At 66.1% G+C, this 113,464-nt stretch carries 109 protein-coding genes and 1 tRNA gene (2 of these 110 only partly in view); 44 read left to right on the forward strand and 66 right to left on the reverse strand.

Annotated elements, in window-relative coordinates:
* Positions 1-638 carry the 3' portion of a lytic transglycosylase domain-containing protein gene (locus QX051_RS04340; RefSeq protein WP_315775313.1) on the forward strand. Its footprint begins 1,666 nt before the window's first position, so the window shows 638 of its 2,304 coding nt (coding positions 1,667-2,304); its start codon lies off the left edge, out of view; the stop codon is at positions 636-638.
* A gap of 101 nt (positions 639-739) precedes the next feature.
* Here QX051_RS04340 and QX051_RS04345 read toward each other — a convergent pair whose 3' ends face one another.
* On the reverse strand, positions 740-2,269 hold the full coding sequence (locus tag QX051_RS04345; protein WP_315740265.1) for a porin: 1,530 nt from the start codon (positions 2,267-2,269) through the stop codon (positions 740-742).
* Between the two features lie 667 nt (positions 2,270-2,936).
* Positions 2,937-4,466: a porin gene (locus QX051_RS04350; protein ID WP_315740266.1), complete on the reverse strand. Its 1,530-nt coding sequence runs from the start codon at positions 4,464-4,466 to the stop codon at positions 2,937-2,939.
* Positions 4,467-4,866: 400 nt separating this feature from the next.
* Between QX051_RS04350 and QX051_RS04355 the strand changes: the two genes are divergently transcribed.
* Positions 4,867-5,388, forward strand: coding sequence for a MarR family winged helix-turn-helix transcriptional regulator (locus QX051_RS04355; protein WP_315740267.1), 522 nt, complete (start codon positions 4,867-4,869; stop codon positions 5,386-5,388).
* A 65-nt stretch (positions 5,389-5,453) separates the two neighbouring features.
* Here QX051_RS04355 and QX051_RS04360 read toward each other — a convergent pair whose 3' ends face one another.
* Complete coding sequence (locus QX051_RS04360) at positions 5,454-6,530, reverse strand: hypothetical protein (RefSeq protein ID WP_315775195.1); 1,077 nt, start codon at positions 6,528-6,530, stop codon at positions 5,454-5,456.
* 623 nt (positions 6,531-7,153) lie between these two features.
* On the reverse strand, positions 7,154-8,683 hold the full coding sequence (locus tag QX051_RS04365) for a porin (protein ID WP_315740269.1): 1,530 nt from the start codon (positions 8,681-8,683) through the stop codon (positions 7,154-7,156).
* A 746-nt stretch (positions 8,684-9,429) separates the two neighbouring features.
* On the opposite strand from QX051_RS04365, the gene QX051_RS04370 reads away from it, so the two are divergent.
* Positions 9,430-9,523, forward strand: a tRNA-Ser gene (locus tag QX051_RS04370).
* 132 nt (positions 9,524-9,655) lie between these two features.
* On the opposite strand, the gene QX051_RS04375 is transcribed toward QX051_RS04370, so the two are convergent.
* The 9 genes from QX051_RS04375 to QX051_RS04415 form a co-directional block, all read right to left on the reverse strand.
* Positions 9,656-10,009 carry a hypothetical protein gene (locus QX051_RS04375; RefSeq protein ID WP_315775197.1) on the reverse strand — a complete coding sequence of 118 codons (354 nt, stop codon included), beginning with the start codon at positions 10,007-10,009 and terminating at the stop codon, positions 9,656-9,658.
* Positions 10,010-10,205: 196 nt separating this feature from the next.
* A complete protein-coding gene (locus QX051_RS04380; RefSeq protein ID WP_315740271.1) occupies positions 10,206-10,472 on the reverse strand; it encodes a hypothetical protein in 267 nt (88 codons plus the stop codon).
* A gap of 1,398 nt (positions 10,473-11,870) precedes the next feature.
* Positions 11,871-13,349, reverse strand: coding sequence for an Asp-tRNA(Asn)/Glu-tRNA(Gln) amidotransferase subunit GatB (gene gatB / locus QX051_RS04385; protein WP_315775198.1), 1,479 nt, complete (start codon positions 13,347-13,349; stop codon positions 11,871-11,873).
* A 5-nt stretch (positions 13,350-13,354) separates the two neighbouring features.
* A complete protein-coding gene (locus QX051_RS04390) occupies positions 13,355-13,651 on the reverse strand; it encodes a hypothetical protein (protein ID WP_315740273.1) in 297 nt (98 codons plus the stop codon).
* A complete protein-coding gene (gatA, locus tag QX051_RS04395; protein WP_315758608.1) occupies positions 13,642-15,117 on the reverse strand; it encodes an Asp-tRNA(Asn)/Glu-tRNA(Gln) amidotransferase subunit GatA in 1,476 nt (491 codons plus the stop codon). Before gatA ends, QX051_RS04390 begins: the two co-directional genes overlap by 10 nt.
* Positions 15,114-15,350 carry a hypothetical protein gene (locus tag QX051_RS04400; RefSeq protein ID WP_315775314.1) on the reverse strand — a complete coding sequence of 79 codons (237 nt, stop codon included), beginning with the start codon at positions 15,348-15,350 and terminating at the stop codon, positions 15,114-15,116. Before QX051_RS04400 ends, gatA begins: the two co-directional genes overlap by 4 nt.
* A 70-nt stretch (positions 15,351-15,420) precedes the next feature.
* The gene (gatC, locus tag QX051_RS04405; protein ID WP_315773127.1) at positions 15,421-15,708 is read right to left on the reverse strand and encodes an Asp-tRNA(Asn)/Glu-tRNA(Gln) amidotransferase subunit GatC; all 288 of its coding nucleotides are present in this window, start codon (positions 15,706-15,708) and stop codon (positions 15,421-15,423) included.
* A 108-nt stretch (positions 15,709-15,816) separates the two neighbouring features.
* On the reverse strand, positions 15,817-16,893 hold the full coding sequence (locus QX051_RS04410; RefSeq protein WP_315775199.1) for a nitronate monooxygenase family protein: 1,077 nt from the start codon (positions 16,891-16,893) through the stop codon (positions 15,817-15,819).
* Between the two features lie 9 nt (positions 16,894-16,902).
* A complete protein-coding gene (locus QX051_RS04415; protein WP_315740278.1) occupies positions 16,903-17,889 on the reverse strand; it encodes a nitronate monooxygenase in 987 nt (328 codons plus the stop codon).
* Positions 17,890-17,993: 104 nt separating this feature from the next.
* On the opposite strand from QX051_RS04415, the gene QX051_RS04420 reads away from it, so the two are divergent.
* On the forward strand, positions 17,994-18,884 hold the full coding sequence (locus tag QX051_RS04420) for a LysR family transcriptional regulator (RefSeq protein ID WP_315775200.1): 891 nt from the start codon (positions 17,994-17,996) through the stop codon (positions 18,882-18,884).
* A gap of 228 nt (positions 18,885-19,112) precedes the next feature.
* On the forward strand, positions 19,113-20,060 hold the full coding sequence (locus QX051_RS04425; RefSeq protein WP_315740280.1) for a cyclase family protein: 948 nt from the start codon (positions 19,113-19,115) through the stop codon (positions 20,058-20,060).
* Positions 20,061-20,233: 173 nt separating this feature from the next.
* Here QX051_RS04425 and QX051_RS04430 read toward each other — a convergent pair whose 3' ends face one another.
* Complete coding sequence (locus QX051_RS04430; RefSeq protein WP_315775202.1) at positions 20,234-20,833, reverse strand: TetR/AcrR family transcriptional regulator; 600 nt, start codon at positions 20,831-20,833, stop codon at positions 20,234-20,236.
* Between the two features lie 49 nt (positions 20,834-20,882).
* Between QX051_RS04430 and QX051_RS04435 the strand changes: the two genes are divergently transcribed.
* From QX051_RS04435 to QX051_RS04445, 3 genes are all read left to right on the forward strand, one after another.
* Positions 20,883-21,725, forward strand: a complete 843-nt coding sequence (locus tag QX051_RS04435; RefSeq protein ID WP_315775204.1) for an oxidoreductase — start codon at positions 20,883-20,885, stop codon at positions 21,723-21,725.
* Positions 21,726-21,872: 147 nt separating this feature from the next.
* Positions 21,873-22,358 carry a Holliday junction resolvase RuvX gene (gene ruvX, locus QX051_RS04440; RefSeq protein ID WP_315775206.1) on the forward strand — a complete coding sequence of 162 codons (486 nt, stop codon included), beginning with the start codon at positions 21,873-21,875 and terminating at the stop codon, positions 22,356-22,358.
* Between the two features lie 4 nt (positions 22,359-22,362).
* Positions 22,363-23,286: an AEC family transporter gene (locus QX051_RS04445; protein WP_315775208.1), complete on the forward strand. Its 924-nt coding sequence runs from the start codon at positions 22,363-22,365 to the stop codon at positions 23,284-23,286.
* Positions 23,287-23,296: 10 nt separating this feature from the next.
* On the opposite strand, the gene QX051_RS04450 is transcribed toward QX051_RS04445, so the two are convergent.
* From QX051_RS04450 to QX051_RS04460, 3 genes are read right to left on the reverse strand one after another with little or no spacing between them, the layout of a single operon-like run.
* Positions 23,297-24,103 (reverse strand): CPBP family intramembrane glutamic endopeptidase, encoded by an 807-nt coding sequence (locus tag QX051_RS04450; RefSeq protein WP_315775210.1) that lies wholly within the window; start codon positions 24,101-24,103, stop codon positions 23,297-23,299.
* Complete coding sequence (locus tag QX051_RS04455) at positions 24,100-25,743, reverse strand: acyl-CoA dehydrogenase family protein (RefSeq protein WP_315775211.1); 1,644 nt, start codon at positions 25,741-25,743, stop codon at positions 24,100-24,102. Before QX051_RS04455 ends, QX051_RS04450 begins: the two co-directional genes overlap by 4 nt.
* 23 nt (positions 25,744-25,766) lie before the next feature.
* Positions 25,767-26,492, reverse strand: a complete 726-nt coding sequence (locus tag QX051_RS04460; RefSeq protein ID WP_409998064.1) for a M15 family metallopeptidase — start codon at positions 26,490-26,492, stop codon at positions 25,767-25,769.
* A 151-nt stretch (positions 26,493-26,643) separates the two neighbouring features.
* Here QX051_RS04460 and QX051_RS04465 point away from each other — a divergent pair, with 151 nt between their 5' ends.
* The 5 genes from QX051_RS04465 to dprA all read left to right on the forward strand — a co-directional run bounded on the left by QX051_RS04465 (position 26,644) and on the right by dprA (position 32,261).
* A complete protein-coding gene (locus QX051_RS04465) occupies positions 26,644-27,597 on the forward strand; it encodes an aspartate carbamoyltransferase catalytic subunit (RefSeq protein WP_315740287.1) in 954 nt (317 codons plus the stop codon).
* Between the two features lie 23 nt (positions 27,598-27,620).
* On the forward strand, positions 27,621-28,922 hold the full coding sequence (locus QX051_RS04470; RefSeq protein WP_315740288.1) for a dihydroorotase: 1,302 nt from the start codon (positions 27,621-27,623) through the stop codon (positions 28,920-28,922).
* A 30-nt stretch (positions 28,923-28,952) separates the two neighbouring features.
* Entirely contained in the window at positions 28,953-29,549 is a 597-nt protein-coding gene (gene plsY, locus QX051_RS04475) for a glycerol-3-phosphate 1-O-acyltransferase PlsY (RefSeq protein WP_315775212.1), read from the forward strand.
* Between the two features lie 136 nt (positions 29,550-29,685).
* Entirely contained in the window at positions 29,686-31,080 is a 1,395-nt protein-coding gene (locus QX051_RS04480; protein ID WP_315775213.1) for a patatin-like phospholipase family protein, read from the forward strand.
* 62 nt (positions 31,081-31,142) lie between these two features.
* A complete protein-coding gene (gene dprA, locus QX051_RS04485) occupies positions 31,143-32,261 on the forward strand; it encodes a DNA-processing protein DprA (RefSeq protein WP_315775214.1) in 1,119 nt (372 codons plus the stop codon).
* Between the two features lie 3 nt (positions 32,262-32,264).
* Here dprA and QX051_RS04490 read toward each other — a convergent pair whose 3' ends face one another.
* Positions 32,265-32,663, reverse strand: coding sequence for a helix-turn-helix domain-containing protein (locus QX051_RS04490; protein ID WP_315775215.1), 399 nt, complete (start codon positions 32,661-32,663; stop codon positions 32,265-32,267).
* Between the two features lie 97 nt (positions 32,664-32,760).
* On the opposite strand from QX051_RS04490, the gene QX051_RS04495 reads away from it, so the two are divergent.
* A complete protein-coding gene (locus tag QX051_RS04495; RefSeq protein WP_315775217.1) occupies positions 32,761-33,372 on the forward strand; it encodes an FMN-dependent NADH-azoreductase in 612 nt (203 codons plus the stop codon).
* A gap of 75 nt (positions 33,373-33,447) precedes the next feature.
* Here the strand turns inward: QX051_RS04495 and QX051_RS04500 are convergent, their stop codons facing one another.
* Complete coding sequence (locus QX051_RS04500) at positions 33,448-34,221, reverse strand: glucose 1-dehydrogenase (protein ID WP_315775218.1); 774 nt, start codon at positions 34,219-34,221, stop codon at positions 33,448-33,450.
* A gap of 145 nt (positions 34,222-34,366) precedes the next feature.
* Between QX051_RS04500 and QX051_RS04505 the strand changes: the two genes are divergently transcribed.
* The gene (locus QX051_RS04505) at positions 34,367-34,810 is read left to right on the forward strand and encodes a helix-turn-helix domain-containing protein (protein WP_315740295.1); all 444 of its coding nucleotides are present in this window, start codon (positions 34,367-34,369) and stop codon (positions 34,808-34,810) included.
* A 13-nt stretch (positions 34,811-34,823) separates the two neighbouring features.
* On the opposite strand, the gene QX051_RS04510 is transcribed toward QX051_RS04505, so the two are convergent.
* Entirely contained in the window at positions 34,824-35,021 is a 198-nt protein-coding gene (locus tag QX051_RS04510) for a hypothetical protein (RefSeq protein WP_315775317.1), read from the reverse strand.
* A 237-nt stretch (positions 35,022-35,258) separates the two neighbouring features.
* On the opposite strand from QX051_RS04510, the gene topA reads away from it, so the two are divergent.
* The 4 genes from topA to QX051_RS04530 are packed head-to-tail and all read left to right on the forward strand — an operon-like array spanning position 35,259 to position 41,633.
* Entirely contained in the window at positions 35,259-38,012 is a 2,754-nt protein-coding gene (gene topA / locus QX051_RS04515; RefSeq protein ID WP_315775219.1) for a type I DNA topoisomerase, read from the forward strand.
* A gap of 4 nt (positions 38,013-38,016) precedes the next feature.
* Positions 38,017-40,392, forward strand: a complete 2,376-nt coding sequence (rnr, locus tag QX051_RS04520; RefSeq protein WP_315775220.1) for a ribonuclease R — start codon at positions 38,017-38,019, stop codon at positions 40,390-40,392.
* Positions 40,389-40,832: a DUF983 domain-containing protein gene (locus QX051_RS04525; RefSeq protein WP_315740298.1), complete on the forward strand. Its 444-nt coding sequence runs from the start codon at positions 40,389-40,391 to the stop codon at positions 40,830-40,832. Before rnr ends, QX051_RS04525 begins: the two co-directional genes overlap by 4 nt.
* Positions 40,833-40,874: 42 nt before the next feature.
* Positions 40,875-41,633 carry an NUDIX domain-containing protein gene (locus QX051_RS04530; RefSeq protein WP_315740299.1) on the forward strand — a complete coding sequence of 253 codons (759 nt, stop codon included), beginning with the start codon at positions 40,875-40,877 and terminating at the stop codon, positions 41,631-41,633.
* Between the two features lie 22 nt (positions 41,634-41,655).
* Here QX051_RS04530 and QX051_RS04535 read toward each other — a convergent pair whose 3' ends face one another.
* The gene (locus QX051_RS04535) at positions 41,656-42,045 is read right to left on the reverse strand and encodes a RidA family protein (protein ID WP_315740300.1); all 390 of its coding nucleotides are present in this window, start codon (positions 42,043-42,045) and stop codon (positions 41,656-41,658) included.
* Between the two features lie 390 nt (positions 42,046-42,435).
* Between QX051_RS04535 and QX051_RS04540 the strand changes: the two genes are divergently transcribed.
* The 3 genes from QX051_RS04540 to QX051_RS04550 all read left to right on the forward strand — a co-directional run bounded on the left by QX051_RS04540 (position 42,436) and on the right by QX051_RS04550 (position 45,634).
* Entirely contained in the window at positions 42,436-43,761 is a 1,326-nt protein-coding gene (locus QX051_RS04540) for an LLM class flavin-dependent oxidoreductase (RefSeq protein WP_315775221.1), read from the forward strand.
* 120 nt (positions 43,762-43,881) lie between these two features.
* The gene (rpmG, locus tag QX051_RS04545; protein WP_015666342.1) at positions 43,882-44,049 is read left to right on the forward strand and encodes a 50S ribosomal protein L33; all 168 of its coding nucleotides are present in this window, start codon (positions 43,882-43,884) and stop codon (positions 44,047-44,049) included.
* 232 nt (positions 44,050-44,281) lie between these two features.
* Entirely contained in the window at positions 44,282-45,634 is a 1,353-nt protein-coding gene (locus QX051_RS04550; RefSeq protein WP_315773121.1) for a globin-coupled sensor protein, read from the forward strand.
* A 110-nt stretch (positions 45,635-45,744) separates the two neighbouring features.
* On the opposite strand, the gene QX051_RS04555 is transcribed toward QX051_RS04550, so the two are convergent.
* The 7 genes from QX051_RS04555 to QX051_RS04585 form a co-directional block, all read right to left on the reverse strand.
* Entirely contained in the window at positions 45,745-45,969 is a 225-nt protein-coding gene (locus QX051_RS04555) for a hypothetical protein (RefSeq protein WP_315740303.1), read from the reverse strand.
* A gap of 102 nt (positions 45,970-46,071) precedes the next feature.
* A complete protein-coding gene (locus tag QX051_RS04560) occupies positions 46,072-46,770 on the reverse strand; it encodes an aspartate/glutamate racemase family protein (RefSeq protein WP_315775222.1) in 699 nt (232 codons plus the stop codon).
* Between the two features lie 264 nt (positions 46,771-47,034).
* Positions 47,035-47,442, reverse strand: a complete 408-nt coding sequence (locus QX051_RS04565) for a DUF1127 domain-containing protein (RefSeq protein WP_315740305.1) — start codon at positions 47,440-47,442, stop codon at positions 47,035-47,037.
* Positions 47,443-47,907: 465 nt separating this feature from the next.
* Positions 47,908-48,318: a DUF1127 domain-containing protein gene (locus tag QX051_RS04570; protein ID WP_315759657.1), complete on the reverse strand. Its 411-nt coding sequence runs from the start codon at positions 48,316-48,318 to the stop codon at positions 47,908-47,910.
* Positions 48,319-48,679: 361 nt separating this feature from the next.
* On the reverse strand, positions 48,680-49,111 hold the full coding sequence (locus QX051_RS04575; protein ID WP_315775223.1) for a hypothetical protein: 432 nt from the start codon (positions 49,109-49,111) through the stop codon (positions 48,680-48,682).
* 1,238 nt (positions 49,112-50,349) lie between these two features.
* On the reverse strand, positions 50,350-51,771 hold the full coding sequence (locus QX051_RS04580; protein ID WP_315775224.1) for a PleD family two-component system response regulator: 1,422 nt from the start codon (positions 51,769-51,771) through the stop codon (positions 50,350-50,352).
* A 12-nt stretch (positions 51,772-51,783) separates the two neighbouring features.
* Positions 51,784-52,149 carry a response regulator gene (locus QX051_RS04585; protein WP_008964019.1) on the reverse strand — a complete coding sequence of 122 codons (366 nt, stop codon included), beginning with the start codon at positions 52,147-52,149 and terminating at the stop codon, positions 51,784-51,786.
* A 217-nt stretch (positions 52,150-52,366) separates the two neighbouring features.
* Between QX051_RS04585 and QX051_RS04590 the strand changes: the two genes are divergently transcribed.
* Together QX051_RS04590 and QX051_RS04595 are read left to right on the forward strand one after the other, a co-directional pair.
* Positions 52,367-52,666, forward strand: a complete 300-nt coding sequence (locus QX051_RS04590; RefSeq protein ID WP_315775226.1) for a DUF3572 domain-containing protein — start codon at positions 52,367-52,369, stop codon at positions 52,664-52,666.
* Positions 52,663-53,970, forward strand: coding sequence for a DNA polymerase IV (locus tag QX051_RS04595; protein WP_315775227.1), 1,308 nt, complete (start codon positions 52,663-52,665; stop codon positions 53,968-53,970). Before QX051_RS04590 ends, QX051_RS04595 begins: the two co-directional genes overlap by 4 nt.
* 8 nt (positions 53,971-53,978) lie before the next feature.
* On the opposite strand, the gene QX051_RS04600 is transcribed toward QX051_RS04595, so the two are convergent.
* Entirely contained in the window at positions 53,979-54,836 is an 858-nt protein-coding gene (locus tag QX051_RS04600; RefSeq protein WP_315740310.1) for a cell envelope integrity EipB family protein, read from the reverse strand.
* A 205-nt stretch (positions 54,837-55,041) separates the two neighbouring features.
* Between QX051_RS04600 and QX051_RS04605 the strand changes: the two genes are divergently transcribed.
* From QX051_RS04605 to QX051_RS04620, 4 genes are all read left to right on the forward strand, one after another.
* Positions 55,042-55,509: a RidA family protein gene (locus tag QX051_RS04605; protein ID WP_315775229.1), complete on the forward strand. Its 468-nt coding sequence runs from the start codon at positions 55,042-55,044 to the stop codon at positions 55,507-55,509.
* Between the two features lie 75 nt (positions 55,510-55,584).
* A complete protein-coding gene (locus QX051_RS04610; protein WP_315775230.1) occupies positions 55,585-56,337 on the forward strand; it encodes a glycerophosphodiester phosphodiesterase in 753 nt (250 codons plus the stop codon).
* Between the two features lie 115 nt (positions 56,338-56,452).
* Complete coding sequence (locus tag QX051_RS04615; protein ID WP_315775231.1) at positions 56,453-57,661, forward strand: GNAT family N-acetyltransferase; 1,209 nt, start codon at positions 56,453-56,455, stop codon at positions 57,659-57,661.
* A gap of 60 nt (positions 57,662-57,721) precedes the next feature.
* Positions 57,722-58,147 (forward strand): HIT family protein, encoded by a 426-nt coding sequence (locus tag QX051_RS04620; RefSeq protein WP_315775233.1) that lies wholly within the window; start codon positions 57,722-57,724, stop codon positions 58,145-58,147.
* Here the strand turns inward: QX051_RS04620 and nadC are convergent, their stop codons facing one another.
* The 8 genes from nadC to QX051_RS04660 form a co-directional block, all read right to left on the reverse strand.
* Entirely contained in the window at positions 58,148-58,996 is an 849-nt protein-coding gene (gene nadC, locus QX051_RS04625; RefSeq protein ID WP_315775234.1) for a carboxylating nicotinate-nucleotide diphosphorylase, read from the reverse strand.
* Complete coding sequence (locus tag QX051_RS04630) at positions 58,993-60,546, reverse strand: L-aspartate oxidase (protein ID WP_315775236.1); 1,554 nt, start codon at positions 60,544-60,546, stop codon at positions 58,993-58,995. Before QX051_RS04630 ends, nadC begins: the two co-directional genes overlap by 4 nt.
* Positions 60,543-61,529 (reverse strand): quinolinate synthase NadA, encoded by a 987-nt coding sequence (gene nadA, locus QX051_RS04635; RefSeq protein ID WP_315775237.1) that lies wholly within the window; start codon positions 61,527-61,529, stop codon positions 60,543-60,545. The genes QX051_RS04630 and nadA overlap by 4 nt, the downstream gene beginning before the upstream one ends.
* Before the next feature lie 68 nt (positions 61,530-61,597).
* Complete coding sequence (locus tag QX051_RS04640; RefSeq protein ID WP_315775239.1) at positions 61,598-62,557, reverse strand: NrtR DNA-binding winged helix domain-containing protein; 960 nt, start codon at positions 62,555-62,557, stop codon at positions 61,598-61,600.
* Positions 62,558-62,572: 15 nt separating this feature from the next.
* Positions 62,573-63,055: a tRNA (N6-threonylcarbamoyladenosine(37)-N6)-methyltransferase TrmO gene (gene tsaA, locus QX051_RS04645; protein WP_315754508.1), complete on the reverse strand. Its 483-nt coding sequence runs from the start codon at positions 63,053-63,055 to the stop codon at positions 62,573-62,575.
* 78 nt (positions 63,056-63,133) lie between these two features.
* A complete protein-coding gene (locus tag QX051_RS04650; RefSeq protein WP_315740320.1) occupies positions 63,134-63,478 on the reverse strand; it encodes an AzlD domain-containing protein in 345 nt (114 codons plus the stop codon).
* A complete protein-coding gene (locus tag QX051_RS04655) occupies positions 63,475-64,221 on the reverse strand; it encodes an AzlC family ABC transporter permease (protein ID WP_315775240.1) in 747 nt (248 codons plus the stop codon). The genes QX051_RS04650 and QX051_RS04655 overlap by 4 nt, the downstream gene beginning before the upstream one ends.
* Positions 64,222-64,350: 129 nt before the next feature.
* Positions 64,351-65,367: a transglycosylase SLT domain-containing protein gene (locus QX051_RS04660; RefSeq protein ID WP_409998059.1), complete on the reverse strand. Its 1,017-nt coding sequence runs from the start codon at positions 65,365-65,367 to the stop codon at positions 64,351-64,353.
* A gap of 142 nt (positions 65,368-65,509) precedes the next feature.
* Here QX051_RS04660 and QX051_RS04665 point away from each other — a divergent pair, with 142 nt between their 5' ends.
* Together QX051_RS04665 and QX051_RS04670 are read left to right on the forward strand one after the other, a co-directional pair.
* The gene (locus QX051_RS04665) at positions 65,510-66,445 is read left to right on the forward strand and encodes a glycine reductase (RefSeq protein ID WP_315775243.1); all 936 of its coding nucleotides are present in this window, start codon (positions 65,510-65,512) and stop codon (positions 66,443-66,445) included.
* A gap of 114 nt (positions 66,446-66,559) precedes the next feature.
* Positions 66,560-67,021 carry a PEGA domain-containing protein gene (locus QX051_RS04670; protein WP_315740324.1) on the forward strand — a complete coding sequence of 154 codons (462 nt, stop codon included), beginning with the start codon at positions 66,560-66,562 and terminating at the stop codon, positions 67,019-67,021.
* Positions 67,022-67,036: 15 nt separating this feature from the next.
* On the opposite strand, the gene QX051_RS04675 is transcribed toward QX051_RS04670, so the two are convergent.
* A complete protein-coding gene (locus QX051_RS04675) occupies positions 67,037-68,053 on the reverse strand; it encodes a carbon-nitrogen hydrolase family protein (RefSeq protein WP_315775245.1) in 1,017 nt (338 codons plus the stop codon).
* A 194-nt stretch (positions 68,054-68,247) separates the two neighbouring features.
* Between QX051_RS04675 and QX051_RS04680 the strand changes: the two genes are divergently transcribed.
* Complete coding sequence (locus QX051_RS04680; RefSeq protein WP_315740326.1) at positions 68,248-69,204, forward strand: helix-turn-helix domain-containing protein; 957 nt, start codon at positions 68,248-68,250, stop codon at positions 69,202-69,204.
* A 77-nt stretch (positions 69,205-69,281) separates the two neighbouring features.
* On the opposite strand, the gene QX051_RS04685 is transcribed toward QX051_RS04680, so the two are convergent.
* On the reverse strand, positions 69,282-70,166 hold the full coding sequence (locus QX051_RS04685; protein WP_315775246.1) for a LysR family transcriptional regulator: 885 nt from the start codon (positions 70,164-70,166) through the stop codon (positions 69,282-69,284).
* 94 nt (positions 70,167-70,260) lie between these two features.
* Between QX051_RS04685 and bla the strand changes: the two genes are divergently transcribed.
* The 5 genes from bla to QX051_RS04710 all read left to right on the forward strand — a co-directional run bounded on the left by bla (position 70,261) and on the right by QX051_RS04710 (position 74,125).
* Positions 70,261-71,160 (forward strand): class A beta-lactamase, encoded by a 900-nt coding sequence (gene bla / locus QX051_RS04690; protein WP_315775247.1) that lies wholly within the window; start codon positions 70,261-70,263, stop codon positions 71,158-71,160.
* A 141-nt stretch (positions 71,161-71,301) separates the two neighbouring features.
* A complete protein-coding gene (locus tag QX051_RS04695; RefSeq protein WP_315718376.1) occupies positions 71,302-71,463 on the forward strand; it encodes a hypothetical protein in 162 nt (53 codons plus the stop codon).
* A gap of 41 nt (positions 71,464-71,504) precedes the next feature.
* A complete protein-coding gene (locus tag QX051_RS04700; RefSeq protein WP_315740328.1) occupies positions 71,505-71,831 on the forward strand; it encodes a cytochrome c in 327 nt (108 codons plus the stop codon).
* A 96-nt stretch (positions 71,832-71,927) separates the two neighbouring features.
* Complete coding sequence (locus tag QX051_RS04705) at positions 71,928-73,355, forward strand: MFS transporter (protein ID WP_315775248.1); 1,428 nt, start codon at positions 71,928-71,930, stop codon at positions 73,353-73,355.
* Positions 73,356-73,363: 8 nt separating this feature from the next.
* Complete coding sequence (locus QX051_RS04710) at positions 73,364-74,125, forward strand: sulfite exporter TauE/SafE family protein (protein WP_315775249.1); 762 nt, start codon at positions 73,364-73,366, stop codon at positions 74,123-74,125.
* 86 nt (positions 74,126-74,211) lie between these two features.
* Here the strand turns inward: QX051_RS04710 and clpA are convergent, their stop codons facing one another.
* Complete coding sequence (gene clpA, locus QX051_RS04715) at positions 74,212-76,599, reverse strand: ATP-dependent Clp protease ATP-binding subunit ClpA (protein ID WP_315740331.1); 2,388 nt, start codon at positions 76,597-76,599, stop codon at positions 74,212-74,214.
* Between the two features lie 417 nt (positions 76,600-77,016).
* Positions 77,017-77,349: an ATP-dependent Clp protease adapter ClpS gene (gene clpS, locus QX051_RS04720; RefSeq protein ID WP_006611275.1), complete on the reverse strand. Its 333-nt coding sequence runs from the start codon at positions 77,347-77,349 to the stop codon at positions 77,017-77,019.
* Between the two features lie 503 nt (positions 77,350-77,852).
* On the opposite strand from clpS, the gene QX051_RS04725 reads away from it, so the two are divergent.
* On the forward strand, positions 77,853-79,628 hold the full coding sequence (locus QX051_RS04725; RefSeq protein WP_315740332.1) for a pilus assembly protein: 1,776 nt from the start codon (positions 77,853-77,855) through the stop codon (positions 79,626-79,628).
* A 92-nt stretch (positions 79,629-79,720) separates the two neighbouring features.
* Here QX051_RS04725 and QX051_RS04730 read toward each other — a convergent pair whose 3' ends face one another.
* Entirely contained in the window at positions 79,721-80,062 is a 342-nt protein-coding gene (locus QX051_RS04730) for a phasin family protein (RefSeq protein ID WP_315718372.1), read from the reverse strand.
* Between the two features lie 429 nt (positions 80,063-80,491).
* Between QX051_RS04730 and QX051_RS04735 the strand changes: the two genes are divergently transcribed.
* On the forward strand, positions 80,492-82,240 hold the full coding sequence (locus QX051_RS04735; protein ID WP_315775250.1) for a D-alanyl-D-alanine carboxypeptidase: 1,749 nt from the start codon (positions 80,492-80,494) through the stop codon (positions 82,238-82,240).
* Positions 82,241-82,475: 235 nt separating this feature from the next.
* On the opposite strand, the gene QX051_RS04740 is transcribed toward QX051_RS04735, so the two are convergent.
* The 4 genes from QX051_RS04740 to QX051_RS04755 form a co-directional block, all read right to left on the reverse strand.
* The gene (locus tag QX051_RS04740; RefSeq protein WP_315754567.1) at positions 82,476-83,192 is read right to left on the reverse strand and encodes a DnaJ domain-containing protein; all 717 of its coding nucleotides are present in this window, start codon (positions 83,190-83,192) and stop codon (positions 82,476-82,478) included.
* A gap of 110 nt (positions 83,193-83,302) precedes the next feature.
* Entirely contained in the window at positions 83,303-84,061 is a 759-nt protein-coding gene (locus QX051_RS04745; protein WP_409998060.1) for a VWA domain-containing protein, read from the reverse strand.
* Between the two features lie 153 nt (positions 84,062-84,214).
* Complete coding sequence (locus QX051_RS04750; RefSeq protein WP_315740335.1) at positions 84,215-85,102, reverse strand: alpha/beta fold hydrolase; 888 nt, start codon at positions 85,100-85,102, stop codon at positions 84,215-84,217.
* A gap of 408 nt (positions 85,103-85,510) precedes the next feature.
* Positions 85,511-86,434 (reverse strand): division plane positioning ATPase MipZ, encoded by a 924-nt coding sequence (locus QX051_RS04755; protein WP_315740336.1) that lies wholly within the window; start codon positions 86,432-86,434, stop codon positions 85,511-85,513.
* Positions 86,435-86,696: 262 nt separating this feature from the next.
* Between QX051_RS04755 and panC the strand changes: the two genes are divergently transcribed.
* On the forward strand, positions 86,697-87,548 hold the full coding sequence (gene panC, locus QX051_RS04760; RefSeq protein WP_315775251.1) for a pantoate--beta-alanine ligase: 852 nt from the start codon (positions 86,697-86,699) through the stop codon (positions 87,546-87,548).
* A 171-nt stretch (positions 87,549-87,719) separates the two neighbouring features.
* On the opposite strand, the gene QX051_RS04765 is transcribed toward panC, so the two are convergent.
* From QX051_RS04765 to mgtE, 8 genes are all read right to left on the reverse strand, one after another.
* Positions 87,720-88,160, reverse strand: coding sequence for a DUF1489 domain-containing protein (locus QX051_RS04765; RefSeq protein WP_315775252.1), 441 nt, complete (start codon positions 88,158-88,160; stop codon positions 87,720-87,722).
* 23 nt (positions 88,161-88,183) lie between these two features.
* A complete protein-coding gene (locus QX051_RS04770) occupies positions 88,184-89,182 on the reverse strand; it encodes a hypothetical protein (RefSeq protein WP_315775253.1) in 999 nt (332 codons plus the stop codon).
* A gap of 298 nt (positions 89,183-89,480) precedes the next feature.
* Complete coding sequence (locus QX051_RS04775; RefSeq protein ID WP_315740340.1) at positions 89,481-89,672, reverse strand: hypothetical protein; 192 nt, start codon at positions 89,670-89,672, stop codon at positions 89,481-89,483.
* Positions 89,673-89,911: 239 nt separating this feature from the next.
* Positions 89,912-90,571 carry a glutathione S-transferase family protein gene (locus tag QX051_RS04780; RefSeq protein WP_315775254.1) on the reverse strand — a complete coding sequence of 220 codons (660 nt, stop codon included), beginning with the start codon at positions 90,569-90,571 and terminating at the stop codon, positions 89,912-89,914.
* Positions 90,572-90,714: 143 nt separating this feature from the next.
* Positions 90,715-91,587: a hypothetical protein gene (locus QX051_RS04785; protein WP_315775255.1), complete on the reverse strand. Its 873-nt coding sequence runs from the start codon at positions 91,585-91,587 to the stop codon at positions 90,715-90,717.
* A 149-nt stretch (positions 91,588-91,736) separates the two neighbouring features.
* Positions 91,737-92,555, reverse strand: a complete 819-nt coding sequence (locus QX051_RS04790) for an aldo/keto reductase (protein WP_315775256.1) — start codon at positions 92,553-92,555, stop codon at positions 91,737-91,739.
* Positions 92,556-92,631: 76 nt separating this feature from the next.
* A complete protein-coding gene (locus tag QX051_RS04795; protein ID WP_315740344.1) occupies positions 92,632-92,907 on the reverse strand; it encodes a helix-turn-helix domain-containing protein in 276 nt (91 codons plus the stop codon).
* 81 nt (positions 92,908-92,988) lie between these two features.
* Entirely contained in the window at positions 92,989-94,407 is a 1,419-nt protein-coding gene (gene mgtE / locus QX051_RS04800; protein ID WP_315754474.1) for a magnesium transporter, read from the reverse strand.
* Between the two features lie 110 nt (positions 94,408-94,517).
* Between mgtE and QX051_RS04805 the strand changes: the two genes are divergently transcribed.
* Both QX051_RS04805 and QX051_RS04810 read left to right on the forward strand, forming a co-directional pair.
* Complete coding sequence (locus QX051_RS04805) at positions 94,518-95,354, forward strand: polysaccharide deacetylase family protein (protein WP_315775257.1); 837 nt, start codon at positions 94,518-94,520, stop codon at positions 95,352-95,354.
* A 240-nt stretch (positions 95,355-95,594) separates the two neighbouring features.
* Complete coding sequence (locus QX051_RS04810) at positions 95,595-96,788, forward strand: polysaccharide deacetylase family protein (RefSeq protein WP_315775259.1); 1,194 nt, start codon at positions 95,595-95,597, stop codon at positions 96,786-96,788.
* A 116-nt stretch (positions 96,789-96,904) separates the two neighbouring features.
* Here QX051_RS04810 and QX051_RS04815 read toward each other — a convergent pair whose 3' ends face one another.
* From QX051_RS04815 to QX051_RS04830, 4 genes are all read right to left on the reverse strand, one after another.
* Positions 96,905-97,279, reverse strand: a complete 375-nt coding sequence (locus QX051_RS04815) for a hypothetical protein (RefSeq protein ID WP_315740348.1) — start codon at positions 97,277-97,279, stop codon at positions 96,905-96,907.
* 223 nt (positions 97,280-97,502) lie between these two features.
* Positions 97,503-98,741, reverse strand: coding sequence for an FAD-binding oxidoreductase (locus QX051_RS04820; RefSeq protein ID WP_315740349.1), 1,239 nt, complete (start codon positions 98,739-98,741; stop codon positions 97,503-97,505).
* A 16-nt stretch (positions 98,742-98,757) separates the two neighbouring features.
* Positions 98,758-99,108 (reverse strand): RidA family protein, encoded by a 351-nt coding sequence (locus QX051_RS04825; protein WP_315740350.1) that lies wholly within the window; start codon positions 99,106-99,108, stop codon positions 98,758-98,760.
* A 40-nt stretch (positions 99,109-99,148) separates the two neighbouring features.
* Positions 99,149-100,645, reverse strand: coding sequence for an amidase (locus QX051_RS04830; protein ID WP_315775261.1), 1,497 nt, complete (start codon positions 100,643-100,645; stop codon positions 99,149-99,151).
* Between the two features lie 205 nt (positions 100,646-100,850).
* On the opposite strand from QX051_RS04830, the gene QX051_RS04835 reads away from it, so the two are divergent.
* The 3 genes from QX051_RS04835 (at position 100,851) to QX051_RS04845 (ending at position 102,540) form a co-directional block, all read left to right on the forward strand.
* On the forward strand, positions 100,851-101,516 hold the full coding sequence (locus QX051_RS04835; RefSeq protein ID WP_315740352.1) for an XRE family transcriptional regulator: 666 nt from the start codon (positions 100,851-100,853) through the stop codon (positions 101,514-101,516).
* A gap of 217 nt (positions 101,517-101,733) precedes the next feature.
* Complete coding sequence (locus tag QX051_RS04840; protein WP_315775263.1) at positions 101,734-101,958, forward strand: hypothetical protein; 225 nt, start codon at positions 101,734-101,736, stop codon at positions 101,956-101,958.
* Positions 101,959-102,018: 60 nt separating this feature from the next.
* The gene (locus tag QX051_RS04845) at positions 102,019-102,540 is read left to right on the forward strand and encodes a DNA-binding protein (RefSeq protein ID WP_315775264.1); all 522 of its coding nucleotides are present in this window, start codon (positions 102,019-102,021) and stop codon (positions 102,538-102,540) included.
* A 756-nt stretch (positions 102,541-103,296) separates the two neighbouring features.
* Here QX051_RS04845 and QX051_RS04850 read toward each other — a convergent pair.
* The 8 genes from QX051_RS04850 to QX051_RS04885 form a co-directional block, all read right to left on the reverse strand.
* The gene (locus QX051_RS04850) at positions 103,297-105,789 is read right to left on the reverse strand and encodes a hybrid sensor histidine kinase/response regulator (RefSeq protein ID WP_315775265.1); all 2,493 of its coding nucleotides are present in this window, start codon (positions 105,787-105,789) and stop codon (positions 103,297-103,299) included.
* Between the two features lie 309 nt (positions 105,790-106,098).
* Positions 106,099-107,607, reverse strand: coding sequence for a glycerol-3-phosphate dehydrogenase (locus QX051_RS04855; RefSeq protein WP_315775266.1), 1,509 nt, complete (start codon positions 107,605-107,607; stop codon positions 106,099-106,101).
* Complete coding sequence (locus QX051_RS04860; RefSeq protein WP_315775267.1) at positions 107,604-108,350, reverse strand: class II aldolase/adducin family protein; 747 nt, start codon at positions 108,348-108,350, stop codon at positions 107,604-107,606. Before QX051_RS04860 ends, QX051_RS04855 begins: the two co-directional genes overlap by 4 nt.
* An 18-nt stretch (positions 108,351-108,368) precedes the next feature.
* A complete protein-coding gene (locus QX051_RS04865; protein ID WP_315754442.1) occupies positions 108,369-109,409 on the reverse strand; it encodes a 2-hydroxyacid dehydrogenase in 1,041 nt (346 codons plus the stop codon).
* Entirely contained in the window at positions 109,402-110,982 is a 1,581-nt protein-coding gene (locus tag QX051_RS04870) for an FGGY-family carbohydrate kinase (RefSeq protein WP_315775269.1), read from the reverse strand. The genes QX051_RS04865 and QX051_RS04870 overlap by 8 nt, the downstream gene beginning before the upstream one ends.
* Before the next feature lie 2 nt (positions 110,983-110,984).
* Positions 110,985-112,094: an ABC transporter ATP-binding protein gene (locus QX051_RS04875; protein WP_315775316.1), complete on the reverse strand. Its 1,110-nt coding sequence runs from the start codon at positions 112,092-112,094 to the stop codon at positions 110,985-110,987.
* 15 nt (positions 112,095-112,109) lie between these two features.
* Complete coding sequence (locus tag QX051_RS04880) at positions 112,110-113,213, reverse strand: ABC transporter ATP-binding protein (RefSeq protein WP_315775271.1); 1,104 nt, start codon at positions 113,211-113,213, stop codon at positions 112,110-112,112.
* 6 nt (positions 113,214-113,219) lie between these two features.
* Positions 113,220-113,464, reverse strand: the 3' portion of a protein-coding gene (locus QX051_RS04885) for a carbohydrate ABC transporter permease (RefSeq protein ID WP_315741294.1). The gene runs 613 nt beyond the window's last position; 245 of the gene's 858 nt are visible here — the last part of the coding sequence; its start codon lies beyond the right edge, outside the window; the stop codon is at positions 113,220-113,222.

Genomic DNA, 113,464 nt, shown 5'->3' on the forward strand with positions numbered 1-113,464 from the left:
CCGACGTGCTGGTCGGACTCGCGGAAATCGCCGCGCGAAACAGCGATGCGCGAGCGATGCTGCTGGTCGGCAAGGCCGCACTCAATCGCGGGCTGCCGTTCGACCATTACGCCTATCCGGTCACGGGCATTCCTGCGTTCCGCTCGCTGGGACCGGAGGTCGAGCCGAGCGTGGTCTTCTCGATCGCGCGCCAGGAGAGCGCCTTCAACCAAGCCGTGGTCTCGCCGGCACAGGCCTATGGGCTGATGCAGGTCACGCCGGATGCGGGTCGCTACGTCTGCAAGCGCGCGGGCGTCAGCTTCGATCTGAACCGGATGAAGACCGACCCGGTCTACAACGCGCAGCTCGGCGCCGCCGAGCTCGGCGGCCTGCTCGAGGACTATCGCGGCTCGTACATCATGACCTTCGCGGCCTACAATGCCGGCCGCGGCAGCGTCAGAAAATGGGTCGAGCGCTATGGCGATCCGCGCGATCCCAAGGTCGATGCCGTCGACTGGGTCGAACTGATCCCCTTCTCGGAGACCCGCAACTACGTGCAGCGGGTGATGGAGAACCTGCAGGTCTATCGCGCCCGCTTCGGCGGCGGCTCGCGGCTGCAGATCGAGGCCGATCTGCGCCGCGGCGCTGTGGTGGAGTAGCGAGTAGCGAGTAGCGAGTAGCGAGTAGCGAGTAGCGAAGCCTGGGCTCCGCTCCGTCGTCAACCGCTATTCTCTACTCCCTATTCGCCATTCGCCCGCACTTACCAGTTGCGCTGGGCACGCACCAGCAGCGAGACCGAGTCCTGGTCCTTCAACTGGTAGGTCGTGGCCGGCTTGGCAACGGCCGCGACCGCCGGTGCGTTCACCACGCCGGTGAACTTCTGGTCCAGCCTGGTCCAAGCGACGTCAGCAGAGAAGGTCAGATTCTTGACCGGCGTCCAGCGCGTGATCACACCCACCGTCGAAATGTTGAAGTCGGGGTTGCAATTCGCAGGCGTGATGCCGAGAGCGACCATGCCTGCACCGTTGCAGATCAGTCCCTTCGCGGTGTTGTTGTATCTGACACCGCTCCAGGAGCCGTAGACCGCCGTATTCCAGAACGGATCCCAGTTGTGGGTGAAGGCCCCGCGGAAGCCGTAGGTGGTGGTCAACTGCTGCTGCGTATTCGCCCCGAACACCGAATCTGACACGCCCGCGAAGCCCAGGCTCTGGAAAGCGCCGGCCATGTTGCTGCCGCCATACATCGCGTAGTTGATCGGCGCGAGGCTCTGGAAATTGTAGCGGCTGGCGCCGTTGGTGTAGACGCCCTGCAGATTGATGGTGTCGCCGGCGCCGGTCGGGATGTTCTTGATCGACAGGGCGAGCTGACCCGCATAGCCCCATTTGTCGGCCGGGTGGCCGGTCGTCTCGTTGGCACCGAAGAAGGCGGCGTGATTGTCATGCGCCGCGAACGACGCCTGGAACAGACCCCAGGCCTGATCGACGCGCACCATGCCGACGATGTCGGGCGCGACGTTGCCGCCGAAATTCGACGTGCCATAGCTGCCGGTGAGCACGCCGGCGGCCGTCTGTCCCGCCGTATTCCAGATCTGCGACTGCGAATACTGCGTCGCATCCTGGGCCGAGATCGCGGCCGTAATGCCCGAGCCGAAGTCGGCGGTGTAGGTGAACTGGTTGACGCCGGTGATGGTGCCGCCGCCGCCGGTCAAACCGTCGAAATTGTTGCCGGGATAGTTGGCCCAGGGCGCGTCAAACTGCGACACGGCCTTGCCCATCGTGAATCCGGCAAACTGGATGAAGGCGTAGAAGACACCGAGCCCGCCTTGCGCGATGTTGCCATCGGCCTGGGCTCCAGGCGCGCCCGCCGTCGAATAGGCAGTCGCGCCCGTGGGCGAGCCGGTCCCCGCGTAGCTGCCCCCGGTCCACTGGAAGACACCATCGAAGAAGGTGCGCACGACGCCATATTCGGTCGCGGTGCGGGTGTCGATGTTGAGGTCGGCACGCGAACGCGTCGTGTAGTAGTTGCTGAGACGATTTCGCCCGCCGGCGACGCCGTTCACGGCATTCTGGAAGATCGTATTCGTACCGAAGCCTGCTTCGGCACGCAGAAAGCCGCCCAGCTTGATGCAGGTGTCGGTGCCCGGAATGTAGAAGAATCCCGCTCCGTACATGGAGCAGACCCTCACATACTCGACCGCTTTGGCCTTGATCGGAAGGTCGGCGGCCTGAGCCCCACCCATGGCGAGCAACGCCGCCCCTGAGCCCAGAACAAGGCTCCTCACAGTCTTCATACTAACCTCCAAATTGCTCAGTTCAGACCGGCCCGGCTCGACATCGAACGACCGCCCCCACGGTCAGCCCGTCTCCAGCTGCACCACAGTGCTCGCGCATAGCGTTGCAGTCGGAACGATCGAGAGGCGGACTTGGTGCTTTATCGGACCATTCTCGTGACCGGCCGGATCACGCATGTGGCGCGGCCGCGGCACGGCGCACGGCTGCCAAATCTCCAAGAGTAATGTGTCGGGGAAGACTTTCGCCGCCGAATGCATGTCGCGGTCGTGGCGGAAATGCAGCAGGACGGGCGCCGAGAAGGGCGGCGAGCGCGAGTCTCCCAGTTCTCCGGCCTGACCATCGCGGCACCCGCCCTCGCCTGCCCGAGGTCACGCAGGCCAAGCTTGGCTCAAACGTGCGGTCGAACCGAACGAACCCGGCGACCGCCTCTCACGGATGTTTGAGCCGGCTGGCCACGAGTCGGTCGCGAAATTCCATCCAGATCACATTGCGTCGCGTGGCCGCGCGGTGTGGTTCTCGGGCGGGTCTGCAGCATGTTTGTCAGCGACGGAGCGGAGCGGCGAGGAATGCGGGTCTCGGCGCTGGAGCACGAGCTTGGCCAGGCAAAGAAAAACCCCCGGCAGTTGCCTGCCGGGGGCTGGTCAAACCGTCATGAGACGGTCTGGATCACCAGTTGCGCTGAGCGCGGAGCAGCAGCACAGCCGACTGCTGATCCTTGATCTCGTACACAGCGGCCGGCTTCGCGACGGCAGCAACCGCCGGCGAGGTCACCGAACCAGAGTGCTTCTGGTCGAGCCAGGAGTAGGCGAAGTCGGCCGAGAAGGTCAGGTTCTTGACCGGGGTCCAGCGCGTGATCAGGCCGATGGTGGCCAGATCGAAGTCCGGATTACAGGTCGAACCCGCGTTGAAGGCCGCGACAACGCCGGGGCTGGTGCAGATCAGGCCCTTGGCAGTGCCGTTGTAACGGACGGCAGCCCAAGACCCGTAGATCGCAGTGTTCCAGGCCGGGTTCCAGTTGTGCGTATAAGCACCACGGATACCGTAGGTCGTGGTCAGCTGCTGCTCACCGCCGGTCGTGAAGACCGAGTCGCCCACGCCCGCAAAGCCGATGCTCTGATAGGCGCCAGCCAGACCCGTGCTGCCGTACATCGAGTAGTTGTTCGGCATCAGGCTCTGGATGTTGTAGCGGCTCGCACCATTGGTGTAGACGCCCTGCACGTTGATCGTGTCACCAGGTCCGGTCGGGATGTTCTTGATCGACAGGGCCAGCTGAGCCGCCCAACCCCACTTGTCGGCCGGGTGGCCGGAGGTCTCGGACGCGCCGTAGTAAGCGACATGGTTGTCATGCGCCGCGAACGACGCCTGGAACAGACCCCAGGCCTGGTCGACGCGGACCATACCGACGAAGTCCGGAGCAACGTTGCCGCCGTAGGCGCTGGTGCCGTAAGCACCACCGATCACGCCAGCCGCCGTCGAACCAGCCACGTTCCAGAGGTTGTTCTGGTAGTAGGCAGTCGCATCCTGGGCCGAAACCGTGGCCGTGATGCCGGAGCCGAAGTCAGCGGTGTAGCTCAGCTGATTGACGCCGGTGACCGTGCCGCCGCCGCCAGCGAGACCGTCGAAGTTGTTGCCCGGATAGTTGGTCCAGGGCGTGTCGAACTGCGACACGGCCTTACCCATCGTGAAGCCGGCGAACTGGATGAAGGCATAGTACACGCCGAGCGAGCCCTGCGCGATGTTGCCGTCGGCCTGAGCGCCAGGCGCACCCGCCGTCGAGTAGGCGGTCGCACCGGTGGCCGAACCCGTGCCGGCATAGCCGCCCGAGGTCCAGCTGAAGGTCAGGTCGGCGAAGGTGCGGACCACGCCGTATTCGGTCGCCGTGCGGGTGTCGATGTTCAGATCTTCACGAGCACGAGAGGTGTAGTAGTTGCTGAGGCGGTTGTGTGCGCCGCCCTGGCCGCTGAACGTTCCGTTGAAGATGCTGTTGCTGCCGGCGACCACTTCGGCGCGCAGGTAGCCACCCAGCTTGATACAGGTGTCGGTGCCGGGGATGTAGTAGAAGCCCGCACCATACAGGGAGCAAACCTTCACATACTCGACCGCTTTGGCCTTGATCGGAAGGTCGGCCGCCTGAGCCGCGGACATGGCGAGCAGAGCTGCCGCCGAGCCGAGGACAAGGCTCTTAACCGTCTTCATTTAAACCTCCAAGTTGCTCTTTTGAGAAAGAACCGGACCAAGATCCCCCAGGACGATCCGCTTCCTCCGCTCCCGAAAAACCGCTTCAGCCGCTTCGCGCCATCGGACACACCCGCATCACGCGAGGGACTTAAGCGAACCACCTGTCACGGGACGATCGAGTAACCCCCCACCGTCGCCAGGAACTATGCCTTCGCTCATTCGGTAAGCAAAATAGTTTATGCAGTCAGGTAATTGAATGAAGCCGAAATGTGTCTTAAGGGCAACACAATGGCAGCTTGTTGTGCAGCGCACGGGGGACGACGGATGTCCTCCTAGATAAGTGATTTTGTTGCGGATTTTTTTTCTTTAGGGTCAAGCTTCGTACCGGAACTCCTGAGCAATGGCGCCCTTGAAGAACATGTCTGCCGCACCTGTGGAAGCGGACGCGCAACCGAAGACTGCCGAACATCTGCCGAAGAATCGCGACGCCATTCTTCGCTTCGCCAGGGAGATCTCCACGATCAACGTCCATCTGGAGGAGCTGAGGTACTTCTGGGCCAAGAGAATCGGCATCAGTGGCCCCCAATGGATGATCCTGATGGCGATCTCCGAACTGGATCAAGGCGAGGGAGTTGCCGTGAATGCGGCGGCCAAGCGGCTGCACGTCGACCCCTCCTTCGTCACGACGCAGTCGAAGCTGCTCGAGAAGAAGGGCTTCATGGAACGCAAGCCCGCCCCCAACGATGCGCGCGTGGTCCGGATGTCGCTCACCGCCAAGACATCGGAGCAGTTCGCCGAGCTGGAGGCTCAGCAAGCGCAGATCTTCGGCTTCATCTTCGAGGAATTCGACGCTCGTGAGCTCGCGACCTTCACGGACAAGCTGGCTGGCCTCAAGGACCGTTTCGAAAAGGCCAGCGCGCGACTCACGATGGGGCTCTGAGGCCCCCCGAGGCGGTCACGGCCCGACCGCCTCTTACAGGCAGCGAGCGCAGACATGCGGTCGCGTCAACCTGGAGGCCGCGGAGACCCCGCCAGACGCTTGGCGATCCAGTCGAAGACGAAGGCATCGGCTTCGAGCCAATCGGCGCCCGCGCTGGAGACGATCTTCAGAGTGATGTCCGGGTGCTCGCGCTTGATCTGCGCGATCAGCCGGGTTGCGATGTCGGCTCGAAGCCAGCCGCGCTCCGGCACCGTCACCAGCAGCGGACACATGATCTGCCGCGCCGCCAGCCCATCGGTCGCGATCGACAGCCTGCCCCGCTCGCCCGCACCGGGTCGGCGCGACAGGAAGACGCGCTCGTGAATGTCCCACAAGCCGGCGTCGCAGACCGCCGCAGCATAACGCGGATCGAGTGCGATGCCGCGCGCGACGAAGGACGAGCTCCAGTCGTCGGCCAGGATCGCGATCCGGCCTTCGTCCACGTCATCACGGGACGTCACGTAGTCCGTCACGCTCGCGATGGCTGATTCGAGATCGCGACGGCCGACGATCTCCTCGAAACGGCAGTCCGGTCCGCTGCCCAGCAGATCGACCACCAGCAACGCCAAGCCGCGCTGCTCCGCATGGGCTGCAAGCTTGAACAGGGACGTTTCCTTGCGACGGCCGGGCTCACCGATGCAGATGACGGTGGGCGCCCTGCCTGCCTCGCAGCGCGCCGGCAGGAAATAGGCTTCGAGCGAATAGTCCGCGCGCCAGGGAATCGTGACGACCTCTCCTTGCGGATCGGCGCAGCGCAGGAATTCGCGCGCACATTCGCGCATGCGGGACAGCACGACGGCCTGGCGGGAGCGTGAGCTGCTGAACGGACAGGCCGCAGCCTCATAACAATCGACCGCGCGCGACCATTTGCGCAACGCCAGCTGGGGACGGCCGCTGCTCACAGCGTCGGCGGCGGCAGCCTTCATTGCATCCGCGCATTGCATCCACTCGCGATACCAGGACTCGTCGTCGCTGGCGTCGATCCGCTGCGCAACCGCCAGACATTCCGCAAGCTCGGCCCGGCCCTCCGGCCGCGCCTCCAGCAACCGCGTGATGGCGCCCGCCAGATCGTCTTGCTCGGACCACGGACGCAGCACTCCCACAGAGCCTTCCGAACTCATCTTGGACTGATTCCTCGCTGGCGTGACGGTGTGGCCCCGTCATCTGGCGGTCATCGTGACCACCCGGGATTTCCCGGTCAAGCCGATGCGCAAGGAATTTTGCTCCGACCTTTGGTCTACGATGGATGCTTTGCGCTGACGCGCAGCGGTTGCACCGGTACGTTGCAACCGATAGCCAACCTCAGGAACCGGGCGACGAGGAGATCCTGAAATGAAGAAACCTCCGGCGGGGCATCGCCAGAGGTTTCGTGGAGTCTAACATCATATGATCGTCGAACTTGGATCGGCAGTGTCCTCTTGAGGAGGGATCGCTATCAGCGCGTGACAAAATTAGCTTATCAACTCATCTGTTTTCAACACCAATTTAAAAAAGATACCGACAGACTGTCAAGTCACTGAAAAGAAAGTGATTTTCGATCAACGAGGCGTTCGGAATCCTCCTCATTACCTCAGCCGCCGATTTTGATTTGTCTCAGTTGCCGATCTTGCATCGATCTTCGAGCGAGCCTGACTCGGGTGCTGGGCCGGAATGCGCTGCCACAAACAGCAAAAACCCCCGGCAGTTTCATGCCGGGGGCTCTTGAATCCCGATCAGACGATCAGGATCAGAAGTTGCGCTGAGCGCGGAGCAGCAAGGACACCGAGTTCTGGTCCTTGAGCTGGTAGGTCGCCGCCGGCTTGGAAACCGTGGCCGAACCCGGGTACGCGATGTTGCCCGAGTACTTCTGGTCCAGGTTGGTCCAGGCCACGTCGGCCGAGAAGGTCAGGTTCTTGACCGGGGTCCAACGGGTGATCAAGCCGAGCGAGGAGATGTTGAAGTCGGGGTTGCAGGTGAAGCCTGCGCCCGCGATCGCACCCATCGCCGCGCTGCCGCAGATCAGGCCCTTGGCAGTGTTGTTGTAGCTCACGGCAGCCCACGAACCGTAGATCGCCGAGTTCCAGGTCGGGCTCCAGTTGTGGGTGTAAGCACCACGGAAGCCGTAGGTCGTGGTCAGCTGCTGCTCACCGCCGGTCACGAAGACCGAGTCGCTGACGCCAGCGAAGCCGAGCGTGCCGTAGACACCAGCCGTGCTGCTGCCGCCGTACATCGCGTAGGTGGTCGGCACCAGGCTCTGAGCGTTGTAACGGCTCGCACCGTTGGTGTAGACGCCCTGGATGTTGATGGTGTCGCCGGGGCCGGTCGGGATGTTCTTGATCGACAAGGCCAGCTGAGCCGCCCAGCCCCACTTGTCAGCCGGGTGACCGGTGAGCTCGGTGGCGCCGTAGTAGCCGGTGTGGTTGTCATGCGCCGCGAACGACGCCTGGAACAGACCCCAGGCCTGGTCGACGCGGACCATGCCGACGATGTCCGGAGCAACGTTGCCGCCGAACGAGTTGGTGCCGTAGGAGCCGCCAACGATGCTGGCTGCAGTGATGCCCGACACGTTCCACAGGTTCGTCGTGTAGTACTGGGTCGCGTCCTGCGCCGAGATCGCCGCCGTGATGCCCGAGCCGAAGTCGGCGGTGTAGCTGAACTGGTTGACACCGGTCACGGTGCCGCCGCCGCCCCACAGGCCGTCGAAGTTGTTGCCCGGGTAGTTGGTCCAGGGCGCGTCGAACTGCGACACGGCCTTACCCATGGTGAAGCCAGCGAACTGGATGAAGGCGTAGTACACGCCCAGGCCACCCTGCGCGATGTTGCCGTCGGCCTGTGCGCCAGGAGCGCCGGCCGTCGAGTAGGCGGTTGCGCCGGTCGCCGAACCCGAGCCGGCGTAGGTGCCGCTGGTCCAGGTGAACGTCAGATCGGCATAGGTACGAACCACGCCGTACTCGGTCGCGGTGCGCGTGTCGATGTTGAGGTCCTGACGAGCGCGGCTGTAGTAGTAGTTGCTGTGGCGGTTGTTGCCACCGGAGACGCCGTTCACAGCGTTGTTGTACTGGCCGTTGCTGGCGAACGAGGTCTCGGCGCGGACGTAGCCGCCGAGCTTGATGCAGGTGTCGGTGCCGGGGATGTAGTAGAAACCAGCGCCGTAAAGCGAGCAGACCTTCACATACTCGACCGCCTTGGCCTTGATCGGAAGGTCAGCTGCCTGAGCCCCGGACATGGCGACGAGAGCGGCCGCCGAGCCCAGGACAAGGCTCTTGATCGTGTTCATAATGTTAAACCTCCAAGTTGCTCAGTCAGGGAAGGTTCCGCCTCCGCTGGGTGAGAGACACCCTTGGGGTTGGTACCGTTATCCCTCTTCGACCCGTCGCTCAGCCGCTTCGCGCTATGGGACACACCCGCATGAACGCGAGGGACTTGAGCGAACGACCTAAACGGGACGACGTCGGGATGCCCCCCTTCGTCGTGCGAGCAGAATTACCGAAGGCCTTTGCACACGCAACAAAGGAACCATCATTGCGGCGCCCAGGCGGCGCCTTTTCGGACTGGTGTTGCACAAAAGGCACGCGACCGTGGTTCTGCGGGAACACCTAACTTGCTGTTTATGTTATCGTTTTGTCACAACGCAATTTTGGGTGTTCAGGGCCGCGAGCACTCGCCCGCCAGGAACCCGCCCCAAGTCAGGCACCGGGGCCACGAATCCAGCTAAGGCGCTGAACGAGAATCGGACCGGAGGACGATGCCCTCTGCGCCCCTGCCACCGGCCCGTCGTTCCAGGCGCCCCTCTATATTGGTGACGCTCTATATCAGGGACCATCGAGAGGGCCTGCGCCGCCCGGCGACTTCCATGCCGTGCCGCGTCCGATCAAACGGCAGGCTCAGCTCGGATCGATCGCCAACGGTGGAGATCACCGTCCGGGGCCGATCCGGCGAAGACGCAGCCCTGTGAGGATTTCGAAACCGCACGCAATCTGCCGCTTGCGGCTCAGCGCGGCGTCGGGCATACCGACCCTCGCTGGAGACGTGGCCGAGTGGCTGAAGGCGGCGGTTTGCTAAACCGTTATAGGGTTGTAAAGCCCTATCGAGGGTTCGAATCCCTCCGTCTCCGCCAGCCGCCCGTCGGCGCGGCCAGCAGCCCCCTACCCCTGATCATCCGCATCAAAGCCGAGCCGTTCACGCACCTGCCGGATCGTAACGGACCGTGGCCGCCGTGATCACGGTTGCCGCGCGATCACGCGCGGGTTCAATCGAACAGACCACGGATGAGGTTGATCACGAAGGCGGCGGGCACGCCGATGACGGTGCCGACGAAGCCATAGCCCAGCGCAGCCCACCATGACGCCGCGCCTCCTGCTCCCATCACGGCACCGTAGATGGCGCCGAGGCCCGCACAGAGCACGGTCACCACGACGAGGCGGCGGTCGTTGTGGGCCTCCACCCGCAGACGCTTCAACTCGCGCCGGCTCTGCACCGCAGGCCCGGCCGGCTCGGTCGATCCGCAATGCGGGCACGCCACTGCGCTGAAGGAGACGCCGCTGCCGCAGTCATGGCAGTCGATCAGCTCTTGCCGCCGCGCCTGTCGCCGTGCCTGGCCCATGCCATCAATCCCACCTGCCTGCGTCACATCGGACGACAGATAGGAGATTCATAGGCGCGCGACGAGGCCCGCTTCCCACGAGAATGAACGATCGAGCGCGGGTCACCCCAGCGCTCCCGGTTCGCGGCCGGCGAACTGGCTCGTGCGGCATGGTTCGCACCGAAAGCGAGATCCGCCAAGTCGCGGCCTAGCTCGCTCAGTGCGCAGTCATCCAGGCGCGCGCCTCGCGCTGCGCGGTCGCGATCTCGGCATCCGACATCTGCTCGGCGACCTCGCGGCGCATTGCCACGGCGTCGACGCGCCCCCTGAGGGCGGCGAGATTGAACCATTTGTGCGCGGCGATCAGATCGACCGCACCGTCGCGACCGCTCGCATAGAGCATGCCGAGCTCGAACAGGACATCGCCGCTGGCGCCCTGCTCCGCGGTGGTCACATCATCAAAATTGAGTTGTCCCTGAAACATCGTCGCTCTCCTTCGCCCGAGGAGGCGGCCGGTCACCCGAGCACGCCCCCGTCCAACTGTTCAACGCCTGGTTATCCCCATGCCGTCTCGCGGCTTATGCGCGAAGGATGACCGATCAAGTTTGAAAGGCAGTTTAAACATCGTGCTGAACGAGCCCTGAACGCGGAACCCCGCATTTTCCCGGGACGGCTTCAATACATTGATTCGAAATGGATTCTTCAACTCGGCAAAGAGCGGTTTACCGTTCTGTTTGGCAAACCCCTAACCATCCGCGAAAGCGCTTCACCGCTCCGGGGCGGAGCGCACCACACAGGCGGTCAACAGCCGCACTGGGACCGGACACGTCTCGACACAGGGTGCGGGAGATTGCGTAGCGCACTGCAGCACGAGTACGCGTGCACCGAGTTTCTAATAAGGTCGTTCGTCTATGGGAGACTGGAAGGCACGCAGTCGCCGGAGGCGCGGTGCTCAAGGATCGAGGGCGTCGGCGAACACGTCAGGATCAGATCCCACTCTGGCTGATAGCCGCTCGTGAGATTGCAGACCGGAAACGCGATCTGCACCGAACGAAGAAATCCTGTTTCTTCTGCCGGACCGCACCGCGAGCGAAGCCGCTCTCGAGTTCGATCCGACCGTTGACCTGATGTCTCGCCGACACCCTCTATCGTCTGTTGGAGCTTCAGGAGATCTACCCGGCTCGCGAGGAGCTATGCCGACCTGCGTTCCAACGACGTGCCGGCATCAGCTGCCGGACTCATCTCGCAAGGACTGCGAGAGTTACTTCTTCTTGGCGACCTTCTTGGTCTTCTTGGCAGTCTTCTTCGCCGCGGTCTTCGCGACCTTCTTCACTGCCTTCTTCGCCTTCTTCGCTTTCTTGGCCATGTTGCCCTCCGATGTGAGATGGCTTAGTCGATGCGTGCACTCGGGAATCGAGCTGCACTCCTCATCGATACACCAACGAGTGAAAAAAAACAGCTTCCGGCTTAAGGAAGTGTTGACAGGCGCGCGCGCACGCGGCTGACGCAACGCGCGAAGCAGTGCGAGGTTCGACATCGCAAACGCGCACGCGGCTGCGCGCGACGCCAAGCGCGCTACTGATAGACATTGCAGGAAAAGCCTACGCTGCAAGCATTTTCTGAACTGCTACATGACAGCGCGAAAGCGGCGGCGTGCACATCGCAAGGCGCGGACTCGCACGATGAAGGCGGCGCGCGGACTCTGAGTCGTAAATTTTGGCAACGAAAAAATTTTCATTGCACACGCCCTCGTGTGCGTTCGAACGCTCGGCAATGGTGGCTTTTTTGCGAATCGCGCGCAGCGATTCGCGAAGTCGTCGGGTCAAACAAAACGGCGCGCACCGTGTGCGCGCCGCTGGAACGAAGACGAGCGATCGCCGTTTCAGATGCCGAGCTTGCTCTTCAGGATGTCGTTGACCGCCTGCGGATTGGCCTTGCCGCCCGACGACTTCATCACCTGACCGACGAACCAGCCGGCCAGCTGCGGCTTCGCTTTCGCCTGCGCCACCTTGTCCGGATTGGCGGCGATGATCTCGTCGACCACCTTCTCGATCGCGCCGAGGTCGGTCACCTGCTTCATGCCGCGGCTCTCGACCAGCTCGCGCGGCTCGCCGCCCTCGCTCCAGACGATCTCGAACAGGTCCTTGGCGATCTTGCCGGAGATGGTGCCCTCGCCGATCAGCGCGACGATCGCGGCGAGCTGAGAAGCCGACACCGGCGAGGACGCGATGTCGCGGCCTTCCTTGTTGAGCCGGCCGAACAGCTCGTTGATCACCCAGTTGGCGGCGAGCTTGCCGTCGCGCGCCCGGTCGGACAGCGCCTCCAGCACGCTCTCATAGAACGCCGCGCTCTCGCGCTCGGCCACCAGCACCGAGGCGTCATAGGGCGAGAGGCCGACATCGGCGATGAAGCGCGCCTTCTTCTGATCCGGCAGCTCCGGCAGTGCCGCCTTCAGCTCGTCGACGAAGGCCTGGCTGAACTCGAGCGGCAACAGGTCCGGGTCCGGGAAGTAACGGTAGTCGTGCGCCTCCTCCTTGGACCGCATCGAGCGCGTCTCGCCCTTGTCGGGATCGAACCTCCGGGTTTCCTGCTCGATCGCGCCGCCGTCCTCGATGATCTCGATCTGGCGCCGCGCCTCGGCCTCGACCGCCTGGCCGATGAAATTGATCGAGTTGATGTTCTTGATCTCGCAGCGGGTGCCGAGCGGGCCGCCCGGCTTGCGCACGGAGACGTTGACGTCGGCGCGCAGGCTTCCCTTCTCCATGTCGCCGTCGCAGGTGCCGAGATAGCGCAGGATCGAGCGCAGCTTGCTCACATAGGCCTTGGCCTGCTCGGCATCGCGGATGTCCGGCTTGGAGACGATCTCCATCAGCGCCACGCCGCAGCGGTTGAAGTCGATATAGGACAGCGACGGCGACTGGTCGTGCAGCATCTTCCCGGGATCCTGCTCGAGGTGCAGGCGCTCGATGCCGATCGTGGCGGTCTTGCCGCCGTCGAGCTCGACCGCGACCTCGCCCTCGCCCACAATCGGGTCCTTGTACTGGCTGATCTGATAGCCCTGCGGCAGGTCGGGGTAGAAATAGTTCTTGCGGTCGAACACCGAGCGCAGGTTGATCTTGGCATTGAGCCCGAGCCCGGTGCGCACGGCCTGCCGCACGCACTCCTCGTTGATGACCGGCAGCATGCCCGGCATCGCCACGTCGACCAGCGAGACGTGGCTGTTGGGATCGCCGCCGAACGCGGTCGAGGCGCCCGAGAACAGCTTCGACTTCGAGGTGACCTGGGCATGGATCTCCATGCCGATCACGACCTCCCAGTCGCCGGTGGCGCCCTTCATCAGCTTGCCGCTGGTTGCCGTCATGGCCCTCAACTCCCCATCAGCGCGGAGACGATCCGCTCAAATTCGATATCCAATGCATCCTTGGCGACGGGCTGCCCGGCCTGCCGATACCAGTAGGCGGCATTGCCGAGATCGCCTTCGACGCGATGCAGATGCGCGTGCACCCAGGCCGCGTCGCGGCCGGTCTCGTCCTGAATGATCTTGTGCGAGCGGTCCCAGTCGCCCTTCGCCAGCCACCACAGGCCGGTCAGCACGGGCGACAGTCCGGCCGCGGGCGCGTCGCCCGCGAGGCTCGTCTTGAAATCGGCGACGCTTACCACCACCGGACCGGCGTGAAGCGTCCCGCCGCCTGCTCGATGACCTCGCCGAGCGAGAACAGCGTCTCCTCGTCGAACGGACGGCCGATCAGTTGCAGCCCGAGCGGCAGCCCCTGACTGTCCTTGCCGGCGGGCACGGCGATGCCTGGCAGTCCCGCCATGTTCACGGTCACCGTGAAGATGTCGTTGAGATACATCTCGATCGGGTCGGCGCCGCCCTTCTCGCCGATGCCGAAGGCGGCCGACGGTGTCGCCGGGGTCAGGATGGCGTTGACGCCCTTGGCGAAGCAGTCCTCGAAATCCTTCTTGATGAGGGTGCGGACCTTCTGCGCGCGCAGATAATAGGCGTCGTAATAGCCGGCCGACAGCACATAGGTTCCGATCATGACGCGGCGGCGGACCTCGGCGCCAAACCCTTCGGCCCTGGTGTTCTCGTACATCTCGCCGATGGACTTCCCCGGCACGCGCAGGCCATAGCGGACGCCGTCGTAGCGCGCGAGGTTAGAGGACGCCTCGGCCGGCGCCACGATGTAATAGGCCGGCAGCGCGTATTTCGTGTGCGGCAGCGACACCTCGACCAGCTCGGCACCGGCCGCCTTCAGCCACGCCGCGCCCTCGCTCCAGAGCTTCTCGATCTCGGCCGGCATGCCGTCCAGCCGGTACTCCCTGGGAATGCCGATCTTCATGCCCTTCACCGACCTGCCGATCGCCGCTTCGTAGTCCGGCACGGGGATGTCGACCGAGGTCGTATCCTTCGGATCGTGGCCGGCCATCGAGCGCAGCAGGATCGCCGCATCCCGGGTCGTGCGCGCGATCGGCCCGGCCTGGTCGAGCGACGAGGCAAAGGCGACGATGCCCCAGCGCGAGCAGCGGCCATAGGTCGGCTTGATGCCGACGGTGGCGGTGAACGCCGCCGGCTGGCGGATCGAGCCACCGGTGTCGGTTGCGGTCGCGCCCATGCAGAGCAGCGCGGCCACCGCCGAAGCCGAGCCGCCGGACGAGCCGCCCGGCACCAAGGTGGTGTTGGAGCCCTCGCGGCGCCACGGGTTGCCGACCGGGCCGAAGCACGAGGTCTCGTTCGACGAGCCCATGGCGAACTCGTCATTGTTGAGCTTGCCGAGCATGACCGCGCCGTCGCGCCAGAGCTGCGAGGTCACGGTCGACTCGTAAGGCGGCACGAAATTGCCGAGGATCTTCGAGCACGCCGTGGTGCGGACGTCCTTGGTGGCGAACAGATCCTTGATCCCCAGCGGAATGCCGGCCAGCGGCCCGCCTTCGCCCTTATTGATCCTGGCGTCGGCGTCGCGCGCCATGGCGCGCGCCTGATCCGGCGTCTCCATCACGAAGGCGTTGAGGGCGCGCGCGTCCTCAATGGCCTTGAGATGAGCGTCGGTCAGCTCGAGCGACGTGAAGGTCTTGCTCGCGAGGCCCTTGCGGGCCTCGGCGAGCGTCAGCGAAGTCAAATCGGTCATTTGTTGATCGGGCTGCAGAAGAAAGGAGAAAGCGTCTTGTCGTCGGCCGGGTCGTCCGCGAAGAACTTGTTCTTCGCAGGGGCGGCTTTCTTGGTATTGGCGGCCGCTTCGAGCTGGTCGAGAATCTCGTTCACGGCCTTGTCCGGATCGGCGGCCTTGCCCTGCCGCTCCATCGCGTCAAGATAGTCCATATAGGCCTTGTAGGCCGCTTCATCGTCGCAGAGCAGGCACATGGCGTTGGCTCGCTTGTCGGTTACGGCTCGGGTCGATCGCGCCGGAGCAGCGACCAATCCAACCCCTTGGCTATTCCACGACCTTCGGCACGAGGAAGAAGTGGTTCTCGGTCGCCGGCGCGTTCTTGACGATGTCGTCGGCGATCTCGCCGTCATTGACGACGTCCTGACGCTTCTTCATCGCCATCGGCGTCACCGAGGTCATTGGCTCGACGCCCTCGACATTGACCTCCGACAGCTGCTCGACGAAATCCAGCATCGCATTGAGCTCGCCCTGCAGATGCGGGACCTCGGCGTCAGTGACAGCGATCCGCGCCAATTGCGCGATCCGGCGGACGGTGGCGGCATCGACCGACATTATATAGGGCCTCACGGGACAAGGTGAACCCGCCCTATAGCAGAGCCCGCTTTCGCGCCGCAACCGGCAGCCGTTGGACTTTCCTGGGGCAACATCCCGCCCGAGGTGTCAGCCCGCCATGCTCCGCAGCCGCGCCAGAGCCTGTTCGGCCAGGCTCCGCGTCAGCTCGGCGGCCGGCACCTCGCACCCCAACGGCAGCGCCTGGCCGGCCCAAAGATTGGTGAAATCCACCCTGCCCTGCTTCTCTGCCGCGGCCTTGAGCGGACCGAGCGCGGTCGCGGCATGCGGAAACGCCGGCGCATCCGGCGAGATCGGCCCGACCTCGCGCATCACCCGGTTGGCGACGCCGCGGGCGAGCCGGCCGGTCATCACGTTGGTGATGACGGTGGATTCGTCATCGGCGGCGGCAAGCGCGGCGCGGGCCATGACGCTGACCTTGGACTCGGGGCAGCGCAGGAAAGCGCTGCCGATCTGCACGCCGGATGCACCGAGCGCAAACGCCGCGGCGATGCCGCGCGCATCGGCGATGCCGCCGGCTGCAATCACCGGCAGCTTCACCGCATCCACGATCTGCGGCACCAGCGCAAACGTGCCGACCTGCTCGGCGAGCTTGTCGGTCAGGAACATGCCGCGATGGCCGCCGGCCTCCGCACCTTGCGCAATGATGACGTCGGCGCCGTTCCGCTCCAGCCATACCGCCTCGCGCACCACGGTCGCGGACGCCATCACGACCGCGCCGGTCGCCTTCACGCGCGCGAGCAGCCCGGGCTCAGGCAGGCCGAAATGGAAGCTGACGATCTCCGGCTTCAGCTCCTCGACGGCAAGGCACATCGCTTCATCGAACGGCGCGCGATTGGCCGCCTGGACCTCCGCATCGGGATCGATGCCGTACTCGCGGTAGTAGGAGGCCAGCCGCCGCCTCCAGCCGGCCTCGCTGATCGCATCGGCCTCGACCGCGGTGTGGCAGAAGAAATTCACGTTGATCGGCGCGGCAATGCGCTGGCGGAAGATGTTGACCTGCTCGCGCATCTTGTCGGCAGAGATCATCGCACACGCCAGCGACCCCAACCCGCCGCCTTCGGCCACAGCGATCGCAAGCTCGGCGTCGGCCACGCCCGCCATCGGGGCGAGCACGATCGGATGGTCGGTCTTGACGAGATCAGCGAAATGGCGATCGGGCCACATGGTCTGCTCCTATTGCTCGGCTGAGACGGCGGATGAATTGCGCCGTCCCTGAAGAATGTGCTCGGCCTCGCTGACGATGCGCGCGACGATCTCGCCGGCCGGTGGGATATCATGGATCAGACCGACCGCCTCGCCGGCGATGACCGCTGCAATGTCGAAATTGCCGTTGGCGCGTGCCTTCATATAGTCGGCCGAGACGGTCTCGACCTGCTGCAGCAGATCGACCTCGCGCCCCATCCAGCGGCGCGCATGATCGTTGACCAGGCAGCGGCCGGTGAACGGCGCTGGCCAGACATTGTTGCGCGACAGATCAAAGATGATGCCGCGCACGGTCTCGCCGGATTTTGCCGCGCAGATCCGCCGCTTGGCCTCGTCGGCGCCGGCAGCCTCCCGGCTGGCATAAAAGCGCGTGCCGAGCAGCACGCCCTCCGCCCCCAGCATCAGCATCGCCGCAAGGCCGCGGCCATCGGCGAGACCGCCCGCAGCCACCACAGGCAAGCGGCCGGCCGCGAGGTCGACGATCGCCGGCACGAGATCGAGCGTGGTCCGCGACGCGCCATGACCACCCGCCTCGGTTCCTTGCGCGATCAGGATGTCAGCCCCGGCCGCAATCGCCTGCTCCGCCATCACCTCACTCTGCACCTGGCAGATCAGCAGCGCACCGGCACACTTGATATCAGGCGCAAAGCGCGCGGGATCGCCGAACGACAGCATGATCGCCGCAGGCCGCGCGGCGAGCGCGATGTCGAGCAGATCGGGCTGCTTGGCCAGCGACCAGGTGATGAAGCCGATGCCGAACGGCGCGCGCAGGCCTTCGAGCTCCGCAATTTCATGCGCGAGCCACGTCCGATTGCCGTAGCCGCCGCCCAGAATGCCAAAGCCGCCGGCGCCGCTGACCGAGCGCACCAGCCGCGCATCGGCAATCCCATCCATCGGCGCCAGCAGGATCGGATGGCTGATGCCGAGCCCTTCTGTCAGCGCCGTCCGTAGCGGCATCACAGTCTCCTCATCTCTGGACGGCGAGTTTAGGCGCGGCTAACATTCTCTTAAAATGAATACTTGAGAACTCTGCCATCGCAGATTCAAAACGGAGATTGGCCGTGGAGCTGAGCGACCTCCAGACTTTCGCGGCTGTTGCGCGCACCGGCGGCATCACGCGCGCGGCGGAAGCCCTCAACACGGTGCAGTCCAACGTGACCCAGCGGATCAAGGCGCTGGAGGCCGAGGTCGGCACCGCATTGTTCGAGCGGCACAGCCGCGGCATGACCCTGACCAATGCCGGACTGCGCCTGCTGCCTTATGCCGACCGGATGGCGGCGCTGTCGCGCGAAGCGCTGCTCGCGGCGCGCGACGACGGCGATCCCAAGGGACCGCTGATGATCGGCTCGATGGAAACGACCGCCGCCGTGCGGCTGCCGACGCTGCTCGCGGATTTTCATCGACGCTTCCCGGCGGTCGCCCTCGGCCTGCGCACGGCGCCAACTGCCGAGCTGGTGGCCGCAGTGCTCGACGGGACGCTCGAGGGTGCCTTCGTGGCCGGCCCGATCGACCATCCCGATCTCTCGGGCATCATCGCCTTCGAGGAAGAGCTGGTGCTGGTGACGGCCCGGCGCTTCGAAAGCCTGCCGGCTCTGCGTGCGGCGACAACGGCGTCCGGTCCGACGGCGCTGGTGTTCAGGGCCGGCTGCACCTACCGGCAGCGGCTGGAGCAGGTCTTCAACGATTTCGGCTGGCCCGCGGCAGCGCGCATCGAGCTCGGCACGCTCGACGGCATGATCGGCTGTGTCACCGCCGGCATGGGCGTCGCGCTGTTGCCACGCGCCGTATTGACGCGCAACGAGATGATCGGCAGCGTCAGCCTGCACACGCTCGATGCAGTTCATGCCAAGGTCGAAACACTGTTCATCCATCGCCGCGCGGCGCATCGCAGCAGCGCGCTCTCGGCCTTCATGGCCGGCCTCGCCGGCCGGGATCACGACATCGCGGCTTGAGCGGATTCACCCGGAGATTGTACTGAACGTTGCCGGCGAGCGTCACATTCCATTGCGCGAAATGACGTTCTCGACCGTGAAACGCGGCCATTTCGACCGATGCGACTTTCGGGCGCTGTGCAGCGCACGCGCGCGAAAATAATTTTGTCGCGCCATCCTCTACTACGTTAGGATGTGGCGCTGGCCAGCGCGAAACACAACAAACGTCAACATGTCGGAGGAAATGCGATGCGCAACGCGTTCGTGTTGTGCTGCTCGATTGCCATGATGGGTGCGATCGGGACGGCCAATGCCCAGGACAAGACCCCGGATTGGACGAAATCGAAATGGGGCCCACAGGACGAGATCGGCGCGGCCAACTACATCACGCCGGAGCTCGTGGTCAAAGCCGCCTCGCTGGTGAAGACCGGCAAGACCTACCCGCTCGGCATGATCGTCGATTCCAAGACGCCGGCCTATCCGCCGCGTTCGTTCAAGATCACCGTGGTGCAGCCGGGCCAGGCCGGAATTCCCGGCCTCGGCCCGAACAAGGCGACCTACAATGACGACATCGTCGAAGGCTGGGTCGGCGTCGGCAGCCAGATCGACGGGCTCGGCCATCTCGGCATCGAGCACGTCTATTACAACGGCAACAAGCTGCTCGACTTCGCCGATCCGACCGGCCTGAAGAAGCTCGGCATCGAGAAGGTGCCGCCATTGGTGGCGCGCGGCGTGCTGCTCGACATGGCCGCCTATTACAACACCGACGTGGTCAAGGAAGGCACGGCGTTCAACGTCAAGGAGATCGAGGAAGCTGCCAAGAAGCAGGGCGTCGAGATCCGCCAGGGCGACATCGTGATCTTCCACACCGGCTGGCTTGGTTTGATCGGCAAGGACGACAAGCGTTACGGCGCCGGCGAGCCCGGTCTCGGCGTCGAAGGCGCCAAATACCTGACCTCGAAGGGTGTGGTCGCAGTCGGCGCCGACAACTGGGCGGTGGAGGCGATCCCGTTCGAGTCGTCGAACCTGTTCGAGGTGCACCAGATCCTGCTCGCCATGAACGGGACCTACATCCTGGAGAACATGGACACGGCGGAACTGGCCAAGGACAAGGGCTACGAGTTCCTGTTTGTGCTCGGCCAGCCACGCTGGCGCGGCGGCGTCCAGGGCATGATCAACCCGATCGCGATCCGTTAAGCTCCGCCGATCTCCTCGTGAGGGCATCCCGGGAGCGCCGCGTCCTCACGAGGAGTCGGGAATCGTCCTGCGAAAGCAAGCCTTGGACAAGGAGCCCGCCGCAGGCGCGCCTGAAGCTGGCCGACAGAGACCAGGGATCGGGGGGCAGTCGATCAAGCCGCCCCTATCGGACGTCAATGGAGGTAGGCGAGCAACAAGGCGCTCGCCATGTCTCGCGCACGCGGGGCGAGCGCCGCGTCCGACAATTCGCCCGCAGTCCAGAAGGACAACACGCCGCGGAAACTGAAGGCGAGTTGCTCTGGAAGGCAGCGCAGGGCTTGTTCTCGCCGGCCGGCCCTCAGTCCCTCTCCCTTCCCCAAGGCCAGTGCCCAGAAGGCAGTGGATCGGGACAGCGTCTGACCGGGCGAAGCCTGGGCGGCACCCAGCCATCCCATCACGGTCCGGTTCACGTCTGGATTCTCCAACATCACTGCCACCGCCGTATCAATAGCCAATAGCACGCGGGTATTCGCATCTCTCGATGGTGGCGCGGCGGCGTACCGCACCTCCATGGTGTCGATCCGACGTATGGAGAGAGCCTGCATGATCGCGGCCTTGTTGCCGAACTGATTGAACGGCGTCGCGAAGCTGACCCCCGCCTCAGCGGCAAGGTCCCGCATCGAGAAATCGGCCCTGCCCTGACGAAGAAGCCGCTCTGCGGCATCGAGGACGTGCCGACGAAGCGGCTCGCCTCTCATGCCACTGGATGAATGTTCGGTCTTGCCACGTGCCATGCAGTATCTATATCATGATATAGATAACCTTGTCATGCGGAGTTGGACGATGGCGGCTGCCGATTCGAAGATCTTCCTCATCACTGGCGTCAGCTCGGGCTTGGGCCGAGCGTTCGCAAAGGGCGCGCTGGCCGCCGGCCATCGGGTGATCGGGACCGTGCGAAGGGTCGCCGATGCCGAGGCTTTTGCCGCGCTTGCAGCGGGCAAGGCTCATCCTCTCGTGATCGATGTTACGGATTTCGATGCAATCCCGGCTGCTGTGGCAGAGGCCGAGAAGCAGATTGGCGCGATCGACGTACTGGTGAACAATGCCGGCTACGGTCACGAGGGCACGCTGGAGGAGTCCTCGCTCGACGATCTGCAGCGGCAGTTCGCCGCCAACGTGTTCGGCCCTGTCGCGATGATGAAGGCCGTGTTGCCGGGGATGCGCGCGAGGCGGCGCGGCCATATCGTCAATGTGACCTCCATGGGCGGCTTCATCACCATGCCCGGGATCAGCTTCTATTGCGGCAGCAAGTTCGCGCTGGAGGGCATCTCGGAGTCGCTCGGCAAGGAAGTGGCCGCCTTCGGCATTCGCGTCATTGCGCTTGCGCCCGGTCAGTTTCGGACCGATTGGGCGGGACGGTCCATGGATCGCACGCCACGCAGCATTTCCGACTACGACGCCGTCATGGATCCGATTCGCGCCGCCCGATTGGCCAAGAGCGGAAACCAACCCGGCGATCCCGCGAAGGCCGCACAGGCATTGCTTGCCCTCGTGGAAGCCGAAAAACCGCCTGTACGGCTGTTCCTCGGTGAGGACGCGCTGGCCCTGGTCGAGCAGAAGATCGAGGGCATGAAAGCCGAAGTGAGTGCCTGGAACAAGCTCTCGCGCTCCACCAGCTTCGCTTGATGATCCGAAGCCGGCGCATCCGGGAAAGACTGCAACGCTCGACATCTGGGCCGGTCGACTCGCGTGCGCGAGCTTCATCGGGGCGGCGAAGCGATGCACGCCCTCACCTGCTGGCTCGCCACGCGCCTGCGTGTTAAGCGCATTGCCATGCCCGCCCCCATTCTCCCCCTTGTCGAAGCCGCCGGCCGCTGGCCCGAGCGCGGCGCGCTCGTCGGCCTCGATCTCGGCACCAAGACCATCGGCGTCGCCGTGTCCGATCCCGATCGCCGGCTCGCCACCGGCGTCGAGACGATCCAGCGCAAGGCCTTCAAGGCCGATGCCATCAGGCTGCTTGCCATTTGCGCCGAGCGCAAGGTGGTCGGCTTCGTGCTCGGCCTGCCCATCAACATGGATGGCAGCGAGGGGCCGCGGGCGCAATCGACCCGGGCGTTCGCGCGCAATCTCTCCGGCCTTACCGACCTGCCGATCGGCCTGTGGGACGAGCGGCTGTCGACGGCGGCGGTCGAGCGCGAGTTGATCGGCATGGATGTCAGCCGCGCCAAACGCGCCGAGGTGATCGATACGCATGCGGCGATCTTCATCCTGCAGGGTGCGCTCGACCGGCTGACGACGCTGCGCCGCTCGGGTCAGTAGTCGCATGGGCCCCGTCATCGCGGCGCTGGCGCCGGTGTTCCTGCTGATCGTGGTCGGCTTTGGCCTGCGGCGCAGCCTGATGCGGCTCGATACCCAGTGGCACGGGCTGGAGCGATTGACCTACTACGTGCTGTTCCCCGTCCTGCTGCTGCAGAGCCTCGTCAAGGCGGATCTCAGCAAGGTGCCGGTGGCCGGCATCGGCGGCGCGCTGTTCCTGGCGATGCTGGCGATGTCCGCGCTCTGCCTCGCCCTGCGGCCGCTGCTCGCGCGCGCCGGCGTCGACGGACCGGCCTTCACCTCGATCTTCCAGGGCGCGACGCGCTGGCAGACCTACGTCGCGCTTAGCGTATCGGGCAGCCTGTTCGGCCCCACCGGCCTTGCGGTGGCGTCGGTCGCGATGATCGCGATCATCCCGATGGTCAACGTGTTCAGCGTCGCGGTGCTCGCCCATTATGCCTCGCCGAACCGCCGCTCGCTCCGCGAGATCCTCGCCACCATCGTGCGCAATCCGCTGATCTGGGCCTGCGTCCTCGGCCTCGCGCTCAACGTCGCGCGGGTGCCACTGCCTAAACTCTGGCATGATGCCGCCGACGCGCTCGGCCAGGCGTCGCTGCCGATAGGCCTCCTGGTGACCGGCGCCGGCCTGCACTTCGAAGGCTTGCGTCGCGCCGGCCCGGCCGCCGCGCTCGGCGTTGTGCTCAAGCTGGTCTTGATGCCCCTCCTCGCGATCGGGCTCGCCGGATGGTTCGGCGTCACCGGCCCGAGCCTCGTGGTGGTCGCGATCTGCGCGGCGGTGCCGACCTCGCCGAGCGCCTATGTGCTGGCCAAGCAGATGGGCGGCGACGCGCCGCTGCTGGCGCAGATCATCTCACTGCAGACCGTGCTGGCGGCGCTGACCATGCCGCTCGCGATCGCCTGGGCCGGCTGAGCACCGCCGCTCAGGACTGGCCGCTGGCGAGCCACATGGTCTGCACGGTGGCGGCGAGGTTGTTGAGGCCATGCAGCACGACGGTCAGCCAGGTCGAATGGCTGACCGAGCGCAGATAGCCGAACCATAGGCCGAGCGCGAGCACCTCGAGAAAGAAGTACCAGTCGTACTGCAGATGCATCGCGGTCCAGACCAGCGACGACAGGACGATCGCGCCCGGCACCCGCAGAAACGAATCCGACCAGCCGCGATAGAGGAAGCCGCGCGCGAACAATTCCTCGGACAGCGGCGCCGCGACGCAGAAGGCGAGCACCATCAGCCAGACCGTGCCGTCGCCCTTGGCCGTCTTCAGGACGTCCAACATGAAGCCCGGCGAGACCTCGCGCCCCGTCGCCCGTGACATCAGGTCCCAGGCGACGACGATCACCACCATGCCCACGATGCCGATGCCGACATACTTCCACGACGTCCAGCGCAGGCCGAGATATTCGGCGAAGGGCGTGCGGGTGTGACGGACGGCGAAATAGACCGCCAGCAGCACGGCCGGCAGGCCCATGATCACCGACAGCGACAAGGTCAGCCCGCGGCTGGCGATGTGAACCAGCGCAGCGGCGTCGGTCGGCCCGTCCCGCATCAGCAGAAAATAGCCGACCACCGCAGCCTGGCCGGCGAACAGCGCGATGAAGATCACGAAGCCCCACAGCGCGGTCCACCAGAAGCCGAGCGTACGCGGCTGGTGTTTCGCAGGCGCGACCTGTTGTGGTGGATTGGCCGGATCGAGCGAGTCCGCGACGGCGGCTTCAGGAGAATCGGTCAAGGCAGGGCGCGCTCCAGCAAGGCACGGATATCAGTCGGATCGAGATCGACCGCGCCATACATGCTCGGATGCACGGCGGCGAGCCGCGTGGCGGCGAACAGTTCGGCGTGAGCGGGCGTGACAGAATTGAGTGCGGCCGCGGCTGCCAACAGCGCCAGCTTCTCGACCGCAAGCCGGGCAACGCGCTCGGAATCCGGCCGGCGGAAGCTGTTCTCGATGAAAGCGAGCGCCTCGGCCGCGCCGGGCAACCCGCTGGTCTCTGCTTTCAGATGCATCACTACGTGCGCGGCCGCCTCCGCCTCGCGCGCCAGCGCGCGCAGCACGTCCAGGCACATCACGTTGCCCGAGCCCTCCCAGATCGCATTGACCGGCGACTCCCGGAAATGGCGCGCGAGAATGCCGTCCTCGACATAGCCGTTGCCGCCCAGGCATTCCATCGCCTCATACAGGAACGGCGGCGCGCTCTTGCACACCCAGTATTTGATCGCCGGTGTCAGCAGCCGCACGTAGTTCGCCTCCCGCGGCGACAGAGGCGCACGATCGAACGCCTGACACAGCCGCATCACCAGCGCCACCGTCGCCTCGACATGGAGAGCCATGTCGGCGAGCACCGCCTGCATCAGCGGCTGGTCGGCGAGATGCTTCTGGAACACGCTGCGGTGGCGCGCGTGATGCAGCGCGTGCGCGAGCCCCGAGCGCATCAGGCCGGCCGACGAGATCGCGCAATCCTGCCGCGTCAATTGCACCATCTGGATGATGGTGCTGATGCCCCTGCCCTCGTCGCCGACCCGCTCGGCATAGCTGCCCGCGAACTCCACCTCCGACGAGGCATTGGAGCGGTTGCCGAGCTTGTCCTTCAAGCGTTGAAAATGGATCGCGTTCACCGAGCCATCCGGCTTGAAGCGCGGCATGAAGAAACAGGTCAGGCCACCTTCGGCCTGCGCCAGCACCAGGAAGGCGTCGCACATCGGCGCCGACATGAACCATTTGTGTCCCGTGATGCGATAGCCATCGGTGGTACGCTCAGCGCGCGTCATGTTGGCGCGCACGTCGGTCCCGCCCTGCTTCTCGGTCATGCCCATGCCGAGCGTCATGCCGCGCTTTTGCCACCATGGCGCAAACGCCTGATCGTAGTTGCGCGTGCCGATGAGGGGCATCGTCCGCGCCAGCAGGTCGGGCTGCGCGGCCAGTGCCGCCACCGAGGCCCGCGTCATGGTGATCGGGCAGAGATGGCCGCTCTCGACCTGCGAGGCGATGTAGAACTTCGCCGCGCGCACCACCTCCGACGCGCCGCCAACAGGCTTGCCCTCGGCGGTCCATGTCGAATTGTGCAGGCCGGCCTCGACCGAGCGCGTCATCATCTGATGATAGGCCGGATGAAACTCGACGACGTCTCGCCGAAAGCCCTTGGCGTCGAAGCTGCGCAGCTTCGGCGTGTTCTCGTTGGCGAGCCGGCCCTGCTCGGCCATCGCAGCCGAGCCCCATAGCTTGCCGAAAGCTGTCAGCTCCCGCTCAGCCCCGGCCCCGTCATTGGCCTTCAAGGCATCCATCAACGGCCGGTCGGCCGTGAACAGATTGACGTCCTCGAATGGCGGCGACTGGTTGAAGACCTCATGGGTCGCGAAGGAAGACTGCGTCATGGCCGTGCCCTGCTACAGATCGATCATCGGCGCGGCCGAATGGGAAAAACATAAGTGGTCGCGCCAGCGCCCGGCAGCGAAAAGTGCCACCACTCCTTGGCATAGTTCACAAAACCTTGCCGCGCCATGGCCGAGAGCAGCTCATCGCGCCAGCGCCGCTGCTCGGGCGTCAATCCTTGCGCGGCGGTATGCGCCTTGGGATCTAGACAGTCGTAGCCGGTTCCCATGTCGACGCTGCCCTCGGGCGCGCGTAGCGCTGCGGGCGCGGTGCAGTCGGCATAGTCCTTGGCCGGATCGAACACCGCCGAATTGTCCGCCGCGAGCTCGACCAGCGTGAGATCGAGCGCGGCACCGGTCGAATGGCTCGAACGCACGGCGATATAGCCGAGACGGAACAGGTCCTGCTTGGCAATGCGCGGAGTGTAACGGCGACCGGCCGTGGTCTCGACGCCGTCCTGCGACCAGGCCAGCATCTCCGCCACGGCACGCACCGGCCGGTAGCAGTCGAGCATCTTCAGCGACAGGCCGCGCGGCCGCAGCTCGGCTTGGATGGCCTGCAGCCGCAGCGCCATGTCACGCGTCACGACGCATTCGGCCGCCTCGTAGCCCGGCAAAGGGCGGCCGACGAAATTGTTGCTGCCGGCATAACGGATGTCCTGGAGGATCGTCGGGTCGATGTCGCGGAGATAGACGAAATCGAACGGCAACGCGGCCGCACAGGCCGGCACAATCGCCGCCAGCAGGATCAGGGCATATCGGAGCGGACCTCGTCTGGCGATGGTTCGCCAGCCGCCGGTTTGGAGCGCCCTGAGAGGCTCGAAAGACGGAACGGGGGATAACTCGGAACCCCGGCTTTCGGCCTTGCCCCCTGCGGAAACCGCGCCTATAGCTCTGGCTTTAATGGCAACCTCTCCGAAATCGACTTTCGTCCTCGGGCACCGGCATTTGCTGGGAATCGAGGGCCTTTCCGCCCACGACATCACCGGTCTCCTCGATCTGTCCGAGGAATATGTCGAACTGAATCGTCAGGTCGACAAGAAGCGCACCGTGCTGCGCGGCCGGACCCAGGTCAACCTGTTCTTCGAGGCGTCGACGCGGACGCAGTCCTCGTTCGAGATCGCGGGCAAGCGGCTCGGCGCCGACGTCATGAACATGTCGGTGTCGTCCTCGTCCATGCGCAAGGGCGAGACCCTGATGGACACCGCGGTCACGCTGAACGCGATGCATCCGGACATCCTGGTGGTCCGCCACCATGCGTCCGGCGCGGTCGAGCTGCTCGCGCGCAAGGTTGACGGCTCCGTGATCAATGCCGGCGACGGCGCGCATGAGCATCCGACCCAGGCGCTGCTCGATGCGCTGACGATCCGCCGCAACAAGGGCCGCATCGAGGGGCTGGTGATCGCGATCTGCGGTGACGTGCTGCATTCGCGCGTCGCGCGCTCCAACATCCTGCTGCTGAATACGATGGGCGCCCGCGTCCGCATCGTCGCGCCCTCCACGCTGCTGCCGCCCGGCATCGAGCGGATGGGCGTCGAGGTCGCGCGCGACATGCGCGAGGGCCTCAACGGCGCCGACATCGTCATGATGCTGCGCCTGCAGCGCGAGCGCATGAACGGCTCGTTCGTGCCGTCGTCGTCGGAATATTTCCAGTATTTCGGGCTCGATCAGAAGAAGCTCGCTTACGCCAAGCCAGACGCGCTGGTCATGCATCCGGGACCGATGAACCGCGGCGTCGAGATCGAGTCCATCGTTGCCGATGGCGCACAATCGCTGATCCGGGAACAGGTCGAAATGGGGGTTGCCGTGCGCATGGCCGTGCTCGAAGCACTGGCCCGCAACCTGCCCAACGCGTGATACAGAAGTCGGGACAAAACGCCATGCTGACCGACCGCCGTCCGATCCTGCTCGCCAATGCGCGCGTGATCGATCCCTCCCGCGACTTCGACGGCCCCGGCGACGTGCTGATCGCCGACGGCGTCATCCGCGACCTCAAGCGCGGCATCGGCGCGGCCGGCGTGCCCGAGGGCACCGACGTCATCAACTGCGCCGGCAAGATCGTCGCCCCCGGCCTGATCGACATGTGCGCCTTCGTCGGCGAGCCGGGTCTGGGCCATCGCGAGACCTTCGCCAGCGCCAGCCAGGCCGCCGCGACCGGCGGCATCACCACCATCATCTGCCAGCCCGGCACCGAGCCGGTCATCGACAACTCGGCGACCGTCGACTTCGTGCTGCGCCGCGCGCGCGACACCGCCATCGTCAACATCCAGCCAATGGCGGCGCTGACCAAGGGCCTGCGCGGCGAGGAGATGACCGAGATCGGCCTCTTGCGCGCTGCCGGCGCCGTCGCCTTCTCCAATGGCCATACCAGCGTGATGAACGCGCAGGTGATGCGCCGCACGCTGACCTACGCGCGGGATTTCGACGCCCTGATCGTGCATCACACCGAGGATCCCAATCTCGTCGGCGAAGGCGTCATGAACGAAGGCGAGTTCGCCTCGCGGCTCGGCCTCTACGGCATTCCGCCCGCAGCGGAAGCCGTCGTGCTCGAACGGGACATGCGCCTGGTGGCGCTCAGCAAGGGACGCTATCACGCGGCCGCGCTGAGCTCGATCGACTCGCTCGACATCCTCAGGCGCGCCCGCGAGGCAGGCCTCACGGTGAGCGCGTCGGTCTCGATCAACCACGTCACCCTGAACGAGAACGACATCGGCCCCTACCGCACCTTCCTGAAACTGACGCCGCCGCTGCGCACCGAGGTCGACCGCCGCGCGCTGGTCGAGGCGCTGGCCTCGGGCCTGATCGACGTCATCATGTCGGACCACACGCCGCAGGACGTCGAGGTCAAGCGGCTGCCGTTCGCGGAAGCCGCGAGCGGCGCGGTCGGCCTTGAGACCATGCTGCCGGCGGCGCTGCGGCTCGTACACAATGGCGAGCTGAGCTGGACGACCCTGATCCGCGCGATGTCGACCCGGCCCGCCGAGCTGCTCGGCCTGCCCGGCGGCACCCTGCGAGCGGGCGCGCCGGCCGACATCATCGTGATCGATCCCGACGTGCCCTGGATCCTCGATCCGGCCGACCTCAAATCGCTGTGCAAGAACACGCCGTTCGACGAAGCCCGCTTCACCGGCCGCGTGGTCCGCACCATCGTCGGCGGCCGCACCGTGTTCGAACATGTCTGACGCAAGGCCAAGCTCGGAAGGAGCGGTATGATGGGTTCCGAAGCCTTCCTGCCCCTCGCTCTCATCATCGGCTATCTCCTGGGGTCCATCCCGTTCGGCCTGATCCTGACCAGGCTGGCCGGCACGCAGGATCTGCGCAGCATCGGCTCCGGCAATATCGGCGCCACCAACGTGCTGCGCACCGGACGCAAGGGGCTCGCGGCAGCAACCCTGCTCGGCGACGCGCTGAAGGGCACGGCCGCGGTCATCATCTCCGGCTATCTCGGCGGCCCGAATGCCGCGATGATCGCGGGCCTCGGCGCCTTCCTCGGCCACTTGTTCCCGGTGTGGCTGAAGTTCCGCGGCGGCAAAGGTGTCGCCGTCTACATCGGTATTTTGATCGGTCTGTTCTGGCCGGGCGCCATCTTCTTCTGCCTGGTGTGGCTCGCCACCGCGTTCGCGCTCCGCTACTCATCGCTCGCGGCACTCGTCGCGAGCGTGCTGACGCCGATCGTGCTGTGGGCTTTCGGTCACACCGCGCTGGCCGCCTTGTTCACCTTGCTCACACTGTTGCTTATTTACATGCATCGCGAAAACATCAAGCGATTGCAGTCGGGCACCGAGAGCAAGATCGGGGCGAAGAAGTAATCACTCCGGACAAATACGGAAAACCTGTGTTGCGCCCTGATTTCACAGCGGCTGCGCAGCAACACCGGCGACTCATAAGCTAATAAGTTAACGCGGGACTCTGGCGTGAATCATGATTGCCTGTCATGATTCCTGCATGTGGTTACGCAAGACCAATTCCAGCGGTTCGTCGGCCACGCACGATGACCGTACTGATCAGGCTCCGGCGCAGCAGAAGGCGGCCCCGGCCCGATCGAACGCCAGCCTGCTGCTCTCGGCCGCCGAGATCTGGTCGACCGGCATCACGGCCGCTACAGAACCAGCGCCTGAGGCGATCGCGCCCGCTGCGCCGGTCATGCCGAACGTGGCACCATCCACCGAAGCATCCGAACCGCACCCTGCGCCGGAACGAGCCGATGTCGCGCCGGCCGTTGCCGAGATGATCATGGCGGCCACGAGCGCGTCCGTGATCAGCGAGACCAAGGCCGCGGAGACGCCCGAGCGAACGCTGGCGGAGACGATCGCAACGGTCACGCTGCCGCCGCCGCCCCGGACGTGGCCGCCGCGCAAGCTGTCGCTGGCCCTGCAGGGCGGCGGAACGTTCTCGGCCTTCACCTGGGGCGTGCTGGATCGCCTGCTCGAGGAGCCCGGTTGCGATTTCGACACCATCAGCGGCGCCAGCGCCGGCGCGGTCAACGCCGCGCTGCTCGCGAGCGGGCTCGCCAAGGGCGGCCGCGACGAAGCCCGCAACCGGCTCGCTTTGTTCTGGACCCGGCTGATGGAGGAGGCGTCGTTCCGATCGCTGTTGGTGATCGGCGCATACTCGCCGGCAAGCAGCTCGGTGTCGTTCGGCGCGGGGCTGCGCGGCGGACGCGCCGACCCGCTCGATCTCGACCCGCTCCGCGACATCCTCCTCGAGACGATCGACTTCGACGCCGTGCAGGGCCCGGCCGCGCCCCGCCTGCTGATCGCGGCGACCCGGGCCCGTGACGGCCTGCCGCAGATCTTCCGCAATGCCGGCATCACGCCGGATGCGCTGCTCGCCTCCACCTGTCCCGCGCAACTGCACGCCGCTGTCGACATCGAGGGCGAGGCGTATTGGGACGGCGGCTACCTCACCAATCCGCCGCTGATCCAGATCGCGCATGAGTCCAGCGCCGCCGACCTGCTGGTCGTTCAGGTCACGCCCGCGCGCGACGGCAATGTCCCGATGACCTCGGCCGCGATCGATCGCCGTCTCGACCAGATCGCCGGCAATGCGGTCCTGAACGCCGAGCTCGCGGCGCTCGAATGGGCGCGCAGCGACGGCCTGCATCCGCCGCGCATTCATCGGCTTGCCGCCGAGGACGAGATCGAGGCCCTGGCTCAGCGCGATGCGACCGATCTCGGCAGCAGCTTCATCGAGCTGCTGTACCAGCGCGGACGCGACGCCGCCGAGCGCTGGCTGCGCGAGGCTCCGGTCGGCACCACGCCGGCCATCCAGGGCGATCAGCCGGCGCTGTCGTCTCCGATATCCGCGTCCGAGGATGTGCGCGACGTCGCGCCGGCGTAGCGCGCCCTCTTCCCTGCGTCCTCGGGTTGCTCCATTCTAGTCCCCGGTAAAGGGGGCTTTGCGTGGATGCCATCAACACGACGATCGAGCTGAGCGACACCGAGCGGCGCGACCGGCTGCGCCTGATCCGGTCCGACAATGTCGGCCCGCGCACCTTCCGCTCGCTGCTCGACCATTTCGGCACCGCGCGCGTAGCGCTCGACCGGCTGCCCGATCTGGCACGCCGCGGCGGCGCGGCCGGAGCCGGCCGGATCTGCACGGTCGGCGAAGCCGAGGCCGAACTCGAAACCTGCAAACGGCAAGGCGTCGAACTGCGGGCGCCGAACGAGGACGGCTATCCGCCCCGCCTCGCCACCTGCGAGGATGCGCCTCCGCTGCTCGCAGTGCGCGGCGCCCGCGAGACGTTGATGCGCCCGATGATCGCCATCGTCGGCTCGCGCAACGCTTCCGCCGCCGGACTCAAATTCGCCGGCCAGATCGCCCATGAGCTCGGTCAGGCCGGCTTCGTCATCATCTCCGGCCTCGCCCGTGGCATCGATCAGGCCGCCCACCGCGCGAGCCTCGGCAGCGGCACGGTCGCGGTGCTCGCCGGCGGCCATGACCGGATCTATCCACCGGAGCACGTCGACCTGCTCGGCGGCATCGTCGGCGGCAGCGGCGCCGCGATCTCCGAAATGCCGCTCGGCCACGAGCCGCGCGCCCGCGACTTTCCCCGCCGCAACCGGCTGATCTCCGGCGCCTCGCTCGGCGTCGTCGTCGTCGAGGCCGCGCATCGCTCGGGCTCGCTGATCACGGCGCGCATGGCCGGCGAACAGGGCCGCGAGGTCTTCGCCGTCCCGGGCTCGCCGCTCGATCCCCGCTGCGCGGGCACCAACGATCTCATCAAGCAGGGCGCCGCGCTCGTCACCGAAGCCGCCGACATCATCCAGGCCGTCGGCCCGATCATGGAGCGGCCGCTGCCCTTTTCGCTGCGCGAGCCGGACGAGGAGTTGTTCGCCCCCGATCCCGAAAGCCACGACCGCGCGCAGATCACAGCCCTGCTCGGCCCGACGCCCGTCTCGATCGACGACCTGATCCGGATCAGCGGTCTGTCACCCGCCGTGCTGCGCATGGTGCTGCTCGAGCTTGAGCTGGCGGGCCGCCTGGAGCGCCACGGCGGCGGGATGGTGTCGCTCACCTAGCACTCAGTCGGCATCCTTGCGTGCGTCGAAGTGCGTGCGTGCCCGCTCGATCTGCTCCTGGTGCTGGATGGCCCAGTGCCCGAGCGCCTGCACGGGCTGCGACAGGCCGCGGCCGAGATCGGTCAATTCATAGTCGACCCGCGGCGGGATGGTCGGAAAAACCGTGCGCGTCACCAGCCCGTCGCGTTCGAGGCCGCGCAGCGTCAGGGTCAGCATGCGCTGGGAAATGCCGCCCACGAGGCGCTTGAGCTCGTTGAAGCGCTTCGGCCCGTCCTGCAGCATCATGATGACGAACACGCTCCATTTGTCGCCGACGCGCGCCAGGATCGAGGCGACGCCCCGGCAATCATTGTGCTCCGGCCCCGCCGGCAGGTCAGGATCAGGGCTGTTCGCAGGTGTCATGGCTGTGCCCGAGTTTCAAAAATGTGCGTTCTTGTGGGGTTACATCACAGTCACTCATAGTGTGCCAGTTACAAACCAATACCAAGGTGACTGACCGATGACCCAACTCCTTCATGTCGACTCCAGCGTGCTCGGCCCCCACTCCGTCAGCCGTCAGGTGTCCGCCGCAATCGTCGCGCGGCTCCGCCAGCTGACGCCGGGCCTCGAGGTCACCTATCGGGATGTCGCCGCAGAACCGCTGTTGCATCTGTCTGGCGCGCATGTCGCGACCATGCGCGGAGGAGCGGCAGCGGATCCAGCCATCGAGGCGGACATCACGTCCGGTCAGGCGGTCCTTGAGGAGTTTCTCCGCGCCGATACCGTCGTGATCGGGGCTCCGATGTACAATTTCTCCATCCCGAGCCAGCTCAAGGCATGGATCGACCGCATCGCGGTCGCGGGCAAGACCTTCAAATATGGCCCGAGCGGCCCGGAGGGGCTCGCGGGCGACAAGCGCGTGATCATCGCGATCTCGCGCGGCGGCCGTTATGGCGCGGATACGCCGATGGCCGCCTTCGAACATCTGGAGACCTATTTGCGCGGGGTCTTCAGCTTCATCGGCGTCAAGGATCTCACATTCATCGCGGCCGATGGTGTCCAGATCGGGCCGGAGCAGCGCGAGCAGGCGCTCGCGACGGCGCTTCAGACGGCCGGCCATCTCGCTGCCTGATCGAGACGGTGGCTGCCGCCGGCAGCCACCGTCTCTCACCGTGACGAGACCTCGCCACATGCTGCTCTCTGGCGCCTACCCCCGATAGATCGGCGCACCGGCCGGCGAGCTCGTGGCGCCGCCATCGACGAACAGCTCCTGCCCCTGGATGTGCGCGGCATCGTCCGACGCCAGGAACAGCACGGTGCTGGCGATATTCTCCGGCTCGCCGATATGGCCGAGCGGCGTGGTCGCCGCGATCCTTGCCTCGAACATCTTCTCAGCCTCGGGCGTCGCGACCGCGGCGCCCCAGATCGGCGTCCGGATCGCGCCCGGCGCAACCACGTTGACGCGGATGCCGCGCGGCGACAGCTCCGACGCCAGCACCCGGGCCATCGCGCGCACCCCAGCCTTGCTCGCGGCGTAGGCCGAATAGCCGGGATTGCCCAGCACCGAGATCACGGAGCCATTGAGGATGATCGAGGCGCCGTCCTTGAGATGAGGCAGCGCCGCCTGAACGGTGAAGAACACGCCCGTCAGATTGGTGCGGATCACCTGCTCGAACACCTCGGGCCTGGTTGCTCCGGCCGGGGTCGCGCCGGGGATGCCGGCATTGGCGAACAGGATGTCGAGCTTGCCGAAGCGCTCTGCGGCGCGGGCAGCCGCGGCCTCGGTCGCGGCGATGTCGGTGGCATCGGCCACCAGCGCCAGCGCGTTCGGCCCGAGCTCGCGCGCCGCAGCCTCCAGCCGCCCGGCATCGCGCCCCGTGATCGCGATCCTGGCGCCTTCCGCGACGAAGCGCCGGGCGGTCGCAAGCCCGATGCCGCTACTGCCGCCGGTAATCAGTGCCGTCTTGTTTGCAAGCCTCACGCCCGCCTCCATATGGTTGCATAATTAAACCGATAGACGACATAGGCCAGTCGGTTTTATAATGCAACCACACAAGGGCGTGACCTGACGCGGGTGCGCCGGGGTACCAGCCGCGCCCCGCGGGCGACAGGACAAGGATGACGTGATGGTCAAGCGCACGAGCCTGGAAGGCGACGCCTGCCCGATCGCGCGGTCGCTGGATGCGATCGGCGACTGGTGGTCGCTGCTCATCATCCGCGATGCCTTTCTCGGCGTGCGCCGCTTCAGCGCATTTCAACGCAGCCTCGGCATGGCGAAGAACATCCTTACGGTGCGACTGCGGGCGCTGGTCGATCGTGGCATCCTGACCACCGAGCCGGCCGCGGATGGCAGCTCCTATCGCGACTACGTGCTGACGCCGAAAGGCCGCGGCCTGTTTCCGATCCTGGTCGCACTGCGACAGTGGAGCGAGGAATTCGACGAGCACCCGGACGAGATCGCCACCGCGCTCGTCGACCGCGCGAACCGCAGGCCGGTTCGCAAGCTGCTGCTGACTGCGGAGGACGGCCGGACGCTGGCGCCGGAGGAAACCGCTCTCGCCCCGCGCTGAGCGCGGCCGGCCGTCAGCAGAGCCTGTGGCGGCTGCGCAGCCTGAGATGCTCCTCGGCCTCCAGGTTCGCCATGCGCAGCAGGTAGTCGAGCATGTCGAGGTGATGACGCTGCGCCAGATGCGACAGGCTGGCCGTCACCTCGGCGATCAGCGCCGCCGCGGCGTCGGGATCCTCCACCGTCACCTCGACGTCCGGGTCGCTTTTGTCCACTGCCTTGGCCAACAACCGTCACCCAGCATAAGGAATTTGACGAAAAACAACCTCAAAAGAGCACGATTCTCATCGTGCTCCGTACAACCTGATAGGTACTTCGCCGGTCGAACGCAATCGCCTTTCAACATCCCTCGATTTGACAGGAACCCCCTCACCACCCATGTTCGGGTCAACGCAGCCGGCGCGAATCCCGCGAAGCCAGCTTCAATCCTTCCACTAAGCCATTGGAAATACATGAATATCGTCATCGTGGAGTCGCCTGCCAAGGCCAAGACGATCAATAAGTATCTGGGCTCCTCCTACGAGGTTCTGGCCTCTTTCGGTCATGTCCGCGACCTTCCGGCCAAGAACGGTTCCGTCGATCCGGACGAGAATTTCCGCATGATCTGGGAGATCGATCCCAAGGCGGCCGGCCGACTCAACGATATCGCCAAATCGCTGAAGGGCGCTGACCGGCTGATTCTCGCCACCGACCCTGATCGCGAGGGCGAAGCGATTTCCTGGCATGTGCTGGAGGTGTTGAAGGAGAAGCGTGCGCTCAAGGATCAGAAGATCGAGCGCGTCGTCTTCAACGCCATCACCAAGCAGGCCGTCTCGGAGGCGATGAAGCATCCGCGCCAAATCGACGGCGCGCTGGTCGACGCCTACATGGCGCGCCGCGCACTCGATTACCTCGTGGGCTTCACTCTCTCTCCCGTGCTGTGGCGCAAGCTGCCGGGCGCCCGCTCGGCCGGGCGCGTGCAGTCGGTCGCGCTGCGCCTCGTCTGCGATCGCGAGCTCGAGATCGAGAAGTTCGTCCCGCGCGAATATTGGTCGCTGATCGCGACCTTGGCGACGCCGCGCGGTGACACCTTCGAGGCGCGCCTCGTCGGCGCCGACGGCAAGAAGATCCAGCGGCTCGACATCGGCACCGGCGCCGAAGCCGAGGATTTCAAGAACGCGCTCAATGCGGCGAGCTACACGGTCGCGACCGTCGACGCCAAGCCGGCGCGGCGCAACCCGCAGGCCCCCTTCACCACCTCGACGCTGCAGCAGGAGGCGAGCCGCAAGCTCGGCTTCGCGCCGGCGCACACGATGCGCATCGCGCAGCGTCTCTATGAAGGCATCGACATCGGCGGCGAGACCACCGGCCTCATCACCTATATGCGAACCGACGGCGTGCAGATCGACGGTTCGGCGATCACCCAGGCCCGCAAGGTGATCGGCGAGATCTACGGCAACAAATATGTGCCGGAGAGCCCGCGCCAGTACCAAGCCAAGGCCAAGAACGCCCAGGAAGCGCATGAGGCGATCCGCCCGACCGACCTGTCGCGCAAGCCGGCCGACCTGCGCAAGCGGCTCGATGACGACCAGGCCAAGCTCTATGAGCTGATCTGGACCCGCACGATCGCCAGCCAGATGGAATCCGCCGAGCTGGAGCGCACCACCGTCGACATCATCGCGAAGGCGGGCGCACGCACCCTGGAGCTGCGCGCCACCGGCCAGGTCATCAAGTTCGACGGCTTCCTCGCGCTCTATCAGGAAGGCCGCGACGACGAGGAGGACGAGGACGGCCGCCGCCTGCCGCAGATGAGCCCAGGCGAGCCGCTGAAGCGGCAGAATCTCGCGGTCACCCAGCATTTCACCGAGCCGCCGCCGCGCTTCTCCGAGGCATCGCTGGTCAAGCGCATGGAGGAGCTCGGCATCGGCCGACCCTCGACCTATGCCTCGATCCTGCAGGTGCTGAAGGACCGCGGCTATGTGAAGCTCGAGAAGAAGCGGCTGCACGGCGAGGACAAGGGCCGCGTCGTCGTCGCGTTCCTGGAGAACTTCTTCCGCCGCTACGTCGAGTATGATTTCACGGCGGATCTCGAGGAGCAGCTCGACCGCATCTCCAACAACGAGATCGCCTGGCAGCAGGTCCTGAAGGATTTCTGGACCGGCTTCATCGGCGCCGTCGACGACATCAAGGACCTGCGCGTGGCGCAGGTGCTCGACGCGCTCGACGAGATGCTCGGGCCCCACATCTATCCGCCGCGCGACGACGGTGGCGATGTCCGGCAGTGCCCGACCTGCGGCACCGGACGGCTCAACCTCAAGGCCGGCAAGTTCGGCGCCTTCGTCGGCTGCTCGAACTATCCGGAATGCCGCTACACCCGCCCGCTCGCCGCCGACAGCGAGGCGACGGCCGATCGCGTGCTCGGCCAGGATCCGGACAGCGGCCTCGACGTCGTCGTCAAGGCCGGCCGCTTCGGCCCCTACATCCAGCTCGGCGAGCAGAAGGATTACGCCGAGGGCGAAAAGCCCAGGCGCGCCGGCATCCCGAAAGGGACCTCGCCCGCGAGCCTCGAGCTCGACTACGCGCTGAAGCTGCTGTCGCTGCCGCGTGAGGTGGGCATCCATCCGGAGACGGGCCTGCCGATCATCGCCAATCTCGGCCGCTTCGGGCCGTTCGTGAAGCACGACAAGACCTATGCGAGCCTGGAGGCGGGCGACGAGGTGTTCGACATCGGCCTCAACCGCGCGGTCACGCTGATTGCCGAGAAGATCGCCAAGGGCCCGAGCAAGCGCTTCGGCGCCGATCCCGGCAAGGCGCTCGGCGACCATCCGTCGCTCGGCCCCGTCGCCGTCAAGGCAGGCCGCTACGGCGCCTATGTCACCGCAGGCGGCGTCAACGCCACCATTCCCGGCGACAAGGAGAAGGACACGATCACGCTGGCGGAGGCGATTGCGCTGCTCGACGAGCGCGCCGCCAAGGGCGGCGGCAAGAAGACCAAGGGCAAGGCTGCGAAGCCGGCCAAGGCTGCCAGCAAGGCCAAGCCGAAGACCGGCGGTGACGACGACACGCCGAAGCCGGCGAAAAAGGCCGTGGCGAAGAAGGCGGCCGCCAAACCGAAATCAGACTCCACCAGCAAGGCGCGTGCGCCCGTCGCCAAGGCCGCCAAGACCTCGGCCAAGCCTGCGACCAAGGCGACGCCCAAGAAAAGCGCCGGCAAGGCCCGCGGATGAGAAAATGACCCAAAAGCGCGACATCGGCTTCCCTTCGCGGGAGGCCATCGTCGCCTTCATCCGCGCCAATCCGGGCAAGGTTGGCACCAAGGACATCGCCCGCGCGTTCGGCCTGAAGAACGCCGATCGCGTCGCGCTCAAGCAGTTGCTGCGCGAGCTCGTCGCCGACGGCACGGTGAAGAAGAGCGGCCGCAAGAAGGTCGTCGAGACCGCGACCCTGCCGGCCACGCTGGTCGCCGACATCACCGGGCGCGACAGCGACGGCGAATTGATCGCCAAGCCGGCCGAATGGGACGAGGCCGAACAGTCCGAGCCGCCGCGCATCCGCATCCACACGCCGCGTCATGCCGGGCCGGGCTCGGCCGCCGGCGTCGGTGACCGCGCGCTGCTGCGGGTCGAGCCGATCAAGGACGCCGAAGGCGTGGCCTATCGCGGCCGCGTACTCAAGGTGCTCGATCAGGCGCGGCCGCGCGTGCTCGGCATTTTCCGTAGCAATCCCGGCGGCGGCGGCCGCCTCATTCCGGTCGACAAGAAGCAGGCCGGCCGCGAGCTCTCCATCGCCCCCGCCGACACCAAGGACGCCAAGGACGGCGATCTCATCAGCGTCGACCTGCTGCGTGGCCGCGGCTATGGCCTGCCCGCAGGACGCGTGAAGGAGCGCTACGGCTCGGTCGCCACCGAGAAGGCGATTAGCCTGATCGCGATCCATGCCCACGAGATCCCGATGGACTTCTCCGCGGCAGCCGTCGCGGAAGCCGAAGCCGCGCAGCCCGCGACCTTGAAGGGCCGGGAGGACTGGCGCGAGCTGCCGCTGGTCACCATCGATCCGCCCGATGCCAAGGACCACGACGACGCCGTTCATGCCGCGCCCGACCCCGATCCGAACAATGTCGGCGGCTTCATTCTCCACGTCGCCATCGCCGACGTCGCCTACTATGTGCGGCCGGGCTCGGCGCTCGATCGCGACGCGCTGATCCGCGGCAACTCGGTCTACTTCCCCGACCGCGTGGTGCCGATGCTGCCGGAGCGCATCTCCAACAATCTGTGCTCGCTGGTGCCGGGCGAGGCGCGCGGCGCGCTCGCCGTGCGCATGGTGCTCGGCGCCGACGGCCGCAAGCGGTCGCACTCGTTTCACCGCGTGCTGATGCGCTCGGCCGCAAAACTGTCCTATGCGCAGGCGCAGGCCGCGATCGATGGCAAGCCGGACGACGTCACCGGTCCCCTGCTCGAGCCGATCCTCACGCCGCTTTATGCGGCCTATGAGGTCGCCAAGCGCGGCCGCGACGCGCGCGATCCGCTCGACCTCGACATCCCCGAGCGCAAGATCCTGCTCAAGACCGACGGCACCGTCGATCGCGTCGTCGTGCCGGAGCGCCTCGACGCCCACAGGCTGATCGAGGAGTTCATGATCTCGGCCAACGTCGCCGCGGCCGAACTGCTGGAGAAGAAGGCGCTGCCCCTGATCTACCGCGTGCATGACGAGCCGACGGTGGAGAAGATCCATGCGCTGCAGGAGTTCCTGAAGACCCTCGACGTGCCCTTCGCCAAGAGCGGCGCGCTCAGGCCGTCGCTGTTCAACCGCGTGCTGACCTTGGTCGCGGGCCAGGACTACGAGCATCTCGTCAACGAGGTCGTGCTGCGCTCGCAGGCGCAGGCGGAATATTCGACCGACAATTACGGGCATTTCGGGCTGAACCTGCGCCGCTATGCGCATTTCACCTCGCCCATCCGCCGCTATGCCGACCTCGTCGTGCACCGCGGCCTGCTGCGCGCGCTGGGCCTCGGCGACGGCGCCCTGCCCGACAGCGAGACGCCGGATCATCTCGCCGAGGTCGCGGCGCAGATCTCGGTCACCGAGCGGCGCGCGATGAAGGCCGAGCGCGAGACCGCCGACCGGCTGATCGCCCATCACTTGGCCGACCGCATCGGTGCCACCTTCCAGGGCCGCATCTCCGGCGTCACCCGCGCCGGCCTGTTCATCAAGCTCGACGAGACCGGCGCCGACGGCCTGGTTCCGATCAGGACCCTCGGCACGGAATATTTCGACTATGACGAGACACGGCACGCGCTGATCGGCCAGCGCAGCGGTGCCATGCACCGGCTGGGTGACGTCGTCGACGTGCGTCTGGTAGAAGCTCAGCCGGTGGCCGGCGCGCTGCGCTTCGAGCTCCTGACCCAGGCGGATGTCCTCGTTTCGCGGCATGGCCGCCGCGACCGGTCGAAGAGCAAGACGACCGTCAAGGCGAAGAGCAAGGCGACCAAGCGGGCCAAATCCGAGGCTCGTCCGAAGCACGAAGAAAAAAGCCGCAAGAAAAGCCAAAAGGCAGGGGCAAAACGCAAGCCCGGCACATCGAAGAAAGGCAGATCATGGACGCCATGAGTTCAACGCCCCACGCAATGCCGCAAACCTGGACACGTGACACCGGCCTCGCCGAGAAGCGCGACGTCTGGACCGCGATGAAGCGCGGCCTGCGCTGCCGCTGCCCGCGCTGCGGTGAGGGCAAGCTGTTCCGCGCCTTCCTGAAAGTCGCCGACAACTGCGACCGCTGCGGCCAGGATTTTTCCGGCCATCGCGCCGACGATCTTCCCGCCTATCTCGTGATCGTCATCGTCGGCCACATCATCGTGCCGCTGGTGCTCTCGATCGAGACCAACTACGCGCCGCCGGTGGCGCTGCAACTCGCGATCTATCTGCCGGTGACCTTGGTCGCCGCGCTCGCCTTGATTCAGCCGGTCAAGGGCGCCGTCGTCGGGCTGCAATGGGCCTTCCGCATGCACGGCTTCGACGACAATCCGGTGGAGGGCATTCCACCGGTGTGAGCATTCGACCGATCGACGAGCAAGGAAAAAAGCGGGGAGGACATGAGCGAGACGGCACAGGCGACCGGCGCGCCGGCGGGCAAGCCCGCCGAGAAGGAAGCGGACCACCATCCCTACACCAAGCCAAGGGATGCGGCGACGCTGATCCTGGTCGATCGCAGCAGCGCTGTGCCGAAGGTGCTGGTCGGCAAGCGCCACGACAAGGTCGTGTTCATGCCGGGCAAGTTCGTCTTCCCCGGCGGCCGCGTCGACAAGACGGATCACCGCATCCCGGTCGCAGCGCCCATGCCGGCCGAGCTCGAAGCCAATCTGTTCAAGGGCAAGCCACAGACGACGGCGTCGCGCGCGAAGTCGCTGGCCGTCGCCGCGATCCGCGAGGCCTGCGAGGAAACCGGTCTCTGCCTGGGACGCAGGGTCGACGGCCCCGCACTGAAGCTTGAAGGTCCTTGGGCGCCATTCGCGCAGGCCGGCCTCCTGCCCGATCCCTCCGGCCTGTTCCTGATCGCCCGCGCCATCACCCCGCCCGGCCGCATCAAACGCTTCGACACCCGCTTCTTCACCGCCGATGCCTCCGCCATCACCCACCGCGTCGACGGCGTGATCCACGCCGATGCCGAGCTGGTCGAGCTGGTCTGGGTCGAGCTCGGCTCCAAGCCGCTCGCCGACCTGCACCCGATGACCAGGAACGTTCTCCACGAGCTCGACCGCCGCCTCGCCACCGGCCCGCTCCGCCACGACGCGCCGGTGCCGTTCTTCCATTTCTACGGCGGCAAGATGCAGAAGGACGTGCTGGGCGGTTGAGGCAATCCCCGGTATAGCGCCGCTACGATGCTCGGTCGTGAATGATCGCGGTCACCTCGATCTCGACGCGCGCCGTCGCAGGCGTGAGGCCTGCGACCTTCACGAGCGTGCTTGCAGGCCGAATCGTCCCGAAGGCTTCGCTATGCGCAAGGGCCACCGCATCGGTATCCGCCATGTCGGTCAAGTACACGACCGTACGCACCACGTGACGGAGCTCCGCTCCCGCCTTCTGCAGCGCTTCGGCGATAAGGCCGATTACGCTTTGCGCCTGCGCGTAGACGTCGCGATCCAAATCAGGACCGCGCGCAGTCGTTCCGGAGACGAAGATTTGCTCGCCAACGCGGACCGCGCGCGCATAGCCATAGACGTCCTCGAACGGATAGCCTGAGGAGATGTTCAGCCGGTCTGACACGCCGATGGCTCCCTTGTGAATGAGTGCGAAAGGCACTGTTGCCGTTCGTCCCTGCCAGAGGAGCAGGATACCCGGTGGATGCTGGTCGCGGCGAGTGGGCGGTCCACCCCCACAACAAAGTGTCGTCCCAGCGAACGCCGGGACCCATACCGCGGAATCTTTCGATCGGCCCGGATGGTCGAGACTGTGCCTCACATTCCCTTCACGGAGTATGGATCCCGGCGTTCGCCGGGATGACACCGTTGTTTGGATCGCTTGCTCGGCACGTCATTGGAATGAGCGTGCTACGTCCGCCACCAAAAACGAAATCGTGTTCTGCCGCCGATTGCTGACACGCATGGGCCGAGTTCCTATCTGCCCAAGACAGCAACCATCCGCGGACGACCCTTCATGGCCCCACGTCAACTCAAGCTCGGCGCTTTCATGCGCCCGGTCTCCATCCACACCGGCGCGTGGCGCTATCCCGGCGCCTGGCCGGACGCCAATTTCAACTTCGCGCATCTGAAGCAGCTGATCCGGAAATTGGAGGCCGGCAAGTTCGACGCCTTCTTCATGGCCGACCACCTGGCCGTGCTGAACATGCCGATCAATGCGCTGAAGCGCAGCCACACCGTGACCTCATTCGAGCCGTTCACGCTGCTCTCGGCGCTGTCGGCGGTCACCGAGCACATCGGGCTGATCGCGACGGGATCCACCACCTTCGACGAGCCCTATCACGTCGCCCGCCGCTTCGCCTCGCTCGATCACATCTCCGGCGGCCGCGCCGGATGGAATATCGTCACGACGTCCAATCCGGACGCCGCGCTGAATTTCGGCCTCGACGATCACATGGAGCACGCCGAGCGCTACAAGCGCGCCCGCGAGTTCTACGACGTCGTCACCGGCCTATGGGACTCGTTCGCCGACGATGCCTTCGTGCACGACGTCGAGCAGGGTCTGTTCTTCGATCCCGACAAGATGCATGTGCTCGATCACAAGGGCAAATATCTGAAAGTCCGCGGCCCGCTGAACATCGCTCGTCCCGTGCAGGGCTGGCCCGTCATCGTGCAGGCGGGCGCCTCGGAGGACGGCAAGCAGCTCGCGGCCGAGACGGCGGAGGCCGTGTTCACCGGCGGCGGTAGCCTCGCCGACGGACAAAAGCTCTATGCCGACATCAAGGGCCGCATGGAAAAGGTCGGCCGCGATCCGGAGCATCTGAAGATCCTGCCCGGCGCCTTCGTCGTGGTCGGCGACAGCGTCGACGAGGCCAGGGAGAAGCGCGCTCTGCTCGACAGCAAGGTGCATTACGACAGCGCCATCGCCTCGCTCTCGGTCATCCTCGGCACCGACGCCTCCGGCTTCGATCCCGACGGCCCGCTGCCTGATATCCCCGAGACCAACGCCTCCAAGAGCGGCCGCCAGCGCCTGGTCGATGTCGCCGCGCGCGACAAGCTCACGGTGCGGCAACTGGCGCTGCGGGTCGGCGGCTATGGCGGTCTGTCCTTCGTCGGCACCGCGAGGACGATCGCCGACCAGATGCAGGAGTGGCTGGAAAGCCGTGGGTCGGACGGTTTCAACATCATGTTCCCGTTCCTGCCGGCCGGGCTCGACGACTTCGTCGACAAGGTGATTCCCGAGCTGCAGCGCCGCGGGATCTTCCGGACGGCGTATGAGGGGCCGACCTTGCGGGACAATCTCGGCCTGCCCAGACCGAAAAACCGCTTCTTCGCGGCCTAGGGCCCCCAGAATCTGGCCCTCAAACCTTGACTTTGGGGGCTGGCTGGGTAGGTTGCCGGCCAACGGCGCCCCCTCTTTGGCCGGTGCCCACCCCCGATCCCGATTCCAGAGGTTCAAGACATGGCCAAAGCGGTCACCATCAAGGTCAAGCTCGTGTCGACGGCCGACACCGGCTTCTATTACGTTGCCAAGAAGAACTCGCGCACCATGACCGACAAGATGGTCAAGAAGAAGTATGACCCGGTTGCGCGCAAGCACGTCGAATTCCGCGAAGCCAAGATCAAGTAAGATCGCGGTCTGCTGCGACTTCAACGGGGCCGTTTCGGCCCCGTTTTTTATTGCGCGCGATGCAGCCACTGGATGCGGCCGGAGCCGTCCCGCATCGGATCGGTCCACTCGCCGCGGTCGAATCTCCGTTCCCGACTTAAGGAGCCATCAACCAAACCTGTGCGATTTTGGGGTAGCGACGCACCCGCGAGTCTCGCAGCGTCTCCCTCCTTATCTTACCGGCAGACCAGCGATGACCGATCTTCAGACTTTGCAATCCCGTCTCGATTTTATCGGCATCGACAATGCGACCAGAGAGGCGCTGCGGGAGCTGCGGCCGCTGATCGGCAAGGTGCTGCCTGGGCTGCTGGAGCAGTTCTACGCCCATGTCGGCAAGTACCCGCATCTCGCCAAGATGTTCTCCACCCCGGCCGCCATGCGGCACGCCAAGCAGGCCCAGCACGATCATTGGATGTCGCTGGCGACCGCGAAGTTCGACGATGCCTATGTGAAGTCGGTGACCCGGATCGGGATGGCCCACAACCGGATGGGGCTGGAGCCGCGCTGGTACATCGCCGGCTATTCGCTGATCGTCACCGGGCTGCAGAAGGCGATCGAGACGGAGATCGCGGACGGCTGGTTCGGGGGCCAGTCGGCGCGCGAGAAGAAGGCCGCACTGCAGGCTGCGATCACCAAGGCGGCGATGATCGACATGGATCTCGCCATCTCGGTCTATCTCGATGCGGCCAAGACGGAGCAGCACGTCGCGATGCAGCGCATGGCCGATGAGTTCGAAGCCACCGTCGGCCAGATCATCAACAAGGTTCATGCCGACGCGCGCACGCTCGAGGTCTCGGCCAACACGCTGACCAAGACCGCCGAGCAGACCCAGCAGCTGTCGTCCAGCGCCGCTTCCGCCTCGGGCCAGGTCTCGACCAACGTGCAATCGGTCGCTTCGGCCGCCGAGGAAATGACCTCCTCGGTCCACGAGATCGGCCGCCAGGTCAGGGAATCGACCACCATCGCCAAGGAGGCCGTGCGCCAGATCGAGCAGACGGACGTCGGCATCAGCGAGCTGTCGCGCACCGCCGAGCGTATCGGCGACGTGCTCAAGCTGATCACCTCGATCGCCGCCCAGACCAACCTGCTGGCGCTGAACGCCACCATCGAGGCGGCGCGCGCCGGCGACGCCGGCCGCGGCTTCGCGGTGGTTGCCTCCGAGGTCAAGGCGCTGGCGTCGCAGACCGCCAAGGCCACCGAGGAGATCGGTCAGCAGATCGAAGGCATCCAGAACGCGACGCAGTCCTCGGTCGCCTCGATCAAGCAGATCGGCGGCACCATCCAGCAGATCTCGGAGATCGCCGCCGGCATCGCCGCCGCCGTCGAGCAGCAGGGCGCGGCGACGGGGCAGATCTCGCGCAACGTCCAGGAGGTCGCCGGCGGCACCGCGCGCGTCGCCGGCAACATCGACGACGTCAGCAAGGGGGCCAGCGCCACCGGCACCGCCTCGTCCCAGGTGCTGTCCTCCGCGCACTCGCTGTCGCGGGAGAGCGATCACCTCAAGGACGAGCTGGACAAGTTCCTGCGCAAGGTGCGCGCGGCGTAGCCGTGTTCAGCTGAACCGTCGAGCGCATCAGCGCGAGCGTCATAGCCACTCTTCCGCGCCGTAAGAATGGCGGATCACGCTGGGCTGATCCGCCGGACGCACCAGGCGTGCTACATCCCGTGGCTCTGGAACACCGCCGCGCAGCGCTTGCTCAGCTTGGCCCGATTCTGCGTCAGACAATTCTGGACCCCGAAGTCGTCGCCGAGCTGAGTGCGGCAGAAGCGCTTGGCGTCGGGTGCGCACGCCTTCTGCTCCTGCGGCGTGCCCATATGGGCCAGCGCGAATGACGGCAGAACGGACAGCGACACGGCAACCGCAAACATCAGCTTCTTCATCGGGGCTCCTCGTTGGGGCCCAGACAAACGCCTGCGGCGGCGGGCGGTTCCGACGACGTTCGATGGAGAACGGCCGCGCATCGCCCTGCGCTGGTCCGCTCCTCAGACCGCAACCGGACACGCGCGCGACAGCGCGGCGCGGGCGAGCAGCCGCGTCGAGTCCAACGTCGGCAAGGACGAGTTGGTGTCATCGATGATGAGCGGAATTTCGGTGCAGCCGAGCACGACCGCGTCGCAGCCCCGCGCCTTCAGCCGCACGATGATCGCCTGAAACGCGGCGATGGATGACGGCTCGAAGCGGCCGCAGACGAGCTCATCCATGATGATGCGGTTCGCCGTGATACGGTCGGCCTCGTCCGGGCGCTCGAAGGCGAGGCCGTTCGCGGCCAGGCTGTCGGGATAGACATTGCTGTCGACGAGCCATTTCGTGCCGGTGATGCCGACACACCGATAGCCTCTCCTCGCCGCCTCCTTGGCGACCTCATCGGCGATGTGCAGCCACGGCAGCGGCGAGCGCGGCAGCACGAGCGGCAACGCCTGGTGGATGGTGTTGTCCGGGCAGATCAGGAAATCCGCGCCGGCCGCCGCGAGCTTGCGCGCCGAGGCCAGCATCAGCTCGGCCACGCCTGCGAGATCGCCGCGATCGAGACATGTCACGTAGTCGGCGAGCGACGGCGTGTGCATCGACACCTCGGGATGCGCATGCGGCCCGAGGACGCCGGCTCCCTCCTTGCAGATGGTGCGATAGCAAAGCGCGGCGCCCTCGGCGGAGCAGCCGACGATCCCGATATGTTGCGTCATCTGACATGGCCTCCTCTCGCGATTCTCCGCGGATGATGGTCGAGAGACGCGCGATCTCTCCTCCCTCATTGCGAACGCAGCAATCCAGGCTCGTCCCGCAGACGGACTCTGGATTGCGTCGCTGCGCGCACAAGGACGTTGTGGCAACGGCTCGCTGAGCAGGCAAGCCCGCGCTTTGGAACAAGCCATGGTATCGCGAGGGCGGATCACGCGGATCCGCCCTGCCGACGACCACCGTAACGTCGAGCGCCGGCTCGCGCGTAGCTACATCACGCCGCGGGACATCATCAGATGCGCCGTGCTCCGCTTGAACCGTTCGAGAGCGCGGTGCGCGGCGATGTGGTCGATGTCGCCTCGGGTCAGGCCGATATCAATCAGTTGCGCCTCGCTCAGGTCACGCAGATCGACTCTCATCCGCCTGAGCCGGCGGCCTTCCTGAAACACCAGCCAATAGCGCGCCAGCCGGCCGAGCAATCCCGGCGCTGCTGCGCCCGGCGGCCCGGCGGCGTCCTTTTCCGACACCGCGTCACGCAGCACCGTGATGGACGCGGACGGTCGCGGCGCGGCTTGCACGCCACGCACAGCGTTCGTCGCTGCGGCCATGGGACGATCGAGACCGGGAGCGGCGCCATCGCGCGCGATCTCGGCAGTGAGGTTGGTCTGGGGCGGCATCGGATGCTCCTGCTGTTGTGCCGGCAGGGAGCGTGGCCAAACAAAAGGCCCCGTCCGATGCCGGCGGGGCCTGGTGGAATGATCGTGTCGTCGAAAACCTAGCGCACGACTCCTCCCACGGCCCGGCTGCAGCGGGTCGTATGTTTGCGGTTGGAGCGGCGCACGACATTGATCATGGTTTGTAGCTACCACGATGATTGCGCCAGATCAAGGCATGTAGTTCCTGCGCTCGCAGATGAGCACCTATGCGAGGCTTGTGTTCTGCCGAACTCCGCGCACACGACGTCTCCGGCAGAAAGTGTCCAGAAGGAAGCGCGATCTCACCTCCGTCACTGCGAGCGCAGCGAAGCAATCCAGCGTCGTGTACGGGACCCTGGATTGCTTCGCTGACGCTCGCAATGACGTCGCGGCGACCATCTCGCGCTGTTGGTCGACCGTCCCTGCATCGCCACGGCCTGCGACCGACTACATTCCCCTCCGCGAGACGCCGCCCAGATATCGTGGGTCGTCCCTCAGGCTCTCGAGCATCCGCAGCGCGGCGATGTGCTCGATCTCGGCACGCGTGATGCCGATATCCGTGAGTTCGCGTTCGCTCAGCTCATACAGGCTGTCTCGCACAGTCTTGCGGCGCTGCCGTTCTTGAAGGGCGCGCCAGCACCAGCCGATCAGGCGGATGACCAGCCAAGTCGGCGTGGCCGGCGGACCGGCCGCGTCCTTTTCCGACAACACCTCTCGCAAGGCTGCGATCGACGCTTCGGACTGCGTCGATGGCTGCACGCTGCTGATCGCGCCAGTGACTGATGCGATCGAGAGATCGACGTTGAGCCCTGACACGTGCGCAGCGTCGATCGTCGCGTTGGTCTGATGGGGTGGCATCCTGTGCTCCTGCTGTTATGCCGGCAGGGAGCGTGGCCAAACAAAAGGCCCCGTCCGATGCCGGCGGGGCCTGGTGAGAACATCGCGTCGTCGATCTCCTAGCGCGCGACTCCTTCCATGGCCCGGCCGAAGCCGGTCATGTGATCGAAGTTGACGATGCGGATCGATGTGCTCATGGGACCTGGATACCACCAATATCGGATAAAATCAAGAGCTGTTCCGTATGATGGCACATCTCTGAGGCGAGTATTTCGAACCGATGAGTTTGCGACGTGTCGTAGGGCGGATTAGCGCAGCGTAATCCGCCATTACACGGGCGGACAAGCGGCGGATTACGCTGCGCTAATCCGCCCTACGCAGTTTATCCGCCCAGCCGACGTTCGGGGCATCCCCTTGCAACCCACCCCGCAGCATCGCCCCAACCGATGACGACGTCGTGGTGATTACAGCAGAGGAGGTAACTGGCGTCCTTGTCGGAGACGTAAAATTCCATTGGCGGGCACTCCTCCAGGACACGTAGCAGATCCGCCCCGTTACGGAATGTCCAACACGCGCTCGCCCCCGCCACAATCATCACACATTCGCGCCTGCCGACATACGTCGGGATCATTTGCCATCCGTCCGTCCTGTGCAGGCCCTGGGGCGCCTTGGAATTGTCCCAGGGCACGTGACCAAGAACATTCACACCGAGACGATCGCGTAGCAGCATCGCCATCGCACGCCGCTGCTCATCATCGAGCAAAGCAGCGACGACCTGTGTTTCGTTGATTGCCCGGGAGATATGGTCAAGCATCGTGATGCTGTTCCAACTGGCCCGATATCGCCTCGCAGGTGTTCCAGCGGATCACGCCGCGCAGATCCACCCTACGGCACTGCCCGAGTGGCTATGAAACGATCCTCGATGAAGCCAGCCAACCAGGCGGCAACACCTCCCAACAGTCCCATCACAAAGGGGTTGGCTTCGACGCCGAAGACGTGAAGGATCGGGAGTCCGCACACCATCAACCCACCAGTCAGAGCGCCAATACGAAGCGGCCTCATCTGTTTCCCCTGAGATCGCGGATGACCTTGGTAACGCATGTTAGCACGAGATAACTGAAGCTCGTAAGCCTATCAACGCCAGCGTGAAAATCATTGGTCATCCTGGAGCTTCGCGCGATCGGAAGTCGATCCTGTCCTCGGCAGTCTCCGGGACTGTCCTGCTCCGAAATACGAACTTCTCAAATAATCTCAACGTGATCGCCGTGGCCGCTCTCCGACCCGCATTTCTCACTTTCTTTTTTTCAGAATACATGCTACACGTCGCCCATCCCACCTCGCCACGAGGGGCGCATCGCGATCGTCACGAGCGTGAGGTGGGCTGCGGTGGGCGTGTCGGGGTGCAGCGTGGCTTGGCCGCGCGGACGAACATCCTGATGCGCACGGTGAAGCCGTGTGGTCCTGGCCTCCCGGTGCTGAGGCCAAGCGGGCGCTGCGACGAAGCGCGCTCGCGACGGGGGCAAGAACGCCGGTCCCCGGGGAGAGCGCGGAGTAAGCCGTAAAGCCATCGCGCAGGGAGGGCCGGATGTCCGGCTCGTACCTGTGGTTCTGCCGCGTGCTTTTTTCTGCACGCGGACCATGGGTGCGACCTGCACCCGGCCTTCCCTGCGCCCTCTGTTCTCGACGAGGGCTTTGAATGGCAAAGCTCGGGCGCGGATGCGTGGCGAGGACGACATGTCATGTACGGAAGCCTGCCGTCCGACCCCGCCGTTACTTTGGCGCAACGACGTCGTACGCACGCCCGATAACCTGCAGCGCGCGTGGCCGTCCTTCGAGACGCAGGCCTGCGGCGTGCTCCTCAGGACGAGGTCCGTGGTCTTGGCGCGGTCTTTGAGAGATCTTGGCGAAGCTCTCAACCCTCATGCTGAGGAGCGCCGCTTGCGGCGCGTCTCGAAGCACGAGGCCCGGAGCGGCTCGATGGCAGATGGAGGCCGTTGGACAGATGCGCCGCAGCTTCAGCCGAGGACAGAAAGATCGGAGCCGCCCTGCCCCTCAGCGGCCGCGGCCGGCGGCTTGCGGCAGGAACGGCGCCGGCTGATGCACGGGGGCGATCGCCACCGCGCGGTTGCGGCCCTCGTTCTTGGCGCGGTAGAGCGCGGTGTCGGCGCGCTTCATGACGTCGGCGATCGGCTCGCCCTTCTGCTCCAGGGTCGACAGCCCGATCGAGGTCGTGACCTCGATGCGCTTCTCGCCCTTGTGCACCGAGAATGGCTCGTTGGCGACCGAGCGCCGCAGCCGCTCGGCGACCATGCCGGCGACGTGCAGATCGGTCTCGGGCATCACGATCACGAACTCCTCGCCGCCATAGCGGCAGGCGAGATCGATGCCGCGGATCGACTTGCGCACCCGCATGGCGAACTCGCGCAGCACGTCGTCGCCGGCATCGTGGCCGTAATTGTCGTTGATCGACTTGAAGTAGTCGATATCGAGCATCATCAGCGCCAGCGGCTTGCCGCGGCTCGCCGCCTGGTCGGCCAAGGTCGCCAGATGCGTCTCCATGTAGCGGCGATTATGCAGGCCGGTCAGCGCGTCGGTGATCGCCATCTCGATCGAGTTCTGCACGTTGTCACGCAGGTGATCGGTGTAGCGGCGCTTGCGGATCTGGGTGCGCGCCCGCGCCATCAGCTCGTTCTTGTCGACCGGGCGCAAGAGATAGTCATTGACCCCGATTTCCAAGCCGCGCAGCAACCGCGAATTGTTCTCCGCCTCGGCGATGGCGAGGATCGGCACGTGCCGGGTGCGCTCCAGGGAGCGCAGCTGGCTGCACAGCCGCAGGCCGTCGTAGTCGTTCAGGTCGAGCGAGACGATGACGAGGTCGTAATTGCCTTCGGCGGCGTTGAACACGGCCTCGGCGGGATTGGTCTCGACATCGACGGCATGCTCGGTCGCCAGCATCGGCCCGAGCCGCTCGTAGGACGACGGCCGGTCGTCGACCAGCAGCACCTTGCCGCCCCTGCCGCCGTCGGCGACAGCGTTGCGCTCGGGCGCCTGCACGCCGATCTCGAGCGAGGTCAGCGCGCGCATGCGCAGCTCGTCCGTCATCATCTTCAGCCGCGTCAGCGAGCGCACGCGCGCGATCAGCACGACGTCGGAGACGGGCTTGGTCAGGAAGTCGTCGGCGCCGGCCTCCAGGCCGCGCACGCGGTCGGACGGGCTGTCGAGCGCCGTCACCATGACCACCGGAATGAAATGCGTGGCCGGATTCGACTTCAGCCGGCGGCAGACCTCGAAGCCGTCCATGTCCGGCATCATGACGTCGAGCAGGATGATGTCGCATTCGGCGCGCTGGCAGATCTGCAGCGCCTCGGCGCCGTTCGCGGCGGTCAGCACGTCGAAATACTCGGCCGACAGCCGCGCCTCCAACAGCTTGACGTTGGCCGGGACGTCGTCGACCACAAGGATACGCGCGGACACTGCAGAAACTCCTTAGCCGATAAAGCGGCGTACCGTTTCAATGAATTTTCCGACCGAGATCGGCTTGGAAAGATAGGCTTCGCAGCCACCCTCGCGGATGCGCTCCTCGTCGCCCTTCATGGCAAAGGCCGTCACTGCCACCACCGGGATGGCACGCAAATCCGGATCGTCCTTGATCCATTTCGTCACTTCCAGGCCCGAGACCTGCGGCAGCTGGATGTCCATCAGGATCAGATCGGGGCGGGTCCGGCGCACGATGTCGAGCGCCTCCACACCGCTGGACGTCCCGGACGTCTGGTACCCGTGGGCTTCCAACAGATCGCGGAAGAGCTTCATGTTGAGCTCGTTGTCCTCCACGATCAGGACGGTCTTGCCCATCCGCCCCTCCGAATCACTGACACCGGCATGCCCTCTGGCGGACGCCTGTCCACCGCTACTCATCTAATTCAAACTAGCCCCAGATTCGTTCTAACCCGTTAAGTCGGTATTCGATCTTTCCCCGAGATGGTTTCCACTTGCTTGAACCCATTCCGAAGACTCGGGCATGATGGGCGCAAAGTAGAGCCGACAAGTTAACGGAAAGGCAAATCCGCCGTTGAAAAAGCCCGTTCGAAATCCGCGCGAAGTCGCTGAAATCGTTGCAGTTCAGGCCCTCGGCTTCCTGGCCGGCGAACCGGAGCGGCTGGGCCGGTTCCTGGCCGAGACCGGGATTGGGCCGGAGACGCTGCGATCCTCGGCCGCCGACCCCAATTTCCTGGTCAGCGTGCTCGATTTCGTGCTGCGCGACGACGAGACGGTAAAGGCTTTTGCCGCCCACTCCAAGTTACATCCGACCAATATCATGGCGGCGCGGCAGGTATTGGGCGACCGGCATTGGGAGCGCGACGTGCCGTGACCGCTTCCGCGCCAGAAGGAGCGTCGCGCGCGGTCAGCGGGCCGACCTGCTTCTGCCGCGACTGCCTGACGGATCTGGATGACAGCGCGCGCCGCTGCACGGCCTGCGGCTCGCCGCGCCTCGTCCGCCATCGCGCCCTGCCCGCGCTGACGCTGGCCCATATCGATTGCGACGCGTTCTATGCGACCGTCGAGAAACGCGACAATCCCGAGGTCGCCGACCGGCCCGTCATCATCGGCGGCGGCAAGCGCGGAGTGGTGTCGGCGGCCTGCTACATCGCCCGCACCTATGGCGTGCGCTCGGCGATGCCGATGTTCAAGGCGCTGGAGCTGTGTCCCTCGGCGGTCGTCATTCCTCCGGACATGGCGAAATACGTCCGGGTCGGCCGCGAGGTGCGCCAGGCGATGCAGGCGCTGACGCCGCTGGTCGAACCGCTCTCGATCGACGAGGCGTTCCTCGACCTCTCCGGAACCGAGCGCGTCCACGGCATGGTCCCCGCAAAGGTGCTGGCGCGCTTCGCCCGTGAGGTCGAGCAGACCATCGGCATCACCGTCTCGGTCGGCCTGTCCTGCAACAAGTTCCTCGCCAAGATCGCCTCCGACCTCGACAAGCCCCGCGGCTTCGCCGCACTCGACCAGGAGGAAGCGCGCAACATGCTGGCCGACAAGCCGGTCGGCTTCATCTTCGGCGTCGGTCCCGCCACGCAGCAACGGCTGGCGAACCAGGGCTTCCGCACCATCGCCGACCTGCAGCGTGCCGACGAGATCGAGCTGATGAAGCAGTTCGGCGGCGACGGCCGCAGGCTGTGGCGGCTGGCGCGCGGCATCGACGACCGCAAGGTGGTGGCCGACCGCGGCGCCAAGACGATTTCCAGCGAGACCACCTTCGACACCGACATCCGCGACTACGCAGCCCTGGAAAAGATGCTGTGGCGGCTGTCGGAGAAGGTCTCGTCGCGGCTGAAGGCGAGCCAGCTGGCCGGCTCGACCGTCACCTTGAAGCTGAAGACCGCGGACTTCCGCCAGCGCACCCGCTCGCAATCGATCGCGGCGCCGACGCAGCTCGCCGGCAAGATCTTCGCAATCTGCAAGGAGATGCTGGCGCGCGAGACCGACGGCACGGCGTTCCGGCTGATGGGCGCCGGCGTCAGCGCGCTGCGCCCGGGCTCGGAGGCCTCCGACACCGACATGCTCGATCGCCGTTCGGCCTCGGCCGAGCGCGCGATCGATGCGCTACGCAAGAAGTTCGGCCAGGCCGCGGTGATCCGCGGCATCGCCTATGACGGCCCGGAGCAGACGGAATGACGCCCCGATCAATTGCCGCAGGGTTTGCCGTCCTTCGCGTCCTTGACGTCGAACTTGCCGAGCGCGCCGGCGATGACGAAATCATTGTAGTCGAGCACGAGCGCGCGCGAGACGCCGTTCTCGTACAGCTCGAACGACATCGCGTAGACCGGCGTCTGCTCGCCCTCGGCCCGCTTGGCGTCGCGGTCATAATAGCTGACCGTCACCGGCCAGCGCGTCATCTTCTTCATCTCGTCGTTGTCGGTCGAGGCATCGGGCTTGGCGGCCGCCTTGTCGGCCGACACGGCTGCTCCGATCACGGTCAGCGTGTTGTAGACCTTCTCGCCATTGTCCGAGCCGTCGTAGACCGTCAGCTCAAGCAGCGACTTGCCCTCGCGCGCGGCGGCGATGATGCGATGGATCTGCTCGGTCGGAAACACGGTCGAGCCGTCGAGCGTGAAGGTCTTCGCCTCCGGCTGCTTGAGCTTGACGGTGATGTGATCGCCGGTGCGCTCGGCGATGCCGTCGACCGGGCTGGAGGCCTGATCGTTCATGCGCGAGTCGATCTTGAAGCGATAGCTCTTGCCGGCGCCGTCCTCCCAGGCAGTCGAGCGCAGGTCGCTCAGGGTCACCTTGCCCTCGCCGAGATCGAGCTCCGACACTTGGCGGAATTCCGAGGTGTAGCCGTTGCAGGCATTGCCGGAGAAATTGTAGAGGATGCGGCCGCGCGCGCTATTGACGGGGCTCGACCCGCGCGACTTGACCAGGCTCAGGTCATAGAGCGCCTGATGCGGCAGGAACGGCACGGCCGCCCCGGCCGGCGCCGGACCGAATGTGATCGCCGCCACGGCGAGCGCTCCCATCGACAGTCGAAACGAATGAGCCATGAGTTTTCCTCGGAGGACGTATCGCTAAACCGTCACATTAAAGACCGCTGCATTACGTCGCAACTGCGGCTGGCTCACGGAAACGTGCGGTCAAAGCGGCGGATTGGCGTCGGCGCTGGCTGCTTGCATGTCACTAGCAACTGCGCCAAACAGGACCGCGGTCCGGCACGGGATCGGCTTTCAGACGACAGAACGGGGATTTCAGATGGCGGGTACGGTTGAACAGAATCTGACGGCACAGGGCATCACGTTGCCGGCACCAAAGGCGCCGGTGGCCAACTACGTCCCGTTCGTGCGCACCGGCAACCTGCTGTTCGTGTCGGGCCAGGTCTGCCTCGGCGCCGATGGCAAGATGATCGCCTCCGGCAAGCTCGGCGGCGGCGTGTCGATCGAGGACGGCTATGCGGCCGCGAAGGGCTGCGGCGTCAACCTGCTGGCGCAGGTCAAGGCGGCGATCGGCGACCTCGACAAGGTCGTGCGCGTCGTCCGTCTCGGCGGCTTCGTCAATTCGGCGCCGGACTTCCTCGACGGGCCGAAGGTCCTCAACGGCGCCTCCGACCTGATGGTCGCCGCTTTCGGCGACAAGGGCCGCCACGCCCGCACCACCGTCGGCGTCTCGGCCCTGCCGTCCGATGCGGCGGCGGAAGTCGAAGGCGTGTTCGAGGTTGAGTGAGAGAGAGCGCATGATCCGGAAAAGTGCGAAACAGTTTTCCGACGAGATCATGCGCCAGCAAAATGGACGGGGCGAATGCGCGCACCTGACTGGCTGACGGCCCGCCCCGTCGCCCATCGCGGCCTGCATGATGCTGTCAGCGGCATCATCGAGAACATGCCGGCCGCCGCGCGCGGCGCCGTGGCCGGCAACTTCGCCATCGAATGCGACATCCAGCTGTCGGCCGATGGCGAGGCCATGGTGCATCACGACTATGATCTCGGACGCCTCACCGAGGGCACCGGCCCGCTGATCGAGAAGACCGCAGCTGAGCTGAAAGCGATCAAGTTCAAGCAGACCGACGAGCACATGATGACGCTCGGCGACCTCTGCAACCTGATCGCCGGGCGCGTGCCGCTGGTCGTCGAGGTCAAGAGCACGTTCCAGGGCGATCACCGGCTGGTCCGGCGCATGGCCGAGGTGCTGGCGTCCTATTCCGGGCCGGTGGTCGGCATGTCGTTCGATCCGGACCAGGTGCTGGCGCTGCGCGAAACCATGCCCGAGCTGACGCGCGGCATCGTCGCCCAGCGCAGCTACGAGGACGGCTACTGGGCCAAGCTGACCCAGGCGCAACGCGACAGCATGCTGCATCTCAAGCATGGCTTCAGCAGCCAGCCGCATTTCGTCGCCTATTGGGTCGAGCAGCTGCCTGCGCCTGCCCCCTGGATCGCGCGCAACGTGTTCGGCTGCCCGCTGCTGACCTGGACCGTCCGCACCCCCGAGCAGCGCGCCGCCGCAGCCCGCTATGCGGATCAGATGATCTTCGAAGGGTTTACGCCGGAGACGTGACGCCGGCCTTGAACTCGCTGCTGCGATGCACGATCTTGAGGGACCGGCCATTCGAGCGTCGCCGCCGGGACGCCGCTCGTTAGGTTCTCTTAAGGACTCGACTTTCAAGGACTCGATGGCATCACCTGAGATCACGCTCGAAGCCGTCCCCGGGGTCAGCGAAATCCCGGCTGCAGCATGGGATGCCTGTGCCAATCCGGACGGTCGCCTGAGTCCCGGCTCATCTCCCGCCTGCGGCCGCGGCTACAATCCGTTCATCTCACACGCATTTTTCTCGGCGCTCGAAGCCTCCGGCTCGGCCACCCTGCGCACCGGCTGGGCGCCGCGCCATCTGGTGGCGAAAATGGGTGACGAGGTCCTCGGCGTCGTGCCCTGCTATCTCAAGTCCCACTCGCAGGGCGAATATGTCTTCGACCGCGGCTGGGCTGATGCCTATGAGCACGCCGGCGGACGTTATTATCCGAAGCTCCAGGTCTCCGTCCCATTCACGCCTGCCAGTGGGCCGCGGCTGCTGATCCGCGCCGGCCAGGACCGGGAGTTGATAGGCAACGCCCTCACCCAGGGCCTGAAGGCGTTGTGCGGGATCAGCGAGGCGTCGTCGGTGCACGTCACCTTCGCCCGTGAATCCGAATGGCAGCTGCTCGCAGCGCAGGGTTTCCTGCAACGCACCGATCAGCAGTTCCACTGGCACAACCAGGGTTTTTCCAGCTTCGACGATTTCCTGGCGACGATGAATTCGCGCCACCGCAAGGCGATCAAGCGCGAGCGCCGCGATGCGCTGAGCTCCGGCATCAGCATCCATTGGCTGACCGGCAAGGACATCACCGAGGATGCCTGGGACGCCTTCTTCGATTTCTACATGGAGACCGGCTCACGCAAATGGGGCCGGCCGTATCTGACCCGCAAGTTCTTCGCGCTGATCGGCGAGAGCATGGCCGAAGACGTGCTGCTGGTGATGGCCAAGCGCGACGGACGCTGGATCGCCGGCGCCATCAACTTCATCGGCTCGGACACGCTGTTCGGCCGCAACTGGGGCGCCATCGAGCATCACCCGTTCCTGCATTTCGAGGTCTGCTACTACCAGGCGATCGATTTCGCGATCCAGCACAAGCTGGGGGTGGTCGAGGCCGGCGCCCAGGGCGAGCACAAGATCGCGCGAGGCTACCTGCCGCAGACCACCTACTCCGCCCACTACATCGCCGATCGCGGCCTGCGCCGGGCCATCGACGACTATCTCAAGCGCGAACGCGCCTATGTCGAACAGGCCGGCCGCGAGCTCGCCGAATCCGGACCGTTCCGGAAAGGGATGGACGAGCCGTCTTGACCGGCGACACGTGCCGGTGAGAGTAAGGCGCACCAAGAGGAACTGCTTAAGGGACTGCCCATGACCGCCTACGATCCCAACAATCCGTTCGCGAAGATCCTGCGCGGCGAATTCCCCTGCACCAAGGTCTATGAGAACGACCACGTGCTGGCGTTCCTCGACATCATGCCGCGCGTGCCCGGCCACACCCTGGTGATCCCGAAGGCCGCTGCACGCAACATCCTCGACATCACCGAGGAGGACTATCTCCACGTCGGCCGTGCCGTGCGCACCATCGCCCGCGCCGCCAAGACCGCGTTCGCCGCCGACGGCATCACCGTGCAGCAGTTCAACGAGCATGCCGGCGGGCAGATGGTGTTCCACCTCCACGTCCATATCATGCCGCGCCACAACGGCGATTCCCTGCTGCCGCCCGCGAGCCGCAAGGAAGATCCGAAGGTGCTGGAGGAGAATGCCGCGAAGCTGATCGCCGTGCTCAAGGGCTGATCACGCCTCGTCGAGCCCGATGTCCAGCGCGGCCGACGAATGCGTGATCCAGCCGACCGAGATCAGGTCGACGCCGGCCGCGGCGATCGCGGGTACGGTCTCCACCGTGATCCGGCCCGAGGCTTCCGCGATGGCCTTGCCGCTGATCATGCCGACGGCGGCTTCGAGCTCCGCCGGCGTCATGTTGTCGAGCAGCACCGCATCGACGCCCAGCGTCAGCGCCTGCTCGAGCTGCGCCAGAGTGTCGACCTCGACCTCGATCTTGACGAGATGGCCGGCATGGGCCTTCGCGCGCGTGATGGCAGCCTTGATGCCGCCGGCGATGGCGATGTGGTTGTCCTTGATCAGCACCGCGTCATCGAGCCCGAAGCGGTGATTGCCGCCGCCACCCGCGCGCACCGCATATTTCTCCAGCGCGCGCAGGCCCGGCGTGGTCTTCCTGGTGCAGACGATCTGCGCCTTGGTCCCTTTCACCGCGGCGACCAGGGACGCCGTCGCGCTGGCGACCCCGCTCAAACGGCAGAGGAAGTTGAGCGCGACGCGCTCGCCGGTCAGGAGCGCCCGTGCCGGGCCGCTGATGGTCGCGATCGCGTCTCCCGGCGTCACGACGCTGCCGTCCGGTCGCACGATCTCCATGCGCACGTCCGGCGAGACGGTCTGGAAGGCGCAGCGCGCCACATCGAGACCTGCGATCACCCCGTGCTGGCGCGCCCGCAGCTTCAGCGAGGCGCGCTGCTCGGCGGGGACGATGGCATCGGTGGTGATGTCGCCGGCGCGGCCGAGATCCTCGAGCAGAGCCATGCGCACCAGCGGCTCGTAGAGCAAGGGCGAGAGAGGATTGAGAGTCATGGCACTGCGCTCCTGAACGGCGTCTGCTCCGCCTCGACAATGTCGCGTGCAACGGCGACCGCCTCGGACAGAGTGAAGCTGGACGGCTGCGCGACGCGCAGCGTGTCCGGACGATCGCTGCGGAAATGCGCGCCGCGGCTCTCCTCACGGGCATGGGCCGCGACCGCAAGCATCAGGCCGACCAGCGCCGGATCAGCCATGGGCCCGGCCTGCTCTGCCAGCGGAAGCAGGCTGCTGACGGCATCCGCGATCGTGCGACGCTCGCGCATCACGCCGAGCGCGTGCGACAGCAGCGGCCGTACGGCCGAGGGATCGGACGCCGGCGGAATTGCCGCCACCTCGCACGGCTTGCCTGCACGCTGCGGCGCGCCGGCCACGCTTTCGGCCACCCATTGCGCGCAGACGATCGCCTCCATCAGCGAGTTGCTGGCGAGCCGGTTGGCGCCGTGCAGGCCGGTGCGGCTGGCTTCGCCACAGGCCCACAAGCCCTCGACCGAGCTGCGTCCCATCGCGTCAACAGCGATGCCGCCCATATGATAGTGCACGGCCGGCCGCACCGGGATCGGATCGCGCGCGGGATCGATGCCCGCCATGCGGCAGAACGCGCTGATCACGGGATAGCGGGCGGCGAAATCCTTGCCCGGCTTCTCGCGCGCATCGAGGAACACGCGGTGGCCTTGCGCACGGCGGCGCCATACCGCCCGCGCCACCACGTCGCGCGGCGCCAGCTCAGCGCCAGGCTCGTCGGCCATGAAGCGCGTGCCGGTGTCGTCGATCAGGACGGCGCCATCGCCGCGGATCGCCTCGGTGAGCAGCGGCAGCGGCCGCGACGGCCCGTCGAACGCCGTCGGGTGAAACTGCACGAATTCGAGGTCGGACAGCACCGCACCAGCCCGCGCCGCGAGCGCGAGGCCCTGGCCGAAACAGCCGGCCGGATTGGTGCTGTCGAGGAACAGGCCGCCGATGCCGCCGGTTGCGATCACGACGCGCGTGGTGGCGAGAACGAGGGGCTCATCGGCGCGCACCGCGACCACGCCGTGGATCGCATTGTCTTCGACGATCAGCCGGCACGCCTCGACGCCTTCCAACAAGGTCACGGAAGGGCAGAGCCTGACTGCCGCGATCAGCGCGCGCATGATCTCGCGTCCGGTCCCGTCACCGGTCGCATGCACGATCCGGTTGCGGCGGTGCGCGGCTTCCAGACCAAGGCGCCAGCGGCCGTCTTTGCGGCGATCGAACGCGACGCCCAGCTGAGCCAAGCGCGCGACCGCGGCCGGAGCTGCTTCGATGATGCGGCGCGCAGCGGCCTCGTCACAGAGGCCGGCGCCCGCCGCGATGGTGTCCGCCAGATGCAGCCCCGGATCATCGTCATCGCCAACCGCCGCGGCCAGTCCACCCTGCGCCCACATGCTCGACGCCTCCGCGCCGAGCGGCGATTTCGACAACAGCACGACCGGCTCGGGCGCAAGCGCAAGCGCCGTCATCAGACCTGCGGCACCGCCGCCGATGATCACGGGACGGCCGATCAACGCCGAAACATCGATGCTCATGACGCCAGCATCCTTTCCACCGAGCGCCGCGCGCGCTCGGCCATCGCGGGATCGATCGTGACCTCGTGCGTGTTGGTCTCGAGCGCATGGCGGATGTTCTTCAGGGTGATCCGCTTCATGTGCGGGCACAGATTGCAGGGACGGATGAACTCGATGTCGGGATGGAGCACGGCGACATTGTCGCTCATCGAGCATTCCGTCAGCAGCACCACCCGGGCCGGCCTTCTTGCTCCGACGAAGTCCGACATCGCCGCGGTCGAGCCGGCGAAGTCGGCCTCCGCCACGACCTCCGGCGGACACTCCGGATGCGCAAGCACGGTGACACCGGGATGGTTGTCGCGCAGCGCGCGGACGTCGTCGGCGCTGAAGCGCTCATGCACCTCGCAATGCCCCTTCCAGGCCGTGATCCTGACCTTTGTCTGTGCGGCGACGTTCCGCGCGAGATATTCATCCGGCAGCATGATGACGTGATCGACGCCGAGCGACTCGACGACCGCGCGTGCGTTGCCGGACGTGCAGCAGACGTCGGACTCGGCCTTCACCGCCACCGACGTGTTGACATAGGCGACCACCGGCACGCCCGGGTGGCGCGCGCGCATCAGCCGCACGTCGTCGGCGGTGATCGATTCCGCCAATGAGCAGCCCGCCTCCACGTCGGGGATCAACACCGTCTTGTCGGGATTGAGCAGCTTGGCGGTCTCGGCCATGAAGTGGACTCCGGCGAGCACGATCACCTCGGCATCGACCTTGGTCGCTTCGCGCGCCAGCAGCAGGCTGTCGCCGACGATGTCGGCGACGCCGTGATAGATTTCGGGCGTCTGATAGTTGTGCGCCAGCACCACGGCATTGCGCTGGCGCTTCAGCGCCAGAATGGCTTCGACGTCGTCCTCGAAGACAGCCCATTCCGGCGGCGGGATCACCCGCCTCAGACGCTCAGCAAGCGGTGCATTCGGCGCGACGGCAGGCAGGACAAGCTCGGCCATTTATACTCTCCATGAGCATAAGATGCCTTATACTTATCCTGAGCATAAGCCTTGTCAAGAGCGGGAGATCAAGACCGCGAGAGCGGCAGCTTGGTTCCGACCACCGCCCGCTCGGCTAGAACGCCCTGCCTGAAGCGAAACAGCTTGGCCGGCCGACCGATCGTGTCGGCAGCGATTGCGCCTGTCTCTTCAACCAGTTCCTGCTGCTCGATGAGGCGGCGGAAGTTCTGCTTGTGCACGAGCCGGCCGGCCAGTGCCTCGACGCTGCGCTGCAATTGCAGCAGTGTAAATTCTTCCGGCATCAACTCGAACACGACCGGCCGGTATTTGATCTTGGCGCGCAGACGGGCAATGCCGGTGGCGAGAATCCGACGGTGATCACCGATCATGGCGCGGCCGGGCACCTCCGCCTGGCGGGCCTCCTTCTCGCGCGTACTCTCGGGAATCAGCGCAGCCTCGTACAGCAGCTCATAGCGCTGCAGCGCCAATTCCTCGTTCCACTCGCGGCCATCGAGACCGAAAGTGATCGCGGCGCGCTGCCACCTTGTCTTCTGCAGCGCCGGCTGGTCGGCGGCTCGCGCCCAGGCCTTCAGCTTCGGCGCGATGATCTTGGCCAGGATCGTCGGCGGTCCGTCGCGATGATCCTCCCACGGGAAGTAGTCGTACCATGACGACCATTGCGCATCCGCGCCCTCGCGCCCCTCTTCCTCGCGTGTCAGGCCGAGATAGCTGATGGAGATACGATGCGGCGCGTCGGGATCGCCGCCGCGACCGCGGTCGGCGAAGGTGTAGAGCTGCTCGACATAGCCGAGCGGATGGCCGGTCTGCGCCTTGACCCAGGCGCGCAGGCCCATCTGCAGCGAGCGGTGCGCGAACTGAAACGGTCCGCTCGGCAGCGCCGCAGCGTGCTCGATCGTCATGATCTTCGGATGGCCGTCGGTCACCGCCACCAGCACGGCGACGAGGTCCGCCGTGATCGCATCCAGAGCCGTCACCGTCTTCTGCGGCCGCTTGTTCACCTTCGACATCCGGATCTGTCGGTCCTATTTGTCATCCTCACCCGCCGCTGCCGGCGTGAACACACAATGATCCGGCTTCAGGTCGATCAGCGGCGTCTCGTCGAGGCAGTCGAGACCGCGCACCAGCACGGTGCTGCCTTCCAACGCGACGAAGCGGACCGTCGACACGCCGATCGGATTGGGACGCACCGGCGAGCGCAGCGCGAAGGTGCCCCGGGTCTCGCCATCATGATGCCGCGGGCTCTGCTTCACGAGATCACGGCGCGCCCGGTTGAGCCAGTACAGCACCTGGAGGTGGCTGAAGGCATCGATACCCTGCAGCGCCGGGACCCAGGGCTCGAAAATCTCGAGCCGGCACACCGGCCCCTCGAAGCTGCCCTGCCGCGGCGTCTCGAGCCGCGAGGTCCAGGGCGTGCGGATGCGGCCGATGAAATACAGCGTGGCGTCGCGCGGCTGGGGCGCGTCGACGGCGACTTCTCCCGGGCGGAGATCGGTATCAGTGGTCATTGCGGAGTCCTTGGGTCTTCCCGGCAATCTATCCGAACCTCGGCTCACCGCAATTGCGGTTGCGCAAGATCGCGTAACTCAGCCGAGCCACCATTTGCCGGCCAGCATGACGGCCTCGCCGCAGACGACACCGGCAAAGATCGAGCGGCGGCTCGCCATGAAGGCCGCAAGGCCGGCAACGACCGCACCGTAGCGCAGGCCCCATGGCACGCTGGCGAGCGCGCCCGGCGGCTGCACCAGGATCTGGGCGATGACCCCCGCCAAGATGGCGGTCGCGACCGCCTTGACCCACATCAGCAGGTCCGAGCCCTCGTCGAGCCCGCTGCCGAACCACAGCCCGAGCAGGCGCCAGATCTGGTTGGGGATCACGCCCGCCACCAGCAGCACCACGAGCGCATGCCAATCGCCGATGAAGTCGCTCATGCCGGCCCCCGCCGCTCGCGCCATTTGTGCGCGCCGAACGCGAGCGTTCCGGCGACGACGCCGCTGACCAGGATATCGACGCCGCTGTTGAGCTGGGCCGCCACGGGATACAGCACGAGGCCAAGGCCGAGCGCGAGCACGTCGGCCAGCTCCCTGGCGTTGCGCAGGGTCGAGAACAGGAACGCCAGCGGCGTCAGCAAGAGCACCGCGGCGCCGAAGGTCTGCGACAAGTTGGCGGCGAGAAGATAGCCGATGATGGTCGCGATCAGCGCAATCCCCATCAGGCCGGTGCCGAGCCCATGCACGAAGGCGATGCGGCGCTCGCGCGGCACATGCGGCAGGAAGCGATAGCATTCGACCCACAGGGTCACGGCGGTGAAATGCGCGATCAGCACCAGGTGCCGCCGCTTGGTCTGCGGCGAGCGGATCAGCGGCAGCACCGCCACCACCATCGGAAACAGCCGGATCGCGCTCATCGTGACCGCGATCGCCGATTGCAGAATGGTCTGGCCGGAACCTAGCGTGGAGACCAGGATGATCTGCGCCGGCCCGGCCCACACCAGCACCGTGCTCAGGATCGCCCAGAGCATGCTGAAACGGGTATCGTGGGCGAGCGCGCCGATGCCGATGAAGGTGACGAACAGCACCAGTGACAGGATGGTCGCTGACGTCGCGCGCAGCCCCCAGCCGAAGGCGCGCAGTGAACCATGCCATTGCGGCGAATCGAGCGGAGGAAGTGTCACGGGCGGCCCAGCGGAACGAACCGCGATAAGGCTGGCGAAAGCCGCTCGCGTCAACCGCCATCAGGCGAGCGCGGGTCTGCGTCCGGCGCAGCCATTCCCACCATCCCCACGCGCGGCGCCGCACGAGCTCTATCCGGAGCGATTGCGCAGCACGAAGCAGGCGCCACCGGCTCCGCGGATCCGGCTGCAGAGCGCGTCGGCCTCGGCCCGTGTCTCGGCGCCGATCCGCACCTGGTAGAAGGCGTGGTTGCCGCGCGAGCGCATCACCGACGACAGCAGGCTCGGGTCGCGGTCGCCGATGACCGGGCCAAGCCCCTTGATCGCCCGCGAATACATCGCGAGCGCCTTGTTGCGGTCGAAGCCTGCAGCCAGTTGGACGCCCCATGGTTTCGCGGCCGACAGCGCCACATGCTGCTCGAGCTCCGTGACGAACGGATTCGGCGCGCGCTTCAACATCGCCATCAGCTGACGACACGAGGTCGGCGGCGGGCTCGGCGGCATCTTGCCGCCGTTGCCGGCGGCCGCCCACTCATCGATCGTGGCGCCCGTGATGGCCGAAACGTAGTTGCGGGTCTCCCAGGGCATCTGCCCCTTGCCGGTGAGCCAGTCCTGCACCCGGCGCGGCCCCGCATTGTAGGCCGCCGCCGCGAGCCCGAGATTGCCGAACTGATCGCGCAGCTCGGCCAGGAACTGCGCCGACTTCGGCAGCGCCTGAACCGGATCGAACGGATCGAGCAACTGGCGCTGGTTCGCCGTGCCCGGCATGAACTGCGCAATTCCCTGCGCCCGCTGCCCGTTGCGCGTGACCGGCCCGACTGCATCGCTCTGAAAGCGGCTTTCCTGCCAGATCACGCGGGCGAAGAATTCGAGCGCCAGATCATTCGCCTTGGCTGCGGATTCGATCATCAGGCAGATCGCCTCGCGGGTGCCGCTCTCCTTGGACTCCTCGGCCTTGATCTCCGAGCCCTCTGCCGCAGGCTTTGCCGGCTTCGCAGTCTCGTGCGGCGCGTCCTGCTGCGCGCCGTCCTTCGGATCAGCCGGCACGGCAACGTCACGGTCTGAGCCCTGCTCCGCCGCCACGCCGGACAACGGCCCGGTCAGGATCAGGGCAAGGCCGAGACAGGCAATGCGAGCAACCGAAACCATGGAAGGCATCGTGAGCGCGGTGCAATGGTTGGAATTCTGTCGACAGACAAAGCCCAGGACCATGCGGGGTTCCACCGCGCGGCGCCTTGACACAGCGAATGAGCGGGCTAGCAATCCGAAAATCCTGCAGGGAGCGCGACGGATGACCGCACCGACCGACGACAGACTCGGCTTCGCGCCCGAAAGCGATGCGCCCTTGTCCTACATGGCGCGCACGCGCGACTACTATCTCGCGATCGGCTATGACACGCCCTATCGCTGGGCTCACTACACGTCGGCGCCGTTCCATCCCTTGCGCAAGCCGCTCGCGCAGTCGCGCGTCACCGTTGTCACCACGGCCGCGCCGTTCGATCCCGCCAAAGGCGATCAAGGCCCCGGCGCGCCCTACAATGGCGGCGCCAAGTTCTACTCCGTCTATGACGGCGACACGTCGGCGCAGCACGACCTGCGCATTTCCCACATTGCCTATGATCGCGCGCACACCTCGGCCGAGGATTCCGGCACCTGGTTTCCGCTACCACAGCTCATCAGGCTGGCGCGTGAGGGCCGCATCGGCGCGGTCGGACCGCGCTTTTTCGGCGCGCCGACCAATCGCAGCCAGCGCGTGACGATCGAGACCGATGCGCCGGAGATTCTTGCGCGCTGCCGCGCCGACGAGATCGACGCCGTCGTGCTGGTGCCGAACTGTCCGGTGTGTCACCAGACCGTGAGCCTGGTGGCCCGGCATCTCGAAGCGAACGGCATCGCGACCGTCGTCATGGGCTGCGCCAAGGACATCGTCGAGCACGCCGCAGCACCGCGCTTCCTGTTCTCGGATTTTCCGCTCGGCAATTCCGCCGGCAAGCCGCACGACGCGGCCTCACAGGCCTTCACGCTCGAGCTCGCCTTGCGTGTCCTCGAGAGTTCACCAGCCGCACGGACGACCGTGCAATCGCCTTTGCAGTGGAGCGACGATCACGGCTGGAAGCGCGACTACAGCAATCCGGCCATGCTCGCGCCGGAAGAGCTGGCGCGGCGGCGCGCCGAATTCGATGCGCAGAAGGCGATCGCGCGGCAGGTTCGTGGAAAGCAGGTGTGAAAGCCACACTCGCGTGAAACTCGCCCGGGAATTTCTTCGGATAATGCTGATTGCGCTTGCCGTCCCGCTCCAGTTGCGCTTGAGTTCCCTTGGGTTTCAAGGGGGCAGTACCAAATGAGAGTTGTAGCGTTCGTAGCGCTGTGCGCCGCGCTGGGAGGTTGCGCGTCCGTAACGCGGGGTACAACCGAGACGATCAGTGTCGCGTCGACGCCGTCCGGGGCCGAGGCCACGATCGCCGGTCTCGAAGCGCCGATGACCTGCACGACGCCCTGCTCGTTCGTGGCCAAGCGCAATGCCGACATCTCCGTCACCATCGAAAAACCGGGCTACGAGACCCAGATCATCCCGTTGACCAAGGACATCCCGGCGACTGGCGCGGCCGGCTTCGCCGGCAACATCCTAGCGGGCGGCCTGATCGGCATGGGTGTGGACGCCGCGACTGGCGCAGCGACCGACCACAAGCCAAACCCGGTGATCGTCACCTTGCAGCCGCGCATGGCGGCGCCGGCAGGCCGTGCGCAGCGGCCGCCGCGGCGGTCGGCCCCGCCGCCGGCACAACCGGAGGCCGGGACCTAGCGCTCGCCAAGCCCGTCAGCCAGCCGCCGATTGTGCCTCGCCGGGCGTGACCGCGTCGACCGGCAGCGCGAAGGCCTCGACCCGGTTGAGCGGCTTCTTGTTGAGCAGCAGCCGGGTGACGTCGGGGCGCGAATAGTGTCCCGCCGGATCGGCGGCATTCTTGGCGATGCCGATCATGCCCAAATCGATCTCGGCGATCAGCAGGCCTTCCTGCTCCGGCGGCAGCTTCTCCGCGAGCGAAGAGCCATCCGGACCAAAGATCGCGGCGTGGCCGCCGCCGACATGCAGCAGCGCGTGCTTGTCGGGCCGGTCACACAGCTCGTCGATCATCGCCTGCGAGACGGTGGCGCACGGCGCCAGCACGAAGCACGAGCCCTCGACGGCATAGACGCGCGAGGCGGCGTTGTTGACCTCGGCGCCGAGCGCCGGCGCGAACGGATCGTACAGCGAGAAGCTCGGCCAGGCCGCGACATGCACCTGCTCGTTCTGGGCATACATCGCGTATTTCGACAGCGGCTGCAGATGCTCCCAGCAGCACAGCGCACCGATCCGGCCGATGTCAGGCCGGTCGTGCACGGCGAGATCGCTGCCGTCGCCCTCGCCATAGACGGTACGCTCGGCATGGGTCGGCCGCAGCTTGCGGCGCCGGGCGATGGTCTCGCCGTCCGGGCCGATCAGCCATTGCGCGATGTAGAGGCTGCCGCCGTCGCGCTCGGACAGTCCCAGCACGGCCGTGAGCCTGGCCTTGCGCACGGCGGCGCGCAGCGCCTCAGCCTGCGGGCTATCATAGGCCAGCGAATTGTCGAAATAGCGCTGCACGAAGCCACGGCCGATACACCAGGCCGGCGAGTCCATCCAGATGTGCCAGGGATAGCCGGGGACGAAGACCTCCGGAAACGCGATCAGCTTGGCACCTTTGTCGGCCGCCTCCTCGATCAGGCCGATGGTCTTCTTGATCGAGGCGTCCAGGTCGAGCCAGGCCGGCGCCGCCTGCACCACCGCCACCTTGTATTTCGGATGTGCCAGTCCCATCCCGCGTCTCCCCTCTTTCGGATCGGCGGCGCCGCGCGCCGCATTCGCTGGGGAGTATTGACCTCGGCGATCATTCGCGCTCGTCTTGGAGGGAACGAAAACTCGACTGCGGCCGCCAGGGAGAGACCAGCCGGCCCAGAGCTTGCTGCATTTCCGACGATCCACGCGACACAAAGGCGGAGGGAGACGGAGCGATGCCGGTCCTGTTCACCACGGAAGGAAGCCCGGGCCACCGCCGGCTGGCGCTGTGGCAGGACATCGTCTGCGACGTCTATGTCGGGCTCGACTGCACATCTGATCTCGGCAGCGCGTTTCGGGGCTCGGTGACCCACACCGCGTTGGGACGGGCCGTCTGCTCCGAGGTCGCCTCGGACCGGCAGCGCGTGCACCGGACCTCGCAGCGAATCTCCCGGGCGGATGCCGACTTCGTCCTCGTCGCGCTCGGGCGAGAGGGAATCGGCGGCGTCGTTCAGGATGGCCGCGACACCGTGATCCGGCCCGGCGAGTTCGCGATCTACGACACGACCCGCCCCTACGAGCTGCAGTTCGACGCCGCGTTCAAGCAGATCGTGTTCAAGCTCCCGCGCGAGATGCTGCAGCGCCGGATCGGCCCGACGGAGACCGTGACGGCGATCAGCTTCGGCCCCGATAGCCCGCTCCAGCCGCTCGCCCATGATTTCATCGTCAGGCTCTGCGAACGCGCCGAGCACATCGGCCCCGAGCATGCCGAACCTCTGGCCGACCAGGCTGCCGACCTGCTCGCCATGACCTTGGCCGAGCGGCTTCGCACACAGCCCCTGCCCGCCTCGAGCCATCGCGCAGCGCTGCTTTATCGCATCAAGGCGCACATCCGCACCCGGCTGCCCGACGCCGACCTCTCACTGCCGGAGATCGCACGCGAGCTCGGGCTATCGGCGCGCTACGTCAACGATCTGTTCTCGGACGAGGAGACGTCGTTCCAGCGCTTCGTGCTGGCTGAGCGGCTCAAGCAGTGCCGGCGCGATCTCGGCTCGCCGATGCTGGCGCATCGTCAGATCAGCGAAATCGCCTTGTCCTGGGGCTTCAACGATCTCTCGCATTTCGGCCGCGTGTTCCGCGAGCAGTTCGGCCTGTCGCCGCGCGAGTGGCGGCGCAGCGCCGTAAAGCGCTGAGCTGGCCGCAACGCGCCCGCCTCACGCGCTCGTGGCGCTGTTCGCGCCCTCGGCTTGTGCGCGGTGGCGACCAGCCGTCAGCGCGGCGGATCAGCGCGCAAGGCATCAACCAGCCAGTCACGAAAGGCACGCATGCCGGACGTCGGTTCTTTCGACTTCAACCAGGTCAGCCAATAAGAACCGGCGGCGACCTCAGCCGCAAACGGCCGGACCAGCCGACCCGTCTCGAGCTCGCAGTTGAACATGGCGATCGGAACCAGGCCAACGCCGACGCCGCGCGCGGCCGCTTCGGCCATCGCGACGGAGCTGTCGAAGATCGGCCCCTGGATCATCGGGCATGGAGCGCCCGCGACTGCAAACCACAATGGCCATTCCTCGGCGCGATACGACCGCAGGAGATTTTCGCCCGCGAGGTCCGACGGCGCGCGCAGACGACTCGCGACATCGGGATGACAGACGGGCGACAGCGGGGCAGACATCAGATGGATGGCCTCAGTGCCGTGCCAGGAGCCGTCGCCGAAGCGAAGCGCGATGTCGAGCCCGTCTCCGGCGATATCGATGCGGTTGTTGTTGGTGAGGAGGCGCAGGTCGATATGGGGGTGCGTATCTCGAAAGCCGTCGAGGCGTTGCAACAGCCATCCCGTTGCAAAGGTGCCGACACAGCCGACGGTCACGACCTCGCGGGTTCCCTTCGCTTCGATGCGATCGATCGCGCCGCTGATGCGACTGAACGCATCGTTGAGGACGGGAAACAGAGCCAGGGCTTCGTCGGTCAACGTGAGGCCACGCGGCAGGCGCCGGAACAGGTGAGCGCCCAACATCTGCTCGAGCTGTTTCACCTGGTGACTGATCGCGGTCTGCGTGACCCTGAGCTCCAGGCCTGCCTTGGTGAAGCTCAGATGCCGGGCGGATGCTTCGAAGGCCCGCAAGGCGTTCAAAGGGAGATGGCTGCGGATGGGCATGATGACCAAGTTCTGCTCATGGCTCGACGAATAAATGATCGTTTGTCAGTCGTCACCTCGTTCGGCAGGTTCGCGCAGTCACTGGAGAATGAACATGCTGACGAGACGGCATCTGGGTTTTGGAATCCTCGGGATGGCGGCTGCGGCGAGCGGGCTGCCATCACCTGCGGCGAAGGCGGCGGCCGACCGAAGGGCGCATCTGGAAGGGGAACTCGCCCGCATCGAGCGCGAGAGCCTCGGACGGCTCGGCATCGCCGTCCTCGACTCCGAAAGCGGGTTCGAGGCGGGCCTGCGCTCGGCCGAGCGCTTTCCGATGTGCAGCACGTTCAAGTGTCTGGCTTCCGCGGCTGTCCTGAAGCGCGTCGACGCCGGCGAACTGCATCTCGACACGCGCGTCCCGTTCGAGGCGAAGGATCTCGTAACATATTCGCCGGTGACCAAGGAGCACGTCGGCCGCGGCATGACACTCGCCGAGCTCTGCGAAGCTGCGCTCACCCAGAGCGACAACACCGCGGGAAATCTCCTGTTGCGGCAGATCGGCGGTCCTGCGGGTCTGACGCGTTTTGCCCGATCGATCGGCGACGAGATCAGCCGCCTGGACCGCTGGGAAGTTGAGCTCAACGAGGCGCTGGCCGACGACCCTCGCGACACGACCAGTCCGGCCGCCATGCTACAGAACCTGCGCCGCGTGCTCCTTGGCGAGGTCTTGTCGACGAATATGCGCCAGCGATTGACGGACTGGATGATCGCCAACAAGACCGGCGACACTCGGCTTCGCGCCGGTGTGCCGCGTGACTGGCGCGTCGCCGACAAGACGGGCGCTGGGGACCGCGGCACGACCAACGACGTCGGCATTCTCTGGCCCCCGGGCCGCAAACCGGTTCTGGTCACGGCCTATCTGACTGGTTCACAGGCGTCTCCCGAGGATCGCAACGCAACGATCGCGAAAGTCGCGCGGGCGGTTGCAGACGTCGTGATGGGACAGGCTGGGTAGTTCGAGCATCCGGCTTCCGAGCCCCTCCGGAAGCCGGACATCAGACCCAAGATGTTCGCCATGGCGGCGCAACGATTGGGCAGGCTAAGCTGCGGCCGGCCCACGTCATCGGAATGCGCGGCCGCTGCCGGGATCGATCCGATGCGCCGCTTTGCCATGAAGGCCCTGTTCTCCCTGCTGACCTTGCAGCGGGACGACGAGACACAGCTGCGCTGGGACCGGATCGTCCTGATCGGCTCGACCCTGGTGACGATCGGGCTGATCGCCCTATATGCCTATAGCAAGGCCGAGGGCCGCTGGTAGCCGGGCGCAAGACACGCGAGAACGAGTTCATGAGACGACGAATGGGGTCCGCCTGCCTGCTGCTGGCGTTCGCGTCGACCGCCAGCCATGCGCTGGACAGCGAGCAGAAGCGTGGAAAAGCGCTCTTGCAAAGCCTTTGCAGCCGATGCCATGCGGTAGGTCTCACAGGCGCCAGCCGGCACCCCGACGCGCCCCCGTTCAGGACCTTCGGTGACAGCAAGCTCTACGACGAGGATTTTGCCCAGCGGCTGCAGACCGGCCTGTCGACCATTCACAAGGACATGCCGAGCTTCCAGTTCGAGCGGCCCGAGGCGGAAGCCGCGGTCAATTATCTCAGGACCATTCAGGCCCGCCCCAAACGGCGGTGACGCGGCGGCGCGGTCCGCCGGCGTGGAACGGGGCTTGTGCGGCGCGGTTGCCCGTTCCCGTCCATTGCCCGCGGCCCGGCTGCGGCCGGAGCCCGCATGAAGACGCCGACGACCACGGGTCTGCACGCCGACGGACTGCCGCTGCCGCAGCGCACCTGGGCGATCGTGACGATCGCCCTCGGCATCGTGCTGGCCGTGATCGACGGCGCGATCGCCAATGTGGCGCTGCCGACGATCGCCCGCGACCTCAATGCGAGCCCTGCTTTTTCGATCTGGATCGTCAACGGCTATCAGCTCGCGGTCACGATCTCGCTGCTGCCGCTGGCCTCGCTCGGCGAGATCATCGGCTATCGGCGGGTCTATCTCGCCGGCCTCGTGCTGTTCACGGCTGCCTCCGCCTTCTGTGCGCTGGCCGACAGCCTGCTGCTGCTGACGCTCGCGCGCATCCTGCAGGGCTTTGGCGCCGCCGGCATCCTCAGCGTCAACTCGGCGCTGGTGCGTTTCACCTATCCGCACGCTCTGCTCGGCCGCGGCATCGGCATCAATGCGATGGTGGTCGCGGTCTCCGCCGCGCTCGGTCCGACCATCGCCGCCGGCATCCTCGCCGTCGGCAACTGGCCGTGGCTGTTCGCGATCAACGTGCCGCTCGGCATCGTCACCTTCGTCTTCGGCTTCCGCTTCCTGCCGCATACGCCGCGCGCGCCGCACATGTTCGATTGGCAGAGCGCGGCGCTGAGCGCGGTCGCTTTCGGCTTCCTGATCGCCGCCGTGGACAGCCTCGGCCATGGCGAGGCGCTGGTGACCTGCGCGATCGAGTTCGTCGTCGCCATCACGGCCGGCGTATGGCTGGTCTGGCGCCAGACCCACATGGCCTCGCCGCTGCTGCCGCTCGACCTGCTACGCATTCCAGTGTTCGCGCTGTCGATCGCGACCTCGATCTCGTCGTTCTGCGGACAGATGCTCGCCTTTGTCGCGATCCCCTTCTATCTCGAAAGCCATTTCGGCTATTCGCCGGTGCAGATGGGCCTGCTGATCACGCCGTGGCCGATCGCGGTCGGCCTGACCGCGCCGATTGCGGGGCGGCTGGTCGAGCGCGTACCAGCCGGGCTGCTCGGTGGCATCGGTCTCGTGATCTTCGCGTGCGGGCTCGGTGCGCTCGGCCTGCTGCCGCGCGAGCCGTCGGCATGGGATATCGTCTGGCGCATGGCGCTGGCCGGCTGCGGCTTCGGCCTGTTCCAGACGCCGAACAACCGTACCATGATCGCCGCTGCGCCACGCGAGCGCGCCGGCGGCGCCAGCGGCATGCTCGGCACGGCGCGCCTGCTCGGCCAGACCACGGGTGCGGCGCTGGTCGCGATGTTTCTCGCGATCGATTCGACCGACGGCACGCGGCTGTCGCTCTTGACCGGGGTCGGTTTCGCGCTGGTCGGCGCGTTCCTGAGCATGCTCAGGCTGTCGCCGGCCGGCGCCCGCGGCGCCGAGCGCGTCCGCGTCCAGGACGGCCAGCGGCTGAAGGGCGAGTAGTGACAGCGATGACGGACTGGACGATGCTGCCCCTGCTCGCCCTCGCCGCCTTCGGCTCGGGCATCGTCAATGCGCTGGCCGGCGGCGGCGCGTTCCTGACCTTCCCGACCTTGCTCGCCGCCGGCATTCCCGCGATTGACGCCAATGCCTCCAGCACCGTCGCGCTCTGCCCCGGGCAGTTCGTCAGCGCTTGGGCCTCCCGTGAGATCTTGAACGACGCAAAGGCGCCCTGGCGCCACGACCTCGTACGGCTGTCGATCATCAGCCTGATCGGCGGCACGCTCGGCGCCGTGCTGCTCCTGGTCACACCGTCGGCCGCCTTCAGCCGGCTGGTGCCCTGGCTGTTGCTGTTCGCCACGAGCGTGTTCGCATTCGGCATGCGCTTCACGCCGAAGGACGGCGCGCGCTGGTTCGAGCCGCTGACGATCCAGGCGGTGCAGTTCGTGATCGCGATCTATGGCGGCTATTTCGGCGGCGGCATCGGCATCCTGATGCTGGCGGCCCTGGTGTTCTACGGCATGCGCGACATCCGCGCCATGAACGGCATGAAGGTGCTGCTCGCTGCGCTCATGAATATGACGGCCTCCGCCATCTTTGCGTTCTCGGGCCGCGTGCATTGGCTGGAGACGCTGACGATGATGGGGGCTGCCATGGTCGGCGGCTTCGTCGGCGCGCGGCTTGGCCAGATCATCCCGCCGGCCCATGTGCGCCGCTTCATCATCGCCGTCGGCTGCGGCCTGACGGTGTATTTCTTCGTCAAGCCGGCCTGAGCCGCAAGTCGCATCAAAGAACCTTGCGTCAAGGAAAAAGGCCGGCGCGATGGCCGGCCTTTCGTAGTCATCTCGTAGCGTCAGGCTTACGCCTTGACCAGCGGTCCCTTCGGCGCCGGCCCCTTCGAGCCGCCGCCGGACTTCGGCTTGCGCTTGCGCGCGGCCGGCACTTCGGACTTCGGCGTGACCGGGCCCTCGACGAACTCGAAGCCGATCTTCTCCTCGACGCCGGATTCGTCCTTGACGAGGACGACACGGACGTGCCCGCCGCCCTTCAGCTTGCCGAACAGCACCTCGTCGGCCAGCGGCTTCTTGATGTGCTCCTGGATCACGCGGCCCATCGGCCGTGCGCCCATCTGCTCGTCATAGCCGTGCTGGATCAACCAGCTCTTGGCCGGCTCCGACAGCTCGATCGTGACGTCGCGGTCGGCGAGCTGGGCCTCGAGCTGCAGCACGAACTTCTCGACCACCATGCCGATCACCTCGACGTTGAGGTGCGCGAACGAGACGATGGAGTCGAGCCGGTTGCGGAATTCCGGCGCGAACTGCCGGTTGATCGCCTCGTGGTCGTCACCTTCCCGCTTCGAGCGATGGAAGCCGAACGCCTGCTTGGCCATGTCGGCCGCGCCTGCATTCGTGGTCATGATCAGGATCACGTTGCGGAAGTTGACCTGCTTGCCGTTGTGGTCAGTGAGCCGGCCGTGATCCATGATCTGCAGCAGCACATTGTAGAGATCCGGATGCGCCTTCTCGATCTCGTCCAGCAGCACCACGCAATGCGGATGCTGGTCGACGCCGTCGGTCAAGAGGCCGCCCTGGTCGAAGCCGACATAGCCGGGAGGCGCGCCGATCAGGCGCGACACCGTGTGCCGCTCCATGTACTCCGACATGTCGAAGCGCAGCAGCTCGACGCCCAGGGTCGACGCCAGCTGCTTGGCGACCTCGGTCTTGCCGACGCCGGTCGGACCCGAGAACAGATAGCAGCCGATCGGCTTCTCCGGCTCGCGCAGGCCGGCACGGGCCAGCTTGATCGAGGCCGACAGCGAATCGATCGCCTTGTCCTGGCCGAACACCACGCGCTTCAGGGTCTGCTCGAGATGCTTGAGCACCTCGGCATCGTCCTTCGACACGCTCTTCGGCGGGATCCGCGCCATCGTGGCGATCGTGGTCTCGATCTCCTTGATGCCGATCGTCTTCTTGCGCTTGTTCTCGGCCAGCAGCATCTGCGCCGCGCCGGACTCGTCGATCACGTCGATCGCCTTGTCCGGCAGCTTGCGGTCATGGATGTAGCGCGACGACAGCTGCACCGCGGCCTCGATGGCCTCGTTGGTGTATTTCAGCCGGTGATAGTCCTCGAAATACGGCTTCAGGCCCTTCAGGATCGCGATCGCATCTTCGACCGACGGCTCGTTGACGTCGATCTTCTGGAACCGGCGCACCAGCGCGCGGTCCTTCTCGAAGTGCTGGCGGTACTCCTTGTAGGTCGTCGAACCCATGCAGCGGATCGAGCCCGAGGCCAGCGCCGGCTTGAGCAGGTTGGACGCATCCATGGCGCCGCCCGACGTCGCACCCGCACCGATCACGGTGTGGATCTCGTCGATGAACAGGATCGCGTTCGGATGCGCCTCAAGCTCCTTGAGGACCTGCTTCAGGCGCTCCTCGAAGTCGCCGCGATAGCGTGTGCCCGCGAGCAAGGTGCCCATGTCGAGCGAGAACACGGTGGCCGCTGCCAGCACCTCGGGCACTTCGCTGTCGACGATGCGCTTGGCCAGGCCTTCGGCGATCGCGGTCTTGCCGACGCCGGCTTCGCCGACGAACAGCGGGTTGTTCTTCTGGCGCCGGCACAGCACCTGGATGGCACGGTTGATCTCGGAGTTGCGGCCGATCACCGGATCGATCTTGCCGTCCCGCGCTTTCTTGTTGAGATTGACGCAATAGGTTTCCAGCGCCTCGCCCTTTTTCTTGGAGTCCTCACTGCCCTTGGTCTCGGTCTCTTCGTCGACGCCGCGCACGGGGCGGGCCTCGGACACGCCGGGCCGCTTGGCGATGCCGTGGCTGATGTAGTTGACGGCGTCGTAACGCGTCATGTCCTGCTCCTGCAGGAAATACGCGGCGTGGCTCTCACGCTCGGCGAAGATCGCGATCAGCACGTTGGCGCCGGTCACCTCTTCGCGGCCCGACGACTGAACGTGGATCACGGCGCGCTGGATCACGCGCTGGAAACCTGCGGTCGGCTTGGCGTCGTCGCTGCCGTCCGTGACCAGATTTTCGAACTCGGTTTCGAGGTAGTTCACGAGACTGCCGCGCAGCTTGTCGAGGTCGACGCTGCATGCGCGCATCACGGCCGCTGCATCGGAGTCATCGATCAAGGACAGAAGGAGGTGTTCCAGTGTCGCGTATTGATGATGACGCTCGTTGGCGATCGCCAGCGCACGATGCAGGGATTGTTCAAGGCTTTGAGAAAAAGTCGGCATGCGCGTCCTCTGTGGCCCCTTGCCATCATGATCGCCGCCGCCCGGTCAGGCAACAACAACCTTCGTCAAATATAGTTATAACCGAGTGCGACAAAAGACCGGCCGAGCCGCTCGATTACGGGTTCACCGGATCGTCAATGCAAAACCCGTTCCGATTGCGGCAAATCGGGCTTGCGACAACCGAACGGCGCAGGCGGTCCAGCGCGGAGAGATAGGGACCGGAGCGGCCGTAATTCTTCGGGCGAAACGTGAAACCTGCCCGGATTGCGCCGACCTCGTCTGCAGCAATTTGCATCTGCGGCGACTTGCGATTCCGATTCGCCACCGCCACTTCTCCGGCGCGCCCGAGCAGCCGGAGCCCCCGGCCTCTGGCTCGCTATTGCACGCGTCGGCGGCTCTCTTCGCGGAGGGAGCCGGCTATTTCTTCTCCATCACACACTGCAACGGATGCTGGTGCTTGCGGGCGAAGTCCATCACCTGCGTCACCTTGGTCTCGGCGATCTCGTAGGTGAAGACGCCGCACTCCCCGATGCCGTGGTGGTGCACGTGGAGCATGATCTTGGTCGCGGCCTCGACGTCCTTGTTGAAGAACTTCTCCAGGACGTGAACGACGAACTCCATCGGCGTGTAATCGTCGTTCAGGATCAGGACGCGGTAGAGGTTGGGGCGCTTGGTCTTCGGCTTGACCTTGGTGATCACGGACGTTGCCGGGCCACCGGTGCCACCGGACTTGTTGTCGTTATTGCTCATCCTGGGCGCGGATCGGTTCAATCTGGAAGTTGGCTGCGACATCTTGCACGCGTTAGATATGGCTGCGAGGCCCCCAATAAAGAGTTTCCCTTGGAGGGTCGCTCAACTTGGAGGGTTGCTCAATAAGGGTTGCCCCGACCTGTCCCCTGCCGGGCCGCTTTCCGCCACCCGGTCCTGCTTTCCAGATCGCCTGTCCCAGCCGACCGGTCCGGTCGGACCGACGCCCGGAATATGGGTCAGCGACCGGTTTGCCGCAAGCGCAGGCCCAGGACGGACCGACGCTCCGGCAGGACCGATTCCCTGCCCCGGCGATGAGGTGCAAGGTTAATCAAACCGGCCGCATTTTACAAAGCCCATTCAGCGGGCATTGACAGGGAACCAGCTCGGTTGCGGGCGCGGCGCCACGCTGCGGGCATTGGCCCGGTGTTTCGCGGTTTCGATTTACCCGTCCTTGACGAAGCCGAACCGAAAACACCTGCAGAAAACCATAATTGGTGAGCGACATGACCGATGTCTCCTTCATTCGACTCTGCCGCCGCGCCGCCCGACGGTTCGCCTGCGACCGCGGTGGCAACATCTCCGTGCTGTTCGCCATCTCGCTCGTCCCTATCCTGGCCTTCGTCGGCGCAGGCGTCGACTACAGCCGGCTGAACGCCGCGCGGTCGTCGATGCAGGCCGCGCTCGACTCCACCTCGCTGATGCTGTCGCGCGACCTGGCGCAGGGCACCATCAGCGCAGCCGACGTCGGAACCAAGGCAAGCGCCTATTTCAAGGCGCTCTACACCAGCACGGACGCGCAGAACGTCACCGTGACGGCCAGCTATACCTCCTCGACCAGCTCATCGGCCTCCAACATCCAATTGTCGGCCTCCGGTCAGATCGTCACCCAGTTCATGAAGATCGCCGGCTTTCCGACCATGGACTTCGGCGTCAAAACGACATCGACCTGGGGCGACGTGAAGATGCGGGTGGCGCTCGCGCTCGACAATACCGGCTCGATGGCATCCAGCGGCAAGATGTCCGCGCTGCAGAACGCCGTGGCCGGCAGCGGCGGGCTGATCGACCAGCTCAGCGCCCTCGCCAAGACCCCGGGCGACGTCTACATCTCGGTCGTTCCATTCGCCAAGGTCGTGAACGTCGGCGCCAGCAATTACGCCAAGGACTGGATCGACTGGACCGACTGGCAGAATCCGCCCACGATCCAGCCCGCCAATGGCTCCTATCAGGCCGCAATCCCGAACGGCAGTTTCACGCAGTCCCAATGGGACATGGTGGGACCGGGATCTTCCTGTCCGTTCAAGTCCGGCAACGGCTTCCCCTACTTCTCCTGCACCAGCGGCCCGGCGACCGGTAGCTCCAGCGCCTCCAAGATCCCGTCGAGCGGGACCTACAACGGGTATATCTGCCCGGGCTACGACTCCGCCTCGCATAGCTACTACAACGGCTGCTGGGACAGCGTGCAGACCAGCACGCGGGTGAACTGGTGCACCGGCAGCTACTGCAGCTGCCCGACCAGCGGCAGCAATCTTCCGAACAACACGTGCAGTTGCACGGGAAGCGGATCCAGCACGGTGTGCAAGGTCAACACCTTCACGCACACCTGGATCGCCAACACCAAGAGCACCTGGACCGGCTGCGTCGCCGACCGCACCCAGCCCAATGACGCGAATGCCGTGTCGCCCGCGACCTCCGACGTGACGACGCTGTTCCCGGCCAACCAGCACATGGAGAACAGCACCCAGTACTGCAGCAGCACGGCCTCGACCAAGCTCGCGGAGATCGTGCCGCTCAGCTACAATTGGAGCTCGCTGAAGAGCGCCGTCAACGCCATGCAGCCCACCGGCGGCACCAATCAGGCGATCGGACTTGCCTGGGCCGTGCAGTCGCTGATTCCGAACGGCGTGCTGGCCGCGCCGGCGGAGGACGTCAACACCACCTATAATCGCGTCATCATCCTGCTGTCGGACGGCCTGAACACCGAGGACCGCTGGCCCGAATACGGCAACGGCTCGTCGCAAGCCTCGGGCAACCCGATCGACGCGCGCCAGGCCCTGCTCTGCTCGAACCTGAAGAACACCAAGGATTCGAAGGGCAACGCGATGTACACGATCTACACGATCCAGGTGAACACGAGCTCGCCCGCCGATCCGACCTCGGCCGTGCTGCAGAACTGCGCCAGCAGTCCCGACAAGTTCTACATGCTGACGAGTTCGAGCCAGATCGTGACCACGTTCAACTCGATCGGCACCGCATTGTCGAAGCTGCGGGTTGCCAAATAACAGAAGCGCCGGGCACCGACTGCGCTCCGCCTTCAGCCAACAAAAAAGCCCGGCGCAAGCCGGGCTTTGTGCTCCCTACAGGGCGCGAACGGTCAGTGCGCGGCCGGCGGGGTGAACTTGGCGGCGATGCCTTCCAGCGGCTTGAACGCCTGCTTGGCGAGATCCGAATACAGCCCGGCGATCTTCTGCGAATCGGCGACGAAGGTCTCGTAGGCCGACTTGGCGAACTCGGTCTGCACCTCGAGCACCTTGTCGAGCGACTTCACGCCCTGGAGCTTCTCGACGAACGACTTGGTGTCCTCGAACGACTTCTTGGTGTAGTCGCCATACGCGGTGGCGATGGCTTGGAGCCCGTTCTGCACGGTGGTCGCAGAGTTCACGACGGTCTCGAACTGCTCTTTGCCGTAGTTCTGAAAGTCTTCAACCTTAAACATGTGGCATTCCTTTCCCTGATTTTGAGCGCCCTCAGGGAAGCCCCGGCTCCCTGACGCATCCATAATATAGTGCAGCGCACAAAAAAATCAAGAATCTTGTGCAATGCACCATCGCGGGCATTGCGGTCTCGATGCACCGTCAGGCGCCCCAACCCGGGCCAGTTCGGCGGAAATACCGACCGTCGGCGCAAGGTTTCTTTAATCCTTTGGCAACTCGACCGTCCTAACCTCTCCGGTGGTCCCGGCCAGCGTCGGCCGAACCGTAAAGCTGTTCTAAAACAGCGTCTTAACAAAACCTCAGTTCGAGCCCTTCGATGCTTGGCAGCGTCATGGCGCGATCGGGAGGTCCGACAGGCACGGTTACGGGGGCGTTCGGCACAATTTCGCCTTACGGGCCGGTGATCACGTCAGAAATTGGACGGGGATTTCATGCTTCGCAAACAAATGGCTTCCTCGCGCCTGTTGCGAGTTGGCGTCTACGGACTGATCACCCTCGCGACGGCAGCAGTGGTCACGGTCGACAGCGCGGAGGCGCGTCGGCGCCATCGGCAGCATCACGCGCGGCACTCGCCCCATAATGACGAGGGCACCTACAGCCCGGCGTTCGCGTCGATCGTCGTCGACGGCAATTCCGGCGCGACGCTGACGGCGACCAATCCCGACGCCTCGCGGCACCCCGCCTCGCTCACCAAGATCATGACGCTCTATTTGCTGTTCGAGCGGCTCGATTCCGGCAAGATGAAGCTCGATACCGAGATGCCGGTGTCCGAGCACGCCTCCGAGCAGTCGCCGACCAAGCTCGGCCTGCGCCCTGGTCAGACGATCCGCGTCGAGGACGCGATCAAGGGCCTGGTGACGCGGTCGGCCAACGACGCCGCCGTGGTCATCGCGGAGGCGATCGGCGGCGACGAGGACGAGTTCGCCAAGATGATGACGCGCAAGGCGCGCTCGCTCGGCATGAGCCGCACCACCTATGTGAACGCCTCCGGCCTCCCCGCTGACGCGCAGATCACGACGGCGCGCGACCAGTCGATCCTGGGCCGCGCGATCCAGGACCGCTTCCCGCGCTACTATCGCTATTTCTCGACGGTGGTGTTCAATTATCGCGGCCAGTCGATCCGCAACCACAATCATCTTCTCGGCAATGTCGAGGGCATCGACGGCATCAAGACCGGCTATACCCGCGCCTCCGGCTTCAACATCGTGACCTCGCTGCGCCGCGGCAACCGCCACCTGGTCGGCGTCGTGCTCGGCGGCCGCAGCGGCGGCTCGCGCGACGCCATCATGCGCAACCTGCTTGCCGAAAACCTCGACAAGGGCGCGACCCGGCGCACCGTGGCGGCGATCGGCGAGCGCGGCGGCTCCGACGGCGGCGATCCGAACCAGGGCACGGTGCAGCTCGCCTCCGCGGCGCCGGAGACGCCGGCCCCGAGCCGCGCCTCCAAGATCATCTCGACCCTCTCGGAAGCCACCGCGGCCCTGCCGCCGGCGGCACCGCGAGAGGCCAAGGTCGAGCCGGCGCCGATGACCTCCGGTGTGATCCAGAGCCAGCCGATGTCGATCGTTCCCGGCTCGACCGAGCCGATGAAGCCGGTCAAGGTCAGGACGGTCCAGGTCAAGGCCGGCGCGGTCAAGCTCGCGACCGCCGCGCCGCAGCCGGCCGCCCCTGCTCCCGCGCCCTTCGCTCAGCGCGTCGAGGCCATCGAGCCGGCGCCGCCGATCACCCGCGCCGAGGCCCCCCGTCCCGACATGCCGCCGCAGCCGCCGGGCCATGGCACCGGCAACGGCATTCTCGGCGTGCTGCCTGCCTCCAGCCTGCCGGCAGGCTCGTCGCAGGCCATGGCCTATGCGGCGCCTCCGGCCCAGCCGGCACCGACGCAGATCGCCTCCGCGAGCGCCGCGGCGGAGCTTCCGAGCAAGCCTTCCGTGACGCGGAGCGGCTGGATCATCCAGGTCGGTGCGCTGGACAACGAGGCCGAGGCCCAGAAGCGGATCGAGGCGGCCCGCAGCTCGGCGCAAGGCCTCCTCAGCAAGGCCGATCCCTTCACCGAGACGGTCGCGAAGGGTGACAAGACCCTGATCCGCGCCCGCTTCGCAGGACTCGATCGTGATCAGGCCGAGGCCGTCTGCAAGAAGCTGAAGCGCGCCGACATCTCCTGCATGACCGTGCACAACTAACGCCGGCACCGATCCTGTTCCGATGAGGCCCGCGCGACACAGCGCGGGCCTTTTCGTTTGCGGACCATGCGATCGATGACGGGACGCACGGCTGCAAACCACTCGTCAAGGATTTGCCGCTAGAACTTTTTCACCATGACGAACGATCGTGCCTGGCAAGGGCGAGAGCCGCAGGCGTCGACAAAGTTGCGTTGAAAGCGGGTTCGGTGTTGTGGCGTTGGTGGCGTTGCCGGAGTTAGCCGTGATGCGTACGAAGCAGAGTATCCTTGGCCTCGTTCACCCGGGCGGCGAGGTACGTCGACCCCCCTTGGTCGGGATGCAGTTTCTTCATGAGCGCACGGTGGGCCCGACCGATCTCGTCTCGCCCCGCGCCCGGCTGCAGGCCAAGGATCTGATAGGCCTCCTCTTCCGTCATTTTGGAGCTCGACGCCGCGCGTCCCTGCCGCCCTGCCGCATCGCGCTCCGCGTGCTGACGCCAAGCGGGAAACCGGCGGTCCAGATAAGTTTCAAGTAGAGCGACGCTGTCGGCATCGAGGCTCGGCGTCATCGCGGCGAGCTGCGGCAGATCGAACTCGTCCAGCGACCGGCCGGCATGGACACCGGCGACGAAACGGCCCTGCATCTGCCCGCTGTCGTGATCGAGCACCATCTCGATGAATTGCGAGCGCACCCGCGAGTTCTGACCGGACGAGCGCTGCCCGCCCAGCCCGAACATGCTGCCGACATTGCCGAGCCCACCCGGTGACCAGCCGAGCAATCCCGCCCCGAACAGCCCGATCGGGATCGCCACCACCAGCTCGCCGCGGAGGCCGGTGAAGGCTGCCACCGCAAGGCAGCCGATGCCGCCGGCAAACTTGAGCGCGCGCGCCAGTGCTGCCGGATTCGCGTTCCGGAACATCTGCAGCAACAGATAAAGGGTGATGACGGCGACGGCGCCAGCGATCAGTGTCATGATCCGAATATAGGGCGTGTCGAGACAAAAAGCATGATCGGCTGCGTACGCGACCGGCAGGCTCGAGCCGGTGCGCCGGGCTTGATATTGGTGGCGGCCGAGATCGATCTCTACTTCATCTGCCCGATCAGGCGTGCCGCGCCCGCTTCGGAGCCGGCGAGCCGGAGCAGCGCCGCGCGACCACCGGCAGCATAGGCCGCGGCGGCGCGCAGAAGATCGCGCAACTGCGCGGATGCGCCGGGATCGAAGCGGCACCACGCTCCCCCCGACAGCCGCGCCATCTCGCGAAAAGCCTGCTCGGCCGCGGGCTCATTGCCCTCCTGGAACATGAACAGCGGGACCTTCAACAGCCCGAGCTCGCCGGCCTTTGCGCAGAGCACGTCGACATTCTCCTCCATCGCGTCGCCAACGAACACGACGGCGCGGATTCCAGACGCTGTCGCATGGCGTCGCGCCTCGGCAAGAACCTTGCCGATCTGGGTCTGGCCGCCGCGGCAATCGATCTTGCCCATCAGTCGGGCGAGCTCAGCGCTGTCGGAGATCCAGCCAGTGGCGCGGCATTCATCGAAGCCCCGATAGTACACCAACCGGATATCCAGGCTGCCGAGTGCGGCGGCCTCGCGAAACATGTCGGCCTGCAGGGCACAGGCCATGTCCCAGGTCGGCTGGCGGCTCAGGGTCGCATCAAGCGCAAAGACGAGACGACCTCTGGTTCCCTGAGCTGCAGGAGCCATGGCCTTGGCCTGCGCGACGAACGCCGCAACGGCGTCTGCCGTGGAGCGCGCATCGTCCGGCAACCGTTGCTGGCGCGAGCCATCGTCGGCCGAGGTCATCGGCGCAGAACCTGGCTTCGTACGACGATCGACCATACGCGCACCTTGCTCGGACGCGCATCATGTGGGCAGCCGGACGGACAGCGTCAATGACGGCAGCGGCCCATCTGCCGCATACGCCGTTCATTCCGCCCGTCGTGGTGGGCGGCAAGGGTCCGGCGAGGCTGGCGTGCACCCCGGCTTGCGCGCTCAATGCGTCAGCGGCTTGGCCGGCGTCGCGGTCTTGCCGACCGGCGCATAAGGCGCGACGGGCCCCGGATCGAGCAATGGTGTCTTGGTCTTGACCGGCCCGATGTCGCTGCTGCTGTCGCTGTCGGCGAGGAACTTGTCCAGCATGGCCTGGATCGACGACTTGGCGTCGTCGGGTCCGGTGTCGCGCATGTCGTTGTGCTGGAAGTCCGTGTTGACGACCGTGATGCCTTCCTTCTCGCAGATGTCGTCGCTCGGGATCACGCCGGGATCGGTCTTGAATTGCGGGTCCTTCGAACGGAACGACAGGATCTTGAACTTGCCGTCGGTGACGAACGGGACGCGGAGGTTGTCGAGCGTGACGACCTTCCGGACGTCTTCGGGATACTGCTTGGCGAAATACATCGAGATGTCGCCGCCCATCGAATGACCAACCATCGTCAGATGATCATAGTCGGCGTTCGGCTGCACTTGGTGCATCTGCTCGACGGCGAACCGGATGTTGGCGACGCCGCGCTGGATCTGCGGCAGGCGGCCGACATAGGGCTCGCCGACCTTCGTCACCATCGGCGCATCGGTCGGCAGGTCGTGCTGGATGCTGACCGCCATGTAGCCGCGCGCAGCAAATACGTTGGCCAGGAACGAGTACTCGGTGAACTTGACGGTGTTGCCGTGATTGAGGATCGCGACCGGCAGCTTGACCATGCCGGCTTCGGCCTGCATCTCCTTGTCGCGGCGGACGGCCACGGCGACTTCGACCAGACGGTTGTCGCGCGAGGCGTCATAGAACCTGATGGTCTCGTGCCGGATCGCCCACTTGCTCGCGGTGAAGTAGCCGACGGCCGCCAGCACGCTGACAGACACAAGAACGGTTATTCCACGCTTCATGTTCGTCCCTCGGGAGCACAATCAAAGGTAGTTTTGAACCTGTAAGACTCTCGCGACCCGTTCTGTTTAATATATGTAACGGCGCTGTGACAGGAAGACCAAATGTTGTGTATCGGTCGCCCGTTCGTTGTGCGCCGCACCTAGTTGCTGTGCAGCATAGCGGGTTCCGTCGCCCGTCTCTGTAACTTGAGCCCTGAACGTCAGGTTCAAATCAGTCATGAATTTGACGGTAATCTAGCGAAGTTGGCGGCCGCGGCGTTGACCTGAGACAAATCTTCCTCGTCCGCCCCAAGCAGGCTGAACGCGCCGTCCCCCCCCACCTGTCACGCGGATTATTAACCAAGCGGCGGGCGCACGTTCAACGCGCACAATGTCTCAGGCGCGGCTTCGCCGGACTGCGGACGGTATTCAGGCGCTGATGATGTCGTGCAGGTCGAGCGGCTTGTCGACCTGGGCGAACCATTCGGCGCGGTTCGCGGCGCGGCGGCGGCCGCGCTCGTCCAGCGGCAGCTTGAGCTGCCGCAGCAGGCTGGTGACCTCCTCCCGGGCCGTGACGTGGCCGAGATTGGGGCGGGTGCCCAGGGTCGCTTCGTCGATGTCGTCGAGCGCGGTCAGTCCGCGCGGGAAGAACTCGCGATAGACGACGCGTTCGGCAAAGCCGTCGATGGCGCGAAAGCCGAGCCGCAGCGACAGGTCCTTGAGGCCGTCGGCGACCAGTTGCTTGTTGCGGGAGCCGAGCATCGACAGCCGGTTGCGGACCACGATCCAGTCGGTCATCGCACCGTCCACCTGGCGGCGCTTGCGCCGGACGTCACGCACCATCTCCGCATAGTGGCTCTCGCCGGTCACGGCATAGGTCGCCGGATCGACCGTTCCCAGCACGTCGAAGTCGAGGAAGCTGTCGTTGATCGGCGTGACCAGCGTATCCGCCATCGAATGCGCCAGGCGCATCAGGTAGCTGTCGTTGCCGGGCGTATCGATGACGATGAAATCGAACGAGCGTTCGACTGCGCTCACCGCCTCCATGAACTGCTGGAACTCGGCGTTCTCGTTCTCGTCGATCTGCAGCGTCCGGCCGAGCTGGATGCAGTAGTGCGTGGGCAGCTCGAGGCGCAGGCCGGTGCGGCGCGCCCAGGCGCTGCGGTTGTTGATGTAGTGGGTGAAGCTCTGCTGGCGACAGTCGAGATCGATCGTGGCGACGCGCTGGCCGGCCTTCAGGAGTGCCACGGCGATGTGCAGGGCGGTGGTCGACTTGCCCGACCCGCCCTTCTCGTTTCCAAGCACAACCACGTGGGCCGAGCCCGATTGTCCTTGGCTAGTCTGCACCAGCATGTTGTCGACCTCTTACGATCATCTTCGAGTCACGGTCGTCTGCGGTCAAGTGAAATGCATCGTCATCGTGAATCCCACGGGGGACGCATCCTCCGCTACTACTTGACGCGCGCGTTTACCAACTCCGCATCGGACGCGGAGACGTGCTAACAGGCGTATTCAAGTATGCTGAGCGGCGTGTCGCGTCCTTGTTAAGGGCGGTCGCCCGAGCGTCAAGACCGAACAGAGCAACCGCAATTTTTCGCTGTGAGATCGAGCAAAAATGTCACGAAGCCCTCGCATCGCCCGCACCGTTTCCGCCCTCCGCCGCGAGCTCGACAGCTTGCGCGCGAGAAAGGCCAGCATCGCGCTCGTGCCGACCATGGGCGCGCTGCATGAAGGCCACATCTCGCTGGTCCGGCTGGCGAAGCGTCGCGCCGACAAGGTGGTCGTCTCGATCTTCGTCAACCCGACTCAGTTCGCGCCGACGGAGGATTTCGGTTCCTACCCCCGGACCTGGAAGGAGGATGTTGCGAAACTTGCGGCCGAGCGCGTCGATCTGATCTGGCATCCCGACGCGAAGGCGATGTATCCGGACGGCTTCGCGACGCGGGTCGTGCCGGAAGGCGCGGCATTGGCCGGGCTGGAGGATCGCTTCCGTCCGCATTTCTTCGGCGGGGTCGCGACCGTGGTCGCCAAGCTGTTCACGCAATGCCGGCCGGACGTCGCGATCTTCGGCGAGAAGGACTATCAGCAGCTCCGCGTCGTCGCCCAGATGGCGCGCGACCTCGATCTCGGCGTCCGCGTCGTCGGATCCCGTACGGTGCGCGAACGCGACGGGCTCGCGATGTCGTCGCGCAATGTCTACCTCACTGCAGACGAGCGGCGGGCGGCGCCGACGCTGCACCGTGTCCTGAAGGAGCTGGCGGCCCGGCTGCGCGCCGGCGACGACATGCAGGCGGCGCTTGGGGACGGCGCCGCCGCGATCACCGAAGCCGGCTTTGCCTTGGACTATCTCGAGGTCCGCCACGCCGAGACCCTGGCGCCCATCGCCCCGAACGAGTCAGGACCGATACGCATCCTGGTCGCGGCCAAGATCGGAACCACGCGACTGATCGACAATATCGCCGGCTGAGCCGCCGGGAAATCAGCGGCTCGCCAAGACCGCGAGTGCTCCTTCGCCCGCAAGGGCAGAGGCAGCGGCAACTGACGCCGGGTAGAGCGTACGCTCTGCCCTTGCGATCGAGTCTGAACTTCCGCCCCGGCGTGAGATGCTCACGTGCAACACCGGCAACTCGTCGAGCGGCTACAGCAGGCCGAGATCGCGCAGCTCGCGGCGCAGCGGCTCGGGCATGGCTTCGACCCCCGCCGCACTGGACTTGCCGAGATCGGCCGGCGCATCCTCGGTCGTCAGATAGCGCCACCCCTGGAACGGACGCATCGGCCGCGGCGACACCGCGATCACCTTCGGCTGCATGATGATGCGGCACCGCCCGATGCCGTCGCCGTCGCGGAACGGCTCGATGCCGACGATCTTCTCGCGCACGGCGACCTCACCGCGGATCACCCAGTACAGCGAGCCGCCGGCGAGGATGTCCTCGACTCGTTTCGGCGTCATCCGCGTGACATGGACGTGCTGCTGCGGCAGGCCCTTCTTCTTGGCCGCGAGCATGCGCTCGGCGATCCACTCCTTCAGCTCTTTCACGGACTCGCAGCCGACGGCGAGCTTGATCAGGTGCAGAGGCATGATGGCGGTTCGACCAGCGGGATCTATTCGTTGTTGGCGGCCGGCTCGGCGGCGTCAGGCGCCGCCTGAGGCGCCGCGGCAGCCGGCGGCTTCGGCTTCGGTGCGGCCTTCTTGGCCGCCGGCGGCGCCTGGGCGTGGCTGGCAGCCACTGTCGGCGGCGCTGCCGGCGACGGCGCAAGCTGCGTCGGCGGCTTCGGCGCAGCGGCTGCCGGTGCGACCGAACGCGTCGAGGCCGTCGGCTCGGGATTCATGATGCTGACCGGCGGGGTATTGGCCGAGCTGGGAAATTCCGCGGTCGTCGGCTTGCCGCTCGGCGCCGACGGCGCCTGCCCTGGAGGCGCCAGTCCCGCAAAGGTTCCAGCGACGGGCTGGCCCGGCGCCGCATTCCACTGCGAGGCGTAGCGCGTCACCAGCCCCTCATAGGTCCGCCCTTCCATGTTGTTCATCAGTTGCTGGCGATCGCCCACGGCACGGAACATCACGCAATCGCTCGGCGTGCAGCGGTCGCGCGTCAGCAGCACATAGGCCATCAGGCCATAACGATCGCGCTCCACGGCGCGGCGCAGCGCCAGCAGCTCCGCGGTCATCACCTTGTTGGCGCTGGCGACGTCGCCCGCCTGGGACAGCCGGCTCAGCATGCCCGCCGCATAACTGACGGCCGCGGCCGTCATCTCGGCCGATCCGAACAGGCTCTTCTCGCAATTCGCGAGCACCAGGTCGCCGGCGAGATCATCCACGCAGGCCAGAGCGGGCGGCGAGAAGCTGACGGTGGCGGTCGCCGCAGGATCGCCATTGGCGCCGCGCGGGCTCGCATCCTGGCTCCGCATCATCGACGCCACCGCAATCCCGACCGCCAGCAGCGTGATCACCGTCAGCGCGCCGTTGGCGACCGATTTCTCGGCCCTGAGCAGGGTAATCAGGACGATCAGTGCAAAGAAACCCGCCGCGGCAACGGTGAGCCACATCGGGAACGCCGGTGAGTTCAAGAGCTGATCCAACGAGGAAGGCCAGGTCGAGTTCATGCGCGCTTGTTCCTGACGTGGGCCAGCGAGAGCGGGCCCGATGGCGTCCCTACATGGGACGGCCGTGAAACGATCATCAAATTCAAATGATCACCCGATCGATTGCGGCCCCACCACGACAATAGGACGATTCCATGCGCCTGCGGGCGCGGGATGGTGTGGAGCTACCCGCTATCCCCAAAGGGATCGCGCAGCAATCGTCAGCGTCTCGCGCCACGGCTCCCGAACGCGTGGCAACTCCCCCTCTCGCTTCGGCTACGTCTCCGGCGGCCGCCTCCGCCGACGCGGCACGTCATCCTCAAGACAAGGCCAATTGGCTCTCTCTGGCAACCCGCTCAAAGGCTTCCGTCGAGCTTTTGATCCGATACTGGCAGTCGTCGTCTTCCGTCGGAAGCTGGCGGATGATCTCGTAGGTGCCGGTGGCGGCCGGACGCGAGACGTTGCTCGCGGTAAAATAGACGGTCGATCCAATGGGGAACTTGTGTTTCAACGCCCTCTCCTGCTCGCGTGCCGGCAAGAGCCCCTTGTCCCGCTGCCCGGGCCGGCGTGTCTTTATAAATATCGCGCTTATATCACGCCGCCGCCCGCCCTGACCAGCGACCTCACGACATGGCAAACACGGAGATTGCGAGAGTCTTCAACGGGATGACGCCGTAGGCGGTATTCTTGGACGAGCGCGTCGCGGCTCGCTCGTCCACCGCAGACCATATCGTGAACAGGCGACGCCGTTCAGACTTTCTCGACCCGGTCGATGATCCAGCTCTCCGCAAGTCCGTCCTTCACCCACGCCGCGAACTCCGGCATCGCCATCATCGTGTCCATGTAGGCGCGGGTCTCGGCGGCGACCGGAATGGCGAAGCTGTGGAAGCGCGTGACCACCGGCGCGAACATGGCGTCGGCCGCGCCGAAGCGGCCGAACAGGAACGGCCCGCCATTACCATAGCGGGCACGGCAGTCGCGCCAGATGTCCTCGATCCGGGCGATGTTGGCCTTGGCGTCGGCAGACAGCTCCACCGGCCGCACCTCGCGGTGCAGGTTCATCGGGCATTCGTTGCGCAAGGCCGGGAAGCCGGAGTGCATCTCCGCGCAGACCGATCGCGCGTGGGCGCGGGCAGCGGCATCGGCGGGCCACAGCCCCGCTTGCGGGAAACGCTCTGCGAGATATTCAATGATCGCGAGCGAATCCCACACGCTGATCGCGCCATCGATCAGGATCGGCACCTTGCCGGCCGGGGAATGCTTAAGGATGCGCGCCTTGTCGGCGGGATCATCGGTGTAGAGCGGGATCACGATCTCCTCGAAGGCGATGTCGCAGCCGCGCAGCGCCAGCCACGGCCGCATCGACCATGAGGAATAGTTCTTGTTGCCGATCACCAGCTTCAGCGTCATGTCCAGCCGTCTCCGTGTTCAGGCGTGCATGGGCCGCGCCGTGTCGGCCATGGCAGCCTTGCCTTCCAGGACGCATACAGGATCGGCGGCGGCCGCGTCGACAGCGACTTGCTCCGATTTGCGTCCCCTTGCGCGCGACACGATCAGCGCGTGAAGTCCTGCGGCGTGAACGACATCTCGATCACCTTCCACTCGTCATAGCGATCTCGCGGCAGCATCGAATAAGGCTGGCAGGCGTTCAATGCCTCGACGGCGCTTTCCTTCAGCTGCGCAGCCTTCAGCGGTGCGATCACCTCCCTCACCTCCGGCTCCGTCGCCAGCCGCCCGTCGGGCGTCATTGCGAAGCGCAGCCTGACCATGACCCGGTCGGACGGTGACATCGAAGCCGAAAGACGGGCGCAGCTCCTGACCCGCTGACGCAGCGCCGTCTCCAGATTGGCCGCGAGGTTGGTTGTCGCGGCCGGCCCGGCGTCCTTGGCATCGTCCGGGCCGATTGCCGGCGGCAGCGGCGAAAGCGGCTCGGGCAGGCCCAGCATGACGCCGTATTTCACCGTGATGTCGGGCTCGGGCGGCACATAGCTCGGCGCCGGAGCCGGCACAGGCGGCGGCAAAGGCTTGGCGGCCGACTTCGCCTCCGCCTTGGCGGCCGTCTTCACGGCCTTGGACGGCGGCATCGGCGAAGGCTGCGGCAGCGCCGGTGAGGGAGACGGCGGCTTCGGCATCTCCTTCGCCTCCTGCACCGGTGGCTGCGCCAGCTCAGGCGCCGGAGGCGGCGCGGCGGCCGCCGGCGACGGGCTCGGCGCCGGCTGCGGCAGCGTCAGCTCGGGCGATGGCGACGGCACCGGCTCCGGCGTCTTCTGCGGGTCGTCGGCATCGACGATGTCGACGGCAACCTCGTCAGTCCTGGCAATCTCGTAGGGACGCACCGTGGTCGAGACCACGACCCCACCGGCGATCAGGAGATGCGCGAGCACCGATGCGGCGATGCCCCAACGGATGAACTGCCAACGTTCCATGCTGCTTCACTTGCGCCCGCGCCTGACCGAACGCCGGACGGATTGCCTGGGCTGCGCGCGGTCTCGCCGATCATTGGCAGGGATTGCAGCGCCAGCCGCCGGCCGCGCCGGCCATGTCGGTGTCTAGCATAGCGGCGCGGGCGCCGCCCTCAATCCCATTTCGGCGCAAAGGCGAAGTTGGTCATCCGCCCTTCGGGACTGCCCATCGCGAAGATGTCGGCCATGTCCTGCTCCGAGAGCTCGAAATCGAACACGTCGAGGTTCTCGGACAGCCGTTCGATCTTGGAGGTGCGCGGGATCGCCACGACGTTCTGCTGTACCAGCCAGCGCAGGCAGATCTGCGCCGGGCTCTTGCCATGGACGCGGCCGATCCGCGTCAAGGTCGGATCGTTCTTGATCTTGCCCTTGGCGATCGGGCTGTAGGCCACCATCGCGATGCCATGGCGCGCGCAGGCATCGCGGACCTTGGTCTGATCGAGATAGGGATGATACTCGACCTGGTTGCACACCAGCGGCTCCGGCGATGCCGCCACCGCCTCGTCGAGCAAGGCAACCGTGAAATTGGAGACGCCGACGTGGCGTGCGAGCCCGAGCGTCTTGGCATGCGCCAGCGCGCCGAGCGTCTCGGCCAGCGGCACGTGCGGGTTGGGCCAGTGCAGCAGCAACAGGTCGACCTCGGAGACGCGCAGCCGGACCAGGCTCTCCTTGGCCGAGCGCTCGAGGTCGTGCGGCGCGAAATGCGTGGTCCACACCTTGGTTGTCAGGAACACCTCGCTGCGCCGGACGCGCGAGGCGCGCAGGCCTTCACCGACCTCGTGCTCGTTCTCATAGACCTGCGCGGTGTCGATGTGCCGGTAGCCGAGGGTGAGCGCCTGCTCGACGATGCGGCTGCAGGCGCGCCCGCGCAGCTCCCAGGTTCCGAGACCCAAAGCGGGAATTCCGGCACCATTGGCCTCGATCATCAGCATGGCCGTGCACTCCAGAGCGCGTGCAACATTATGTAGGCACACGCTGGGCGTTGCCAACGCACGACCCGTGTTTGGCTTAAGTCTTGGCTAAGGCGGCAAACACCGTCTCGGGCGCGTGCGCGATGACGGTGAGCAGCGCGCGCGCCGGGCCGCGCGGCATGCGCTTGCCCTGCTCCCAGTTGCGGATGGTCTCGACGGGCACGCCGAGCTTGGCGGCGAATTCCTGCTGGGTCAGCTGCACCCGCCGCCTGAGGTCGCGCACTTCGAGCGGAGCCGCGGGCGCCAGCGGAATCTCCTCGCCGTCACGCAGCTCCACGATCCGTCCATCTGCCTTCAGCCGCAAGCGTTGCATTGTCCGACTCCGTCTCGATCGACAGTCTCGCCGAACCGCGTTAAGGCCGGATTAACGATATAAGTCGTTCAGGGATTGCGCTTATTTCAAGCCGAACCACAGCGTGGCGATGCCGAGAAACGAGAAGAAACCGACGACGTCGGTCACCGTCGTGACGAAGGTTCCCGAGGCGACGGCCGGGTCGGCGCGGACGCGTTCGAGCACCATCGGAATCAGGATGCCGCCGAGCGCCCCCGCGACGAGATTCGAGATCATCGCAAGCCCGATCACGATGCCAAGCCCGGGCATCTTGAACCACGCCACGGCGGCGATGCCGGTGACGAGCGCGAAGGCCAGACCATTGACGAGCCCGACCAGCCCCTCGCGGATCACGACCCGCATCGCATTGTTCGGCCCGAGCTCGCGCGTCGCCAGCGCGCGCACCGCGACCGTCATGGTCTGGGTCGCGGCATTGCCGCCCTGGCTGGCGACGATCGGCGCGAGCACGGCGAGCGCCACCATCTGCTGCAACTGGCCCTCGAACAGGCCGAGCACCGATGACGCCAGGAACGCGGTGGCGAGATTGATCAGCAGCCAGTTGAAGCGGCCCTTTGCGATGGTCCAGACGCTGTCGGACAATTCCTCGTCGCCCGACACGCCGCCGAGCGCCTTGAAATCCTCGTCGGCCTCCTCCTCGATGACGTCGACCACGTCGTCGATGGTGATGACGCCGGCCAGCCGGTTATCGGCATCGACCACGGGGGCCGCGACCAGATTGTACTTGCCGAACAGCCGCGCAACCTCGGCCAGATCGTCGGTGACGGTGACGCGACGGCGGTCCTCGTCGATCAGATCGGCCAGCGGAACCGGACGGCGGGCGCGCAGCAGCGCATCGAGCGACACCGCGCCCTGCCAATGCCGTGCGTCGTCGACCGCATAGATCTCGTAGAACCGCTCGGGCAGATCCGGCGTCTCGCGCATGTAGTCGATGGCCTCGCCGACCGTCCAGCCCAGTGGAACCGCGATGACCTCGCTCTGCATGCGGCGGCCGGCCGAGCCCTCGGGATAGTCGAGGCTGCGCGCCAGCGCGTCGCGCTCCGACGGCGGCAGGCGTTCGAGGATCTCCTCCTTGTCCTCCTCGTCGAGGCTTTCCAACAGCTCGACGGCGTCGTCGGATTCGAGCTCGCGCACGCCCTCGGCGACGGTCGCAGGCTCGAGCTCCTCGAGGATCTCCTCGCGGACCGCGTCGTCGACCTCGTTCAGCGCGGAGAAGTCGAAATCGGTGCCGGTCAGCTCGACCAGCCGGACACGGTCGTCCGGCGCGAGCGCCGCGATCAGGTCGCCGAGATCGGCCTCGTGCAGCTCGGCGACCTCGGCGCGCAGAAACGCCTCGTCCTCGGCGGCGATCGCCGCCGTGATGGCCGCGATGAATTCGGCGCGAATCTCGCCGGATTCGGTGCGCATCGGCGCGCGATCGCGTAGAGTAGCATCAGCATGGGCAACGTCCGATGTCTCGTTCATGACGTGCCTCACGCGCTTGATTTCAGAGCAAATGGTCTGATTTGTGCTTTCACGCATTACATAATCGGCAACAGCGAGCGCAACGGGAAAAGATGCGGCTTTGGCGACCGATGACGGGATGGGTAAACGCGGCCTGCGTCGTGGCGGCGCTGCTTGCGGCTGACGTCGCCGCAGCCGCGCCCGCCGCATGCCCGCGCGAAGGTACGCTCGGCACGTCGCGCATTCTCACCGTCGATCCCGCGACACATCCGCGCGTCGGCCTGAAGAGCTTCCCGGACACGCTGCCGCTGCACGACGGCGAGGTGGTGCTGACCTTCGACGACGGCCCGTCGCCGCCGATGACCGACAAGGTGCTCGCCGCACTCGCCAGGGAATGTGTGCGCGCGACCTTCTTCCTGGTCGGCGAGCCTGCGTCGCGCCGCGCCGCGCTGGTGCGGAAGATCGCGGCCGAAGGCCACACCATAGGCCATCACACCTTCACGCATGCGAATCTCGCGCACATCACGCCGGGACAGGCCGTCGATGAGATCGATCGCGGCATCGGCGCCGACGAGAAGGCGCTCAACGGCGCGGAGACGACCACGCCGTCGACGCCATTCTTCCGCTTTCCCTATTTCGAATCGACACCGGCGACGCTCGACCTGCTGCAGTCGCGCGGCATCGTCGTGTTCGGCGCCGATCTCTGGGCCAGCGACTGGAACCCGATGTCACCGCAGCAGACGCTGAAGCTGCTGACCACCCGGCTGAGCCAGGCGCGCAAGGGCATCATCCTGCTGCACGATCCGCAGCCGCGCACGGTCGCCATGCTGCCCGCGTTCCTGCGCTACCTGAAGAACCACGGCTATCGCGTGGTCCATGTGGTTCCGAAGCAGCCGGCGGATGCGCATCACGAGCAGCATAGCGAGCGCCCTTCACCCGCGCCGACGACGCCGAACGAAGGTGGTTAATCCGTCGTTCAGGACCCCTGTCTACGCTCGACGGCCGTGATCACGGCGATTTCCGCCGCTTGCAATCCGGCAACAGCCGCGTGCAAACCGGAACCCGGAACGATGTCATCTCGCGACAGCCGAACATCCCTGCTATGTCTTGGCGGTCGCTTGCCCGTCCCGCGCGGCTGCGACACATCATCGAGCGTCGAAGACCCTGGCCGAAGGGGCCGGGACGGTGAAGGGAATGTGAGCAGCGTGATGCGTGATCGTCGGTGGGCTTGCGTCGGACGGCCAACATGGCTCGCAGTGCTGTTGGGCACCGTCGCCTGCGTCGCCTCCAGTGTCGGATCGTCAGCCGCATCGGCGGCCGATTGTCCCGGACACCCGAACGCGCTCGGCACGTCGCGCGTCCTGGTGGTCGATCCGCGCGAGCATCCGCGCCTGGGCGCGATGCAGTACAAGGAGACGCTGCCGCTCAAGGATCACGAGGTCGTCATCACCTTCGACGACGGGCCGCTGCCGAAATACAGCAATCGGGTGCTGCAGATTCTCGCCGACCAATGCGTCAAGGCGACGTTCTTCACCATCGGCCGCCAGGCCAAGGCCGATCCCGAGGGCGTGAGGAAGCTCGCGGCCGCCGGCCACACCATCGGCACCCACAGCCAGAACCATCCGCTGAGCTTCAACAAGATGACGCTCGAACAGGTCCAGCCGGAGGTCGATCAGGGCGTCGCCTGGACGAAGGCCGCGCTCACCGATCCCTCCGCGCTGTCGCCGTTCTTCCGCGTGCCCGGCCTGCTGCGCGGCGACGCCGTGGAGAGCTACGCCGCCTCGCTCGGCCTGCAGGTCTGGAGCGCCGATTTCCTGGCCGACGACTGGCGAAGCATTTCCGGCGCCAAGGTCTACGAGCTCGCGATGAAGCGGCTGGAGGCGCGCGGCAAGGGCATCCTGCTGCTGCACGACATCCAGGCCCGCACCGTCACGGCGCTGCCGAAGATCCTCGCCGAACTCAAGGCCAAGAACTACAAGATCGTGCACGTCGTGGCGGCAACGCCGGACCGGCCGGCGACGCCGACCGAGCCCGAGGATTGGCTGGTGCATCGTCCGTCGGACGAGACCCCGGTGGCGCATTGGCCCAGGATCGCGCCCGTCGATCTCGCCGGCGCCGAAACACGCGCCCGCGCCAGGCTGGACGATTTCGGCATTCTCGACGTGCCCGCGGCCGTCACGCACGGCGCCCAGAAGCCGGCATGGCCGCGTCCGCCGCTCGCGCCGCGCCTTGCAGCGCCGGCCTTGGCAGCGCCGGCGCCCAATCTGTTCGCATGGCCGCCTGTCGCACCGCTGTCGGCGCAGCGGCATCAGCTCGCCCGGCTCGAGAGCCCGGCCCCGAAGGCGGCGACTGCCAAGCCGGCGCCGCGTCCGCTGCGCCTCGCCAGCCTCAGGCGGCGCTGAACATTCGCAGATGTTGCACGCGGGGATGCGGCACGATTCGCTCGCCCTCGCCTTCGGCTGCTCGAACTCGATATCGCGGCGATCGGCCTGATGCACACCGATCGCGGTGCGACCGATCAATTCGAGACCAGCTTGCTGACGCAGAGGATGACGGCGGCGGCCAGGAAGAACAGGTCGATGTAGGATTTCTTCTCGCCGTCCTTGCGCAGCGATCCGACGTCGGACACCACCTGCCTGCTGACCACCTGCCCCACCGGCCCGTCGCCGAGCATGCCGGCCAGCCGGCGGACGTCCGACTCCATCTTCTCGATCCGTCCGAAGAAATGGAAGGTGCGCACCACCGTGACGGCGCGCATGCCGGCATAGATCAGCACCACGAGCGCCAGGACGGCGCGGTTCTGGTACTTCTCGATGTAGTTCAGGCTGAGATAGACGGCCGCGAGAAATACGAAATTCGAGATGAAGCGGTACACGAGGCCCGTGAAGTTCATCTGCTCCCCCACATGATGTTCGGATCACTGGCCGACGACAGAACTCACGAAACGCGTTTCGCCCCCGCGTCCTGGTTCAACCGGCGTCACCCTAGGAGAGCGGGCTTGCGAATTCGTGAAGTGGAAATTTTGCAGCGCCAGAACAGGCCCGCTTGGTAAACAAGGGACTGCCCGGAGAGCGCCGCTGCAGCCTACAATTGCAGGGCTGCAGCAGCTCTCGCAGCTATGCGCCGAATCGCGCCGGCGCGCAGGCGGCGACGTCGACGCTCGGCGCTTCGCCGCTCATCAGCTCGGCGAGGATGCGTCCCGTCGCGGGCCCCAGCGTGAAGCCCTGGTGGCCGTGGCCGAAATGCAGCCACAGGCCCTTGTGACGCGCCGCCTGGCCGACGACCGGCAGCATGTCGGGCATGCACGGCCGCGTGCCGATCCACGGCTCGGGCTCGACCGGCTTGCCGAGATCGATGAGCTGGCGCGCGGCAGCCTCGGCCTTGCCGAGCTGAACCGGGGTCGCCTTCGCATTCGGCGATGACAGCTCGGCGCCGGTGGTGATACGCACGCCGAGCGCCATCGGGTTCATCAGATAGCCGCGCGCCGCATCGCGCAACGGCAGATCGAGCGGGGCGCCGCCGGTGTAGTGACGGTGATAGCCGCGCTTGCGCACCATCGGGATGTCGTAGCCGAACCGCTTCAGGAACTCCGGCGACCACGGTCCAAGCGCGACCACCACGGCCTCGGCCTCGATGCGTCCCTCCGCCGTAGTGACGGCCCAGCCGCTGCCCGCCTGTGCGAGCGTGGTCGCATCGCCGCGCAGCAGCTTGCCGCCGCGCCGCGTGAACAGCTCGGCATAGGAGCCGACGAGGCTGCCGGGGTCGGACACGGTCCACGGCTCCTGCCAGTGCAGGCCGCCGATGCCGCTGTCGATCAGTCCGGGCTCGGCCTGCTTGAGCTGCTGTGCGCTGAGCAGCTTGAACTTGACGCCGAACGCCTTGCCGACCGCCTCGGCCTCCCTGGCCTCCTTGTCGAACTGCGCCTGCGTCCGGTGCAGCACGCGAAAGCCGTCACGGCGCACGAGATTGCCGGCCCCGGCCGCGAGAATCAGCGGCTCGTGCTCAGGCGCGGCGCGCGCAATCAGTTGCGCATAGGTCCGCGTCAGCACCTCGTGCCGGGCGGGGAACGAATTCCACCAGTATTGCAGCAGCGGGCGCACGTGATAGGGCAACGCCGCGAGGCTGTAGTGCACGTCGTTGGTGCGCGCGAGCGCAATGTCGAGCACGCCGGCGAGATCATAGGGCATCGCGTAGGGCCTGACGGCCTCGCTCTGGATGATGCCGGCATTGCCGTAGCTAGTCTCACGGCCCGGCTCCCTGCGGTCGACCAGCGCCACTGACCAGCCGCGGCTCTGCAGGTGCAGCGCCGTGCCGACACCGACCATACCGCCACCGAGAACGATCGCGCTTTGCATCGTCATCACTCCTATCTCAGGTCCGCGCCGCTGCGACGACGGTGACCTCGATCTTCACATCCGCCATCATCTGCGCCTGCACCGTGGTGCGCACCGGCAGCGGGTCCTTGAAGTGCCTGCGATAGGCCTCGTTGTAGGCGGCGAAGTCCGCCTTGTCGGCGAGGTGGACCATGCAGGACACGACGTCATCGAGCGTCAGGCCTTCGCCGGCAAGCGTCTCCGAGATGTGCTTGAAGACGAGATCGGTCTGCGCCGCGATGCCTTCGGGAATGCTGCCGTCATCGGCAACCGGGATTTCGCCGGACAGGAACACCAGGCCGCCGGCGCGGCGCACCAGCGAAAACGGCCATGAGGGGGCGTCGGACATCGTTAGTCGCTCCAGGATGTATTGATCATGATGGCCGGCCTCAATCCCACGCCATGAAGCCCGGCGTCTGCGCCAGCGGCGGCAGCGACGCGAGCCTGGCGAGGTCCGGCCGGGGACGGCGCAGCTCGGCGTCATCGGCAAAGGCGGCCTCCAGCGCCGCGGCGACGCCGAGCACCAGCGCATCGCCGCCGCGGGGACCTACGATCTGCAGACCGAACGGCAGGCCGTTGTCGTCGAGGCCGAGCGGCAGGCTGAGCGCGGGATGGCCGGCGAGCGTCACCGCATAAGCGAGCGCCAGCCAGTGGAAGTAGGAGCGTGTCGGCACGCCGTCGATCTCGGCCGGATACAGCTCGACCCACGGCCGCGGGCTCAAGGTGATGGTCGGACTGATCAGCACGTCGTGACTTGCGAAGAAGCCCTGATAGGCGCGGTAGATGCGGGTCTGGTTGGCGCTCGCGCGCGAAAAATCGTCGAGGCTGTAGCCGAGCCCCTCCTCGACATTGGCGCGCACGTTCGGCCCCAGCATGTCGGGCCGCTCGCGAAAATTCTTGCCGTGCTGGGTCAGGAACAGCGAGGCGCGCAGCACCGCGAAGGTCTCGTCGGCACCGCTGCAATCGGGCGACGCCTCTTTGCTGTCGGCAAACAGCGGCGCGATGCGCGACACGCGCGCGCGGAAGGCGCGGCGGATCAGCGCTTCCGTCGGCGCAAAGCCGAAATCCTCGGTGAAGGCGAGCCTGAGCGTCTTGAGTTCGACCACCGGCGGCACCGCCCAGCGCGATGGCGCGCCGCGCACGGCTTCGCCCGGCAAGGTGTAGGCGAGCGGATCGCGCGCATCGTCGCTCGCCATCACCGACAGCATCAGCGCGGTATCGGCGACATCGCGCGCCATCGGCCCATCGGTCGACAGGCACGACCAGCCATGGGCGCGCTTCTCGCTGGCGACGAGGCCGTAGGACGGCCGCATGCCGACGATGCCCGAGAAGCCGGCCGGATTGCGAAGGGAGCCGCCGGTGTCCGAGCCGGAGGCCAGCGGGGCCATGCCGCAGGCGAGCGCGACTGCCGAGCCGCCGGAGGAGCCGGCGGCCGAGCGCATCGGGTCGAACGGGTTGCCGGTGGCGCCGAACACGGGATTGCGGGTGTTGCCGCCCGCCGCCCATTCCGGCGTGTTGGTCTTGCCGAAGATGATCGCGCCGGCAGCGCGCAGCCGGCCCACCGAGGCCTGGTCGACGGCCGGGACATTGTCGGCCAGGATCGGGCTGCCATAGGTGGAGCGCATCCCGGCGGTGTCCTGGGTGTCCTTGATCAGCACCGGCAGACCGTGCAGCGCCCCCCGGTCCTCGCCCCTCACGATCTCGGCCTCGGCGGCCTTGGCCGCCGCGCGGGCAGCCGGCTCGTCCAGGGTCACCACCGCGTTGACGGCCGGATTCACCGCCGCAATCCGGTCCAGACACGATTCGAGCAGCGCAACCGGCGAGATCGCCTTTGTTTTCAGGAGGTTGACCAGCTCGACGGCGGTCTTGTCGCAAATCGATTCCACGGGCTTCTCTTTTCCGTTTCGGAAAACTATTTAGCATATAGGAAATCGAGTGCACGACCCGAAAACGCATTGTTCCACCGCTGTCCACGCATGACCTTCGGACATTGGGGCACCCAATTGAATATGTTGTTCTTTGGGGCGAGATTGTCGGCCTGCCCCGGCCATCGGCACGCCTGATCCGCTAACGGATTTTCCGGAGATCGCTTTGACAGACACTGCCATCAGCGCGTCGACCGAAGGCCCCCACTCCCAGCTCGGCCAGTGCCTGAAGGCGGCCCGGCAGGCGCGCGGGCTGACCCTGAAGCAGGTCGCCGAAAAGACCGGCATGGCGCTGTCGACGCTGTCCAAGGTCGAGAACGGCCTGATGTCGCTGACCTATGACAAGCTGCTGCAGCTCACCTCGGGCCTGCAGATGGACATTGCCGAGCTGTTCAGCCCTGCTTCGCCGCGTCCCGAGGCGGGTCGCCCGGTGACCGCCCGCCGCAGCGTCAGCCGCGCCGGCCAGGGCCAGATCGTCAACACCAGGTTCTACACCTACACCTATCAATGCACCGACCTGATCGGAAAGCGCATGGTGCCGATGATCGCCGAGGTGCGCGCCCGCACGCTCGAGGAGTTCGGCCCCCTGCTCCGCCACAGCGGCGAGGAATACTTCCTGGTGACCCGCGGCACCATCGCCGTGCACACCGAGTTCTACGCGCCCGAGACCCTGCACGAAGGCGACGGCATGTATCTCGACAGCACCATGGGCCACGCTTACCTCAACGCCGGCGAGACGGACTCCGCGCAGGGCGTGTGTCTGTGCACGAGTGAGCAGGCCGATCTGTTCGAGCAGCTGCACCGGATCGCGAAGAAGGATGCGGTGGAGTGAGGGGCGCGTCGGCGGCACGTTGAAGCAGAGGCGAGACGCGCTATGTTGAACAAAGAAGGTTTTTGTCCAACAGAACCCGGATCATCATGGCCAAGGCACCTGCCGGCAACTCCCCTCCCGCCGGGGCAAGCAAACCGCTCGCGGCATGTCGCGCCGGCCTCGTGTTGAGGCGACGATTGGACGCGTCGTCCCGAGCGAGACGCGCGTCCAGGCGGTCATGCGGGCAGCCGAACGGTCCGGACTCCTCAAGGACAAGGCGGGACGGATTGGCGGACGCGTGAGTTCCGCGTTGGTCCGGCAGGCCAAACGGCAAACGGGAATCGAAACGGATACCGACCTTATCGAGTTTGCTCTCGCGACCATCGCGCTCGAGGATAATTTCGCGCAAGTCTTCAAGGAATCGCGCGGGACGGTCGATCCGAAACTGAAGCTCGGCTATTGACGTGGCGGCATTCGACTTCGAGAGCACGCGGCGCTGGGCGCGTTTCGATCCACGGGGAACGTGGCACGGCGGAGCGATGACGAGCTGCCATTTGTCGGACCCGGCCTGATTGCCGGACAAGGACTTTTGCTCGACACTTGTGTCTATATCGACCAGATGCAGAGCTGCTCGCCTCCCATTCTGGACGAAGTCATTGCGCGTCGTCAGGTCAACCACTCGATCATTGCGGTGCAGGAGTTGATGCACACGGTTGGCGCCTTGAACCCAGCCGACTCGCGCACTGCGTCCGTCATCGCGGTGGTTGGACGACAGATCAAGGCGATGCCCTCGCATCGCATCTTCACCCCAGACGCCGAAATTCTTGGACGCGCAGCACTCCTGTCAGGCATCCTTTGCCGAACCCAGGGTTATGACAAAGATGGCAAGTTCCGCGCTCTCCAGGATTGCGCGCTGTTCCTTCAGGCGCAGAAGCTCGGCTTGGTGGTCCTGACGGCAAATGTCACCGACTACGACATATTGCTTCAGCTCATACCGAAGGGGCGAGCGCTCTTCTATCGAGGAGCCGAACCTGATCAGGCTTGAAAGCCGACAGCTGTGAACTGGGCCAGTCTCGGTCGCTGCGCTGAGGCTTCGTGTCCGCACAGCCGTCTTGGATTCTTCATGTCGGACGTTGCGCCATGGCTGTAACGACGTCTCCTCGCTCTCATGGTTCAACGCCGTCCCGAGCAGCGCGGGAGAAAACCCGGTTGCGCCAAAACTCTGTTTTCGTCTGCCCCCTCAACCACATCACCCCTGTCCAGTCGTTCCGTGAAAAATATTCCTCTTTCGCTTTTCCGAAAATCATGATTTTCTACCCCCGTCCCGCCTCGGCACGAGGGGCGTATCGCGATCGTCACGACACGCGGGGTGGGATGCGGTGGGCGTAGCGAGTCGCAGCATGCTCGACATGCGGACGAACGATTCCGATGCGCCGGCGAAATCGTAGGGTCCTGGCCTCCCGGTGCTGAGGCCAAGCTCGTGACAACGCGTTCGCGTTGCGCGGGTGACGGGGGCAAGACAGCCGGTCCCCGGGGAGAGGACGTATAAGCCGCCCAACCATCGCGCGGGGAATGCCGGGATGTCTCGGCTGAACCTGTGGTTCCTGCCGCCTGCACTTTTTTCGCAGGCGGGCCATGGGTGCGGCCAGCGCCCGGCATTCCCCGCCCCCTCGTTGTCGAGAGGGCGAAACCACCGGCAGAGCTCGGACGCATCACGCGCCGCGAGGCGGAGACGGCTCGCCCGGACGGCGCTGTGGATCGGGGCGAACGAGGGATCGCTCACCGCATGATCGCTGCGGACTCACGTCGCTGTCCTGCCGGCCAAGGCCGACACGATCGCCTCCGACAATTGGCTCAGCCGGAACGGCTTGGCGAGAAGCCTGGTCGTCGCCCGGAATTCCTCCGGCACCAGCGAGGGGTCGGCGAAGCCGGACATGAAGACGATGGGCAGATCGGGCCATCTGCGGCGCACCTCGCGCGCCAGGTCGATGCCGGTCAGGGCATCCGGCAGGAGAATGTCGGTCAGCAGCAGCGCGACCGGGTCCGACCGCTCCAGCTCGGCAATCGCCGCGGCCACGTTGGTGACGACGACCAGGCTGTAGCCCATCGATGTCAGCATGGTCGATGCCATGGCGCCCACCAGCGGATTGTCCTCCACGACCAGGATCCGTTCGCCGGTCTGCGGCCGCGCCAGCCGCGCCGCGCCGGCGCGCGTGCGACCGGTGACGCCCGGCCCCGCGCTCGGCAGATACAGCGTGACGCACGTGCCCTCCGCCACCCGGCTGTCGATCAGCACCGTGCCTCCCGATTGCCGCGCAAAGCCATAGACCATGCTGAGGCCGAGGCCGCTGCCCTTGCCGAACTCCTTGGTGGTGAAGAACGGCTCGAAGGCGCGGCGCGCGATCTCGGGCGGCATGCCGGCCCCCATGTCCGACACCGCGATCGTCACGTAGTCCCCGGGCATGATGCGCTCGTCGCCGTCATCGAGCGGCTGGTCGAGCACGGCATTCGTCGTCGTGATCGTCAGTCGACCGCCGCCATCCATCGCATCGCGCGCGTTGAGCGCCAGGTTGAGCAGCGCGTTCTGCAATTGCGTCGGGTCGATCAGGCAGTGCCACAGCATCGGATCCTGCGCCAATTCGATCTCGATGTTCTCGCCGAGCGTCCGCTGCAGGATCGTCGTCATCCCGCTGACCAACTGATTTACGTCGGTGATCTGCGGCTGCAGCGCCTGCTTGCGGGCGAAGGCCAGCAGCCGCCGGTTGAGATCGGCGACCCGCTCGGCCGCCTCGATCGCCCGCTCGACCATGCTGCGGCAGGAGACATCGGCGGGCGGCAAGGCGTCGAGCAGCAGATCCAGATTGCCGAGCGTCGCCGCCAGCATGTTGTTGGAATCGTGCGCGATGCCGCCGGCCAGCTGGCCGACGGCCTCCATCTTCTGGGCCTGGCGCAATTCGTCCTCGATGCGCTTGCGCTCGGTGATGTCGACCGACAGCACGAAATAGCCGCGCACCGTGCCATCCTGGCTGCGATCCGGCACCCGAATGGTCTGGCACCAGCGTTCACGGCCGTCGGGAAACGCGATCTTCTCCTCACCGCCCGCGGTGCGGCCGGCCAGCGCGGCCTCGATCTTCGACCTCACCTCGCCACGTCGCGCGGGATCGATGTAGTCGTCGATCCTGCGGCTGCGGCCGGCTCCGGTGGGCGGCTGCGCGTACCATTCGCGTGCGACGCGATTGGCGTAGCGGATGTCACCATCGGCGCCGACCTGGACGATCAACGCGGGCACGTTCTCCGTGACCAGCAGATGCTGCTCGAAATTGTCGCGCAGCGCCTGCTCGGATGCCGCGCGCAGCCGCCATTGCCGCGCCAGGACGAGGCCGAATCCCGAGATCAGCAGATTGAGCCCGGCGGCGATGGCGCTGTAGTACAGCGCGTTGTGTTTCCAGCCGGCCAGATACTCGACCGGATCGCGCGCCACGGTCACCACCAGCGGCAGGCCGGCGACGCGTCGATAGCTGATGCTCCGCGACGTGCCGTCCGTCATGCCGCTGCCCTCGAAGCTGCCGTGAGGCGCCTGCGGGAGATATTGGCTGAACAGACGATTGGACCGAACGTTGCGGCCGGCAAAGTCGTCGGCGTTCGGCGAGCGCAGCAGGATCGTGCCATCGTCTCGATAGAGCGTCACCGTTCCGCGCTGCCCGACGTTCAGCGACAGAAAGAACTGCCGCAGATTCTCGTAGTCGACGGCCACGACGATCACGCCGGCGAAACGTCCGCCCGGCATCATCAAGGCGCGGCTCACCGCGATGAACAGACCCTTGTTCACACGCGAGGCCACCGGCACGTCGATGAACAGGCCGCGGCCGGGGTCATCGCGCTGGACCTTGTAATAGGCCCGATCGGCGAAATTGTTCTCGCGGCCGGGAACTCCGTTGCCGGCGCTGTCGCCGAGCAGGTTGCCGTCCGCATCAATCACGACGATGCCGCCCGCGGCTGGATACGGCGCCACCCTGCGCTTCAGCTCGTCGATCAGGGCCGGATTGCCGGCGGTGAGCAGCGATGGGTCCTGCTTGAGACTGTCGATCGTCGTGTTCAAGAGCACGTCGACGCCCTGGATGTTGCGCAACATGTATTCTTCGAGCGCGCGGGCAAGATCGCCGTTGGCGGCCTCGGTGGCCCGATAGGTCTCCCGATAGTTGACGGAAAGCATGTGCGCCACGAAGGCATCACACAGCAGCGCCAGCACGAGGCCGCTCAGCACGATGATCCAGGGGGTCCAGCGCCGATCCATCCAGGATCCGGACGCGGCCCTGGTCCAGGCGTCAACAATGCCTGCCTGCCGCGGACCGCGCCGATGGTCGGCTCTCGCTTTGATCTGGTCCGGCATGGCGTCGAATTCAGGAGGTCGTCGGGCGGTTTGATTGTGAAGCGATCGGCGCGTCAAGCATCGGCGAAGGTCCGGATTGTGCCGAATTCCGCGTCTCCAGGCGCGTCGCGATCCATATGGCGGGCGCTCGATAGCACGGTTTGCCGGGGCGTGTCATCGGCACCCGCCAAGCGCTGCGGCGGTCGCGGAAGGGCTCGAGGCGTCAAGACGCGATCAGAGCTGATGCTCGAACGCCTCGCGCTCGGCACGGCTCAGATGCAAGCCATGCTTGGTGCGCCGGTCGAGGACGTCGGCGGCCGTGACGGCCCACTCCTGCTCGCGCAGAAAAACGAGCTCGCGCTCATAAAAGGAGGAACCGAAATGGCGGCCGAGATCGCCGACGTTGCGGGATGCTCCGAGCAGGTCGCGCGCCCGGGTGCCGTAGAGCCGCGCACAATGTGCCAGCACCGCCGGCGGCAATCCCGGATACTCGCTGGCGAGATCAGCAAGGAACTGATCGAACGGCGCACCGAGATCGCCGCCCGGAAGGCGCGCGCCCGCCGTCCATGCCGACGCCAGCTGCGGAAACCATGGCGCGAGGCGCTCCATCGCTTGTTCGGCAAGCCGGCGAAACGTCGTGATCTTGCCGCCGAAGATCGACAGCAGCGGCGGCTGCCCGGGTGCACCATGTACCTCGAACGCGTAGTCGCGCGTCACCGCCGACGGATTGTCGGCGTTGTCGTCATAGAGCGGCCGCACCCCCGAGAAGGCGTGAATGATATCCCCCTTGCCGGGCGCAGCCCGGAAATAGCGGTCGAGCACGGCGAGCAGATAGTCGACTTCGGCACCGTCGATCGCAACGTCTTCCGCGCGGCCGTCATGCACGATGTCGGTGGTCCCGATAAGCGCCAGATCGGTCTCATAAGGATTGACGAAAATGACGCGGCGATCTGTGTTCTGCAGCAGATAGGCCTGCGATCCGCTCCAGAATTTTGGCACCACGAGATGGCTGCCTTTCACGAGCCGCACATTGTGCGCCGAGTTGAGCCCGGCGACGCCCTGCACCACATCCTGCACCCAGGGACCTGCGGCGTTGACCAGCGCCCGCGCGCTGACGGTCTGCAGCTCGCCGCTCTCGGAGCGCATCTCCAGCCGCCAGACGCCATTCTCTCGCCGTGCGCTCACGGCGCGGGTGCGCGGCAGGATCGTCGCGCCCTTGCGTGCGGCATCGACGAGATTGAGGATCACCAGCCTGGCATCGTCGACCCAGCAGTCCGAATATTCGAAGCCGCGCCGGAATTCGGGGCGCAGCGGCGCGCCCTCCGGCTCATGCGCGAGATCGACGTTGCGGCTCGCTGGCAGCTGCTTGCGGCCGCCGAGATGGTCGTAGAGGAACAGCCCGGCGCGCACCAGCCAGGCGGGACGCTGCTCCGGCGAGTGCGGCAGCACGAAGCGCATCGGCCAGATGATGTGCGGCGCCGAGGCCAGCAGCACCTCGCGCTCGATCAGGGCCTCGCGCACCAGGCGGAATTCGTAGTACTCCAGATAGCGCAAGCCGCCATGAATCAGCTTGCCCGATCGCGACGAGGTGCCCTCGGCGAAATCGTCCTTCTCGCACAACAGCACCTTCAGGCCGCGGCCGGCGGCATCACGGGCGATACCAGCGCCATTGATGCCGCCGCCGATCACGGCGAGGTCCAACAGACCGTGATCGGTTCCGCTGCGTGAGACCGTCGCATTCATCGCTTGCTGCTGCGCTTCTTCTCTGGCTTGCTGCGCGCAGCAGCACGCGCCTTCGTCGCAGCCTTGGCCGGCTTTGCCGCTTTCGCCTTCGGCTCCTGCAGCCCGTAGGTCGAAAACCCCTGCGCCGTCTCGGCGATCTCGGCGTCGCCCAGGATGTGCGGCTGGCCGAGCGCGAGCGACAGATAATATTGCCGGGCGATGGTCTCGAGCTCGACCGCAAGCCACATCGCCTTGTCGAGATTGGCGCCGACCGCGATCATGCCGTGATTGGCCAGCAGGCAGCCGTTGCGGCCTTCCAGCGCCTCCAGCGCAAGCTCGGACAATTCGGCCGTGCCGAACCGCGCATAGCCGGCGCAGCGGATGTCGGTGCCGCCGAACGCCGCCATCATGTAGTGGCAGGCCGGGATCGGCTTGCGCGCGATGGCGAGCACGGTGGCATAGGTGGAATGCGTGTGAACGACGCCGCCGACATCCGGACGGCCGCGCATGATGTCGAGATGAAAGCGCCATTCCGTCGAAGGCTTCAGCGGCCCTTCCCAAGATCCGTATTCACCCTCGAGCGGCATCGAGGCGATCATCTCCGGCTTCATCGAGTCATAGGGCGTCGCCGAGGGCGTGATCAGCATGCGGTCCTTGTAGCGGGCGGAGATGTTGCCCGAGGTGCCCTGGTTCAAGCCCGACGCATTCATCCATCGGCATTTGGCGATGATGTTCTCGCGGATCAGCCGTTCCTCGCGATTCATGTTGAAAACCTTTCGTCGTCAGCAGGGATTGAGCGGCGGCTCGCCGGCGAGATAGCGGCGAACCTCTTCGGCCGCCTGGTCGGCGGCAAAGGTGACGGTGCGCACGGACGCGCCGGCGATGTGCGGCGTCAGCGTGACGTTGGGAAGCTGCAACAGCGGCCAGTCCGGCGGCGCCGGCTCGACGGCGAACGTATCGAGCATCGCACCGGCCAGTCGCTGCGAGCTGAGCGCGTCATGGAGCGCGTGATAGTCGACCAGCGGCCCGCGCGCCGTGTTGATCAGGATCGCGCCGGGCTTGATCCGGGCCAGCGCATCGCGATCGATGAAGCCGGTGGTTTCCGGCGTCACGCGGGCATGCAGGCTGACGACGTCGGCGCGCGCCAAGAGGTCGGCGAGCGCGACGTGCTCGACGCCGTCGTTGCGGTCCTCAGCGCTGAGCTGGACGTAGGGGTCGGTCACCAGGATCTTGCAGCCGAACGCCTTCAAGAGCTTGACCACGCGGGTGCCGATCGCGCCATAGCCGACGATGCCGACCGTCATTTCGCCGAGTTCGCGTCCCGTGCGATCGGCGCGGTAGAGATCGCCGCGCCATTGCCCGCCCCGCATCGACTCGTGGCCGCTACGGATCAACCGGGTCTCGGCGAGCATCGCGCCGATGGTGAATTCGGCCACCGCGCTCGCGTTGCGGCCGGGCGTATTGACGACCAACACGCCGTGATCGCGCGCGGCCTGCATGTCGACGTTGACGGGGCCGCCGCGCGACACGGCGATGAATTTCAGGCTCGGCAACCGCTGCAGCATCGCCCGCGAGATCGGAGCCAGATGCGTCACCAGCAGGGACGCCTCGCCGATGAAGTCCGCCAGTTCTTCGGGGTCGCCCATGAACTCCTTCAGCCCGTCGAGCTTGGAGCCGGCATAGCCGTGCTCCATCGGCTCATCCGGCCAGGGCTGCTCGAGCATGCGGATGTCGATGCCATCACCGCAGACGGCGGTGATGCGCTCGGCGAACACCGACGGCAGCATGAAGCGGTCGCCGATGATGGCGATGGAGCTAGACATGATCGGCACCTGCGCGTTGTGCGGCGAGCTGCTTCCAGACCGGCCGCGCCGCGAGGCGGGCCTCGACATAGGCCGGGAACAGCTGCGCATAGCGTTCCGCCAGCGCCGCATCCGGCGCTTGCGGCTCATCCAGATACGGTCTCACCCACTCCTCCGCGCAGATCATCATGTCCGAGTAGAGCCCGGTCGCGACCGCGGCGATCATCGCCGCCCCCGACGCGCCGGCCTCCTCGCGACGGCAGACTCGAATCGTGCTGCCGAGTGCCGCGCCAAGAATCGCGCCGAGCGCGCGGCTGCGCGCCGCACCCCCCGTCAGGCGAATTTCGGTCGGCAGCGGTCCCATCGCCGCGTAGCAGTCACGTGCGGCGAAGGCCAGTCCCTCCATCACGGCACGCATCAGATCCCAGTAGCCGTGACGGATGCGCAGGCCGATCAGTTGCGCAGAAGCTTCATGGGACACGAAAGGGCCGCGTTCGCCGGCGTCGGAAATGAACGGATGATACAGCAGCTCACCCGATTTCGCCGCAAGCACGCGCTCGTCCAGCCGCCGGATCAGATCGTTGCGCGACCGCGCGATGCCTTCCATGGCGAGCACCCCGCGCGCGACATCGAGCAGCCAGTCGATGTTCAAGGTTGCGGCCATGGTCGACTGCATCTGCGCATAGTGGCCCGGCACCGGGAACGGCATCGTATAACCGGTCGCCTCGGCATTCAGCCTGACTGCATCGGCGCCGTTCACCAGCCGCATGTGCATGCCGGTCGAGCCGATGATGGTGCAGCCGACCTCCGGCGTGGGGTCATACAGCCCACCGCCGAGCGCATTGCAGATCACGTCGACATAGCCGAGCGACACCGGCACGCCCTCGGGCAAGCCCGTCTCGGCCGCAGCCGTTGCCGTCAAGCCATGCGTCGTCGCGACACCGTCGACGACATCTGGAAACAGGCGCGCGGCATCGGCGATGCCGATGAGACGCGCGGCATCGCCGTCGAAGCCGCGCTTGCGAAAATCACCGCAGGAGAACGTCGCCTCGGAGGGATCGGTGACCCGCTCGCCGGTCAGCTTGAAGTAGAGCCAGTCCTTGCAGTGGAACGCCGTGCCCGCGCGTCCCAGCAACTCTTCGTCATGAGCCTGCAGCCAGGCCAGTTGCGCCCCCTGCTGGCAGGCGTTGAGCCCCGATCCGGTGCGCTGATAGTGCGCGACATTGCGCTCGCCGCCGCGGAAGGCTTCAACGAAACCTGCCGCACGCGAGTCGAGCCACAGCAGCGCGGGCGCGACGGGATGGCCATCCGCATCGATCAGCCAGGTGCCATCGCCCTGCCCGGTCACAGCGATCGCGGCGACCCGGTGAGCCAGATTCGGCAGCGCGCCGCTGAGGCCGCGCAAGGCCGCAACGGTGTCGGTCCAGGTCCGCTCCATGTCCTGCTCGACTCGGCCGCCCGGCAAGGTGGTGTAGCTGTTGGGAATCGCGAAATCCCCGAGCTGGCGGCCATCCCGCGAAAAGGCCACCGCCTTGATCACCGACGTCCCGGCGTCGATGCCGATGATCACGTCGCGAATCGCTCCGGAGGTCATATTCAACGCCCCTCCGCGTGGCGGACGCAGACGCCGTCGGCGCCGAAAACGTGGAGATGGCGTGACTCCAGCGCGCAGGGCACGACGTCGCCCGGCCGCGCCACGACCCTGCTCGATGTCACGGCGACCAGCAGATGACCGGCGCACTCGCCCGCAATGTGCGACTGATCGCCGAGCCACTGGTTGGAGACGACGCGCAGCCGCGTTTCACCGCTGCCGATCGCGATCCGCTGCGGCCGGATGCCGACCTTGATCCGATCGGCCTGCACCAGCGCCTGTTGTCCCGTCACGTCCAACGTCTGCCCGGAAATGTGAAAGGCAACATCGGAGCCCACGGACAGGCGGAAGCCGCCTTCCTCCTGTGTCACCGCGCTCTCCAGCAGGTTCATCGGCGGCTCGCCGATGAAGCTCGCGACGAACTGATTGGCCGGACGGTTCTTCAGCTCGCGCTCGCTGGCGAACTGCTGCAGCACGCCGTCTTCCATGACAGCGATGCGATCGGCGAGTGCGCTCGCCTCGGTCTGGTCATGGGTGACGAAGATCGCCGTCATGCCACGTTCGGCGAGCAGGCCCTTGATGCGGCCGCGCACCACGGCGCGGAGCTGCGGCTCCAACTGCCCCATCGGCTCGTCCAGCAGATAGAGGTCGGCGTCGCGCACCAACGCGCGCGCCAGCGAGACGCGCTGCTGCTGCCCGCCGGAAAGCGCGCGCGGATGGCTGTCGAGGATATCCTCGATCTCGACCAGGCGGGCGATGCTATCGACCCGATGCGCGATCTCGGCGCGCGAGAGCTGCTGCGCCTTCAGCGCGAAGCCGATGTTCTCGCGCACGGTGAGCGGCGGATACAGCGAATAGCCTTCGAACGCCATCGCCACCTTGCGCTTCGCCGGCGCCAGCTCATGGATCGGCCGCTGCGCCAGCGCGATCGATCCCGAGCTGACGCTCTCGAACCCGGCGATCATGCGCAAAGTCGAGGTCTTGCCGCAGCCGGAAGAGCCGAGCAGCGCAACGATCTCGCCTGCTTTCACCTCCATATCGAGCGCGCGCACGGCATGGACCGGCGGCTTGCCCCGGCTGTGATAGACCTTGTCGACGTTGCGGATTTCGAGCATGCCCATGTCAGGTCCTCACGCCGCCTGCCGCCGCGGCGAGAGGCCAATGCGGTCTCCCGTCGCGTGGTCGAACAACAGCACCGCATCGGGCGCGAACCGCACGAACACGTCCTCGTCGGTATCCGCCTCCAGCGCCTCCGGCGCCAGCGCAGCCAGCCACTCGGATCCGTCGGCGAAGCGCAGCAGCACCACGGCGCGCTCGTGGATCGGCGTGACCGCGACGATCCGCGCCGGGATCGCACCCTCGCCGCCATCACGCGTCACCACGACATCGTCCGGCCGGACGCCAAGCCAGCAGCGCTCGCGCATATTGGTCGGCAAACCGTCCGCATCGAGCCGGATCAGCGCCCCGGCGACAGATGCGGTCAGTCGGCCCTGCTCCGCCACCGGCGTGACCTCGGCAAGGTTGATGCTGGGATCGCCGAACAGCCGCGCCACCGCGACCGAGGCGGGCCGCGCGTAGATTTCCTCGGGACGCGCCACCTGCATCAGACGGCCATTGATCAGCACCGCGATCCGATCGGCGATTGCCATCGCCTCGCGATAGTCCTGCGTGACATAGAGCACCGCCGCCGAGCTGCGGCGCAGCAGGCTCGGCAGATCGAGGCGCATCTCGTAACGCAGCTTGGCATCGACATTGCGCAGGGGATCGTCGAGCAGCAGCACCTCGGGGCTGCCGATCAGCGCGCGCGCCAGCGCGGTGCGCTGCTTCTGGCCGTTGGACAGTTCACGAGGCTTGTGGCCGAGCACGTGCTCGATCTTCAACAGCCGGCTCATCGCCGTCACTTTCGCGGCGGTGTCGGCCGCCCCCGTCGCGCGCAGGCCGCTGGCGATATTGTCGCGCGCGCTCATATGCGGAAACAGCGCAAAATTCTGGAAGGCCATGCCGATGCCGCGCTGCTCCGGCGGGGCATCGACGATCGAGCGCCCGCCGACCAGGATGTCGCCATCGTCAGGCTCGAACATGCCGGCGATCATGCGCAGCAGCACGGTCTTGCCGCTGCCGGACGGACCGAACACTGCGACGATCTCGCCGGGCTCGACCGTCAGCGACACGCCTTTCGCGCAGCAAGCGGCGCCAAAGGTCTTGTCGACGGCTTTCAGTTCGAGACGCGCCATGTATCCTCAACCCTTGACCGCACCGAGCGACAGTCCTTCGACGAGATAACGCTGCGCGTAGAGCGCCAGCAGCAATGTCGGCGTAACCGACAGCACGATCGCGGCGGCGATCTGGCCGTACTGGATGCCGGACGCCGTCACGAAGGCGAGCGCGCCCACCGTCACCGGCTGCTTGTCGGCCGAGGCCAGGATCAGCGCGAAGACGAAATTGTTCCAGCAGAAAATGAAGGACAACAGCCCCGCCGCTGCGA

Origin of the sequence: Bradyrhizobium sp. SZCCHNR1053, assembly GCF_032381235.1 — a bacterium.
Classification (GTDB): Bacteria; Pseudomonadota; Alphaproteobacteria; order Rhizobiales; family Xanthobacteraceae; genus Bradyrhizobium.

Excerpts from the sequence above, each read along its gene's own strand:
- QX051_RS04790 (WP_315775256.1), bottom strand. The coding sequence starts at position 92,555 with ATGCTGATGATCGAGGCCAATGGTGCCGGAATTCCCGCTTTGGGTCTC.
- topA (WP_315775219.1), top strand. The coding sequence starts at position 35,259 with ATGAATATCGTCATCGTGGAGTCGCCTGCCAAGGCCAAGACGATCAAT.
- nadC (WP_315775234.1), bottom strand. The coding sequence starts at position 58,996 with ATGACTCTCAATCCTCTCTCGCCCTTGCTCTACGAGCCGCTGGTGCGC.
- nadA (WP_315775237.1), bottom strand. The coding sequence starts at position 61,529 with ATGGCCGAGCTTGTCCTGCCTGCCGTCGCGCCGAATGCACCGCTTGCT.
- QX051_RS04875 (WP_315775316.1), bottom strand. The coding sequence starts at position 112,094 with ATGCTCGAAATCCGCAACGTCGACAAGGTCTATCACAGCCGGGGCAAG.
- QX051_RS04840 (WP_315775263.1), top strand. The coding sequence starts at position 101,734 with ATGCGGGCAGCCGAACGGTCCGGACTCCTCAAGGACAAGGCGGGACGG.
- QX051_RS04410 (WP_315775199.1), bottom strand. The coding sequence starts at position 16,893 with ATGTGGCCCGATCGCCATTTCGCTGATCTCGTCAAGACCGACCATCCG.
- QX051_RS04505 (WP_315740295.1), top strand. The coding sequence starts at position 34,367 with ATGGTCAAGCGCACGAGCCTGGAAGGCGACGCCTGCCCGATCGCGCGG.
- QX051_RS04880 (WP_315775271.1), bottom strand. The coding sequence starts at position 113,213 with ATGGCGCGTCTCGAACTGAAAGCCGTCGACAAGACCTTTGGCGCCGCT.
- QX051_RS04345 (WP_315740265.1), bottom strand. The coding sequence starts at position 2,269 with ATGAAGACTGTGAGGAGCCTTGTTCTGGGCTCAGGGGCGGCGTTGCTC.
- QX051_RS04630 (WP_315775236.1), bottom strand. The coding sequence starts at position 60,546 with ATGAGCATCGATGTTTCGGCGTTGATCGGCCGTCCCGTGATCATCGGC.
- QX051_RS04820 (WP_315740349.1), bottom strand. The coding sequence starts at position 98,741 with ATGCAAAGCGCGATCGTTCTCGGTGGCGGTATGGTCGGTGTCGGCACG.
- panC (WP_315775251.1), top strand. The coding sequence starts at position 86,697 with ATGTCACGAAGCCCTCGCATCGCCCGCACCGTTTCCGCCCTCCGCCGC.
- QX051_RS04560 (WP_315775222.1), bottom strand. The coding sequence starts at position 46,770 with ATGACGCAACATATCGGGATCGTCGGCTGCTCCGCCGAGGGCGCCGCG.
- QX051_RS04565 (WP_315740305.1), bottom strand. The coding sequence starts at position 47,442 with ATGCCGCCCCAGACCAACCTCACTGCCGAGATCGCGCGCGATGGCGCC.
- QX051_RS04355 (WP_315740267.1), top strand. The coding sequence starts at position 4,867 with ATGTCTGCCGCACCTGTGGAAGCGGACGCGCAACCGAAGACTGCCGAA.
- QX051_RS04685 (WP_315775246.1), bottom strand. The coding sequence starts at position 70,166 with ATGCCCATCCGCAGCCATCTCCCTTTGAACGCCTTGCGGGCCTTCGAA.
- QX051_RS04575 (WP_315775223.1), bottom strand. The coding sequence starts at position 49,111 with ATGCTTGACCATATCTCCCGGGCAATCAACGAAACACAGGTCGTCGCT.
- QX051_RS04725 (WP_315740332.1), top strand. The coding sequence starts at position 77,853 with ATGACCGATGTCTCCTTCATTCGACTCTGCCGCCGCGCCGCCCGACGG.
- rnr (WP_315775220.1), top strand. The coding sequence starts at position 38,017 with ATGACCCAAAAGCGCGACATCGGCTTCCCTTCGCGGGAGGCCATCGTC.
- QX051_RS04445 (WP_315775208.1), top strand. The coding sequence starts at position 22,363 with ATGGGCCCCGTCATCGCGGCGCTGGCGCCGGTGTTCCTGCTGATCGTG.
- QX051_RS04815 (WP_315740348.1), bottom strand. The coding sequence starts at position 97,279 with ATGAACTTCACGGGCCTCGTGTACCGCTTCATCTCGAATTTCGTATTT.
- QX051_RS04700 (WP_315740328.1), top strand. The coding sequence starts at position 71,505 with ATGGGGTCCGCCTGCCTGCTGCTGGCGTTCGCGTCGACCGCCAGCCAT.
- QX051_RS04525 (WP_315740298.1), top strand. The coding sequence starts at position 40,389 with ATGAGTTCAACGCCCCACGCAATGCCGCAAACCTGGACACGTGACACC.
- QX051_RS04555 (WP_315740303.1), bottom strand. The coding sequence starts at position 45,969 with ATGAAGAAGCTGATGTTTGCGGTTGCCGTGTCGCTGTCCGTTCTGCCG.
- QX051_RS04470 (WP_315740288.1), top strand. The coding sequence starts at position 27,621 with ATGCTGACCGACCGCCGTCCGATCCTGCTCGCCAATGCGCGCGTGATC.
- plsY (WP_315775212.1), top strand. The coding sequence starts at position 28,953 with ATGGGTTCCGAAGCCTTCCTGCCCCTCGCTCTCATCATCGGCTATCTC.
- QX051_RS04780 (WP_315775254.1), bottom strand. The coding sequence starts at position 90,571 with ATGACGCTGAAGCTGGTGATCGGCAACAAGAACTATTCCTCATGGTCG.
- QX051_RS04365 (WP_315740269.1), bottom strand. The coding sequence starts at position 8,683 with ATGAACACGATCAAGAGCCTTGTCCTGGGCTCGGCGGCCGCTCTCGTC.
- QX051_RS04600 (WP_315740310.1), bottom strand. The coding sequence starts at position 54,836 with ATGGCTCATTCGTTTCGACTGTCGATGGGAGCGCTCGCCGTGGCGGCG.
- QX051_RS04375 (WP_315775197.1), bottom strand. The coding sequence starts at position 10,009 with ATGGGCCAGGCACGGCGACAGGCGCGGCGGCAAGAGCTGATCGACTGC.
- QX051_RS04465 (WP_315740287.1), top strand. The coding sequence starts at position 26,644 with ATGGCAACCTCTCCGAAATCGACTTTCGTCCTCGGGCACCGGCATTTG.
- QX051_RS04435 (WP_315775204.1), top strand. The coding sequence starts at position 20,883 with ATGGCGGCTGCCGATTCGAAGATCTTCCTCATCACTGGCGTCAGCTCG.
- QX051_RS04455 (WP_315775211.1), bottom strand. The coding sequence starts at position 25,743 with ATGACGCAGTCTTCCTTCGCGACCCATGAGGTCTTCAACCAGTCGCCG.
- QX051_RS04680 (WP_315740326.1), top strand. The coding sequence starts at position 68,248 with ATGCCGGTCCTGTTCACCACGGAAGGAAGCCCGGGCCACCGCCGGCTG.
- QX051_RS04735 (WP_315775250.1), top strand. The coding sequence starts at position 80,492 with ATGCTTCGCAAACAAATGGCTTCCTCGCGCCTGTTGCGAGTTGGCGTC.
- QX051_RS04540 (WP_315775221.1), top strand. The coding sequence starts at position 42,436 with ATGGCCCCACGTCAACTCAAGCTCGGCGCTTTCATGCGCCCGGTCTCC.
- QX051_RS04570 (WP_315759657.1), bottom strand. The coding sequence starts at position 48,318 with ATGCCACCCCATCAGACCAACGCGACGATCGACGCTGCGCACGTGTCA.
- QX051_RS04495 (WP_315775217.1), top strand. The coding sequence starts at position 32,761 with ATGACCCAACTCCTTCATGTCGACTCCAGCGTGCTCGGCCCCCACTCC.
- QX051_RS04795 (WP_315740344.1), bottom strand. The coding sequence starts at position 92,907 with ATGCAACGCTTGCGGCTGAAGGCAGATGGACGGATCGTGGAGCTGCGT.
- QX051_RS04430 (WP_315775202.1), bottom strand. The coding sequence starts at position 20,833 with ATGGCACGTGGCAAGACCGAACATTCATCCAGTGGCATGAGAGGCGAG.
- QX051_RS04675 (WP_315775245.1), bottom strand. The coding sequence starts at position 68,053 with ATGGGACTGGCACATCCGAAATACAAGGTGGCGGTGGTGCAGGCGGCG.
- QX051_RS04650 (WP_315740320.1), bottom strand. The coding sequence starts at position 63,478 with ATGAGCGACTTCATCGGCGATTGGCATGCGCTCGTGGTGCTGCTGGTG.
- QX051_RS04615 (WP_315775231.1), top strand. The coding sequence starts at position 56,453 with ATGGCATCACCTGAGATCACGCTCGAAGCCGTCCCCGGGGTCAGCGAA.
- QX051_RS04825 (WP_315740350.1), bottom strand. The coding sequence starts at position 99,108 with ATGTCCGACGCCCCCTCATGGCCGTTTTCGCTGGTGCGCCGCGCCGGC.
- QX051_RS04610 (WP_315775230.1), top strand. The coding sequence starts at position 55,585 with ATGCGCGCACCTGACTGGCTGACGGCCCGCCCCGTCGCCCATCGCGGC.
- clpA (WP_315740331.1), bottom strand. The coding sequence starts at position 76,599 with ATGCCGACTTTTTCTCAAAGCCTTGAACAATCCCTGCATCGTGCGCTG.
- gatB (WP_315775198.1), bottom strand. The coding sequence starts at position 13,349 with ATGACGGCAACCAGCGGCAAGCTGATGAAGGGCGCCACCGGCGACTGG.
- QX051_RS04665 (WP_315775243.1), top strand. The coding sequence starts at position 65,510 with ATGACCGCACCGACCGACGACAGACTCGGCTTCGCGCCCGAAAGCGAT.
- gatC (WP_315773127.1), bottom strand. The coding sequence starts at position 15,708 with ATGTCGGTCGATGCCGCCACCGTCCGCCGGATCGCGCAATTGGCGCGG.
- QX051_RS04860 (WP_315775267.1), bottom strand. The coding sequence starts at position 108,350 with ATGAATCGCGAGGAACGGCTGATCCGCGAGAACATCATCGCCAAATGC.
- QX051_RS04865 (WP_315754442.1), bottom strand. The coding sequence starts at position 109,409 with ATGTCTAGCTCCATCGCCATCATCGGCGACCGCTTCATGCTGCCGTCG.
- QX051_RS04415 (WP_315740278.1), bottom strand. The coding sequence starts at position 17,889 with ATGCCGCTACGGACGGCGCTGACAGAAGGGCTCGGCATCAGCCATCCG.
- QX051_RS04660 (WP_409998059.1), bottom strand. The coding sequence starts at position 65,367 with ATGGTTTCGGTTGCTCGCATTGCCTGTCTCGGCCTTGCCCTGATCCTG.
- QX051_RS04765 (WP_315775252.1), bottom strand. The coding sequence starts at position 88,160 with ATGCCTCTGCACCTGATCAAGCTCGCCGTCGGCTGCGAGTCCGTGAAA.
- QX051_RS04770 (WP_315775253.1), bottom strand. The coding sequence starts at position 89,182 with ATGAACTCGACCTGGCCTTCCTCGTTGGATCAGCTCTTGAACTCACCG.
- QX051_RS04490 (WP_315775215.1), bottom strand. The coding sequence starts at position 32,663 with ATGACACCTGCGAACAGCCCTGATCCTGACCTGCCGGCGGGGCCGGAG.
- QX051_RS04850 (WP_315775265.1), bottom strand. The coding sequence starts at position 105,789 with ATGGATCGGCGCTGGACCCCCTGGATCATCGTGCTGAGCGGCCTCGTG.
- QX051_RS04810 (WP_315775259.1), top strand. The coding sequence starts at position 95,595 with ATGCGTGATCGTCGGTGGGCTTGCGTCGGACGGCCAACATGGCTCGCA.
- QX051_RS04805 (WP_315775257.1), top strand. The coding sequence starts at position 94,518 with ATGACGGGATGGGTAAACGCGGCCTGCGTCGTGGCGGCGCTGCTTGCG.
- QX051_RS04605 (WP_315775229.1), top strand. The coding sequence starts at position 55,042 with ATGGCGGGTACGGTTGAACAGAATCTGACGGCACAGGGCATCACGTTG.
- QX051_RS04710 (WP_315775249.1), top strand. The coding sequence starts at position 73,364 with ATGACGGACTGGACGATGCTGCCCCTGCTCGCCCTCGCCGCCTTCGGC.
- QX051_RS04855 (WP_315775266.1), bottom strand. The coding sequence starts at position 107,607 with ATGAATGCGACGGTCTCACGCAGCGGAACCGATCACGGTCTGTTGGAC.
- QX051_RS04705 (WP_315775248.1), top strand. The coding sequence starts at position 71,928 with ATGAAGACGCCGACGACCACGGGTCTGCACGCCGACGGACTGCCGCTG.
- ruvX (WP_315775206.1), top strand. The coding sequence starts at position 21,873 with ATGCCCGCCCCCATTCTCCCCCTTGTCGAAGCCGCCGGCCGCTGGCCC.
- QX051_RS04350 (WP_315740266.1), bottom strand. The coding sequence starts at position 4,466 with ATGAAGACGGTTAAGAGCCTTGTCCTCGGCTCGGCGGCAGCTCTGCTC.
- QX051_RS04785 (WP_315775255.1), bottom strand. The coding sequence starts at position 91,587 with ATGGAACGTTGGCAGTTCATCCGTTGGGGCATCGCCGCATCGGTGCTC.
- rpmG (WP_015666342.1), top strand. The coding sequence starts at position 43,882 with ATGGCCAAAGCGGTCACCATCAAGGTCAAGCTCGTGTCGACGGCCGAC.
- bla (WP_315775247.1), top strand. The coding sequence starts at position 70,261 with ATGCTGACGAGACGGCATCTGGGTTTTGGAATCCTCGGGATGGCGGCT.
- QX051_RS04755 (WP_315740336.1), bottom strand. The coding sequence starts at position 86,434 with ATGCTGGTGCAGACTAGCCAAGGACAATCGGGCTCGGCCCACGTGGTT.
- QX051_RS04670 (WP_315740324.1), top strand. The coding sequence starts at position 66,560 with ATGAGAGTTGTAGCGTTCGTAGCGCTGTGCGCCGCGCTGGGAGGTTGC.
- QX051_RS04585 (WP_008964019.1), bottom strand. The coding sequence starts at position 52,149 with ATGGGCAAGACCGTCCTGATCGTGGAGGACAACGAGCTCAACATGAAG.
- QX051_RS04870 (WP_315775269.1), bottom strand. The coding sequence starts at position 110,982 with ATGACCTCCGGAGCGATTCGCGACGTGATCATCGGCATCGACGCCGGG.
- QX051_RS04730 (WP_315718372.1), bottom strand. The coding sequence starts at position 80,062 with ATGTTTAAGGTTGAAGACTTTCAGAACTACGGCAAAGAGCAGTTCGAG.
- QX051_RS04480 (WP_315775213.1), top strand. The coding sequence starts at position 29,686 with ATGTGGTTACGCAAGACCAATTCCAGCGGTTCGTCGGCCACGCACGAT.
- mgtE (WP_315754474.1), bottom strand. The coding sequence starts at position 94,407 with ATGAACGAGACATCGGACGTTGCCCATGCTGATGCTACTCTACGCGAT.
- QX051_RS04530 (WP_315740299.1), top strand. The coding sequence starts at position 40,875 with ATGAGCGAGACGGCACAGGCGACCGGCGCGCCGGCGGGCAAGCCCGCC.
- tsaA (WP_315754508.1), bottom strand. The coding sequence starts at position 63,055 with ATGACCACTGATACCGATCTCCGCCCGGGAGAAGTCGCCGTCGACGCG.
- QX051_RS04550 (WP_315773121.1), top strand. The coding sequence starts at position 44,282 with ATGACCGATCTTCAGACTTTGCAATCCCGTCTCGATTTTATCGGCATC.
- QX051_RS04620 (WP_315775233.1), top strand. The coding sequence starts at position 57,722 with ATGACCGCCTACGATCCCAACAATCCGTTCGCGAAGATCCTGCGCGGC.
- QX051_RS04740 (WP_315754567.1), bottom strand. The coding sequence starts at position 83,192 with ATGACACTGATCGCTGGCGCCGTCGCCGTCATCACCCTTTATCTGTTG.
- QX051_RS04380 (WP_315740271.1), bottom strand. The coding sequence starts at position 10,472 with ATGTTTCAGGGACAACTCAATTTTGATGATGTGACCACCGCGGAGCAG.
- QX051_RS04400 (WP_315775314.1), bottom strand. The coding sequence starts at position 15,350 with ATGTGCCTGCTCTGCGACGATGAAGCGGCCTACAAGGCCTATATGGAC.
- QX051_RS04695 (WP_315718376.1), top strand. The coding sequence starts at position 71,302 with ATGCGCCGCTTTGCCATGAAGGCCCTGTTCTCCCTGCTGACCTTGCAG.
- QX051_RS04425 (WP_315740280.1), top strand. The coding sequence starts at position 19,113 with ATGCGCAACGCGTTCGTGTTGTGCTGCTCGATTGCCATGATGGGTGCG.
- gatA (WP_315758608.1), bottom strand. The coding sequence starts at position 15,117 with ATGACCGATTTGACTTCGCTGACGCTCGCCGAGGCCCGCAAGGGCCTC.
- QX051_RS04750 (WP_315740335.1), bottom strand. The coding sequence starts at position 85,102 with ATGAAGCGTGGAATAACCGTTCTTGTGTCTGTCAGCGTGCTGGCGGCC.
- QX051_RS04745 (WP_409998060.1), bottom strand. The coding sequence starts at position 84,061 with ATGGTCGATCGTCGTACGAAGCCAGGTTCTGCGCCGATGACCTCGGCC.
- clpS (WP_006611275.1), bottom strand. The coding sequence starts at position 77,349 with ATGAGCAATAACGACAACAAGTCCGGTGGCACCGGTGGCCCGGCAACG.
- QX051_RS04640 (WP_315775239.1), bottom strand. The coding sequence starts at position 62,557 with ATGTCGAAGGTGAACAAGCGGCCGCAGAAGACGGTGACGGCTCTGGAT.